The organism is Nonomuraea sp. NPDC049269 (genome assembly GCF_043197155.1).
Taxonomy (GTDB): Bacteria; Actinomycetota; Actinomycetes; order Streptosporangiales; family Streptosporangiaceae; genus Nonomuraea.
In genome coordinates this window covers 1-111,639 of sequence record NZ_JBICSO010000006.1, presented here as the reverse complement: position 1 = coordinate 111,639, position 111,639 = coordinate 1, and the positions used below count along the sequence as shown (strand labels likewise).

The following is a 111,639-nucleotide window of genomic DNA, read 5'->3' as shown; positions in this document are numbered from 1 at the left end:
GGCCATCCGCCAGTTGTTCAGGAACTTGCCGCCCCGCATGGTGTCACGGAAGTGCACCATCCAGTTGTCGTCCGGGTTGACGTTGCCCATCGCGGCGGCCGCGCCGCCCTCGGCCATGACCGTGTGGGCCTTGCCGAACAGCGACTTGCAGACGATCGCCGTCCGCTTGCCCTGCTGGCGGGCCTCGATCGCGGCCCGCAGTCCGGCGCCGCCCGCGCCGATGACGACGACGTCGTATTCGTGACGCTCGATTTCCACAGAATGTCCTAACAGAAGAGGCCTTACGCGTACGGGAAGGCGATGATGCCCTTGGCGACGAGGCGGACGTACAGGTCGGCGCCCATGACGGAGAACATCGAGGCCCACGCGAGGGGCTGGTGCTTGGCGTTGAGCTTGGAGACGAAGGTCCAGGCCCGGTAGCGAAGCGGATGCCGGGAGAAGTGGTTGAGCCGGCCCGCGGTGATGTGCCGGCAGGAGTGGCACGACAGCGTGTAGGCGACGATCAGGACGGCGTTGGCGATCAGGACCCAGGAGCCGAGGCCCAGCGGCTTGTGGATGACCGCGAGGATCGCGTCGTAGCTCAGGATCGCGCCGATGACGATGGCCGCGTAGAAGAAGTACCGGTGGATGTTCTGCATGATCAGCGGGAAGCGGGTCTCGCCGCTGTACTTGCCGTGCGGCTCCTGTACGGCGCACGCGGGCGGCGACAGCCAGAACGACCGGTAGTAGGACTTGCGGTAGTAGTAGCACGTCAGCCGGAACCCACCGGGCAGGCCGAGAATCAGCAGGCCGGGCGGCAGTGTGTACCAGTCACCGATCGGCGCCCAGCCGAACAGCCGCGCTCCCTCAGCACACGAGGTGGTGAGGCAGGGCGACGAGAACGGGGCGATGTACGGGTCGAAGTAGTAGCTGCCGTCGATGATCGCCCACACGCCGTAGACGAGGAAGGCGCTGAGCGCCAGGAACGTCAGCAGCGGGGCCAGCCACCATCTGTCGGTGCGCAACGTGCGCACCCTGATCTGCGCACGCTGCCTTCTGACAGGAGCATCGGGCGTCGTCTGGGTCATCGCGGACCTCTCCACCTCCCGCGGACCCTGCTCACAGGGAATCCGGGTCGTTCGGTTGGCGCGTACACGGCGGGGCGGGGCCTCCGCTCGCGGCGCGCATTTGGTGGGGGATACGTTACGACGACCGCCTCGGGATTTGTGAGGAGGGTCACTCACTTTTTCGATGACTCGCTGTGATTCCTGTCACGTACCCCTGTCACGTGGGCTGCCCTTTGCTCGGCAGCTTAACCACAGTCACGAAAAAATCATCTATTTGGCGGACAACCCGGATAAATTGCTCAAAATCCACCGGCTTGGAGACGTAAGCGTTGGCGTGCAGCCGGTAGCTGTGCAGGATGTCCTCCTCCGCCTCCGAGGTCGTCAGGATCACCACCGGGATCGTCCGCAGGTCCGCGTCGGCCTTGACCTCGCTGAGCACTTCCAGGCCGCCCATCCTGGGCAGGTTCAGGTCGAGCAGAATGAGGTCGGGCGTGGGGGCTGCGTGGTAGTCGTTCTCCCGGCGCAGGAAGGCCATCGCCTGCTCACCGTCGTTGACCACGTGCAGGCGGTTGCGGACCTTGTTGAAGTCGAACGCCTCCTTGGTGAGGAGCACGTCACCCTGATCGTCCTCGACGAGGAGCACCTCGATCGGCCGCCAGTCAGTCGTCATCTTCATCTCCAGCCGCGGGCAGGGTCCAGCGGAACGTCGCGCCCGGCCCGTCGGCCTCGCCGTCGAGCCAGAGCTGCCCACCGTGATACTCGACGATCTTGCGGCAGAGCGCGAGCCCGATGCCAGTCCCTGGATACACGTCTCTCGCATGCAAACGCTGAAATATCAGGAAGATGCGGTCCGCGTACTTGGCCTCCACCCCGATCCCGTTGTCCGCGCAGCTGAACTCCCACATCTCCCCGGCCCGCTCGACGCCGATGTGCACGCGCGGCGGCAGGTCCGAGCGGAACTTGACGGCGTTCTCGATCAGGTTCTGGAAGAGCTGGGTGAGCTGGCCCCGGTTGCCGACGACCTTGGGCATGGCGTCGTTGGTGACGACCGTCCCGGTGTCCTCGATCGCGGCCGAGAGGTTGTCCAGGGCCGTGGAGAGCGCGGCGCCCGTGTCGGTGGTCACCCGTTCGCCGGTGACCCGGCCGACCCTGGAGAAGTCGAGCAGGTCGTTGATGAGCAGCTGCATGCGCTTGGCGCCGTCGACGGCGTAGCGGATGTACTCCTTGGCCCGGTCGTCGAGCTTGTCCCCGTACCTCTGCTCCAGCATCTGCGTGAAGCTGGCGACCTTGCGGAGCGGCTCCTGCAGGTCGTGACTGGCGACGTAGGCGAACTGCTCCAGCTCCCCGTTGGACCTGCGCAGCTCGTCGGCCTGCTCCTCGGCCCGGCGCCAGGCCGTCAGGACACGCCGGCGCATGGAGTCGACGTGGCTCGACAGCTCGGCCAGCTCCGCCGGCCGCTCCACGCTGAGCTGATGGTCGAAGTCGCCCGCCGCGACCTTGCGTACCTGGTCGGTGAGCTGGGCGATGGGCTTCAGTACGGCGAAACGGACGATGAACACCAGCCCGACCCCCGCCGCGGCCATCACGGCCAGCAGCACGATCAGCGCCACGTTCAGCCGGTCGAGCTGGGCCGCGACGTTGGGCCGCGGCCCCTGCGCCCGTACGTCGGCGACCAGCATCATGATCAGCACAGAGCCCATCACGAACGCCACGGCGGTCACCACGCCGATGGCGACGAACCAGCGGGCCACCGGCAACTTGCCGAGGCCCGTCGCCGGCTTCGGCGGGGGCAGCGGATGGATCCTCACTCCGGCCTCCTGCTGACGAGTATCGCGGCGAGGTCGTCGCTGAGCGTGCCCACGTGCCTGATGAGCCGGTCGAGGTCGATCGAGCCGTGCTCGCGTACCAGGTCGACCAGTCCCTCCACGCCGAGCAGTTCCTTCTGCTCGCCCACCGCGGCCTCGATCAGGCCGTCGGTGTAGAGCATCATCGACCATTCGTCGCCCAGGGGCACGTCGAGGACGGTCCATTCGGCGTCGGAGAAGATGCCGAGCGGCGGCCCCGAGGGCGCGCCGTCGACCACGCTGACGACCCCGTCGCGTACCAGGACCGGCGGTGGATGGCCGACCACCCGCATCCTGGCGTTGCGCAGGTCGGGCGTGATCGTCGCCATGCAGAGCGTGGTGAAGATCTCCGGGGCCTGGCGTTCCGCGCGCAGCACGGCGTCGAGCGTGCGCAGCAGCCGTTCGCCGGTCTGCCCGGCGAGCACCAGCGTGCGCCAGGCGATGCGGAGCGCCACGCCGAGCGCGGCCTCGTCGGGGCCGTGCCCGCAGACGTCGCCGATCACGATGTGCACCGAACCGTCGGGCGTCTGCACGGTGTCGAGGAAGTCGCCGGCCAGCAGCGCCCCCTGGCTGCCCGGCAGGTAACGGGTGGTGTGGTCCAGCGCGTCGGTGTGCAGCAGGGCGACGGGCAACAGGCCGCTCTCCAGCCGGGCGTTCTCCTTGGCGGTCAGCTCGGCCGCGACCAACCGGAGCTGCGCCAGATCGGCCCGCTTGCGTTCCATCGCGTAGCGGATGGCCCTGGCCAGCAGCCGCGCGTCGACATCCTGCTTGACCAGGTAGTCCTGCGCGCCGGCCTTGACCGCGGCGACCCCCACGTGGGCGTCGCGCAGCCCGGTGAGCACCAGCACGGCCGCGTGCGGTGCCGCCGCCAGCACCTGCTCCAGCGCCTCCAGGCCGGTGGCGTCGGGCAGCGAGAGGTCGACGAGTACGCACTGGATCCGGGAGTCGAGCTTGGCCTTGCCCTCCTCCAGACTGCGTACCCAGGTGATCCGAGGTGGGGCCTCGGCCTGCTTGAGTAGCTCCTCCACCAGGAACGCGTCACCGTCGTCGTCCTCGATGAGGAGGAGCGTCAGCGTTTCGTTGAGCGTTGCCGTCACACGCGCCTCTTCATAGATGTTGGACCTGTTCTGGTTCATTCTGCGATGAGCTCGACCCCTTGCGGAAGCGTGTGATCGTGACCGGCCTCGACGACGAAGGAGAGCAGCGTCGCCCGGAACGCCTGCGCCGCCCTCGTCGGCTCCACATCCTTGCGGTGGGCCAGCGCGATGGTCCGGCTGAGCCCCGGCGGCGCCAGCGGAGTGCCGGTCAGCCCCGGCCGCCCGTCGAGCACCATGGACGGCACCACGGCCAGCCCCAGCCCCGCCTCCACGAACCGCAGGACCGCGTCCATCTCCCCGCCCTCCACCGCGAACCTGGGCTCGAACCCGGCCTGCCGGCACGCCGCCAGCGTCGCCTCGCGCAGGTCGTAGCCACGCCGGAACATCACCATCGCCCGGCCGCGCAGATCCTCGATGCGCAGGTACGGCTTGCGTTCCGGCTGGTGGGACGGTGTCACTACGACCAGGTTCTCGCGCAGGATCTCCTCGGTCACCAGCGACGGGTCGTCGCCCTGCAGCGGCGTGATGATGAGCGAAAGGTCGAGCTGCCCGCGGGCCAGCGCCCTGACCAGGTCACGCGAGCCGTCCTCCTCGACCAGCAGCTCGATGCCCGGGTAGGCGCGGTGGAAGCGGGCCAGGGCGTCGGCCAGCAGCCCGGCGCAGAGTGACGGCGTGGCGCCGAGCCGTACCCGGCCCCTGCGCAGCCCGGCGAGCTCGGCCACCTCCTGCCTGGCGGTGCCGGCGTCGGCCAGCATCCGGCGGGCGAGCGGCAGCAGCGCCTCTCCCGCCGGGGTCAGCGTGACGTTGCCGCGCGCCCTGGAGAACAGCGGGGCGCCGAGGTCGCTCTCCAACGCCTTGATCTGCTTGCTGAGTGATGGCTGGGCGACCCGCATCCGCTCGGCGGCCTGAGTGAAGTGCCTGGTCTCCGCCACCGCGACGAAGTAGGCGAGTTGCTGCAACTGCATGTGATTTTCCTCGCACCGGCTGACGGGATTTCCTTACGTCGGCCGTACAAACCAAGCATCATAGCTGAAGGCTATGGAAACCAGGCCCGTCATGACTTGGACGGATCATGGCTGGATATCTAGCGTCTTAAGGTGTGACAGCCACGATTGAGCGGGGCGCCGCTACCGCGCCAGTCTCGAAGCCCGCACCGAAGAAGCCAACGCCCGGAAAGCGCGGCGGGTTCCTGCGCTCGTCGAACGGCAAGAAGGTCATCATGGCCGTGACGGGCGCCGCCATGGTGCTCTTCCTGGTCCTCCACATGCTGGGCAACCTCAAGATCTTCTTGGGCAAGGACTCGTTCAACGAGTACGCCGAGGCGCTCCGCACGCTGCTGGAGCCGCTCGCGCCGTACCGGACGGTGCTGACGATCCTGGAGGTCGGCCTCGTCGTGTCGGTGGTCCTGCACATGTGGGCGGCGATCTCGCTCGCGCGGCGGGCTCGCCACGCCCGGCCGGTGAAGTACGTGGCCAAGAAGTCGCAGGCCCAGGGCTACACCACGCACATCATGCGGTGGGGCGGCGTCACGATCCTGCTCTTCCTGGTCTGGCACCTGCTCGACCTGACCTTCGGCGTGGTGAACCCCAAGGGGTTCGACTCCGCGCCGGCCGACCGGATGATCGCCGGGTTCGACCTGTCGCGCTGGTGGGTCACGCTCTTCTACGTCGTGGCCGTCGTCATGGTCGGCCTGCACCTGCGGCACGGCATCTGGAGCATGTTCCAGACGCTCGGCTGGGCCGCCCGTTTCAAGGCCCTTCGCCCGGTCGCGGCGCTGGTGTCCGCGGTCCTGGTCATCGGCTTTCTCGCGCCGCCGCTCGCCGTCACGTTCGGAGTGATCAAGTGAAGTACACCGAAGGCCCCGAGATCCAGGACACCAAGGCTCCTTCGGGTCCCATCGAGGACCGGTGGGAGAAGCGGAAGTTCGCCGCCAAGCTCGTCAACCCGGCCAACAAGCGCAAGCTCAACGTGATCGTGGTCGGCACCGGCCTGGCCGGCGGGTCGGCCGCCGCGACGCTGGGCGAGCTGGGCTACAACGTCAAGTCGTTCTGCTACCAGGACACACCGCGCCGCGCGCACTCCATCGCCGCGCAGGGTGGGATCAACGCCGCGAAGAACTACCGCGGCGACGGTGACTCGATTTATCGCCTCTTCTACGACACGGTGAAGGGCGGGGACTTCCGGGCCCGCGAGTCGAACGTCTACCGCCTCGCCCAGGTCTCCGTGAACATCATCGACCAGGCGGTCGCCCAGGGCGTCCCGTTCGCCCGCGAGTACGGCGGACTGCTGGACACCCGCTCCTTCGGCGGCGCGCAGGTCTCCCGCACCTTCTACGCGCGCGGCCAGACGGGCCAGCAGCTGCTGCTCGGCGCCTACCAGGCACTGGAGCGGCAGATCGCGGCCGGGACCGTGGAGATGTTCACCCGGCACGAGATGCTCGACCTGATCGTCGCCGACGGCCGGGCGCGCGGGATCATCGTCCGTGACATGGTCACGGGCGAGATCGAGCGGCACGTGGCCGACGCGGTCGTGCTGGCCTCCGGCGGCTACGGGAACGTGTTCTTCCTGTCCACGAACGCCAAGGGGTGCAACACCACGGCGATCTGGCGGGCGCACGAGCGCGGCGCGTACTTCGCCAACCCCTGCTACACGCAGATCCACCCGACCTGCATTCCGGTGTCGGGCGAGTACCAGTCGAAGCTGACGCTGATGTCGGAGTCGCTGCGCAACGACGGCCGCGTGTGGGTGCCGAAGGTCGGGGGTGACTCGCGGCCCGCCGGGGAGATCCCGGAAGCCGACCGCGATTACTACCTGGAGCGGATTTATCCGGCTTTCGGGAACCTCGTCCCTCGGGACATCGCCTCCCGCGCCGCCAAGAACGTCTGCGACGAGGGACGCGGCGTCGGCCCCGGCGGGCTGGGCGTCTACCTGGACTTCGCCGACGCGATCGGCCGCCTCGGGCGGGAGGCCGTGGAGAAGAAGTACGGCAACCTCTTCGAGATGTACGAGCGCATCACGGGCGAGAACCCCTATGAGACGCCGATGCGCATCTACCCGGCCGTCCACTACACGATGGGCGGCCTGTGGGTGGACTACGACCTGCAGTCCACCATCCCCGGCCTGTTCGTGATCGGCGAGGCCAACTTCTCCGACCACGGCGCCAACCGCCTCGGCGCCTCCGCGCTGATGCAGGGTCTGGCCGACGGCTACTTCGTGCTGCCCACGACGCTCGGCGACTACCTGGCGGCCGGGCCGTTCGAGGAGGTCTCCGACGAGGCCGTGGCCGAGGCCGAGATCAAGGTGCGGGCCAAGATCGACAGGCTGATGGCGGTGAACGGCACGCGCACCCCCGACTCCTTCCACCGCGAGCTGGGCAAGCTCATGTGGGACTACTGCGGCATGGAGCGCACCGAGGAGTCGCTGCGCAAGGCGCTGGAGCGCATTCCGGAGCTGCGCGAGGAGTTCTGGCGCGACGTCAAGGTGTCGGGGACCGCCGAGGAGCTGAACCAGGTCCTGGAGAAGGCGGGGCGGGTCGCGGACTTCTTCGACCTCGCCGAGCTCATGTGCCTCGACGCGCTGATCCGTACCGAGTCGTGCGGCGGCCACTTCCGCGCCGAGTCGCAGGACGCCGAGGGCGAGGCCCTGCGCGATGACGAGCACTTCGCCCACGTGTCGGCCTGGGAGTTCTCCGGGGACGGACCGGTGCTGCACAAGGAATCGCTCGAGTACGAGTACGTCAAGATGACCCAGCGGAGCTACAAGTGAACCTGACCCTTCGCGTCTGGCGCCAGAACGGCCCCTCAGCTCCCGGAAAGATGGTGACTTATCGGGTTGAAGAGGTCTCGCCGGATATGTCGTTCCTGGAGATGCTCGACGTGCTCAACGAGCGCCTCATCCTCTCCGGCGACGATCCGGTGGCCTTCGACCACGACTGCCGCGAGGGCATCTGCGGCATGTGCGGCATGGTCATCAACGGCGTCGCCCACGGCGAGCAGCGCGCCACCACCACCTGCCAGCTCCACATGCGCCACTTCGAAGACGGCGCCACCATCACCATCGAACCGTGGCGCGCGGCACCGTTCCCGGTGGTGAAGGACCTGGTGGTGGACCGGTCGGCGTTCGACCGCATCATCCAGGCCGGCGGCTTCGTCTCGGTCCCGGCGGGTTCGGCCCCCGACGCTCACAGCATCCCGGTCCGCAAGGAGGACGCCGACGACGCCTTCGACGCCGCCACCTGCATCGGGTGCGGCGCCTGCGTGGCGGCCTGCCCCAACGGCTCGGCGTCCCTCTTCACGGCCGCGAAGATCACCCACCTGTCGCTCCTTCCCCAGGGACAGCCGGAACGGCTGACGCGGGCCAAGGCGATGGTGGACCAGATGGACGCTGAGGGGTTCGGCGGGTGCACGAACACGGGTGAGTGCACCGCTGTCTGCCCCAAGGGGATTCCGCTGGACACGATCGCCCAGATGAACAGCGACTACCTCAAGGCCAACTCGGCCGGCTGATTCGCCTGACCCTGGGGGCGGAGCGCTCCGTCCCCAGGGCCGCCCGCCCGGTCCCCGCCCGGTCCACCTGCCCGGCACCCGCCCAGTTCGGGCGCCCGGCCGTCCGGTCCAGCCGTCCGTCCGTCCGGTCCGTCCGGTCCGTCCGGTCCGTCCGGTCCGTCCGGTCCGTCCGGTCCGTCCGGTCCGTCCGGTCCGTCCGTCCGTCCGGTCCGTCCGTCCGGTCCGTCCGTCCGGTCCGGCCACCCGTCCGGTCCGGCCACCCGTCCGGTCCGGGCATCCGTCCGGTCGCGGGGCAGGAGTCGCCGATGGAGGTGCCGTCCCTGGTGGTGTCGGGGGAACTGGGCGTCAAGGGCGGGCGCCGTCAAGGGGCGTCGGCCACCACCATGAACAGCGTGCAACTGACCACGAACGGTGCCGAGCCGACATCGGCGGGATCCAGGTAGCCCGCGTCCACAGCCCTGGAGAGGGTCCGGCGGAGGCCGAAGAGTTGTTCGGCCGTCTCCAGGTCCCGGATCACCGGGCAAAACACCGCTGCGGTCCGCACCGTCAGCCCGGCCTGTTCGGCGAGGCGGACGAGGCTGCGGCCGATGGCCGGGTTCCGGATCACTTCCGTGGTGATGTACCGGACGAGGCCCTGGCCTGCCGGTGAGTCGATCAGCAGGCCGTGCCAGTCGGGTTCGGCCATGGCGATGACGGCGCCCGGTCGGGCCACGCGGCGGAACTCCGCCACCACTCGCCCCGGATCCGGCACATGTCGCAGCATCCGATCCGTGCGAGCCCGGTCGACGCTGTCGTCGGCGAGCGGCATCGCGTGGGCGTCGCCGACGAGGATCTCGACGTTGGTACGGCCGGCGAGCCGTACCCGGGCCTGGTCCACCATGACCGGATCATGGTCGAGGCCGATCACCGTACCGGAAGAGGCGACGCCGTCGGAGAGGTCGGCCAGGTCGGTGCCGGGCCCGCAACCGATGTCGAGCACGGTTTGGCCGGGCCGCAGCTCCATCATGGTCAGCAAGTCACGCTTGTATGCGCGACCGGGGGCGCTGGCGGCGAGTTGGTCAAGGTACGCGATGGTCGTCATGATCTGAGCCAAGCAGGGGAATGTGCGGTTTCTGAGGAGAGAACGGCAAGATCCAGCGCATTGTCGTACTGCCTGGACCTGCAAGACGTCCAGTGCGCTCTCCACGTCATGCGCTCTAAAGGCGTCGGCCGATGGTGAGGACGACCGACCAGTGGCGGGTGAGCCGTCCGTCCGGGCGTGCGGCGAGGCGGCGGCGTATCTCCTGGTAGAGGTACTCGTTCTTGGCCGGCTCCATGGCGATGTGGCCGGAGAACGTGTCGAGCAGGGCGATGTATTCGTCCGCCGTGTAGCGCAGAGCCCATACGTAGAGCTTCGTCCCGACCACCGTGAAATGCCCGGAGGCCTCGAACTCGGCGGCGACGGGGTTGGGCAGGTCCTCGGGCGGCGGCGGTGGCCACGGGCCGTCATGGACTTCGCCGATCTCCTCGTAGACCTGCTGGATCTCGGTGAAGAACGGGTCGAAGCCGACCGGCATCGCGTGGTCGGCGTTCCACACGGCCAGGTGGCCGCCCGGGATGAGGAGCTTGGCGGCTTTCGCGTACTTGACCTCCGGGTCCACCCACTTCCACGCCGTGGCCGCATAGGCGAGATCGAAGCGGGTCCCTGTCGGCGGCTCCCAGTCTTCGAATGACGACGTGATCACGGAAGTGTCGCCGAATTCGGCGAGGCGGTGCCGTGCCTCCGCCGCCAGGGCGGCACCGAGTTCGATCGCGGTGATCTGGAATCCCATCCGCGCCAGGGGCAGCGTGGCCTTCCCCGGACCGCATCCGACTTCGAGCAGGTGCGCGGGTGGCGTGATCGCCGTGATGGCGAGCAGGTCGGAGTACAGCTCGGCCGGGTAGTCGGGGCGTGCGTCCTGATAGGAGTCGGCCGCGCTGTCGAAGGTGGCTCGCAGCCGAAGATCGCGGGACATACTCCGATCCTGACACTACGGCGACACCGCTGTCACCGGAGCATCCTGCTCTGATCGGACGCCCGGTTGACAGTCTTGATCCGGGCGTTGAAAACTTCGCCGGTACTATCCGTTCCGGCTCAACCCTGTCAGCGGGTGACGCGCTGGGCTGTGGGTTGAGGGCTTGGTCCGTACATCGGCAGCGGACCTGTACACCGCATCTTCGGTGGATAGCGCGTGAGGCCGCCTCGCCCGGGGAGGACGAGGCGCCCGGTCAGCGGAGTTTGGCGAAGAAGGTACGGATGTCAGCGGCAAAATGATCTGGTTGGTCCATGGCGATGAAATGGTGACCGGCAGGGTTGTCCGTTGGCCAGTGGAGGATGGTGTTGTGGCGTTCCGCGAGCCGGCGGATGCCGGGCGGTCCGCTGTAAACGCCGGTCGGCACGAGGTCCTGCCCTTCCGGCCAGCCGAAGCCACTACTCTCGTAGTACGGCCAGGCCGACGTCCCGAACGTCCCGGTGAACCAGTACAGGCTCACGTTGGTCAGGAACAGGTCCCGGTCGATCGCCTGCTCCAGGGGCCGGCCGGAGGCGTTGAACTCGTGGAACTTCTGGGTCATCCAGGCCAGTGCCGCGAGCGGGGAGTCGTTCCACCCATAGGCGAAGGTCTGCGGGGCCGTACGCAGCAGCGCATGGTGGTCGACCCCGTTCATCCAGTCCTGTTCCATCAAAAGGGTGAAGGCGGCCTGCTCCTTCTCCGTCATCTCCGGAAGATCCTTCTCGGTGGGGAAGCCAAGACCACCGATGACATAGACGCCGACAACATGGTCTGGGGCAATCTTGGCCACCTCTGGAGCAACATACGCTCCGAAATCTCCGCCTTGCGTGCCATATCGCTCGTAACCTAGGCGGCCCATGAGTTCTGCCCAGATCCGCGCCACGCGTGTCGCGGTCCAACCGGTCCCGCGCGGCGGCGCGGAGAATCCGAAGCCTGGCACAGAGGGCACGACGACGTGGAAGGCCTGGGCGGGATCACCGCCGTGCGTGCGGGGATCGGTGAGGCGGCCGATGAGCTCGGTGAACTCCACGAACGAGTTCGGCCAGCCATGCGTGAGGATGAGTGGCAGAGCGGCGGGGTCGGCCGAGCGTATGTGGAGGAAATGGACGTCCTGACCGTCGATCTCGGTCATGAACTGCGGAAACTCGTTCAGTCGCGCCTCGTGTCGGCGCCAGTCGTACTCGTTGCGCCAGTAGCCGGCAAGTTCTCGCAGGGACGCAGTGGGGACACCACGGCTCCATCCTTCGCCGGGCAACTGCTGGGGCCACCGGATGCGATCCAGGCGCTCGTTCAGGTCATCCAGATCTGCCTGGACGATGTCGATTTTGAATGGGCAGATCTCGGTACTCATGCTTCTCCCGATGGGTCGCGACAACGGGATCGACGGTAGAAGCCATTGCGGTCGAGTTCTTTCCTAGATGACGGGCATGCGTGGATGCGGTGGGTCTTGTTGGTGGGCGCCAAGATCCGGGGTGTTGGTGCTTCCTGATGCTCCAACCCGCGGATGTCCAGCCGCTCGGCAGGTGTGCTGTCGGCCGTACGGCCTCGGGTTTCGGGAACGGTTTGAGACGTTCGGTGCCGAGTGCTCCATGCAGCCAAGGCCCTCGCCGGCCAGTCGCCGGTGACGACGTTGGGCGTCGGGTAGGTCCGGGACGTGGTCGCTCAGCCGTCGCGGGTCAGGCACCGCGCCGAGAGGCTCGACGGTGCCCAGGCAAGGTTCACCCGGACGAGACAACAGCATCATGGTTGTCAGACTCGTTGAGTACCATCCGCGAGATGGAGATACCTTTTGTCCGGCTTGAGCCCTGGTCGCAGGGTGACCTCGAGCTACTGCGCCGCCTCAACGACCCCGAGATGACCGAGCACCTGGGCGGTCCCGAAACCGAGGACCAGGTGGTCGCGCGGCACGAGCGCTATCTCAAGCTGGATGCGCCGGGACTGGGTGCCATGTTCAGCGTGGTCGTCGAGCCTGAGCTGGAGTCGGCCGGCTCGATCGGCTACTGGGAGCGGGAATGGCAGGGCGAGACCGTGTATGAGACGGGCTGGGGAGTGTTACCGGAGTTCCAGGGGCGGGGCATCGCGACGGCCGCCGCCATCGCCGTGGCGACCAAGGCTCGGGCGGAGGGCAGGAACAAGCATCTGCACGCCTACCCGTCCGTGGGACATCCGGCATCCAATGCGATCTGCCGCAAGGCCGGGTTCACTTTCGTCGGGGAAGTCGACTTCGAATATCCGGCCGGTCATCCGATGCGCTGCAACGACTGGCGATTGCAACTGCTGCCCTGACTGGGGTCGGGTGTGTCAGGCGGTCCAGGAGGCGGTGATGTCGAGGCGCTCACGCCACAGCTTCTCGCCGTCACCGCCCGGCTCCCACCGGCCGGTGAAGTCGAGCAGGGCACGGCAGCGCGCCAGCATGGCCGCGTGACGATCCGGCCACGACGGCACCGGCCCGCCGTACGCGTCGAAGAAGGACGGCAGGCGCGGTACGTGTTCCGGGTGGTGCATGCGCACGATCCATTCGCACCAGGCGAGGTCCTCGATCGGCTCGCCCGGGTGCGCCCATTCCCAGTCGAGGATCGCCGCCGTCTCGAACGTGGCCGGGTCGAACAGCAGGTTCTGCGGCCCGTAGTCGCCGTGCACGATCCCCAGCCGATGGATGCGGGCGAGCGTCTGCCCGCACCCGGCGAGGACCTCGATCACGCGGCCTTCGTCGAGCAGGTCCTGGCCGTGCGCGCCGCGTACGTACCGGGTGGTCACGCTCGTGGGGGTCACCTGATGTACGGCGGGCACAGGCAGTCGCCCGCGCAACCGGCGCAGGAACCTGCTCTCGGTCCTGAGGCGGATCGCCGCGTCAGGACCCTCGTAACACTTGACGACCCAGGTGTCGTCGCCGACCGTGCTGTTGGTGTACCCGTGCTTCACAGGGACCGATTCTGGCGCACTGCGGAGGTCCCCGGAATCACCTGAGCCACCCTCGATACACGGTGTAAGACCGGGCCCGCCGTAGAACGGCGCGGAAACCGCAGGCACCGGGCGGCTGAACGGCGAAAGCACTACGAAGTGTCATCCCGATGCGAACATGCGCCCTGTAAAGCGCTTCGGCGTGTCTCGGGCTGCGGCATTTAAGAGGAAGCCGTCCGAACGAGTGATCGGGTAGTGGATCATCGCCCCGGAACCCTCCGATCGCGGATGGAGGGGCCTGATCGACCCCGGGAGGAGACGGGATGGCCATCCCGTCCGAGGGAGGAACGCCGGCCCCCGGCCTCCGGTCCCCGGTCCCCGCCGCGACGGTGGCGGTCCCGGCCCCCGGTCCCGGCCGCGACGGTGGCGGGCGATCCACGACGGTGACCGGCGATGCGAGGTGGGGCCGGGCGATGCGAGGTGGGGCGAGGCGGGCGATCCCGACCGAAGTAGGGACGGGCGATCCTGCTCGGAAGGGGAACGGGAGCGGTGACGGGCGATCCGAGGTGGGGCGGAGCGGGCGATCCGGGGTGGGGCCGGGGGATGCGAGGTGGGGCGGAGCGGGCGATCTTTCCGAAGTGGGGCCTGGGTGGTGGGCGTCGGCGTGGCTGTCAGTCGGAAAATGGTTTGCCGGGTCAGCAGGTCCCTTGTCAACCTTGATGAGCTATGCGCTCCCTTCCTGAAGCCGATCCAGGCATGCCCGATATCCGCAGTCCGCTCCGGTACCTGTGGTGGAACGCGCGCATGCAGACGCCGGCACTGCTGACGGGCATCGGCTTCGCCACCGTCTGGTGGCTGGTGCAGGCGCTGGTCCCCGCCGTGCTCGGCAACGGCATCGATGCCGTCACAGCGAAGGACACCCAGGCGCTGCTGATCTGGTCGGCGATCATGCTCGGGCTCGGCCTGATGCAGGCGTTCACCGGGATCATGCGGCACCGGATGGCGGTCTACAACTGGCTGGCCGCCGCCTACCGCACCGTACAGGTCACCACCAGGCAGGCCACCCGGCTCGGCGCCACGCTGCCCAAGCGGGTGTCGACCGGTGAGGTGGTCAGCGTCGGTAACTCCGACATCGCCCACATCGGTAACTCGATGGACGTCCTGCTGCGCGGCACCGGCGCCGTCGTGGCGATCATCGCGGTCACCGTGATCCTCATCTCCACCTCGCTGCCGCTGGGCCTGCTGGTGATGTTCGGGGTGCCGTTGATGGCCGTCGCGGTCGGGCCCCTGCTCAGGCCGCTGCACAAGCGGCAGAAGATCCAGCGCGATCTGGCGGGCGAGCTGTCCACCCGGTCGGCCGACATCGTGGCGGGCCTGCGGGTGCTGCGCGGCATCGGCGGCGAGCAGGTGTTCGCCTCGCGCTACCGCGAAGAGTCCCAGCGGGTACGGCACGCGGGCGTCAGCGTGTCGAAGGTCGAGTCGCTGCTCGAAGGCGCGCAGATCCTGCTGCCCGGCGTACTCATCGCGGTCGTCACCGGGATCGGCGCGTCGTTCGCGATCGGCGGTGAGATCACCGCTGGACAGCTCGTCGCCTTCTACGGCTACGCGGTCTTCCTGATCGGCCCGATGCGTACGCTCACCGAGGTCGCCGACAAGCTGACCAAGGGTCACGTCGCGGCCCGCCGCGTGGTGCGCATCCTGTCCATCGAGCCCGAGGTGTCAGGGGGCGCCGGCACCAGTGAGGGCGGCGTGCTGCGCGACTCCTACAGCGGCGTCACCGTACAGCCGGGCGTCCTGACCGCGATCGCGGCCGGTGCGCCGGAGGACGCCATCGCCATCGCCGACCGGCTGGGCCGCTACTCCGACGGCGACGTCACCTTCGGCGGGGCCGAGCTGGCGACGCTGCCGATGGCCGAGGTCCGTACGCGCATCCTGGTCGCCGACAACGGCGCCCGCCTGTTCGCCGGCAGGCTCCGCGACGAGCTCGACGTTCGTGGCGGCTCCTCCCACGAGCGGGTACAGCAGGCGCTGTACGTCGCCTGCGCCGAGGACATCATCGAGGCCCTGCCCGACGGGCTGGACGCCTTGGTCGCCGAGGCGGGCCGGGAGTTCTCTGGTGGGCAGCAGCAACGCCTGCGGCTGGTCAGGGCACTGCTCGCCGATCCGGAGGTGCTCATCCTGGTCGAGCCGACCAGCGCCGTCGACGCGCACAGCGAGGCCCGCATCGGCGAGCGGCTGGCCAAGGCCCGCGCCGGCAAGACCACCCTGGTCTGCACAACCAGCCCGCTGGTGCTCGACCGCACCGACCACGTGATCTACGTCGAGAACGGCAGGGTGCTCGCCGAAGGCGCGCACCGCGACCTGCTGGCGACCTCGCCGGAATACACCGCGACCGTGACGAGAGGGGAGGACTGACATGGCCCGCGAGATCCTGCCGGTCGCCGACCAGAAACAGGTGCGCGCCTACGCCAGGCGGCTGACGCTCAAGTATCCGCGCCGGCTCGCCATCGCCCTGGCCCTGCACGGGCTCGCGGCGATCGTCGGGCTGGCCGTGCCCTGGCAGCTCGGCAAACTGGTGCAGAACGTCCAGGACGGCGGCCACGTCAATGTGCTGCTCGTTGCTGTCGGCATCGGAGTGTTCCTGTTGGGGCAGGGCGCGCTGGTACGTTACGCGGTGCTCGCCTCGGCCAGGCTCGGCGAGAAGGTCCTCGCCGAACTGCGTGAGGACTTCGTCGACCGAGTGCTCGGCCTGCCGCTGTCTACGGTCGAGCGGGCCGGCTCGGGCGACCTGATCACCAGGACCTCCCGAGACGTCGACTCCCTCTCCCGGACCGTCCGGCACGCCGTACCCGAGACGCTGATCGCGATCGTCACCTTCGCGATCACCATGGGCGCGGTGGTGCTGGTCAGCCCGCTGCTCATGCTGCCGATGCTGATCGCGGCGCCGCTGCTCTGGATCTCCACCCGCTGGTATCTCAACCGAGCCCGCGACGGCTACCTGCGCGAGAACGCCGCCTACGCGGAGATGACCGAGGGGCTGGCCGAGACCGTCGAGGGCGCCAGGGCCGTGGAGGCGCTCGGCCTCCAGCGGCGGCGCGAGGCGCGGACCGCGCGCGACATCGGCGGCTCGTGGGCCGCCGAACGCTACACGCTGGGGCTGCGCACGGTCTGGTTTCCCATGGTCGAGCTCGGCTACGTGATCCCGGTCGTCTCGACGTTGCTGGTCGGCGGCCTGTTCTACACCAACGGCTGGGTCTCGCTGGCCCAGGTCACCGCCGCCACCCTGTACGCGCAGCAGCTCATCGACCCGCTCGACCGGTTTCTCATGTGGATCGACGAGTTGCAGGTGGGCGGCGCCGCCATGGCCCGGCTGCTCGGCGTGGCGAACGTGCCCGACGACCGGACGGCCTCCACCGCCCAGCCCGCGGGCGAACTGCTGGAGGCCGACGATGTCCGCTACGCCTACCGCGAGGGCCGCGATGTGCTGCATGGCGTATCGCTGACCGTCCGGCCGGGGGAGCGGCTGGCCATGGTCGGCCCCTCCGGCGCGGGCAAGTCGACCTTGGGCAGGCTGCTGGCCGGCATCCACGGCCCGCGCACCGGCTCGGTGTCGGTGGGCGGCGTGCCCCTGGTCGAGCTGCCCATCGACGACCTGCGCGGTCACGTCGCGCTGGTCACCCAGGAGCACCACATCTTCAAGGGCACCCTCCGCGACAACCTGTTGATCGCCCGCCCGGACGCCGACGACCCCGCCGTGCGCACGGCGCTCGCCGCGGTCGACTCGCTCGACTGGGTGCTCGCCCTGCCCGACGGACTCGACACGGTCGTCGGGTCCGGCGGGCTGGCCGTCTCTCCCGCCCAAGCCCAGCAACTGGCGCTGGCCCGCCTGGTGCTGGCGGACCCGCACACGCTGGTGCTGGACGAGGCCACCTCGCTCATCGACCCCCGCGCGGCCCGGCATCTGGAGCGGTCGCTGGCGGCGGTGCTCGACGGGCGCACGGTGATCGCCATCGCCCACCGCCTCTACACGGCGCACGACGCGGACCGGGTCGCGGTGGTGGAGGACGGGCGGATCAGCGAGCTGGGGTCGCACGACGAGCTGGTCGCTGAGGGCGGCTCGTACGCGGCCTTGTGGAGTAGTTGGCATGGTGCTCCGGTTGTCACTCGCTCCTGACCTGTGAGCGAGGAGCAGTTGGTGGTGAGGTGGGTGGTTCGTACGCGCCTTGTGGAGTGGCTGGTGTGGCGCTCCGGTTGTCACTCGCTCCGGCCCATAGGTGGGAGGAGTTGGTGATGGGTGGTTCGTACGCAGCCCTGTGGAGTAGCTGGCATGGATTCCTGCTGCCACTCGCTCGTGACGACAGGAGGGGGGACGAGCGAGTGAGGGCGGGCCGTACGGAGCCTTGTGGAGCGGTTGGTGCGCCGCTCCGGTCGTCACTGGCTCCTGGCTGTGGGTGAGGTGGCCAGCACTTCGACCGTGGGTTGGGGGCTTCCAGTGGGTGAGGGGCTTCCAGAGGTCAGCACTTCGTCGATTCAGAGGGCAGGGTGCGGTCCGTGAAGTAGCGGATGATGTGGGTGCGGGCGCATTCGTTGAAGGCGTAGAGCGTGTGTCCCGGCCCGTCGTGGTGGATGGTGGCGCTGCCTGGGACCTGCGTGAGGATGCGGGCGACCGCGTCCGACTCGCGCCAGGCACCCGCGCCGAGCATCGGCGGCAGGCCCTTGGGGAGGGGTGCGGGCGGGTTGGTCACCGATACCGGCCAGCCGATGCAGCCGAGCGTGCCCGTCGCTAGTGTGTTGGCCGCGCCCGCGTTGGGGGCGATCTTGCGGAGCCGGGCGATCGTCTTGTTGAGCTCGGCCCGGCTGGCTGGGCGCGGCCAGTCGGTGCATTCGGTGACGCCCGTTGACTGGTCGGGGTAGCGGGAGCCGCGGGCAGGGACGAAGCCGGAGGCGTCACCGTGCACGGCCTTGCGGATGGCGTCCGCCAGCTTGGGGTAGCCGGGGGCGCCCTGCTGGGCGAACCCTAGGGCGAGAGACTGCAGGTCGCGGCCCGTGTAGGCGATGCCGGCCGACTTGGCGGGGATCGGGGAGCGGTCGGCCTTGGCCACCAGGCCGCGCCACTGAGCGGGCACTTCCTGGCACTTGCCGGCACCGGCGCACCAGGTGGAGAAGCGGGTGAACGACGTCTCGTTGTCTCTGGCCATGTCGGCTATGTCGGCGGTCCAGTCGGTGCCGCTGTGGCTGATCGTGCCGTCGAGCACCATGGTGCGCACCTGGCCGGGGAAGAGCCGGGCGTAGTCCTGTGCGTAGATCCCGGCGTAGGAGGCGCCGTAGAAGTTGAGCTTGGCCTCGCCCAGGGCCTTCCTGATGGCCTCCATGTCTCTGGCGTTGTCGGCCGAGCTCATGTTGGCGAACAGCTCCGGGTCCTTGTTGCGGCAGGCTTCGGCGTAGCCGCGGTTGGTGTCGGACAGCCGCCCGAAGTCGGCGTCGTCCTCAGGGAAGTCCGGCAATGGGACGCGGGTCCAGGTGCAGGCCAGGCCGGTGCTGAGGCCGCCGAACTGCTCGCCGTAGCCGCGGGTGTCCCAGGTGATGACGTCCATCCGTTCGCGGAGTTTGGCCCAGAGGTCCGCGTAGGTCTGGGTCAAGGCGATGCCCGGGCCGCCCGGGCCGCCGTAGGCGATCAGGACCGATCCTTCGGAGGAGGTGCCGGTGGCCTTCAGCCGGCCCAGTTTGAGAGTGATCTTGCGGCCGTCGGGTTTCTGCCAGTCGGCAGGGACCTGGAGATCGGCGCAGGTCATCCCGACCTTGTCGTTCGGGCAGGTGGCCGCCCAGGTGAGGGTGGGCGTTCGCTGGGCGGCGAGGGCAGGCGCCGCCTGCTGCGTCTGGAAGCCGGAGGCGAGGAGGGTGAGGGCGAGGACGGTGGGTTTGAACATGGGCACGACGATCCCGCGGAGGGGGCTTGGGCCGCATCGGACCACGGGCTGGTCTGCGGGGAGGCAGATCAGCCCGTGGCATGTCATGCCACGGGCTGATGACACCTACCACGCGGGGAATCAGCTCACGGTTGTCAGTCCTGGTTTGTAGGCGAAGGTCGCGTCACCCGTCTGAGGGTCCAAGGAGCCGCCGTCGGCGGTGAAGCCGCGTCACGCGCCCAGGGAGCGCTTCAAGAACTCGACCTGCAGCAGCAGCAGGTTCTCCGCCACCACCTCCTGCGGCGTCATATGGGTGACGCCGGACAACGGGAGCACGCTGTGCTGGCGTCCGGCCGCCAGGAGCGCGGACGACAGGCGCAGCGTGTGCGCGGCCACGACGTTGTCGTCGGCGAGCCCGTGGATCAGCAACAACGGCCGCTCCAGCTTGGCCGCGTCACCGAAGAGCGAGGAGTTGTCGTACACATCGGGCTGCTCGTCCGGATGCCCCAGGTAGCGCTCGGTGTAACACGTGTCGTACAACCGCCAGTCCGTGACGGGCGCCCCCGCCACCGCGGCGTGGAACACGTCGGGCCTGCGCAGCACGGCCAGCGCCGCCAGGAAGCCGCCGAACGACCAGCCCCTGATGGCCACCTTCGTCAGGTCGAGGTCGTTGGGATATTGCTCGGCCACCCCTTGCAGGGCGTCGATCTGGTCCTCCAGCGCGGGGGTGGCCAGGTCGTTCAGCACGGCGCGTTCGAAGGCGGGGCCCCTGCCGGGGGTACCGCGGCCGTCGGCCACGATGACGGCGAAGCCCTGCTCGGCGAACCACTGGCTCTCCAGGTAGCCGCCGCGACGGTTGAGCACCCGCTGCGCGTGCGGCCCGCCGTAGGGATCCATCAGGACCGGGAGTTTCCGGGAGCCCTGCTCGTGCCAGGAAGGCAGCACCACGGCGGTGGAGAGCTCGCGGCGGCCGGAACGGCCGAGCGAGACCCGGAGGTCGAGGCCGGGGGGCTCGGCCATGGACGGGATCGGGATCGCCATGCCGTCACGCCGTACGACGGTGGTGGACACACCCTCGGTGTCGAGGCTCTGCTCGGTCAGTACGCCGACGCCGCCGGACATCCGCCCAGAGAACACGCCGGAACGGGTCGAGACGGGCAGCAGCGAGTGGCCGTCCCAGGTCCACAGCTGGATCTCGGTGGGGTCACCGCTCGCGCTGAACAGCACGCTGTCGTGGTCGACGTCGAGCACCGCGCGTACCTGCAGAGTGGGCGGGGTGACGGCGCGGTCGCCCACGAACAGCCGGTTGCCGCCGTCGGCGGAGGCCACCCAGACCAGCGAGCCGTCGTCGAGGTGCGCGGGCACGCCGGTGACGATGTCGACCCAGGCCGGATCGGTGTTCTCGCGGACCAGCGTGGACCGGCCGGTCGCCGGGTCGACCGTGTACAGGCGCAGGCGCTTCTGATCACGCGGCATGGTGACGATCGACAGCGCGTGGGAGCTCCACGCGGCCGTCGTGAGGTATTCGTCCTCGTACGGCACCGCCACCCGCGACCCGTCGAGACCGAGCACGAACAACTGCGTCACCGCGTTGGGCGTGCCGGCGGCCGGATAGCGCTGAGCCACCGGGGGCCGGTCCGGGTTGGCCGGGTCGGCGATGTGCCAGGTGTGGACCGGAGCCTCGTCGGCCCGCTCGACCAGGAGCGCGTCGCTCGACGGCGACCACCAGTGGCCGCGCATCCGGTCCATCTCCTCGGCGGCGATGAACTCGGCCAGGCCGTACGTGACGGTCTCCGACTCGGGCTCCGCGAGGGCGCGGTCGGCACCCGTCACGAGGTCCTGCACCCGCAGGGCGCCCGCGCTGACATAGGCGATCTGCTGCCCGTCAGGGGAGATGCGGGGGTCGATGACCGCGCCAGGCGTCTCCAGCCGCCGCGTGTCGCCGCCGGGCAGGTCGGTGACGTACAGGCTGCCGGACAGCGCGAAGGCGGCCCTGGACACGGTGGAGTCGGCGGTGTAGCCGACGACGCCACCCGCCTGCTCACGGCTGCGCTCGCGCCGGGCGCGCTCCTCGGGCGGGAGGTCGCCGTCGTCGGCGTCGAGCGTGCGCGGGTCGACCACGAGGCGCTCGACGTGCGTCTCGGTGTCGAGCTCCCACAGACACGTAACCGGGTCGGTGCCCGACTTCGTCCGCAAAAAGACGACCTTGCCGCCGTCGGGGGAGATCGTGAAGCCCCTGGGCACTCCGAGGGTGAACCTGCGGGTCCTGGCCGACAGGCGAGGGAAGCTCTCACTCATGGCTCTAATCCTGCCAGTACGCTCGAACTCATGACTGACCGACGGCTGCTGCTCGTGCACGCCCACCCCGACGACGAGTCGATCGGCACCGGCGCGACGATGGCCAAGTATGCGACGGAAGGCGCGCACGTCACGCTCGTGACCTGCACGCTCGGCGAGGAGGGGGAGGTCATCCCCCAGGAGCTCGCCCACCTGGCCGCCGACCGCGACGACACGCTGGGACAGCACCGCATCGCCGAACTCGCGGCGGCCTGCGAGGCGCTCGGCGTCGAGGACCATCGCTTCCTCGGTGTGCCGGGCCGTTGGCGCGATTCGGGCATGATGGGCGTCGCCTCCAACGACCGGCCCACCGCGTTCTGGCAGGCCGACCTCGACGAGGCTGCGGGCGAGCTGGTCAAGGTCATCCGCGAGGTACGGCCCCAGGTCCTCGTCACGTACGACGACAACGGCTTTTACGGGCATCCCGACCACATCCAGGCACACCGCGTTTCGCGTCGGGCGTACGAGCTCGCCTCCGACCCGCGCTTCGGCGAGGGGGAGCCGTGGCGGATCGCGAAGTTCTACCACACGGCCGTCGCCAAATCGGTGATGCGCCGCGCGGCCGAGGCGCTGCGCGCCGCCGACGTCGACTTTCTCGTCGAGGACGTCGATGACATGCCGTTCGGCAGCCCCGACGACGTCATCACCACGGAGATCGACGCGCGGCCGTGGGTCGGCAACAAGCTGGACGCCATGCGCGCGCACGCCACGCAGATCAGCGTCGACGACCCCTGGTTCGCGCTGTCGAACAACATCGGCCAGGAGGCGCTGGGCGTCGAGCACTACATCCTGGCGATCGGGGCGCCCGGCCACGCGATGCCCGGCGCGCCGATCGAGTCGGGCGGCATAGGAGCTCCGCACCACCGCGAGAACGATCTCTTCGCGGGCATCCACTAACCTCGTGCTTCATGGAGCAACGCAGCCAGGCCGAGTCGGCGCTGGGTGGAGCCGCCTACGGCATGCTGTTCATGCTGGGGCTGGTCATGGGCGTCGTGGGCGGGTTCACGCAGGCGATGTGGCACGTCGGTCCTGTCCCGTTTGTCGGGATGATCCCGGGCTCGGCGATCGGCTGGCTGCTCGCGCTCTTCGTCGTCTGCCTCGGGGCGGGCAAGCTCATGGGTGCGCGCCTCGGGGTGTCGGTGACGGGGCTCGGGTGGCTGCTGGTGTCGATGCCGTTCTCGCTCAAGCTCTCGCAGGGCGACCTGGTGATCTCCGGCAATCCAGCCGGGTACGTCTACCTCTACGGGAGCATGGCGGCAGTGATCGTGGCCTTCTTCCTGACGCCCTCGTCGAACAGCGGCTCGTGGTTGCTGCACGGCCAGCAGCCAAGGAACCCGACGTAGCGGCATAAAGTAGCGATCGTGCACCATGGTTCCACAGAGCGGCATGTTGAGCGGGATGCCTACCGCGAGGTGGTCGGCCGGTTCGCCACCGGAGTCGCGATCGTCACGACCAGGCTCGACGGGATCGATCACGCGATGACCGTGAACTCGTTCACGTCCGTCTCACTGGATCCGCTGCTGGTGCTGTTCTGCGCGGAGAAGGTGGCCCGGTTCCACGACGCCGTGCTGGAGGCGGGGGTGTGGGGGGTGTCGGTGCTGCCGGCGTCCATGGAGGACGCGTCGCGGTTCTTCGCGCATCGGGGGCGGGAGCTCGACGGGCAGCTGGATCGGTGGGCGCATGATCGGGGCGAGTCGGGCGTGGCGCTCTTCACCGGCGCCCTGGCGACCCTGGAGGCCCGTACGACCGCTGTTCATGAGGGCGGTGACCACTCGATCGTGGTGGGTGGAGTGACTTCTCTCGGCGGGCCGGTTGATGGCCGTCCGCTTGTTTACCATCAGGGCCGCTACAAGACCTTATGAGCAGCTTTTACGGCCAGCCCGGTGGGCCCCACCCGCCATACGGGGCTGGGCCCTGTCCAGGGACACGCTCCTCCGGTGGAGATCGCTGGGCGCCGTGACGTGCGCATTCTTGACCCCGGCCGTGGTCGTTCGTGGACCGGTGCCGGTGGAGCGCGGTGTGACCGCCGACCCGGCGCCGGAGGGGGAGCCGGGTCGGCGGGGTCGCGGTTACTGCGCCTCGGCAGTCGGGGTCGTGACCGTCGGCGTCGGTGTTCCTGTCGCCGTGACGGTTTCCGACGGCGTTTCAGACGGTGCCGGGCAGGTGGGGACCGAGGCCACGGCGGACTCGGTCGGTGCCACTGTGTCCGCTGGCGTCTGAACGAGGGTGTCCGTCGCGGTCGCGGTCGCGGTCGGCGTCGGTGTCGGGGTGGGTTCTAGGGTTTCCGTGGTCGATGGGGTCGATGGGGTCGATGGGGTCGATGGGGTCGCGGTGGGAGCCACCGGCTCCGGCGCTTCGGTGCTTGGTTGGCAGGTGAAGGTGACCGTGGCGGTGACCGTCGCCGCCGGGGCGGTTTCGGTGGCCGTGACCGTTGCCGCCTGGGTGACCGTGGTGGTCGCCATGGCTGTTTGGGTCACTGTCGCGGTTGCCGTATCGGTCGCCGAATTGGTGGGGTCAGCGGCGTCTGTGACCGTCGCCGTTGCCGTCGCTGTCGGTGAGGCTGTCACGGTGCGTGTGGGCCAGGGCAGGACCTTGACCTTGATGCTGGGTTTGCCCTTGACCTTGTAGCTGCCTTTGCCGATCTTCTTGCTGCTCTGGCCGGCACCGGTGGTCACGGGGAGGTCGGCGGCCGTCGTCTTGCACGACTTGGACTTGCAGACCTTCTGCTTCACGCTGAACCGGGCCGCGCCGTCGTACTTGATGGATACATCCAGATACGAGACGCCCTTCTTCTTGACGACCTTCGTCTTCGCGGTGTACTTCCCGACATTAGGAGTGGGAGTCGTCGTCGGGGTGGTGGCTGGTAACGCCACTTCGACGCGGAGAGGAGGGCCAGTTGAGTTGAGGGGATCTGACGCTGACGTCTGGGTGATCGCGACGCCGCCGACTCCGGCCAAGGCCATGGTGCCGACCAGCGCACCCACGATGGTGAATCTCATAATCCTGCTCTTGGGGAGATTTCAGGACCCGGATCATTATTCCGTCTTGTCAAGATTGGTCAAGGCTCAGACGCATGAACAAGCGCTACCGGTTCCGGCGGGCGGTGAACTACGTCAACCTCTCCACCCCGCTCGGTCTGCTGATCTCCGTTTTAGGCGGTGCCGCCAGGCAGCACGGGCCCAATGGCCTCGTCCTCGCGTTCGGCTACCGCTATCGCTTCCCCATCGCCGGGGCCTTCACCGTCGGGAACGTCGTGCTGACCAGGCGCGACTCGCTCGATGACCAGCTCATCCTGCACGAGGGCCGGCATGCGACCCAGTGGGCCTGGTGCGCGGGCCTGCCGATGCTGCCGCTCTACCTGGTGGCCATGCTCGTCTCCGTACTGGTCTGCGGGCATCAGGCCTCGTACAACGTCTTCGAGCGGCTGGCCGGGCTCGACGACGGCGGGTATCCGCGCGCACCTCTGTGGTGGAGAAGGGGCGCAGGTCGCGATCGGTCCGGGTGACTGATCCGCTACATAGGGCAGAGGGCGCGCATGACGCAGACGATCGATGTTCCCCGCTGGCCGGACAGCTTCAAAGACCGCCTCACCGCGCCCCTTCCCGAGTTTCGCGAGCTGCTGAGCGTCACCTGGCACGGCACGTTCGTGCTGTCGGGGGAGCCGCTGCTCGCACCGATCGAGAGCGCACGGTCGGCCTGGCATGCCCGGGGACTGCCCCGGGAGGGCCTGTGGGACCTGGCGATCGGAGAGTCGCGCTCTTTCCTCTCCTGATAGCTGTGGGTCTATGAGCCCGTGAGGCTGTGCCGCTGGGTGCGGGGGAGGAGCGTGCCCAGGGTCAGGGCGCCGATGGCCAGGCCCGAGATCGCGCCCGCGCAGAGCACAGAGGCGGTGGACGGGCTGGCGACGGTGATGCCGAAGAGGGCCAGGCCCGAGACGATCGCGGAGACGGTGATGTAGATCCAGATCGCCAGCCGTACGACACGCAGGCGGATCTGTTCGGATGGCTGGGTGCGGGAGAGGAGCCAGGCCAGGGCGGGCAGGAGCAGCACACCGTGCATGAGGATGGCGTGGGCGGGCTTGAGCGAACCGGCCACCGTGTAGGCGAGCTGCTGGGAGCCGGTCATGACCTCGACCACCCCACGGGCGATCATGATGCCCCCGAAGGCCATCGCGGCCAGGAACGTGCCGAACCCGGCCTGGACGGCCAGCCGCATGCTGGTCGGCGCGGCGGGGTCGCGGCGGAAGGCGGAGAGCGTCATGAGGACCACGACGGCGATCAGGGCGAAGCCGCCGGCGGCCAGTGTCCTGGCGATGAGTGCATCCACGCTGGTGGACATGTTGAAGTGCGAGGGCACGCCGCGCCAAGCCTGCACGGTGATGAGCGCGACCTCCACGACCGACGCCACGGCGAAGACGCCCAGCAGCAGGTCGCGACGACGCAGCCGGACGAACTGCGCCACCCAGGTGAGCGAGAGCACGCTCAGCCCGAACGAGACCCCGAACGTGAACGGCTTGCGGAACGACACAGGGCCGTCCCACGGGCCGCCGACGACCACGAGCACGCCCAGATGGACGAGCCCGGAGACGATCAGGAGCAGTCCGATCAAGTACCAGAGGCGAGTCATGTCCGCCATGCTGACGCGGGGAAGGGGTCGTCCGCGTCAGCCCACGGTCTGGAATCCACGTACGTCCGTGGTCGTAGTCAAGAAGATCAGGGAGTGAGGCGCAGGGTGTGGACGGCGGCCTTCTGGACGGTCGACGGCTTCGAGTACATCGGCAGCAGTTCCCCCTTCGCCCACAGCGGCGCCTGGTCCCAGTAGTTGTCGTGGAACGCGTGCCCCGAAGCCCCCGTCAGGTTGATCCACCCTGACTTGTCCAGATCCCCCAGATCGACGACCATCCGCATGGACGGCACCGACGTCACCGTGTAGTCGCGCTGCACGTTCCACCCGGTGGCGTTCGGCGCGTCCTTGCTGCCCGGCACCTCGAACGGCCCCCGGTTGAACAGGGCCTCGATGGGCGCGATGCCCGAGGTGCCGAGCGAGCCGTTGGTGAGCGTGAGCTGGTGCAGGTCGCCCCAGCGCCAGGCCGCCAGGTCGGTGCCGAGCCGGTCGGCCACCTCCTGGTACGCCGCGGCCAGCGCCTGCTGGAGGATGTCGTCGCGGGTCTCGGTACGGCCCTTGGTGGTGGTGTCGTCCCAGAACGGGTCGTCGGGGGCGTCGAGCAGGCGTTTGACCACCTCGTACCAGCGGTCGCCGCCGCTCGGCCGGGCCCCGGCGGGCAGATCGTCGTCGAAGGTCAGCTTGAGCAGGTGCCGCCAGACCGCGTTGAAGTAGGCCGCGGGGGTCGAGTTGACGCCCTGCGAGCCGTCCCAGTCCTGCAACAGCTTCCTGGCCTGTACGGCGGGCCCGGCCAGAGGCACCCGCATCAGCGCCGGGACCACGTCCTTGGCCAGGCCGTTGTACGTGTCCTGCTGGATCTTGGACATGGTCGCGGCGTCGACCTTGCCCTTCGCGATCTCCTGCTTGATCCGGTCGAGGATGCGCTGGGAACGGTAGCCGTACGCCCAGTCCTTGGTCAGGAGCGGCCGGTAGCGCTTGGGGTCGATGACGGCGTTGTTCGCCGTCACGATGTAGCCGTCGGCGGGGTCCTCCACGGAGGGCAGTTGGTCGTAGGGGATGGGGGCGGTGCGCCAGTCGTACTCGCCCGTCCAGCCGGGCACCGGCCACGTGCCGTCGCCCTTCTCGCGTACGGGGATCCGGCCGGGCGCCTGGTAGCCGATGTGGCCCTCGGTGTCGGCGTACACCAGGTTCTGCGCGGGCACGTCGAAGAGCGAGGCCGCGGCGCGGAACTCCGGCCAGTCGGTGGCCGCGTTCATCGCGAAGATCGCGTCGACGGTGGTGCCGGGGGTCAGGGCGGTCCACTGCAGGGCCACGGCGTTGGCGCCGTCGCTCGGTTTGACGTCGCCGATCACCTCGTTGATGAGCGGGCCGTGCCGGGTGCTCCTGACGTTCAGGGTGACCGTGCCGCTCCCGGCCACCTTGATCTTCTCCTGTCGGGTCTCCAGCTTCACCGACTCGCCCTTGTACAGGTACGTGTCGCCCGTCACCCGCTCCAGGAACAGGTCGGCCACGTCGGGCCCCAGGTTGGTGAAGCCCCAGGCGATCTTGTCCGTGTGGCCGATGATCACGCCGGGCAGGCCGGAGAAGCTGAACCCGGTCACGTCATAGGAGCAGGATTCGGTGATCTTCCGGCAGTGCAGCCCGACCTGGTACCAGACGGACGGCATTTGCGCCGACAGGTGCGGGTCGTTCGCCAGCAGCGGCTTGCCGCTTGCCGTGTGCTCACCCGAGACCACCCACGAGTTCGACCCGATGCCGTCGCGGTCCGCGGCGCTCATCGTGCCGGGCACCGCGTCGAGCGTCTTCGCGGCCTGGGCGAGCGCGCCGGTCACGCTCTGGCCGCGGGTCGTGGTGCCGCGGGTCGTGGTGCCGCGCGCGCCCAGCCGGGCGCGTTCGTCGAAGCGGTCGTCGGCGATCGTGCCCCGGGTGACGATCGGCGCGTGGCTGTCGTACGGGTACTCCGGGTACAGCTGCTCGACCCGCTCGCGGGGCAGCTTGGTGAGCGCCAGGGCGCGGTCGATCTCGTCTTCCATGTTGGAACGCAGATCCCACGCCATGGCCTTGAGCCAGGCCACGGAGTCGGCCGCGGTCCACGGCTCGGGCCGGTAGGCGCCGTTCTGCACCTTGAGCACCGAGTATTCGAGGCTCCGGTCGGAGGCGTTGGGGTTGGCCTGGAGCCAGGCGTTCACGCCCTTGGCGTACGAGTCGAGGTAGCGGCGAGTACTTTCGCTCAGCTCGGGCAGCTCCTGCTCGGCCACCCTGCGCCAGCCCATGGTCCTGATGGCCTTGTCGTTGTCGAGCGTCGCCTTGCCGAACAGCTCCGACAGCCGCCCGGAGGTCACATGCCGCCGGAAGTCCATTTCCCAGAACCGGTCCTGCGCGTGAACGAACCCCTGCGCCATGAACAGGTCCTCGGAGCTGTCCGCGTAAATCTGCGGTATTCCCGCTTTATCGCGATAAATCTCTACATTCCCGGCTAAACCGGGCAGGCGGATGGTTCCGTCCACCTGGGGGAACGACCGCCGGGCGGTGTAGACGAGCACACCGGCGAGCACCAGCGCGAGCACGAGGACCACGGTCAGTATCCGAGCCACCCACCGAAACGGCCAGGGCAGCCAGGCATAGGGCCGCAACCTCACAAATACCTCCTTCTCTCGCGCAGCCCCTCAAGTCTGACAGCAACGATCACTACTCCCGCCCTGCGAACAACACCGGAAACCCCGCCGCCCACGGCATTCCAGCACGCCAGGAGACGGTCGCCGACCGGCGACCGACAGGGAAAGAAAGCGTTCTAGAAAGCCTCGGCCTTCAGGCCGGGGGTGAATGCGGGGTCCCGTCGGGGATGGCCCCACGGGAGGTGGGACAGTCTGGGGGCGTGGCGCGGATCCGGGAGCGGTCAGGTGGGGCGGCGTTGTTGTTCGATGTACGCCTTGATGATCGATAGTGGTGCTCCGCCGCAGGAGGCGGCGAGGTAGGAGGGCGACCAGAGGAGGCCGTGCATGGTGGCGGTGTTGGCCGGGCTGGTGAATTCCTTGCGGAGGTAGTGGGAGGAGACGCCCTTCAGTGAGTTGACGAGTTTGGAGACCGCCATCTTCGGGGGGTAGTGGACGAGGAGGTGGACGTGGTCGTGTTCGCCGTTGAACTCGCGTAGTTCGGCCTCGAAGCTGTCGCACACCTCGACCATGATGTCCTCGCAGCGGCGCAGCATCGCGTCGTCGAACACGTTTCTGCGATATTTGGTGACAAAGACCAGATGGACATGCAACGCGGAAACCACATGTCTGCCTCGCCGATATTCCACTTCCTGGCTCATAGACCAGATGATAATGTGTTCGAGTCGGTGAGACTGTGGGCGTCCCGTGGAAGCGGGGGTGTTGCGCATGTTGGCGGGCCGGAAGTACCGGCTGGAGTTCGACTTCGGGCAGCGGGTGTTCGCCGAGCGGCTGGGCGGGATCTGCCGCAGCGTGTGGAACACCGGCCTCGAACAGCGCCGCGAATACCGGCGGCGAGGCGCGTACCTCAGCTACGAGGAGCAGTGCGCGCAGCTCGCCGAGGCGAAGAAAGATCCGTACTGCGACTGGCTCGCCGACGCCCCCGCCCAGGTCATCCAGCAGACGCTGAAGGACCTGGACCAGGCGTGCCGCAAGCACGGCACCTGGAAGGTCGGTTGGAAGTCGCGGACGAAGTGGAAGCCGTCGTTTCGGTTCCCCACCGCGAAACACACCCCCGTCGAGCGGATCAACCGCAGGTGGAGCCGGGTGTTCCTGCCGAAATTCGGGTGGGTAAGGTTCCGGATGTCGCGCCCGCTGGGTGGGGCGGTGAAGTCCGCGACCGTCTCCCGCGACGGCGCGCACTGGTTCATCTCGTTCCTGGTGGAGGACGGCCTGGCTCAGGTTGAACCCCACAGCCATCCCGACGCGCACGCCGGGGTGGACCGGGGTGTCGTCACGGCCGCGGTCACCTCCGACGGGGAGTTCTTCGACCGCCGCCACGCCGGAACCGACAGCGTGTCCAGCCTGGTACCGCCCCCCGAGCGCAAACAGGACAGGCAGGCCGATCCCGGGTTCCTCGCTCCGGGCGAGGCGGAACGCTATCTACGGCTCCAGCGGCGGCTTGCCCGCTCGAAGAAGGGCTCCCGGCGGCGTCGACAGGTCGTCGCGGCGATGGGCGCCATCATGCGCCGCGTCCGGTGGCGTCGCGCGGATTTCCACGCGCAGACCGCGCACCGGCTCACCCGCCGCTACGGCGTCGTGGTCCTGGAGAACCTCAACATCGGCGCTATGACCATCGCCGTGCGGCCCAGGCCCGACCCCGACCAGGTGGGCCGATACCTGCGCAATGGGGCGGCGGCCAAATCCGCCTTGAACAAGGCGATCCTGGACAAGGGCTGGAACGGCCTGGAGAGCGCCCTGCGGAGCAAGGCCCGCTACACCGGGACCGTCGTCGCGAAGGTCCCGGCCCCGTACACGTCACAAACGTGCCCGGCACCCGCCTGCGGGAAGGTGGATGACAAGAGCCGCGAGAGCCAAGCGGCCTTCTCCTGCACCACCTGCGGGCACACCGAGCACGCCGACATCGTCGGGGCGAAGAACACGCTGGCCAGATATCGGGCGGCCGGGCTGGTCGTCCCAGGGCGTGGAGACCCATCCGGGTCGGTGAAGCGTCAAGCACCCCGTTCCACAGCACGCGCCGCACAAGCGGCATGAGCTGCCGCGCAAGCGGCACGGGAACCTCCGTCCTTAAGGGCGGAGAGCAAGTCAATCCCACACCTGCCCGGAAGGCGAGTCGGACACCCGGACCCCCATGATGGCGAGCGAATCGCGCAGTCGATCCGACGCCGCCCAGTCCCCGGCCTCCCGAGCCCGCTCCCGTTCGGACAGCAACTCCGCCGCCCCCGGCGGCAGCACCGTCCCCCGAGGCCGCCCGATCTCGATGGCCAGGTCCAGCCCCAGCACCTGATCCAGATGCAGGAACGACTCGAACTTCGCCCCCGGCGCCACCGACTCGTCCCGCTCCAGCTCGCGCAGCACCCGTAGCGCGGCCGGCGTGTCGAGGTCGTCGTCGAAGGCCGACTCCACCCGCCGTACGTGCTCGGCCGCCATCGGCGCGCTGGGCGACTCCGACCACTCCGCCACCCGGGCCCGCCACCGCCGTACGGTCCTGTCGGCGGCGCGCAGGGTGTCCCAGGTGAGGTTGAGCTGCTGCCGGTAGCGGTGCTCCAGGAACGCCAGCCGTACGGCCAGCGGATCGAGGCCCGCCTCGGTCACGTCCGAGAGCAGGACCACGTTCCCGGTGGACTTGGCCATCTTCCGCCCGTCGAACAGCAGGTGCTCCCCATGCACCCAGTGACGCACCACCTCGTGGCCGGCCGCCGAGTTGGACTGGGCTCGTTCGTCCTCATGGTGGGGGAAACGCAGGTCGATGCCGGCGGTGTGGAGGTCGATGCGGTCGCCGAGGTAGCGCAGCGACATGGCCGAGCACTCGATGTGCCAGCCGGGGAAGCCGCGGCCCCAGGGGGCGTCCCAGGACAGTTCGCCGTCGGAGGGCTTCCAGAGGGCCCAGTCGGCGTGGAAGCGCTTGCGGGGGTCGGTGGTGTCGGGTCGGAGGGCATCGAGCCGGTTGCCGGAAATTTCACCGTAAGTTGGGAAGGACGTGGCGTCGAAGTAGACCGACCCGTCCGGCAGCGCGTACGCGTGTCCCCGCTCGGTCAGCTTGGCGATCAGCTCGATCATCAGGTCGATCGACTCGCTCGCGCGGGGCATGTGCTCCGGCGGGCGCAGGTTCAGGGCGGCGGTGTCCCGCTTGAAGGAGTCCTCGTAATAGCGGGCCAGGTCTCGCGCCGAACGTCCCTCGGCCCGCGCCCGCACGAGCACCTTGTCCTCGCCGGACTCGCCGGACTCGCCGGACCCGCCTGTCTCCGTGTCGTCGGCCAGGTGGCCCACGTCGGTGATGTTCTGGCAGACCACCATGCGGACCCGCTGCCGCTCCAGCACCCGCCGGATCAGGTCGGACAGGAGTTGTGAGCGCAGGTTACCGACGTGCGCGTGACGATAGACCGTCGGCCCGCAGGAGTACATGCGCATCGCGCGGGCGGGGGCGATCTCCTCGACCTGCCTGGCGCGCGTGTCGTAGATCCGCAACATCCCCCGAGCCTAGCCCCCGGACTCCGGGAAGCCCGAAAGCGCCAAGCGCTCAGGAAACGGTCAGCCGCCCAGGAAGCCGATGATGTCCCGGTCGCCGCGCTCCCGCAGCCGCGCCAGGACCTCTTCGCGGATCGCCGTGTCCGGCAGCCCGATGCGCGCCCCGATCAGCCGCAGCCCCTCGATCTCCGAGGTGACCGGAGCGGTGTAACCGATCAGGTAGAGCGCGCGGTTCAGCGGCGGCATCCCCGGCGCGGCCGCGGGCAGGTAGCGGGTCAGCAGCTCGCCCCCGTCGGACACGGTGAGGAAGACGTGGTCGCCCTCTCCGGCTTTGAAGTCCGCCAGCACGTTCCTGATCGACCCCATCGTCGGCTGGTTGTGCCAGCTGACCACCACGTCTCCGGACGGTGTCGAGGCCGTGAGCTGCCCGCCGGGCGCCATCCCCAGGTACGCCGCGAAGCCCGTCGGCAGCGGCGACCCCGACCCGCGCAGGTGCTCGGCGTTGACGTCGACGCGGTGCCACCACCGGCCGTCGCGGCTGCGGAAGCTGCGCCGGGTCTCCGACACGTCCTTGCGCGGCTGGTACGGCTCGGCCTCCCCGGTCGGCGAGGTGCCGGCCACCCGGATCCAGCCCCGCTGCGTCCGCTCGAACCCGGGACCGCCCGAGTAGGCGCGCACCGAGCTCTCGCTGACGTCGTAGCGGGAGGTGAGGCTCGTGACGATCGTGCTGACCGACGCCTCGCCGCCGGCCCGTTCGATCTCCCTGGCGATCATCTCCCTGATCCCCAGGTACTCGTCGCCGCCCCATCTGGTCAGCCCGTACTTGTTCCGGTCCACGCGGCGGAACCGCTCGTCGGCGGTGAGCTGGTTGCGGATGCCGACCAGGCTGTAGTCCTCGCCGATGCGCTCCTGGATCTCCTCCGGCGTCAACGGCCGCTCGGCCACCGCCAGGACCGCCTCCGCCTTCTCGTTGATGCTGCGCGGCCACGGCACCACGTGCTGGTCCAGCACCCGCAACTGCGGCACGGCCAGGATCCACCGCTCGGCCACGTCCTCGCGGATGCCGAGCTGCGTGACCATGCCGACGGCCTCGGCGAGCGGCCGTGGCCCGTCGGTGAACAGCTGGCGCGTCTTCTCCCTCAGCTCGTCCGCGCCGCCCGCGATCAACCACCCGTCGGCCTGCTCGTACCCGGTCAGCAGCGTGCGCACGAAGCGCCAGGCGGGGATGCCCAGCGTGCGCAGCTCGCCGCGGTGCCACGGCGCCGCCGCGGCCAGATCGTCGGCGGGTACGGCCGAGCCCAACCGGCCGCGCAGCCAGGTGACGTGCGCGACGAGCGCGACCGCCTCCGGACCGCCCAGCCAGGCTTCCACATGGTCGCGCAGATCGCGCTCGATCTGCCTGATCCGCTCCCGCGTCACCGAGAAGCGCTGCGCCAGCTCGTCGAGTGTGGCCCGCTGCGAGGCGTAGAGCCGGTCGCGGGCGATCGCCCGCTGCCGCTCGTCCAGCGCCGCGAACAGGCCGTCGATCAATTCGGGCAGCGGCTTGTCCGGCCGCGCGGCGGGCGCGGGGAGCGTCTCGGACGGAGGTTCGAGCAACCGCTCGAACACCCCGCCGAACAGCTTCTGCACCACGTCCTTGCCGAGCATCTCCGGAGTCCGCTCGGCCTCGGCCGGGTCGGAGAAGCGCAGCAGCGGCAGGATGTCGCCGACCAGCAGGTGACCCCAGCAGGTCACGGCGAGATCGGCGAGATGGCCCGCCACGGTCTGTGTGGTGATCACGGCGCATGCGCGGTCAAGTGGGATCGCCTGCCACCACGCCTCGGGCAGCTGGGATTCCTCCAAGATCGGCGCGATCTGCACAGGAGAAGTCCAGCGCAGCGGTGGCGCTAGGTCGCTCAGGCTGAGGTTCATTGGGGTCCAACCGGCAAAGGGAAGATATCCGCAGTTCAGACTATGTGATCAGAGCGACAGAAAGGGGCTACCTCTTCCGGAATGGGAGATATAGAGCATGGATCGGGCCCGTGTGCAAGCCACGAACAGCATGCTCCGCTCCCGCTGCAGAGCTCTCGCCCGAGCGCTCGGATCGTCGGGCGGCGGTTCGGGCACCACGCCCTCCGCCACGCCGATGAGCGCGACCCGCTCGAACTCCAGCCCTTTCAGATTCTGGAATGCCGCCACCCGTACATCTGCCCGCCCGAGAGCTTTTCGTGCCTCACGGACCAGTTTCGTGGTACGCGCGCCGACGGCGATCTCGCCGGCCGGGACACCGTCGTCCAGCCAGGCGGCGATCGTGGCCACCAGCCCGGCCAGCTCCGCCTCCGGCGAGTCGTACATCCTGACGACCGGCCGATCGCCGTTGTGCAGCGCGCGGAACCCGTACAGCGGGGACATGCCCTTGACCAGCCCGTCGGCGGGCCCGCCGCCGCGCAGCCGGACCGCGAAGGACAGCACCTCCTGCGGCAGCCGGTAGGACACCTTGAGCGTGTGCTGCAGGGCCGGGATGCCCACCGAGCTGAGCGTCACGCGCGTGTCGGTGATCCGCTGGTGCGGGTCGCCGACGATGAACATGTCGTCATGCGCCCTGGGCGCCACCGCGCGCAGCAACCGCCACTGCGCCGGGCTGATGTCCTGCGCCTCGTCCACCACGACGTGCCGGTACGGCTTGCGCCCCGGCTCGATGTCGTCGAGCAGGTCGCCCGTGCTCCTCGACAGCAGCCGGAGCGCCTCGTCGGTCAGCTCGGCCAGGGTGCGCGCGCCGGGGCCCATCAGCGCGGGGCGCTGGCCCTCCGCGCTGGCCACGATGCGCATGGCCAGCCGCTCGGCGTTGTCCACGTCGACCCGCTTGCGCGTCACGCCGTCGTCGATCAGCTGGTCGAGCCGGGCGGACAGGTCCTCGCCCAGCCCCTGTGAGTACGTCACCAGCAGCACCGGGCCGCTCCCGTGCGCGGCCAGATGAGCCGCCCGGTGCAGCGCGATGATCGTCTTGCCGGTGCCCGCCCCGCCGATCAGCAGCACCGGGTGCTCGTAGCGGGTGGCGTGGGCCAGCCGGTGCTGTTCAGGACGCGGGAACGCGCACCATTCCGGCGCCGCGAGCACCCGTTCCAGCTCCACCTTGTCGGTGGCGAACACCGCCCGGTCCGGGCTGCGCCGCAGCGCCGCGTGGAGGTCGTCCACGTCGATCCGGTCGATGGCCTCATCAGAGGCGCGGCACGCGTCCAGCTCCCGCCAGGCCTCGGACAGCGAGCCGCCCCGGGCCAGCACCGCGAGCGGCATGTGCTGGGTCGGGGGGAGCAGCGGTTCGAGCGCCTCCACGTCGGCCTCGTTGGTGATGAGCCGCACCAGCGGCAGGGCGCGCACGTCGATGCCCAGCGCGAGCAGATCACCATCGCACACCGGGTCGAACAGCCCCGTGGTGCCCGCCGATCGGCGTAACGCGGGCTCGACCCGTTCGAGGGCCTCGGCGTCCCACTCCTCGATGACGCCGATCACCGGATTGATGCCGTACCTGTACCGCTGCGCGTACGACCACGCCTCGGGATTCGGGAGCACGGTACGCAGCCAGTACACGTCCCGCTGACGCACCACCACGCCCCGGTGGCCCGGAGTGAGGCGGAGCGTCGCGACGCGGGCGTCCCTGGCGCCCCTGACCCGCTCGGGGTGCGGCGCGCCGGAGACGTTCAGCAGCAGGCGGCGGAGCGCGACCACGGCGTCCCTGCGCACCGGCTGTGCCAGTGCGCTGAGGTCCCTGGGGAAGTCAGGGGCGATCGCGAGCCGCGGCACGGCTCAGTCCAGGAGTTGCAGCAGATCGCGGTCCCCGCGTTCGCGGAGCCTGGTGAGCAGGTCGGGCAGTCCGACGGGTCCGGTCATCCCGATCCTGGTGGCGATCACCCTGGCGGCCTGGTCGCGGGTCCCGCCGGGGGCGGTGTAGCCGACCAGGCGGAGCGCCTTGGTGATCTTCTCGGCCCCCTGCGCGGCTACCGGCAGGTGCCTGGCCCGCAACACGCCCTCGTCCGACAGCGTGAGGAACAGGTGCCCGCCCTCCTTGGCGCCGACGTCCGCCAGCAGCCGTTCGACGGATTCGAGCACCGGCCGGCCGTGCCAGGTCATGGTCAGCTCGCCGGCCGCGCTCCGCACGGTTCTGCTCTCCCCGGGCGACAGACCCAGGTACGTGGCGAACCCCGTGGGCAGCGCGCACTCACCTCCGGTGAGCTGCTCGGCCGTCACGTCGATCCGCAGCCACCACCGGCCGTCCGGCTGGCGGAAGCAGCGCCTGGTCTGCGAGACGTCCTTCAGCGGCTGGTACGGCTTGGGCTGCTCGCCCGAGGCCCCGTTACCCTCGCCCGCCTTGACCTCGACGGCCGGGGCGAACGCCTGGAACTGCGGCGTTCCGGGCGGCGGCGACGGTATCGGCGGCACTTGGGCGAACGCGGACGCGGGCCGCTCGACGGCCGGAGCGACCGGCTCCGGAGCGGGCTGCGCCGCGGCCGGTGCCTCCGACGGCAGCGTGGCCAGCACGAACTGCCAGGCGGGGACCTCCAGCGCGCGGATCTCCAGGGCGTGCCAGTCGGCCGCGCCGATCAGCCGCTCCTTGGGGGCGGCCGGGCCTATCGTCCGGCGTAGTTCGTCGAGATGCGCCCGGTACGGGGCGGCCTCCTCGCTGGCCAGCCATTGGCCGAGGCGGGCCCGGAACTCGGTCTCGGTGGCGGAGATCTCGGCGGCGGGCACGGCGAACAGCTTGGCGAGCTGGTCCACGGCGGACGGCTGGTCGGTGAAGACCCGGTTCTGGGCGACAGCCCAGCTCTTGTCGTCCAGACCGGCGAACGCGGCCTCGATGAGCTCGGGCAGCTCATGACCGCCACGCTCATCTGGCTGCTGCTGCTCCGGCTCGGCCTCGGACTCCTGGTCTTCGGATTCGGCTGCCTCGAAGTCCGCCGGTGTGTCGTATCTGGGCTTCGCCTCTTCGGCGGCAGGCTCAGGTTCGGGCTCCGGTACGGCTTCGACGGCCTCCGGTTCGGGCACCGCTTCCGGCTCCGCGCCCTCGGCTTCGAGAGCGGCGGCCTCTTCGGCGGCGGGCTCCGGCGCGGGCTCGTCGGCGGCGTCCAGGACGGGCTCGGGCTCCGGCTCCGGCTCGGCGACCTCCTCGACGACCGGCTCGGCGTCGGCGTCCAGCACCGGCTCCTCGGCCGCTTGTTCGGCCGCCGCAGCCTCCTCGGGAACCTCCTCCGCGGGCTCCGGCACTTCCTCGGCGGGCGGAGCCTCCCCACCCGCCGACACCTCCACCGGCGGGACCTGCTCGGCAACCGGGGCCTGCTCAGCGACCGGCGCCGCCACGGCGAACGGAGCCTCCGCGGCGAACAGGGGCTGCTCGGCGAACGGGGCCGGGCGTTGGTGGAGCTGGGGCGCGAGCCGTACCAGGACCGCGGAGAACAGCGTGTTGAGCACCGGACGCGCCTGGATGAACGGCTGGTCCACCAGCTCCCGGCCGGTCAGCGCGAGCAGCCCCGTCCACGACCCGGCGCGGTCGAGCGCGATCGCCACCTGCGGCTCGTCGGCCTCGTCCGGGTCCAGTACGTGCAGCGCCGGCAGCACATCGCCCACGGCGGCGGCCGGCCAGTGCTCAAGCGCGATCTCCGTGAGCAGCTCCCCGAGCGACTCGGGGCCGATGGCCGCGAGCACCCGCGGCATGGGCAGGCTGCGCCACCAGGCGTCCGGAAGCTCCGGCTGCCCGGTGAGCAGCGTGATCGTGGACGCGTCGCTCCACCTCAACGGTGGTACGAGGTCGCTCAGGCAGAAATTCATCCCGTTCCGTTCACCAGCCCCTCACGCCGCCGTGTCGTCGCAAGGCTCCTCAACTTCGTCAGCGGTGCAGCCTTACGCTCTCCGCCCCCCACGGAACAGACCATAGTCCGGCAAAACTCCCCTACGCATCATCCCCTACGGATCAGCGCCGGACAGCGGCAAAGCGTAGACGGACATAGTCGGCCATCCAGCCGGTCTCCCTGCGCAGAGCGGGCGCGGCGAGTTCGTTGACCCGCTGGAGCAGCGGCTCGACGATGTCCCGCGGCAACCCTTCGACCACCGAGGAAGCGAACATGCGTACCCAGTCGGCGGCCCCCTGCGGGCATTCGGCGAGGGGGGTCGGCCGGTCGAAGTATTCGAGCAGCCGGACCACGAAGCCCTCCTGCTCCAGTCGCCGGGCGTATTCGGCCGGGGTGGGGAAGTACCACGGCAATTCGGGCTCGCGCAGGCCGTACTCCCGCCAGGCGGTCAGCATGGCCGCGGTGAGTTCCGCGCAGTTGCCCGCGCCGCCCATCTCGGCCACGAACCGGCCACCGGGCGTGAGCGCCTCGTGCACGTTGGCGATGACGGAGACGGGGTCGCGGCTCATCCAGTGCAGCGCGGCGTTGGAGAAGACGGCGTCATAGGCCAGCGCCACGCTGAAGTCGTGCCCGTCGCCCACGATGAAGTCGACGCCCGGATGCTCGGCGAGGGCTTTTTCGATCATCGCGGGTGAACCGTCGATCCCGAGGACGTCGGCACCCCGCGAGGCGATCTGGGCGGTCAGCACTCCGGTGCCGCAGCCGAGATCGAGCACGCGCTCTCCCGGCCGCGGATCGAGCAGGTCCACCAGAGGCGCGCCCTGCGTCGAGACGTAGCCGAAACTGCCGTCGTAGGCGCGACTGCTCCACCGTTCCAAGCTCGGTGTGTCGTATCGCAAGACGATCAGCTCTCATTCGTCAGACATCGGGCCCCCTGCGGCCGTGCTGTCTGTTCACTTTAGAGGCTGAATGTCTCCGCGACATATCAAGTCACAATGGTCTCATAGCCCACTTTGCGTCCATCGCTTCTTCAGATAGGACTTTGCTGCGTCTGTCTGCGGAATCGTGAGCAATACCGGCGATCCTGGCGCAACGGGAAGCTTGGCAGCCTGCTCCTTGTCGAGGGTGCCCCGCATCAGCATCGCCTCCTCGCGGGCGGGGCGGGCCCAGCCCTTCTGCAGCAGGTTCTGGCCCTCGTCGGAGAGCAGGAACTCCTCCCAGAGGCGAGCCGCCGCCGGATGCGGCGCGTCCTTGCTGATCGCCTGTACGTGGTAGTCGCCGAGCGGCGCGTCGCGCGGGATCGTCACCTTCCATCCCTCCGCGTCGCGGGCGCCGCGGGCGGCGTTGAGGTAATCCCAGTCCACGATCGTGTTGGCCTTGGCGGGATCGGTGAGCCGGCCCGCCTGCTTGAGTTTGGCGAACAACTCGACGCCACGCTGCGGCTGCGGCGTGCCCGACACCAGCGAGGCGGCCATGACGCCGCCGAAGGCCGCCGCCGAGTGCAGCGGATCGCCGTCGAGCGCGACCAGGTAGCCGGGCTTGGCGGCCAGATCGGCGAACGAGGCGGGAGCGGGGACCTTGCGCGGGTCGTACCCGATCGACATGTAGCCGCCGTAGGCGCCGTACCAGGCGCCGGTGGGGTCCTTGATGTGATCGGGCAGATCCTGCCAGCCCTGCACCTTGTACGGCGCGAACTTGGCGGCCTGGGCCACCGCCACGTCGAGGGTGAGGTCGAACACGTCGGGTTTGAGCTGGGCGGCCGTGTCGATCTCCCGCCGGCTGCTGGCACCGGGTTCGAGCTCGTTGACCTTGATGCCGTACTTGTCGGTGAAGGTGTCGATGATCTCGCCGTAGTTCACCCAATCCCGGGGAAGCGCGATCACGGTGAGCGCGCCTTCCCCCTTGGCGGACTCGACGAGGCGGTCCAGGGACGTGAAGCCCTGTTTCATGGAGGTCGCCTTGACGTTCACCGGCGAAAGCGGCTTGGCGGCCGGCGGCGGCGACGCGCCGCATCCGGCGCTGGCGAGAAGGACGGCTGCGGCGGCGCAGGTACGTACGGTCACAGAACGAATACTTACCGTTACTTCCGTCCAGGTCGAGGAGGCGCGGCCGGAACGACCTTGGCCGCCACCAGCATCTCTTCGGCGATCTCCACCAGGGTGCCGTCCCTCTTGCGGACGCGCAGCACGCCGCCGTCCCAGGATTCGAGGATCCCGACGGCGTCCCGGAAGCCCTCCGGGTCCCGTCTGCGGGTGGTGATCCGGGCTCCGATGTCCGCGGTTGTGATCGCGATTACCAGGCGAGCCGACACGAGTTTGCCACCCTCCGTTCCGGCCAGTTGGCAAGCACGGCAATACTAGGGCTAGCAGACCGCGGTCAGAGTCATGCCATGGTGCGGAGAAGAAGGAGCTCGAGGTGACCTACGTCATCGCGCAGCCTTGCGTGGACGTCCTGGACAAGGCGTGCATCGAGGAGTGCCCCGTTGATTGCATCTACGAGGGCGAGCGCATGCTTTACATCCACCCCGACGAGTGCGTGGACTGCGGCGCGTGCGAGCCAGTGTGCCCCGTCGAAGCGATTTTCTATGAAGACGACCTTCCGGAGCAGTGGAAGGACTACTACAAGGCGAACGTCGACTTCTTCGAGGATCTGGGCTCGCCAGGCGGTGCCTCAAAGGTGGGCAAGATCGACAAGGATCACCCCCTCATCGCCGCGCTGCCGCCCCAGGCCGAGGAACACTAGGTCGCATCCCGCAGCCGGGGCGCTCTATTGGCGCGCCCCGCTGCCGGGTGTACGGCGCGCCCAACCGATACCTGGAGAACCGTGAACAACCTGCCCGACTTCCCCTGGGACCGGCTGGAGCCGTACAAGGCGCGTGCGATGGCACACCCCGACGGCATCGTCGATCTCTCGGTCGGCACGCCCGTCGACCCGGTGCCGTCGCTCGTCCAGAGCGCGCTCGTCGAGGCCGCCAACAGCCCCGGCTACCCGCTCACCCACGGGACGAAGGCGCTGCGCGAGGCCGCCGCCGGCTGGCTGCGGCGCAGGCACGAGGTCACCGTCGATCCGCGTGACGTGCTGCCGCTGATCGGTTCGAAGGAGTTCGTCGCCTGGCTGCCCACCTACCTGGGCGCCAAGACGGTCGTCTTCCCCGAGCTGGCCTATCCCACCTATGACGTGGGCGCCCGGCTGGCCGGCGCGGCGGCGACGGCCTCCGACGGCCTGTTCGCGCTGGGGCCCCAGCAGGTGGACCTCGTCTGGGTCAACTCGCCGGGCAATCCCACGGGCCGGGTGCTGCCCGTCGAGCACCTGCGCAAGGTGGTGGCCTGGGCGCGCGAGCGCGGCACGGTCGTCGCCTCCGACGAGTGCTACATCGAACTGGGCTGGGAGGAGCGACCCGTCTCCATCCTGCATCCCGACGTCTGCGGGGGCTCCCACGAGGGGCTGCTCGCGGTCCACTCGCTGTCCAAGCGCTCCAACCTGGCCGGTTACCGTGCCGGGTTCGTGACCGGCGATCAGGCTCTGGTCAAGCGGCTCCTGGAGATCCGCAAGCACGCGGGGATGCTCATGCCGGCTCCCGTACAGGCCGCGATGACGGCCGCGCTGGGCGACGACGCGCACGCCGACGAGCAGCGTGAACGCTATGCCGCACGCCGCGCCGAGCTGCGGCCGGTGCTGGAGAAGTCGGGCTGGCGGATCGAGCACTCGACCGCGGGCCTGTATTTCTGGGCGACAGATGGGACAAGTTCGTGGGAACAGGTCAGTAAACTCTCCGAAATCGGTATTTTGGTGGCCCCCGGGGAATTCTACGGATCGGCTGGTGGGCGGTATATCCGTATCGCCGTGACTGCCACTGATGAACGCATCAGTGCGGCAGTGCGCCGCCTCCAGTAGGATCCCCCGCGAAGCAGGGCACGCATAAGTTGATAACGGCGTTTGCTGAGGCAGACCGCGAGTGGAGCGAGCTGATCGATGAGCATGACCTCCGTGGTCGTACTCGGGCTGAGCGTCGCCACCGTCCTCCTGCTGCTGGGTGCCTTCCTGGCGACCATGCGCCAGGACCGGAAGGGCCGCACGACCGCGCCGCCGGTCGAGGTCGCGTCCATCGAGGCCCCGCTGCCGGCACCGGTGAGCATGCCCGGGTACGCCGGATCCGACTACGCCGATCCCCGCACCATCAAGGTCGGTGACCGGATAGAGGTGCACGGATCGCCCGCGCGGGTGCTCGGCGCCATGTACATCTCGTGGCAGGGCATGCAGTGGACCGAATACCGGCTGCGCGACGGCTCCCGCCGCCTGCAGTGGTTGTCGGTGGAGGTGCTTCAGGGCACGGCCGAGGGCGAGCCGTCGCACCTGGAGGTGCTCGTCTGGACCGAGGTGCCCACCGAGGGCATGATCCCCGCCAAGAGCATGCTGATCATGGAGGGCGTCGAGTTCCACCCGCTGGAGCGGGGCACGGCCGCCTTCCGGTCGGAAGGCAACACCGGCTACCCCGAGCGGGGGCTGCTCGACTTCGCCGACTACCGCGCCTCCGACGGGCGGCTGCTCTCCTTCGAGCGGGTCCAGGGCAGCAGATGGACGGCCAGCTATGCCAGGCCGCTGCCGCCCGGCTCGATCAGCATCGTCAGCCGCGCCGCGCCTTAGACCCGCCCCGCCCGTTCAGGAGATGTCCACCTGGGTGTCGGACGCTTTGCCGCCTGACTGCCAGCCGTCCACCCGCCACTCGTTGGTCCAGGTGGCGCCGCTGAACCCGACGCGCTGCAGGCCGTACTTCTGCGCGTAGGCGACCGACCAGGCGGCGACCAGCCAGCCGCGCTTCGGCGTCGAGATGGCCGGATCGCCGAGCGCCCGCGCGAGCTGGCGCCGCGCCTCGGCGGTCTTGGCCTTCGGCGCGGGCGTGCTCGCCTTGGGGGGCGGGTACCAGCAGTGGACGGACTTCGGGACCCGCCCGGTGAACGCCGACGCGAGGAGCTTGGCGTCCTCCTCGTGCTGGGCGTAGGCGTAGCCGCCCGCCGACCGCTGCACGGCCTGAGCGGCGTCCGCCAGCGGGATCTTCCGGTAGTGCTTCACCTTGACCAGCGCGGCGAAGAACTTGTTGCTCGCGTAGACGGGGTCGAGGAGCTGCTTGCGCTTGCCCCACCCCTGCGACTCGCGCTGCTGGAACACGCCGACGGAGTCGCGGTCGCCGTAGGCGAGGTTGGCCAGCTTCGATTCCTGCAATGCCGTCGCGTAGGCGATCACCACCGCTCGTTCGGGCAGCTTGCGGCGCTCCGCGACGGCCGCGATGGTGGCTGATATCTGGGCCTGCTCGATGTCGAGAGCCAGCTCTCCTTTGGGAGTCTTGACGCTGCAGTAGGCCTCGGGGATGGCCAGCGGCTGCGTCTTTTTCAACAGTTGGTAGAGACCTACGGAGATTGCCACCGCGAGGAGAAGAACTATGACCGCGATGGTGATGACTCCGCGAGAGAAGCGCAGGCGCACGCTGAAAAACCTACCCGGCCAGATAAGCTCCCTGGCCATGAAGCACGTGAGCAGTCTGTCACCGATCGACTCCGCGGTGGATGAGCTGTGGGAGCGGCGCGGGGAGTTGTCCCCCCGCGACCTCGACGCGCGCAACGTGGTGGTGAGCGCGATCGACCTGCTCGACAGGGGACAGGCGCGGGCCGCCCGGTTGTCGGACGGTGAGGTGGTCGTGGACGAGCGGGCCAAGCGGGCGATCCTGCTCAGCTTCCAGGTGCTCGGCATGGCCAGATCGCAGGTGGGCGACTTCCAGCACCATGACCGGCATCCGCTCAAGACCACGTTGGACGGGGTGCGGGTGGTTCCGGGAGCGATCGCGCGCTGGGGCTCCTACCTGGCGCCCGGCGTGGTGTTGATGCCGTCGTTCACGAACGTCGGCGCGTACGTCGACGAGGGGACGATGGTCGACACCTGGGCCACGGTCGGCTCCTGCGCCCAGATCGGGAGGAACGTCCATCTGTCGGGCGGCGTGGGCATCGGCGGCGTGCTTGAGCCGCCCAACGCCGTGCCGGTGGTGGTGGAGGACGACGCGCTCATCGGCAGCCGTGCGATGCTCGTAGAAGGCGCCCGGGTGGGGCGTGGCGCCGTCGTCGGGGCGGGCACGATCCTGTCGGCCTCCATCCCGGTGATCGACGTACGGACCGGCGAGGAGCTGGCCCGTGGCCGGATCCCCGACTGGTGCGTCGCCGTCGGCGGCACCCGCCAGAAGGAGTTCCCCGGCGGCACGTTCGGGCTGCCCTGCGTGCTGGTGATCAAGCGCCTGGAGCCGGGGCAGCGCCATGACAAGGCAGCGCTCAACGAGGTGCTGCGCGAACACGGAGTGAACACCTGATGCTGGACCTGACGCAGGACGTGCGGACGCTGACCGCCGCCATCGTGGACATCGAGTCGGTGAGCGGCAACGAGCGGGCGCTGGCCGACCTGGTGGAGCAGGCGCTGGGGGCGTTGCCGCACCTCAAGGTCGACAGATCCGGCGAGACGCTCGTCGCGCGTACGGAGCTGGGGCGCGGCGAGCGGGTGCTGATCGCCGGGCACCTCGACACGGTGCCGGTCGCCGCCAACCTGCCCAGCCGCGTCGAAGGCGACCTGCTCTTCGGCTGCGGCACCACCGACATGAAGGCGGGGGTGGCGGTCGCGCTCAAGTTGGCCGCGACCGTGCCCGCACCGAACCGCGACGTCACCTACGTCTTCTACGACTGCGAGGAGATCGAGGCCGAGCGCAACGGGCTGACCAGGGTGGCGCGCGAGCACCCCGACTGGCTGGCGGCCGACTTCGCGGTGCTCATGGAGCCCACCGACGGCGTGATCGAGGGCGGCTGCCAGGGCACCCTGCGGGCCGAGATCACGGTGGCCGGCAAGCGCGCGCACAGTGCCAGGTCGTGGTTCGGGGTCAACGCGATCCACGGCATCGAGCCGGTCCTGGCCAGGCTCAACGCCTACGAGGCCCGGCAGCCGGTGGTCGACGGCCTCGCCTACCACGAGGGGCTCAACGCGGTCGGCGTGCGCGGCGGCGTGGCCGGGAACGTCATCCCGGACGAGTGCGTGGTCACGGTCAACTACCGGTTCGCGCCCGACCTGTCGATCGACGAGGCACAGGAGCACGTACGCGAGGTGTTCGACGGGTTCGAGGTCGAGTTCACCGACGGCGCCCCGGCCGCGCGGCCCGGCCTCACCCATCCGGTGGCGGCGGCCTTCACCGCCGCGGTCGGCGGCACGCCGCGGGCGAAGCTGGGCTGGACGGATGTCGCGCGCTTCTCCACACTGGGGGTTCCGGCCGTGAACTACGGTCCCGGTGACCCGAACCTGGCGCATCAGCAGGGAGAGTACGTGTCGCTCACGAAGATCGTGGAGAGCGAGCGGGCCCTGCTGGACTGGCTGACAAAGTGAAAGTGGCTTTCCTCGCCGGCCATTTGGCGGGGAAAGCCACTTTCAGTCCCGAGCAGCACCCTCGGCAGTTAGACGCAGGCAGGTCGAAATCTGGTTCCTGCTTCTTACAAGATTTTTTACTCGGGTTCTTCAGGCCATCTACCAGGGCATTTGCCGCGAAGACCGTCTGGCCGGTGACCGGCTCTCGTTGTGCGCAGGGCCGGGGGGCGTTGGGCTAGCGTGACCGGCATGAAACAGAAACGTCCGGAACGCCGTCAGGGGCAGGCTGTGATCCGTGGCAGGCTCGCACCCAGCACCACCCATGATCAACGCCTGCTCGACCGCCAGGGCCCCGCCGACTGGGTGCACATGGACCCGTGGCGGGTGCTGCGCATCCAGGCCGAGTTCGTGGAGGGGTTCGGGCAGCTGGCCGAGCTGCCCCGGGCGGTCACCGTCTTCGGCTCGGCACGCACTCGCGAAGACTCTCCGGACTACGGCATGGGCCGCGAGCTCGGCCGGGCGCTGGCCCGCGCCGGCTACGCGGTGATCACCGGCGGCGGCCCCGGGATCATGGAGGCGGCCAACCGGGGCGCGGCCGACGTCGACGGCGCCGTGTCGGTGGGGCTCGGCATCGAGCTGCCCTTCGAGCAGAAGATGAACGACTACGTGGACCTCGGCATCGAGTTCCGCTACTTCTTCGTGCGCAAGACGATGTTCGTCAAATACTCGTGCGGGTTCATCGCGCTGCCCGGCGGGTTCGGCACGCTCGACGAGCTGTTCGAGGCGCTCACCCTGGTGCAGACGCAGAAGGTCACGTCCTTCCCCGTCGTGCTGATGGGCACGGAGTTCTGGGGCGGCATGCTCGACTGGATCAAGAACGCGCTGCTCGGCAGCGGCAAGATCGCCGAGCAGGATCTCGACCTCATCACCGTGACCGACGACGTGGAAGAGGCCGTACGCATCATCGCCGACGCGGACCTTGCGCGATCCAAGCAGCTCCAGGAGGAGCAGGAGGCCGCCGCCGTCCAGTCCGCCGAGCCCCAATAAGCTCCAGTGCGTGAATATCTGCGTCTTTTGCGCCTCAAGTCTGAAAATTGAGGATAAATACCTGGAGCTCGCCACAGAGGTCGGCGCCGAGCTCGCCCAGCGTGGGCACACGCTGGTGAGCGGAGGCGCCACCGTCTCGTGCATGGGCGCCGTCACCACGGCCACCCGCGCCTCCGGCGGCCGGACCATCGGCGTGATCCCGCAGGTCCTGGTCGACATCGAGGTCGCCGACACCGACTCGGACGAGCTGATCGTCACCACCGGCATGCGCGAGCGCAAGGCCCTCATGGACGAGCGCTCCGACGCCTTCCTCGTGCTGCCCGGCGGCATCGGCACGCTGGAGGAGCTCTTCGAGATCTGGACGGCCCGCGTGCTCGGCATCCACGACCGCCCCCTGGTGATCCTCGACCCATGGGGTTTGTACACGCCGCTGCGGCAGCTCATTGAGAACATGTACGAGGCGGGCTTCACGCGCGCCAACGTCTTCGACGCCATCTCCTGGACCAGCACGGTCGAAGAGGCGTTCGCGCACCTAGAGGCCACGGCCAAGCATGTGCGGCCCAGCGTCGAGGAGCTCGGGGAGTCCACCGGCTGACCCGCCGTGGGGAGTCCCAAGAGGTAACAGGCGCGGCAAGTGCGAGACTCGTGCCTCGATCGTATGAGTACGATGCCAATGTGCTGGTCGTACTCGCCATTGCCGCGCTCGCCATTCTGGCCTGCGTGGTCCTGGTCTCCCTCGGAAGGGGCGGGGAGCTGACCGAGTTCCCGCCGGACGTCCCGCCTCTCGATCTGCCCGAGCCAGGGCAGCTCACGGCGGTCGACTTCATGGCGCTGCAGCTGCCGGTGAACCTGGTCGGCTATCACACGCAGAGCGTCGACGAGACCCTGCGAAGGGCGGCGACCGCGATCAGCGCGCGTGACACCAGGATCGCGGTGCTCGAACAGCGGGTCTCCGAGCTGCTGTCGAGCCGGTTGTACGCCCGCCAGGAGGTCTACGCGGCTCCGGGCGGCGAGCTACGCACCGAGCACGAGCCGCCGGCCGCGCCCTTCGCCTTCTCCCAGAAGGGGGACTCGGCCGCCGAGCCGCACGGGCTGGGCGACCGACACGCCTGGCCGTACGAGGACGAGCCTCAGGACGCGGACGGACCTGAGAACGTGGACGGGCCGCAGGACGCGGCGGTGGACCCGAGCGCGGCGGTAGCGCCGAGCGCGGCGGCGGAGCCTGGCGCGGCGGTAGCGCCGGAAGGCGACGCCACGCCACCTGGCGCCCAGCCGCATGCCGAGGTCCGCGCCCATCCCGGCGCCCAGCCTGACGCCGAGCCCGGCTCCCATTTCGGCGGGGCAGACGTGCGAGTGGAGGCTCACCCCGATGCGACGGCCGCGTTCGACGCCGCGGCCGCGGCCGGCGAGCACGGGCGCGAGGCAGAGCCGCTTCAGGCCCGCCCGGCCGAGAACAGGCAGGAACGCGACCCCGAGCCAGTGCCGGTCCCGCAAGGTGAGAACGTGCGGGAACGCGACGCCGATCCAGTGCCGGTCCCGCAAAGCGGGGACGTGCGGGAGCGCGACGCTGAGCCGGTGCTGGTCCCGGCCGGCGAGGACGCGGAGAAGCACGAGAGTGAGCCCGTGCGGGCCCTGTCGGGGGAAGACAGGGAGCACGGGGCAGAGCCGGTGCGGGTCGCGCCGGGCGAGGACGGGGACGAGCGCAAGTGACGGAAGTGATCCGCTGCACCTGGACGGGCATGGCGGACCCGATCTACATCACGTACCACGACGAGGAATGGGGCCGTCCGGTCCGCGGCGACGACGGCGTCTTCGAGCGGGTCGCCCTGGAAGCCTTCCAGTCGGGCCTGTCGTGGCTGACGATCCTGCGCAAGCGGGAGAACTTCCGCGCGGCCTTCGACCAGTTCTCCATCCCCAAGGTCGCCGCCTACACCGAAGAGGACGTGACCCGGCTCCTCGGCGACCCCGGCATCGTGCGCAACCGCGCCAAGGTGGAGGCGACCATCAACAACGCGCAGGCCGCGCTCGACCTCCCCGGCGGCCTGTCCGACCTGGTCTGGCAGTACGCCGACGACGCGTCACCGGTCCCCAGGTCGATGGCCGACGTCCCGGCCATCACCCCGGCCTCCAAGGCACTGGCCAAGGACCTCAAGAAGCGCGGCTTCAAGTTCGTCGGCCCGACCACCGCCTACGCCCTCATGCAGGCCATCGGCCTGGTCAACGACCACATCGAGGGCTGCGTCGCCCGGCAGGCATAAAGCGATCAGCGGCCGTGGAACGACGGCTGCTCCTTGGCCAGGAAAGCCCGCGTGGCGTCGACGTGGTCCTGGGTGGCCGCGCACGCGTCCTGCAGGTCGGCCTCCAAGGCCAGTGTCTCCGGCAGCGAGTGCGTCGTGGCGTAGGCCAGCGCCCGCTTCGTGGCCGCGAACGCGACGGTCGGCCCCGCCGCCAGTCGTACGGCCAGCTCCTGGGCGGTCTTGAGCACGTCGTCGGCGGGCACCACGCGCGTGACCACGCCCAGTTCGAGCGCGCGGGCGGCACTGAGCGGCTCGCCGAGCAGCAGGAGTTCGGCCGCCCGCCCCGGGCCGACCAGGCGGGCCAGCGTCCACGACGCGCCCGAGTCGGGTGCCAGGCCGATTCCGGTGAACGCCATCGCGAACTTGGCCTTCTCCGAGGCCACCCGCAGGTCGCAGGCGAAGGCCAGCGAGGCGCCCGCCCCGGCGGCCACGCCGTTGACCGCGGCCACGACCGGCTTGGCCATGGTGGTGATCAGCTCCACAATCGGGTTGTAGTGCTCGCGGACCGTGTTGGCCAGGCCGCGGCCCGCCTCCAGGTTGTCAGCGTGCTCACGCAGGTCCTGGCCCGCGCAGAAGGCCCGTCCGGAGCCGGTGAGCAGCACCGCGCGGACCCCGGGGTCGGCGGCGGCGCGGTGCAGCGAGTCGAGCAGGGCCGTCTTCAGCTGGGCGGTCAGCGAGTTCATCGCGTCGGGCCGGTCGAGAGTGATGGTGGCGACGGAATCGGTCACGTCATAGCGGATCAAGGTAGCTCCCTGTCGACGAACGCGGCGGCCGCGGGCAGCAGGCGGCTCGCCTCCTGCTCGAAGTAGGCCCTGGCCTTCTCTCCCGGCCAGCCGGACGGCAGCAGTTCCGGCGGAAGGCCGGGATCCCGGAACAGGAAGTTGCGCCATCCGTGCACGAGTTTGCTCCTGGTCGCGAACACCTGATCAGCCGGGGCGCCGCCGGGCAGCGCGCCGACCAGATTGACAGCTTCTGACAGCCAGTCCTCGTACGCCGCGCCGATGGCGGTCAGATCCCAGGCGCGGGCCACCAGTTCGCGCGGGTCGCCCTCAAGCGCCGCGTCGAATCTGTCGGCGCGCACGCCCTCACTGTCCAGCAGGTTGTCCAGTTCGATCGACGAACGCGGGCCGATCCAGGTCGTCTCCGACAGCGCGGCGTAACCCAGGAACGTCAGGTCGGCGCGGATCCGCTCCCGGCGCGCACGGTCCTTGACCGGCCCGAACACGATCACGTGCCACCGGCCACGCCAGCTCAGAGTTCCGGCTCGGTAAATTCTCAACGCCGCCTCGTCCAGACGTCTGACGCACTTCGGGGTAAGTCCGTAACCAGCGCCTTGGGGCAGCCTGACGGGCTGCAGCCAGCCCTGCCGCACCATGCGGGAAACAGCGGTCCGTACGGCTGGAGCGGCGATTTCCAAGGGCTTCATGAGCCGTACCAGCGCGGCCACGGACGCCTGCCCACCGCGCGAGCGCAGGTGGTCTCCATAGAGGTCGAACAGAGCGGCGCGAGCGTGCACGAAGTCCAGTTTGGACGCCTTCGCCAGCCAGGACAACGCATTCTGGGAGGAGATCGTTACCCATGAGCGCTCTCGATGCGGGAGAATAGGACATCACAGATGACGTGAATGCGTCGGCCATCCTCACGGGCGGTCGAAATCGCGGGCCGCGGGAGCCCAAGGCAGGAAGGGATGCACGCATGGCGGCGATGAAGCCGCGGACCGGCGATGGTCCGCTGGAGGTCACCAAGGAAGGGCGCGGCATTGTTATGCGGGTCCCCCTGGAGGGTGGCGGCCGGCTCGTCGTGGAGATTTCCGCCGACGAGGCGAAGGCGCTCGGCGAGGCGTTGAAGAACGTCGTCGGCTGAGAGTTCCCGAGACACAGGTCGTTTCCCGGCCCTGGCGTGCATCCGCGCCAGGGCCGCCGACGTTTGAGGTGGATTTGCGTGCCCATTGAGACCACGGCATCGGTGGTGGCCGACGTCCCAGCGGACGTCGAGCTGCTGGCGGTGCCCTTTGACGCCGATCTTGTTCCCGCCATCGAGCTCGACCTGCACGTGCCGGCGGCGGCCCTGCTGGCGCACTACGACGCCAAGGGCGAGGCGGGTGAGGTGGTCGAGGTCCCGGTGGCGCGGGAGGGTGGTGTCGGCCGGGTGCTGCTGTACGGGGTCGGCGACGGCTCGCCGCGCGCGCTGCGCAAGGCGGCGGCGGCGCTCACCCGCAAGGCCAAGGGCAAGCAGGCGCTGGCCGTGGTGCCGCCGCGGGGAGACGTGACGGCCTTCGCCGAGGCGGCGCTGCTGGCGGCCTACACCTTCAAGATCGGCGCGCCGGGCAAGCTGCCCGTGCGCGCGCTGACGTTCGTGGGCGCCGACGAGGGCTCGGTGCGGCGGGGCCAGACCGTGGCCCAGGCGGTGGCGCTGGCCCGCGACCTGACCAACACGCCCGCGTCGGTCAAGAACCCGGCCTGGCTGGCCGAGCGCGCGGCCGAGCACGACGTGCCGGTACGCGTCTGGGACGAGGAGCAGCTCCAGGCGGGCGGCTTCGGCGGCATCCTGGCCGTCGGCCAGGGCTCGGCCAATCCGCCCCGCCTCATCCAGCTCTCCTACACCCCGGCCGAGCCGAGCGACCGGCATGTGGTGCTGGTGGGCAAGGGCATCACGTTCGACTCGGGCGGCCTGTCGCTCAAGCCGAACGAGAACATGAAGACCCAGAAGACCGACATGGCGGGCGGCGCCGTGGTGATCGCCGTCATCTCCGCGCTCGCCCGGCTCGGCGCGCCGGTGCGGGTCACCGGCCTGATCGCGTCGGCCGAGAACATGCCTTCGGGTACGGCCCAGCGGCCCAGCGACGTCATCAAGCACTACGGCGGACGCACGGTCGAGGTGCTCAACACGGACGCTGAGGGGCGGCTGGTGCTGGCCGACGCGCTCGCCTACGCCGACGCCGAGCTCGACCCCGACGCGGTCGTCGACATCGCCACACTCACCGGGGCGATCACCGTCGCGCTGGGCCGTGGCTACGGTGCCGTCTACGCCACCGACGACGACCTGGCCCGGCGGCTGGTCGACGCGGGGCAGGTCAGTGACGACCGGCTGTGGCGGATGCCGCTGATCGACGACTACGCGCCGGCACTGGACTCGCCCATCGCGGACCTGGCCAACGTGGAGAGCGGTTCCACCTTTGGGGCCGGGTCGATCACGGCGGCGTTGTTCCTGAGGGAGTTCGCGGGCAAGCGGCCGTGGGCGCACCTCGACATCGCGGGCGTCGGGCGCAGCACCGTGGACGACGGTGTGCTGACCAAGGGCGCGACCGGGTTCGGGGTGCGGGTGCTGCTGGAGTGGCTGACGCGTTAGGACGCGGTCTTGACGGCGGCGAGCAGCCCGTCGCCCAGCGGCATCAACAGCGAGCGCAGGCGGTCGTCGGACTGCACGAGCTTGCCCAGTTCGCGCAGCGCGACCGTGTCGGGGTCGCGCTGCGCCGGGTCGGCCACGCGGTTGTGCCAGAGGACGTTGTCGAAGGCGACGATGCCGCCCACGCGCAGCAGCCTGACAGCCTCGGCCAGGTAGTCGGCGTACTCCTGCTTGGCGCCGTCGGCGAAGACCATGTCGTAGCCGCCGTCGGAGAGCCGGGGCAGCACGTCGAGCGCCCGTCCGCCGATCAGCCGCACCCGCCCACCGGAGAACCCGGCCTCCGCGAACGCCTGCCTGGCCAGCCGCTGGTGCTCCTGCTCCACGTCGACGCTGGTCAGCGTGCCGTCGGGGCGCATGCCGCGGAGCAGCCAGAGGCCTGAGACGCCGCAGCCGGTGCCGATCTCGACGACCGACTTGGCGTTGACGGCCGTGGCGAGGAAGCAGAGTGCCGCTCCGCCCCCGGGAAGGATGGGTGTGGCACCCATCTCCAGGCCGCGCAGCCGCGCCGCGTGCAGGATCTCATCTTCGTGATGGAACTGCTCCGCATAGGCCAGAGTGGCCTCTACCGGACTGGTCATCGGCCTCCTCCCCCCACTTTCGTGCGATTGGTCACCGATCGCAGCCTAGGGGAGACACGCCGGGACGGGAACTCAAGACGGCCTTGAGGCGTTGCAGGTTTAAACGGGCTTTGCCGGTCCGGAAGGCAGGCAGTACGCACGAAGGGACGAAACCAGGCACTATGGCGGTAGCGGTGGTCCCAATGAGAGGAGTTCTGGTGGACGAAAGTGACCACCAGGCCGATACTCCCGTGTCTGACTGGACTCCTCCCACCTGGGAGGAAGTGGTGCGGACTCATTCCGCACGCGTATACCGGCTGGCGTATCGCCTGACCGGCAACGTCCACGATGCCGAAGACCTCACCCAAGAGGTTTTCGTGCGGGTCTTCAGGTCCCTATCGAGTTACACCCCCGGAACGTTCGAGGGCTGGCTGCACCGGATCACGACGAACCTGTTCCTCGACATGGCGCGGCGCAAGCAGCGCATCCGGTTCGAGGGGCTCGCCGACGACGCGGCCGAACGGCTGCGCGGGCGCGAGCCGTCACCGGCGCAGGCGTTCGATGACGCTCACCTTGAGCCGGACATCCAGGCCGCGCTCGACGCGCTCGCACCGGAGTTCCGGGCCGCGATCGTGCTGTGTGACATCGAAGGTCTGTCGTACGAGGAGATCGCGGCCACGCTCGGCGTCAAGCTGGGTACGGTCCGAAGCCGTATTCACCGTGGCCGGGCGCAGTTGCGGGAGGCGCTCGATCACCGGGCCCCCCGTAATTCCCAACTCCCCCCGCCATCATTCCCATCGGGAACCCGTGGGGAGGAAGTCTGATATGTCGCATCTTGGAGAACGTGTTTCCGCGCTCGTGGACGGTGAGCTGAATCACACCGAACGCGACCGCGCTCTAGCCCATCTGACCTTTTGTGGCGACTGCCGGCGGGAGGTCGAGTCGATGCGGGCGCTGAAGTCGCGCCTGCGGTCGCTCGACGGTCCGGTGATGCCGGCCGATCTCACCATGTCGCTGCTGCGGATGTCCGAGCCCGGCGGCCCCCTGCCGCCCAGGGAGCGGCCTTTCCCTACCCGGACGTTCGGCGGGGTCCCCATCCCTGGGCCGCACAGCATCGCCCCGCTGGACAACCGCCCGCGCAGGGACGCGACTGGTGGCGCTTCGGGCCCTGGGCGCGGGACTAGGCGGCGTAGCACCTATGTGGCGGTCGGTGTGGTCTCCGCGGCCGTCGCGCTCGGCACCTTTTTCGCCGTCTCCGGCGTCGGCCAGACCGCCCAGGCTCCGCCGGCCGAGATGTTCGAGCAGGCGCGGCACACGCCCACGTCGTCGCCGACCACTACTCTGCCCACCGCCACGCCCTGATCTTGAGGTCCGCTCCCAGGATTGCCTGGGATACTCGGTGTGGCGTAGTCGATGGCGTCAGGGGCATACGATCTGAGTTCGGGAATCTGTCAGGTGTCCACATATGTTGCAGGATTGCCTGACAATTGCTTTACAACTCTCGTATGCCGTTAACACCATGATTGCGGTGTCCGAGGCAAGGAGTGGTGAGATCTAGATGACCGACGAGTCGCGCCCACCTGAAGGACGCATGCCGTCGGACTTCCCTGAACCACAGGGGCGGCCGGAGTTCCTGCCCGCCGATGATCAGGCGGAGCAGTCTGGATGGCGGTCCGAGACCGCCTCGTTCGAGAGCGGCCGGTGGGGTGACCCCTCAGGCCGTCCTGCGGACACCGCGTCGTACGGCACCCCCTCCTACCCTGGCCCGGGCCAGGCAAGGGCCGAGGAGACGCCGCACAACAGCACGCGCGCCTACGAGAGCCCCTACTTCGGCAACTCGGCGGGGGCGCCGCCCTACGGCGGCGACAAGCGCCCGCCGCCACCGCCCAACGCGCTCGGCATGGGCGCCGGCTGGGCGCCACCGCCCAGCGGTCCGCAGGGCGGCTTCGGGGGAGCGCCGGGCAGGCGTGGTCCCGGCACCGGCGTCCTGATCGTGCTGGCCGTCGTCATCGCCCTGGTCGCCTCGGGGCTGGGCAGCGTCGGCACCTACCTGATGACCAGGTCGAGCAGCAGCGGCACCGACCCTTCCTACAGCCTCGGCCCGATCCCGAGCGCCGCCACGAACCGAGCCCCCGACTCCGTCGCCGGCGTGTCCGCGCGGGTGCGGCCCAGCGTGGTCTCGCTGGAGGTCAACGCCAGCAGCGCAGAGGGCGTGTCGGGCTCCGGCTTCCTGATCAAGGACGGCTACGTGGTCACCAACAACCACGTGGTGGCCCCGGCCGCCAAGGGCGGCGACATCCAGATCATGTTCAACAACCGCAAGACCACGAAGGGCCGCATCGTCGGCCGTGACCCGGGCTCCGACCTGGCCGTGGTCAAGCCGGAAGAGACGTTCGGCACGCCCGAGATCACCCTCGGCAACTCCGACCAGGTGGTCGTGGGCGACCCGGTCATCGCGATCGGCTCCCCGCTCGGCCTCACCGGCACGGTGACCACCGGCATCGTCAGCTCGCTCAACCGCCCGGTCATCGCGGGCGACGAGAGCGGCACCAGCACCGAAGAACCCGCCTACATCAGCGCGATCCAGACCGACGCCGCGATCAACCCCGGCAACTCGGGCGGCCCGCTGGTCAACGGCAAGGGCGAGGTCGTGGGCGTCAACTCCGCCATCGCCACACTGAGCCGCTCCATGAGCAGCCAGGGCGGCAGCATCGGCCTCGGCTTCGCCATCCCGGTCAACCAGGCACGCCGCGTCGCCGAGGAGATCATCACGACCGGCAAGGCCAAGCGCCCGAAGATCGGCATCGTCCTGGACAAGGACTACAAGGGCCAGGGCGTCCGCATCGCCTCGGACCGCGTCGAAGGCCGCGCGCCTGTGGACGAGAACGGCCCCGCCGCGAAGGCGGGTCTCAAGGCGGGCGACGTGATCCTGGAGATCGACGGGCTGATGCTGCAGGACGGCAACGAGCTGATCGCCCTGATCCGCAGCAAGGCTCCCGGCTCCAAGATCACCATCAAGTACCAACGCGCCGGCCAGGAACGCACCGCCAGCCTCGTCGTCACTGCTGATGATGGTCCCACCCCGACCCCATCCTGATTTTTGAAGAACTCTTTACAGTTTTTTGCTTTACGGCAGGCACGGTGGGCCCCACCCACCCTGCGGGGCTGGGCTCTGTCCAGGGGGACGCTCCTCCGGTGGAGGTGGTTCGGCGCCGTGACGAGACGGTGAGACCGTCCGCGTGCTCTGCGATTGACCAGTTGGGTTTCGGTTTTTCTGGGATGTTGTGGTTTTGAGGTTGTTTGGTCAGGGGCTGGCGGCCGGGGTGAGGGTGATTGCCCTTAGTCTGGAGGGGTCGGGGTCGTTCCCGGATTGGTTGGACTGCGGTAGGAGCTCACGGTGTTCGGACTCGGGTGGTTGGAGATCGGGGCGCTGGTCGTCATCGCGCTGCTCGTCTTCGGTCCCGACAAGCTGCCTCAGGCGGCCTCGCAGGCCGGTAAGACGCTGCGCAACCTGCGCCGGATGGCCAACAGCGCGCGAGACGACCTGCGTGCGGGCCTGGGCCCGGAGTTTCAGAACTTCGACCCCAGCGACCTCAACCCCAAGAACTTCGTCCGCAAGCACCTGCTCGAAGACGAGGACGACTGGACCAACAAGTCCCCGCAGCTCGAACCGGCCACCGCTCCCTACACTGCGGAGCCGGTCGAGGAGCTGGGCTATGGCGAGCTGCCTCCCTATGACGCGGAAGCCACCTGAGGCACGAATCCCACGCGGGCGGTCTCACCGTCTCGTCACGGCGGCCCGCCACCTCCACCGGAGGAGCGTCCCCCTGGACAGAGCCCGGCCCCGCACGGCGGGTGGGGCTCACCGGGCCTGCCGTAAAACAAAATGCTGGAAAGACCGTGCCTGCCGTAAACAAAGGCGTGAAAAGACTGTAGGGCCCGCTCTGAGAGCGGGCCCTAGCTATGTCAGTCCGCGCGTCAGCGGTTCGGAGACAGCCCCAGCTGGAGCCCCTTGAGGCTGCTGGAGCGCTTGCTCAGGCCGGTGGCGATGGTGCGGAGTTCGGCGGCGGCCGGAGAGTCGGGGTCCGTCAGCACGAGCGGCTTGCCCTCGTCGCCGCCCTCCCGGAGGCGGAGGTCGATGGGGATCTGGCCCAGCAGGGGGACGCGGGTCCCCAGGGTCCGGGTCAGCGCGTCGGCCACGGTCTGGCCGCCGCCCTCGCCGAAGACCGAGATGCGCTCGTCGCAGTGCGGGCACGGCAACCAGGACATGTTCTCGATGACACCGGCGATCTGCTGGTGCGTCTGCGCGGCGATCGAGCCCGCCCGCTCGGCCACCTCGGCGGCGGCCATCTGCGGGGTGGTGACGACGAGGATCTCCGCCGACGGCAGCCGCTGGGCCACCGAGATGGCGATGTCGCCGGTGCCCGGCGGCAGGTCGAGCAGCAGGACGTCGAGGTCGCCCCAGTAGACGTCGGCGAGGAACTGGTGGAGCGCGCGGTCGAGCATAGGCCCGCGCCAGACCACCGCGCTGTTGCCCTCGGGCTTGAACATGCCCACCGAGATGACCTTGATGTCATGCGCCACCGGCGGCATGATCATGTCTTCGACCTTGGTGGGACGCTCCGAGGCGCCGAGCATGCGCGGCACGCTGTGGCCGTAGATGTCGGCGTCGACGATGCCGACCTTGAGGCCGTTGGCGGCCATGGCGGCGGCCAGGTTGACGGTGACGGACGACTTGCCGACGCCGCCCTTGCCGCTGGCGACCGCGAAGACACGGGTCAGCGAGCCCGGCTGGTTGAAGGGGATCTCCTTCTCGGGTCCCCGGTCGCCGCGCAGCGTGGTCTGGAGCTTCTTGCGTTGCTCGGTGCTCATCACGTCGAGTTCGATCTCGACGCCCGTGACACCGTCCAGTTTGGTGACCGAGGTGGCGACGTCGCGGCGGATGGTGTCCTTCATCGGACAGCCGGCCACGGTGAGATAGACACCCACGCGCACGACACCGTCGGCACCGATGTCGATGCTTTTGACCATGCCGAGATCGGTGATCGGGCGACGGATCTCGGGGTCGATGACGGTGGCGAGGGCCGCCGTCACCTGTTCCTGTGTTGGTGCCATCGAAGTCTCGGCACGAGGGAGTGCCGTCCCTCCTTAGTCGTATATGTGTGACCGGGCGCTGCACGCCGGTGAGGATGCCCCTCCATCGTATGAACCAGGGACCCCGCGCGGATAATCCGAGCTGTGTTAGGTGTCCGTGCAACGTTCTAAGGTTACTCCGTGACTCTTCAGCGTGACGAGGGCCTGACCACCGAGGAGCTGACGGTCTGGCGGATGCTGCAGCGGGCCCAGGTGCACATCACCCGCCATCTGGAGGCCGAGTTGCTCGTGGCCCACTGCCTGCCGCTGGCCTCCTATGACGTGCTGACCCAGCTGTCGGAGGCGCCGGGGTGGCGGCTGCGGATGAACGATCTGGCCGGCCGGGTGCTGCTCTCGCGCAGCGGTCTGACCAGGCTCATCGACCGGCTCCAGCGCGACGGGCTGGTGGCGCGCGAGGCGTGCGCGAGCGACGCGCGGGGGTTGTTCGCGGTGCTGACGGACCGGGGCGCGGCCCGGCTGGCCGAGGCCACCCCCACCTACCTGCGCGGGATCAGGTCCGAGTTCCTCGACCGGCTGGCGCCAGGTGAGATCCGCCTGGTCCGCGAGATGCTCGCCAAGCTGGCCATCACCGACGCTCCTTGAGCTCCTCGGCCAGCCGCTGCAGCTCCGAGCGCAGGTAGTCGCGGGTGGCCACCTCGCCGATCGCCAGCCGGAGCCCGGCGATCTCACGGGTCAGGTATTCGACGTCGGCCTGGTTGCGGTCGGCCGCCGCGCGGTCCTGCTCGTACTGGACGCGGTCCCGGTCGTCCTGCCGGTTCTGGGCCAGCAGGATGAGCGGCGCGGCGTAGGAAGCCTGCAGGGACAGGATGAGCGTGAGGAAGATGAACGGATAGGAGTCGAACTGCAGGTTCGGCGGGGCGGCGATGTTCCAGGTCACCCAGATCGCCACGAACACCGTCATGTAGACGATGAACCGGGCCGTGCCGAGGAAGCGGGCGATCTGCTCCGACAGCCGGCCGAACGCTTCCGGGTCGTAGTGCGGACGCAGCGAGCGGCGCAGCGCGCGTGGCTGGTCGAGGCGTTCAGTCGTCACGATGGGCCCTTTCTCGCCAGTCCTCGGGAAGCATGTGGTCGAGTACGTCGTCGACCGTCACCGCGCCGACGAGCCTGCCCAGCTCGTTCACGACCGGTGCCGCCAGCAGGTTGTAGTTCGCCAGGTAGGAGGCGACCTCGTGCACGGTCAGCTCCGGCCTGATCGGGTCGATCGAGGGATCGATGACCGAGCCGAGCAGCGTGGACGGCGGCTCGCGCAGCAGCCGCTGGAAGTGGGTCACCCCCAGATAGGCGCCCGTCGGCGTCTCGGTGGGCGGCCTGGTCACGTAGACCTGGGCCGCGACGGCGGGCGTCAGGTCCTTCTGCCGCATGTGCGCCAGCGCCTCGGCGACCGTGGCGGTGGGCGGCAGGATCACCGGTTCGCTGGTCATCATGCCGCCCGCGGTGTCGTCGGCGTAGGTGAGCAGCCGCCGCACGGGCGCCGCCTCCTGGGGCTCCATGAGCGCGAGCAGCTGGGTCGCCTGTTCGTCGGGCAGGTCGTGCAGCAGGTCGGCGGCGTCGTCGGGGTCCATCGCCTCCAGGACGTCGGCGGCGCGCTCCACCTCCAGCGCGCGCAGGATGGCGGTCTGGTCAGTGGGTGGCAGCTCCTCCAGGATGTCGGCGAGCCGGTCGTCGTCCAGGGCGCGGGCGATCTCGATCCGGCGCTTGTCCGGCAGGTCGTGCAGGGCGCTGGCCAGGTCGGCGGCCCGCATCGACTCGAAGGCGGCGATCAGCCCGGCGGCCCCCTGGTCCTTCTGCAGCACGCCGAACCCCGTCACCTCGCCCCAGTCGACGATCCTCGTCTCGCGCCGCCTCCTGCCCCGGTAGACGGCCACCTTGGTGATCTGCCAGAACGACGGCCTGGTCTCCTCCATCGCCACGTCGTAGACGGTCACCGGCTCGCCGTCGAGCCGCACGGTGAGGTCGAGCATCTGCCCGATGACCAGTGTCTCGGTGTCGCGCTGTTCGAACCTGCGCATGTTCAGCCGTCCCGTGAAGATCACGGAGCCCGCTTCGATGCCGCGCACCCTGGTGATGGGCAGGAACACCCGCCGCCGCGGCTGGATCTCGACCACCATGCCGTGAACGCTCGGCGGATTGCCGTCGTGCGGCCCGACCACGACGTCTCGGATGCGGCCGATCTGATCGCCTGCGGGGTCGAAGACCGGGGTCCCCGCCAGGCGGGCCACGAAGATCTTCACGTCAGCAGGCTAACAGTGCGGGTGCGTTGCGCTTCCGACGCCTGCCATGACAGTATCAAAAGCGTCTTACGGTAATTACGGATTTGAGGTTGGTCGTGAAGTACCCAGGGCTTGCGCTGGCTTTCGTGTCCTCGTGCTGTTTCGCCTTCTCCGGCCCGATGGCCAAGTACCTGATAGCCGCCGGGCTGGCCCCGATCGAGGCCGTCTGGGTGCGCATGGCGGGCGCGGGACTGTTCCTGGTGGCCGTGCTGGCTTTGGTGAAGCCGCGAGCGTTGCGGATCCCGCGTTCCCGGCTGCCGTTCTTCGCCCTGTACGCGCTGGTGGCGGTGGCCGCGGTCCAGTCGCTCTACTTCGTGGCCATCACGCGGCTGCCGGTGGGGATCGCGCTGCTGCTGGAGTTCATGGCGCCGGTGATGGTGGTGCTCTGGGTACGTTTCGTACGCCGGGTGCGGCTGCACCGCGCGGCCTACGTCGGCGCCGTGACCGCGGTGGTGGGCCTCGCCATCGTCGTGGAGGCCTGGCAGGGCCTGCGCCTCGACGCCCTGGGCCTGCTGCTCGGCCTGCTCGCCGGAGCATGCTGCGCGGGCTACTTCCTGATGAGCGACAGCTTCGGCGACGACATCGACCCCCTCGGGCTGATCGGCTGGGGCCTGGTCGGGTCGGCCGTGATCCTGGTGCCCTTCTCCCGGCCGTGGAACATCCCGTGGGACGCCTTCACCCGCGCCTCCGCCCCGGAGGGCGGCCACACGCTGCCGGTGCTCGGGGCGTACCTGTGGATGGTGCTGATCGCCACCATCGCCGCGTACATCCTGAGCGTGAACGCGGTACGGCGGCTGACGGCCGCGGTGGGCGCGACGGTGGCCTCGCTGGAGGTGATCGGCGGCGCGGTGGTGGCGTGGGCGCTGGTGGGGGAGACGCTGGGCGTGTTCCAGATCGTGGGCGGCCTGATCGTCCTCACAGGCGCCCTCCTCGCCCAGACCGCCACCGCCCACCGTCCGGAACCGAGCCCGCCGCTTGCTGGCCCGGAGCCTGGCAGGGAGTTCCCCAAGGACGAGCTCGAGCGGCCGGTCGGCGCGGTGTGACTTTTGGAAGCCCGTTGGTCGGCGGGGCGTTCGTCTTCGTGCGGCCGGGTTAGCGCGGTGTGAGTCGCAGTACGGTCGACTCGCGTGCCCAGCGGTCCGTCAGGTGTTCGCTGTCGGGGGCGTTGAGCCGTCCTTTGGCCAGCGCGGCGATGGCCTCGGGCGCCGCCGCCTGGTCGACCACCTGGACGTCGGCCTCGAAGTCGGCCAGCCTGGCGCCGTTGTCCTTACTACGCAGGATGACCTGGACGGTGTCGAGCCCCACAAGGCCCGGCAACTGCTGCTCGCCGCCCCCGGTGACGAGGTAGATGGCACCCTCGTGCCAGGCGTGCCAGGCCAGGCGCGGGCGGTCGAGGGTGAGCCAGAGAACGTCGGACTTCTTCGCGCCCTCTTCGATGGCCGCGGCTATGTCGCTCACGCCTCGACTGTACTCGGACAGACTCTCTCTGATCGGCACGGCGTGGTCGGGGCCAGAACATGGAACGGCGGCGCCGCCCGGATTCCGGACCGCGCCGCCACTGTCTGCCGGGACCTATTTGACGTAGAGGTCGACCTCGCTGCCCGCGATCAGCACGCACTTGAACGCGTCCCAGCCTTGTCGCTGGTACGACAGGCCGGCGTTGACGCACGCGGACTTGCTGGGGTACGCGCCTATGTAGGTCCAGGTGGCGGCCTGTGCCGGAGCGCTCATGCCGGTGACCGTCAGAGCGGCCAGCCCTAAGGACAGGAGGGTGGTACGCACGCGCATGTGTCTTCCTTCTGCTGGGAGAGACAAGGGGTGACGAGGAAGATCATGTAAAGGATTCTTTCTTTACGCAAGGTTGCACGGAAAGAATTCACCATCGGCCCCTGCTGTTAACCAGACCCTGCCTGGGCCCCGTCACATCCAGCACGACAGCTTGGCCTTCTTGGCTTGGAACTCCTCCTCCGACATCGTCGGGGCGGCGGCGTGGATCGCGGCTAGCACGGATGCGGGATCCTTCAGGTCTTCGCGCGCTGTCCGGTACGAATTGAGCCCACGCATACGGTCGACCATCGCGACTGATGTTCCTGGCGCTATCAGCCCGTCCAGGCCGCGTTGAAGATCCAGATCAACTCGGCGGCGTCGTCGACCTTGAAGTACATGATGCCGAAGTCACCGAAGGTCGTCTGTCGATACTCGGGCTGATCCGCGTACAACAGCATGCGGGCATCCCACGGCTTCTCGACCAGATCCACGGTCTTGGCGAGGAGCGCGTCGAATTCCTTGCTCGGCAACTCCTTCATCTGGGCCAGTGCTGCGACGTGGAGCTCCACGCGATAGTTCACTGGCGGTCGGCCCAGCCCGGAAACGCCATCTCCATCGAAACGAACTCATCAGGCCGTCCCTCACGCACCGCCCGTTCGGCGTGGTCGAAATCAGGGTTGGAGACCGCAATCGCATGCAACCGCCAGATGTGCAGGAGCTCCTGAAGCTGCTTGAAGCGCCACAGCTCATGGGCCGCTTCCAATGCAGTGTGATAGTCACTGAGGAACTGCTCGTGCCATTTCTCCGGCAGGAGACGCAAGATCTCTGCGGAGTCATCCCCGATCTCGTGCGGCGGCTCAGCAGCCACGCCCATAGCCTAGGCACGCCTTCTCGGTATGTGTTGGTTTCCCGTCGGCCGTCACGGGAGATGCTCTTGAAGTGACGGAGTGCCGAGCGAATGCCGTAGCCGTCTAAGGGAAGCACACCTGCCAGCTCGTCGAGGACGAGAAGCAGGCGGCCGCGTTCCTTGAGGAGACGTGGTCGAAACGCTAACTGAGAGAGCGCGCCAGCTCCGCCGCTTTGGCGCTGATGGCTCCCACGTCCTGAGAGGCGTGCACCTCGGCCCTGAGGTTCTCAAACACCTGCTCGGCTTCTTCGTATGCCTTCGTTTCCTCAGGTGTCTCCGGCGGAGCGATCACGACCTCGAGGTCTACATCTGGAGCGATACTGCTCACATTTCCGAACGCGTCTACCACCCGAGCATCTTCTCCGTCTCGGAAGCGCCCGATCGCGTAACCCCATGACTTCACCCTGTCGGGTACTTCGTCGACTTGGGCGAGGCGGAACGACCAGGTCTGGGTGAGCTGTACGACTCTGCCGTTGGCGATGGCGAAGTCCATCGGAGACTGCAACCTCGCTCCCACATGGAGCTGCACCTTCGAGCGCACCAGGTGATCGGCGATGTTCGCCTCTTGGTAGGCCTTCCGCAGTTGACTCTGGAGCGCGTGACGAGTGACCGAGCGATGCCTGGGTGACTCGACTGGATCGACTATGAGGTGCTCGAAGACGAACGCGAGTGCATCCTGAGCATCATCTGCGATCACCGGTGCCGGAGTGCTGAACTGCACGACGTTGCGGTAATCACGGTGGAGTCGGTCCAGCCAGTCCTCGCCCAGGGGCTCGCCTGCGTCTTCCAGGAGTGCCGCCTGGTTGCGTTCGATGTCGTCGTACAGCTTGAGCAGGCACCCTGTGGCCGTTTCCAGGATGGGACGGTCGACGAAGCGGCGGACGCGCTGCAAGTTGCTGAGTTGACGCAGCGACCAGTCGCCTGTCGCGGGATCTCCCGCTATTGCGCCGATGTTGACGAACTCTCCCGTTTTTGGATCGGGGAGACAGCGAACAATCGAGTACAGGTAACGACTCATTGGACTGACCTCCCAGTACTCGGATCAGCGCTATGACGTCGGTCACCCTAGCGCGCGGGCCTGGCTGTACGGCATCGTCTCCAACTTGGTCGCCGAGGGCGAGAGTACAGGTGAGCCCGGGAAGAGTTCGCGATCACGCCACCATTCGGCGGGCCGTCTTTAGCATGGAGTCGTGGCTACGATTGGCGAACGCCTTCGCAGCGTCCGGAAGCGCCGGGGCTTGAGTCAGCGGGGTCTGGCCGACCTTGCCGGCGTGTCCGTCTCTCTTGTCCGCAAGCTGGAACAGGATGCGCGGAAAGACGTGCGGCTGGAGACGTTGCGCAAGATCGCAGTGGCTCTCAAGGTGCCGACGACTTCGCTGATGATCAGGCTGGACGCGGAGTCGGCGGACGAGGAGGCGCTAGACCTTTGGGCGCCGGTACGGCGGGCGCTCTACGGGCTTGATGGTCAGCCCGCAGAGGCGCCAACGCGAGAAGGTCTGGGAGAGGCATTGGCAGCGTCGATGCCGCTGTGGAAACAGGATCGCTACTCGCAGCTTGCCGCGATGCTGCCCGTGATGCTCCGGGACGCGGACGCGTTGATGGAGATAGACCTGTCAGCGCGCAACGTACGAGGCAGGCTGCTGCACCTCGTCGGCTGGTTGATGACCCAGACGCGTCAGTTCGACGAGGCTGAGTTCGCGCTGTCGCGGGCCATGGATGACATGAACGACTCCCTGGACGTGGCGGCGACGATTAGTACGCATTGCTGGCTTCTCCTGCGGCAGGGCCGCCTCGACGAAGCCCGCCAGCTGGCGACGCATTGGGCTGATGAGGTGGAACCTCGTATCTCCCGCGCGACGCCGCATCAGCTGTCCGCTTGGGGCTGGCTGCTGCTGCGCTCCTCTGCCGCCGCCATTCGCGACAACCGGCCCGGAGAAGCGGACGACACGATTCGCCTCGCGCGCACCGCGGCCGTGGCCATGGGCTGCGACCTGACGCCGGGCGAAGACTTCCTTCGGACGTTCGGCCCGGTAACCGTCGCGATGAAGCGCGTGGAGAACGCCATGATCGAGGATCGGCCGGACAAGGTCCTCCAGCTCTCACAGACGATCCCGGTCACTGACCTGCGCCCGACCTCCAACAACCGGAACCGGCATCTCCTTGACGTGGCCGAGGCCCACCGACGCATGCACCGGCACAATGAGGCCTTTGAGATCTTGCAAGGTGTTCGGCACGATGCCCCGGAGTGGATGACGAATCAGCGCTATGCCAGAGACATCCTGGAGCGGATCATCGGCAGGCGGCGTACTCTCACCGATGAAATGTGCGATCTCGCGGACTTTGTGAGACTTGAATACTGAATTGTGGCACCTCTCGTGTCACTTCGGTTGGCGGCCATGAGGAAGTGACACGAAGTCGCACTTCCGGGCCTGTCGGGCCTGCTCATAGCGTTGAAGCATGCATTCCACTGCTACGGGATTCCGTGCACTAAACGCGCATAGAGAATCGCCTGTAATGCCGTCGCAAGCCGCTAGGCGATTGCGTGATGAATTGGCGGGGCTTGGCATCCAGACCGATATCCACGAAGGACATGGGCTCGCTCTGGTGTCCGTATGGGTCGACCTGGTGGTCTGGACCGACGGCTGGTGCTACCGCTGGTGGTCGGGTCGGAAATCCTCGCGCACCGGGCGATGGGTCTACGCGTTTGCTCCGGTCGATGACCCGGTGACCACTGCTCGTCGGGTCGCTCTTCGGTACGCGGAACTCCGCCAGAAACCGCTTATGGGCGGCTCATCGTGATCGACTCAGACGCGTGCCTGGGGCCGCACATACCTGTGCCACAACACGAGCACATGGAACTGGTCTGGCATTCGCCGTTCTGCGGGGTGAGCCGGGTCCGGGTCCTGGCCTGGACCTGTGAATGCCGCGCGACGTTCTACGAGCTCTGTCAGGCCGGCGGCCAGGCATTCATCCGCCGCACCCTCCAATGCGCGCCCCAACATGAGATCAGGGAGACCTTTCGCTGGCCGCTACGTCAGGCTTACGAGGTGTGGGCAGCGCTGCTATGCGGCGAGGCACGGTAGCTCCGGCTGCACCACTCCCGAGATGAAATGCTGCGATGCAGGAGAATCCCGGGCGACGCCCGGGCCCTCGATCGCTGACGAACATTGTGGCCAGCGCGAGGCGGCAATGCTGTCTTCCGTGTCCGTCCACCAACGGCACCCCGCATCCACCGGACGGCGTTGACGCCAACAGAGGATCACGAACAATGGCGCAGCGGGGGCGGGGGACGGACAGCAACCATGCCGCCTCAGCGGAGGACTGACGAACCTAGGTGGATCTGCCCGTAAGAGACCACCAGTCCTTCGGCATCCGATGCCATCTTCCGTGTCAGGAGCGGAACCGCACACAACGTACGGTCCGACTTCCGCAAGATCCTCGATGGTGCCGATCTGGGTGGTAGGGACTGTCCTCGTGAGAGATGCGGCACAGCTTCGTGTCGCTGCTGCCGGACTCCGGCGCTCCTGTTGAGGGCATCTCGTGCCTCGATGCGGAGGTGTGCCGCTGGCAGGGCTCGTCCGCGGGCGTCGTCGCTCAGGTAGTCACCCAGTACGGCCGTGTAGGCAGTCAACTGGCAGCAGCGTGAAGCATCACCAGCAGTTACGGTCCCCGCCACGGAGCGCGATACAGATCCGTTAGGTGCTTATCGCTCACGCATCATCCGGCAGATCGCCCACGGGACCACCGGCAGATCGCCCACGTAACCCAGTTGACCTGCGATAGTGCCCACCTGTGACGGGGTCATCTTCGCCTCCTGTCCGCAATGGGCTTTCGAAGCAGGTGGCCGACTCCGCGAGGTGCGCGGGCGGAGCCCGCGCCAATGAGGCGTCCGAGCGGAGCGAGGGCCTGCAGGGGTCGGGGCTCTGGCCCGACTGGGAGAAGCGTCTGAGCCCAGTGCGCGAAGCGCTTCAAGGGCGAAGGCCTTTGTGTGGGGCGGGCGTCAGATGGTCAAGCCGGTAAATGGGTAACGGGTGGGCGGTAGGCGGGTGGGTGCGACGAGCCACGGGCAGGGCATTAGCGTGTGCACATGCGCTCACGTCGATCTGTTCTCGCTGTCCCAGGTAGCAATCCGAGGTTCCTGGAGAAGGCCCAGACCCTTGCCGTCGATGAGGTGTTCCTCGATCTGGAGGATTCCGTCGCGCCGCTGGCCAAGGATGAGGCCCGTAAGAACGTCGTGACCGCGTTGCGGGAAGGCGACTGGACGGGGAAGACGCGGGTCGTACGCGTGAATGATCTGTCGACGCAGTGGACCTACCGTGACGTGATCGAGGTGGTGGAGGGTGCGGGGGACAAGCTCGACTGCCTGATTCTGCCCAAGGTGCAGGACTCGACCGAGGTCGTCTGGCTCGACACGTTGCTCACCCAGATCGAGAAGACGATGGGGTTGCGGGTGGGGCGGATCGGGATCGAGGCGCAGATCGAGAACGCGCGCGGGCTGGTCAACGTGGATGCCATCGCGGGAGCGTCGAGGCGGCTGGAGGCGCTGGTGTTCGGGCCGGCCGACTTCATGGCGTCGGTGAACATGCGCACGATGGTCGTGGGGGAGCAGCCGCCGGGCTACACCGAGGGCGACGCGTACCACTACATCCTGATGCGCCTGCTCATGGCCGCGCGGATGCATGATCTGCAGGTGATCGACGGGCCTTACCTGCAGATCAAGGACGTCGAGGGCTTCAAGCGGGTGGCCAGGAGGGCGGCGGCGCTCGGGTTCGACGGGAAGTGGGTGCTCCACCCGGCGCAGGTGGAGGCGGCCAATGAGGTGTTCTCGCCGTCGCAGCAGGACTATGACCACGCCGAGCTCATCCTGGAGGCGTACGACTACTACACGACGGTCGAGAAGCGCGGCGCGGTCATGCTGGGGGACGAGATGATCGACGAGGCCTCGCGCAAGATGGCGCTCGTCGTGGCGGCCAAGGGGCGGGCTGCCGGGCTGAGCCGTACGAAGACGTTCAGCCCGGAGGACTAAGGCCTTCAAGCCGTCAAGGCCTTCAAGCCGTCAGACCTTGAAGCCGATCGTGGTGAAGAACCAGAACGATGACGTGAGCCAGAGACAGGTCAGCGCGGTGAACGCGAACCCGCCGAGCACGGGCAGCGTCCAGCCGGGCGTGCCCCGCTTGGGCAGGACCAGCATCTTGGCCGTGAACAGCCCGTAGAAGAAGCAACCGAGCAGCGAGTGGGCGAGCACCCTGGGCACGTCGTACTGCAGCCCCAGGGCGTACAGGCAGTGGAAGGCGACGGGGATGGTCAGCAGGAAGGCCAGCCGGCCCGACCAGCGATGTACGGCCGGCGGGATGGAGATCCCGAGCCTGCCCCACATGGAATATGCGGAGACGACCTGGACGACGGCGAGCACGAACGCGCCCGTCGTCAGCCACACCTTCATCGGCAGCGCCGCGGAGAAACCGGCGGGGCCGACCGCGAAGCCGGTGGGGGTGTGGATACGACCGAAGACGCCGAGGGCGACCGCCACCAGACCGCCGACCAGCAGCGGGACCACTAAGGGAGTGATGCTGGTCGGCTTGTGCGCCGTGGCGGTCATTGCATCTCCTGGATGAAGCCGTCGACGTCCTTCGGGTTGAGGGTGGTGTCGTCATCGAGCGGCACCGGGGAAGTCGGCTGGTAGACGTTCAGTTCGGGGATCCGCAGCTGCTTCTCGTCGGAGAACGCGGCGCCGACCTGTCTGAAGCCGCCCTGCGGTTGCTTCAGTACGATCCAGCCGGCGCGGATCTTGGCGCCTCTCACCTGGGCGGTCGCCCGGTAGAGGCCCGAGGGCTTGACCACCTTGGCCGCGGAGAAGGTCCACTTCTTGCCGCCGACCTTCATCCAGCCGGTGGCCTTGCCGCCGCTCAAGGTGCCGCCGACAGCCGCGGCGCCGAAGCCCTTAAGGGTGATCTTTCCGTCTTTCTCGTTGCCCTTGAACCAGGCTTCGGTCTTGCCGTCACAGAAGTATCCGACGGTCTTGCCGTCGCGCGTGGAGATGGCGATCAGGCCGCCGTTGCCCCGTACGTAGCCTCCGTAGTCCGCCTTGTCGATGGTCTTCGCGGCGGTTTGGGTGGGTTCGGGTTCGGGGGTTGCGGCGGCAGTGGGTTCCGCCGAAGGTTCGGCGGAAGGCTCAGCCGCGGCGGCGGTCTCGGTCGCGGGGGGTTCGTTGGAGGTGGCGGCGGCCGTGTTGTTCGCCGCCGGTGTCGCGGTGATGCTGGCGACACCCAGCCCGACGGCGAGCGCGGCGCCCGCTGTCAGGGTGATGACAGGTCCCAGCCTTGACATGAACTGCTCCCAGGGTCGAAATGCTTACTCCACCGAGCATCCGCTCAAACTAACGGATCGTCTGTGAACTAATGCTCATCTCCCGGACAGAATGTAGAGATGCAGGAAAATCCTGGACCCCAGCTTCCGTACGGAACGCAGCCGCCGGGCCGACCGGCTTACCCCTACCAGCCGCCGCCCGTGCCCGCTCGGGAGCCCTGGTTCCTGCCGATGCCCCAGGGCGCGCGGTACGACCACCTGGCCAGAGTGAGTGACCGCGGCCCGTGGCGGGAGGTCGTCGGGACGATCGTGGTGGCCATCGCGTTCGTCGTCATCGGGGCGGTGGTGCTGTTCGTCGGCGCGGTGCTGGCGACGATCTTCGGCATCCCCGCGCCGCTGCGGCCCGATCAGCTGTTCGGCGATCCGGTGTTCGGGCTGGTCGTGGTGTTGCTCTCGATCGCGGCCGTGCTTCCCGCGGTGTTCGGTACGGTCGCGCTGGTCCAGCGGCGGCGGCCCGGGTCGCTCTCCTCGGTCGCCGGGCGGTTGCGCTGGCCGTGGCTGCTGCGCTGCCTGGTGCTGGCGGTGATCGCCCTGGCGCTCGGGCAGGCCGCCCAGGCCGTCGCGATGATGGTGACCGGGAAGCAGGTCACGGACATGTTCGGCTGGGCCGGGTGGAGCGCGTTCCTGCCCTCGCTGATCGCGATCGCGCTGCTCGTGCCGTTCCAGGCCGCCGCCGAGGAGTACATCTTCCGTGGCTGGATCCTGCAGGCGTTCGGGGCCCATCTGCGGAACCCGATCTGGGGGATCCTGCTCGGTTCGGCGCTGTTCGCGGCCCTGCACGGGTACACGTGGGCCGGGCTCGTCGACGTGTTCAGCTTCGGCGCTCTCATGGGGTGGCTGGCGGTGCGGACCGGGGGGTTGGAGGCGCCGATCGCGCTGCACGTGACGAACAACGTTCTCGCGTTCGGGCTCAGCGCGGCCGCGGGGGAGTTGGACAAGGCGCTACAGCAGGGGGAGGTGCCCTGGCAGGCGCTGGCGGGGACCGTGGTGCAGTTGAGCGTGTTCGCGGTTGGGGTGATGTACCTAGCTAAAAAGCGGTCAGTTGGCACTGTTTCGGGATAAATAGATAGCTGGTGCCAGGAATCTCGCTAGAGAGGTCTCGCCATTCGGGCTCAGTCGTGTTGCTCTGGATCCTGTGAGTGGGCGAGGATTCTGGAGGTGATCATCTCGGCGAGGCCGCCCTGGAACGATCCGGCAAACCTCTACCGGGCTCGTTCGCTCAGTTCGATCGGTACGTACTAGGAGGTGCGACGCGTGGCCTCCGGCCCCAGTGACCCGCCGGGTGACGACCCGCAGCCCGCGAGCGAGCCCCGGATCCGGCACTCCCCGCCGGGTCCCACCGATGATCGGACTCGGGGCTTACCCGTGTCCTCCCCCTGGGGTATGCCGCCCTTCTCCTCCCCCGTCCCCGAGGACGAGCCCCCGGACCCGCCCAAGGGGCGCCGGCCGTACAGCTCCCCGACGGTGGAACCCGTGACGGAGCCGCGCAGCCGCCCCCGCCGGGTCGTGAACCATCCTGACAAGCTGGTGGCCAGTGGCCCGCCCCGCCCCGAGGCCGAGCCTCAGGCCGAGGACGAACCCCGATCCTGGTTCGAGACGGAGGACCAGCCTCAGCACAAGGCCCCGTACAGCACGCCGGACCCCGAGGCACCTCCAGAGGAAGCCGAACAGGAGGAGGAAGGCGAGGTGCGGCGCGTCGGACGCCCGCCCGCCGGACGGCCCACGAGGCCGGACCTGCTCGTCGCGTCGGGCCCGCCCCGGCCGGGCGGCTCCAGTGGCAGGCACCACCGCGGCCCCGCTCCGTCGGCGATCCGCAGGGCGAGTCCGGTACGCCGGCGCAGCCTGGCCGCGCCGACCGCCATACTCCTGGCGCTGGTCCTGCTCGTGGCCGGCGGTGTGCTCGTGTGGCAGTGGCGCTCGTCCGACCAGCCGGGACTGGCGCTGTCCGACGGCACGGAACGCTCGGGAGACGAGCTGTTCACGGTGCCCTCGGCGGGTGACGGCTCCGACCAGAAGCTCAACGACATGACCTCCGTGGGCCGCGCCGTGGTGGCCGTCGGCAGCGACACGACGAGCCCGACGCCGCGGCCGCTGTTCCTGTTCTCGCCGGACAGCGGCAAGACGTGGCAGCTCGGCCAGGTCAGCGGGGCGAGCACCCCGACGGTTCAACGGGTCGTGGGCGGCGCCGGTCGCTGGCTGGCGAGCGGCGGCGACGGGGTGGGCGGCGAGCGCGGCCTGTGGACGAGCACCGACGGGTTCAGCTGGTCGGCCGTGGAGCAGAGCGGCCTGTCGGCGTTCAGGAACGGTGACCTGATCTCCGGCATCGCCAGGACGTCGTCGGGGTTCGTCGCGGTCGGCCGTACGACGCTCGGAAACGGCGGAAGCGGGCCCGCGGCCTGGCACTCTCCGGACGGGCGCGCATGGGAGCGGGTGGACACGAGCGGTCTCGGCGTACGCGAGCTCACCGCGGTCGTGGCCAAGGCCGACACCGTCGTGGCCATCGCCGAGTCCGGCCAGGGCGACGGCTCGCGGGTCGTCAGGTCGAGCGACGGCGGCGCCACCTACCAGGCCACCGCGTTCCAGCTGCCCGAGGCCAGGACCGGGTCGTCGGTGGCCGTACTGCCCAAGCAGTTCGTCCTCGTACCCACCAGGCAGCGTACGATCACCGGCGACGTACGCGTCTACTGCTCGCCGACCGGCGCGCAGTGGGCGCAGTGCGGCTCGATCCGCGGCTTGAGCGGTACGAGCCCCGGCATCGACTCGCTGGTCACCTATCCGTCCGGCATCGCCGCGGTCAGCCAGGCGAACCTCGGCAAGTACTCCATCCTGACCAGCTCCGACGGGCGTGGCTGGGCCAAGCGGACCGACCTCGGGAACCTGCCGGGCGCCACGCTGCGCGGCTTCACGATCTCCGACTCGGGCACCCTGTTCGCGGGCGGCGACCAGGCGACGGCGGACGTCGAGAACCAGCTCGTCCTCATGACCGCGCCCCCGCGCGGCGACGCCACACGCATCCGGCTCGCCGGTGTCGACGGCCTGTCGAGGATCGCCCGCCAGACCACCCGCCTGGCCGGTCATGACGGCCGGTACGTCGCGGTCGGTTCGGCCTCCGGCGACGCGGGCATCTGGACCAGCCTGAACTGGCAGTCCTGGACCTCCATGAGCCTCGGCGGGACGAACCAGCAGATCCTCGACGATGTCGCCTACGGCCGCCGCGGCTGGCTGGCCGTCGGCAGCACCCAGGCGGACACGTCGGTCACCGATCCGCTCCTGGTGTCCTCCGAGGACGGCCGCACCTGGAAGAAGGTGGCCGCCTCCGGCGACCTGGCCCGTACCCAGGACCACCCGTACCTGAGCATGCACGTCGTAGCCGCCGGCGAGGCGGGCTACGTGCTGGCCGGCGAGGACAGGAACGCGGCGGGCATGCCGGGCGCCGCGCTCTGGTTCACGCCTGACCTGCGCAAATTCACCCGGTCGAAGAAGCTGCCGCAGGGCGGCTCCGGTGTGCGCGTGTACGACGTGGCCGCCACGCCGTCCGGATACGTCGCCATCGGCGGCTCGGGCGGCGGCGACCAGGAGAGCGCCGTGGTCTGGTTCTCGGAGGACGGCGTCAACTGGAAGCCCCGCCATCGCCTCTCGCCCCCGGAGGCGAGTTCCGCCGGATTGCGGCAGGTAGTGGCGTACCAGGACAAGATCATCGCGATCGGAACGGCCCAGACGCCCGGCGCGCGCCGCACCTTCGCCGCGGTCTCGGAAGACGACGGTACGACCTGGCGTACGGCGTGGCTGCCTGCTGACCAGGCGGCGGCCGTGTACGACCTCGCGGCGGCGGACCAGGGGCTGGTGGCGGTCGGCTGGCACGGCGCGCCGGGGGAAGGGGACAGCGCGGTCTGGCTGTCCGAGGATGGTCTGACGTGGAACCGGGTGGATCTGACGAAGGGACGGCTGGCGGGGCAGGGGATGCAGTGGCTGGCGGCGGTGACGGTGATGGGGTCGGAGGTGGTGGCGTTGGGACGCTCTACGACCTACAACGCCGACCACATGATTCTCTGGACGTCTTCCCTTTCCTCCGACCGCTGACCTTTTCTGGCCTGATTTCACCGGGTACGGCAAAGGGGGCTCGCTGGGCTCTCCAGATGCCACCTGGACGCCCCTGACGGAGGCGCTGCCGGGCTACGACCGCCTGCCTGGAGGCCTTGCACCCATGGCGGATCCAGGCCGCTCCGCAGCCCTTTCGAGCGGCGCCGGAAACCGCCTCTGACGTGGGCAAACGCGACGTAAAACCGGTAAAATCCAGGGGTCTGGCCGCGTGGGCGGCCGTGCCCTGAGGAGGCTATGCGTGAACCGCGATATCCGTACGGCGGACGACGTTCTCAGCATGCTGGACCGGCTTTTCGCCGCGGATGCCGACCGATGGACACCGAACGCCGCCACCTGGTGGGACACGTTCTACTCCGACCGCTCCACGCAGATCCCCTTCTTCGTGGCCAAGCCGGACGAGAGCCTGGTGTCCTACCTCGAGCGCGGCCTGCTCGCCCCGGGCCGAGCCCTGGACCTTGGCTGTGGACCAGGGCGCAATGCCATCCATCTCGCCTCCCTCGGGTTCGAGGTGGACGCCGTCGATCTGTCCCCGGCCGCTGTCACCTGGGGTGAGGAGCGGGCCCGCGAGGCCGGCGTCGATGTCCGCTTCCACTGCGGCGACATCTTCTCCGTCGAACTGCCGCCCGGCCAGTACGACCTGGTCTACGACTCCGGCTGCCTCCACCATCTGCCGCCGCATCGCCGGGTGAGTTACCTGAGCCTGCTGGACCGGCTCCTCGTCCCCGGCGGTCAGCTCGCCCTCACCTGCTTCGCCGCCGGAGCCATGGGGTCCGAGCTGTCCGACGAGGAGTTCTACCGCCAGGGTCGCTTGGACGGCGGGCTGGCCTATACGCCTGAGGCGCTGCGCTGGATCTTCTCGGACTTCACCGAGGTCGAGTCGCGGCCCATGAAGGAGCAGTCGCCTGACGCGCCGGTCTTCGGCGTTCCCTTCCTGCTGACGGCGTTGTTCCGGCGCCCGGCCGCGCTCACCGACTCGTGATCGCGCCCGGCTGGCCGCGGACGCCTCTACGGCCAGCCGGCGCCGGGCACCTCGACCTCGGCCGAGAGCACCTGGCCGGTGCCGGGCGGCACCATCTCGGGCATGCCGCGCCACTCCGCCGCCACGATGAAGAGCGTCGTGCGGTCCTCGCCGCCGAGTTCGCAGGCGAAGGCGCCGCGGTCGAGGTCGATGGTCCGCACCTTCTCGCCGCCCTCGCGTACGCGGACACACTGCCGGTTGGGCACGTCGGCGTACCAGACGGCGTCCTCGGCATCGACGCAGATCCCGTCAGGGACGCCGTCCCCGAGGTCGGCCCATACCCGGCCGTTCGAGAGACCGCCGTCAGCGCCGATGTCGTACCCCATGAGCCTTTTGCCGTACGAGTCGGCCACGATCAGCGTGGAGTTGTCCCGTGTCACGGCCATCCCGTTCGGAAAGGAGATGCCGTCGGCCACGTCACGTGCCGAACCGTCGGGGCTGACCTGTGTGACGGCCCCCGGAGCGAACGCCGCGCCGCTGAGCATGTCGAAGCCCACGCGGTTGACATAGGTGTTGCCACGGCCGTCGATGACGATGTCGTTCCAGCCGCGCGCGATGCCGGTCAGGTCGGCGTGGGTCGTCAGCGATCCGTCGGGTTCCAGGCGCAGCAGCAGTCCCCGCGCGGAGTCGACGATCACCATCCGCCCATCAGGCTGCCAGGCCGTGCAGAGGGGTATCGAGTCCACCCGGGCGACGACTTCGTGCTTGCCGTCGAGGTCGAGCGCGATCACCTCGTGCGCGGTCCAGTCCGAGAAGTACAGGCGGCCGTCGTGCCAGCGTGGCGACTCGAGCAACCCGAGATCGGTGAGCCAGGTACGCAGTTCGGACATCGAAGACTCCCTTCGCGACGTCTCTGAGCGTGACGTCTATGAGGACGAGTAGCACGCATGCTGCCATTTGTAAGTGACGTAGAAGCCGAGCGGCTCGTTTCGACATCCTCGGCGGAGGTTGCTAACGTCGCGCCTACGCGAGAGGCGCGTGATCGCCGTGTGACGAGGGAGGTTGATGAATATGGCTGCCAGCAGCCGTCATCAGCATGCCCTTGTCCGGCCCGCGCGAAGCTAGCGCGGTCCGGGTCGTACCAAACGACCAGGAGTCACACGTGTCATCTTTCCCCACCGATCTGACCACTGCCCGTCTCATCCTGCGGACGTGGACCGACGGCGAGGTCGCCGCCGTCCTGGACGGCACCCGCCCGGCGCACTGGGCCGCGGACTTCCCCGCCGAAGGCGATCACGTCATCGCCGGCCTCTTCGCCGAGCACCCCGCCTGGCTGGGCGACTATGGCCACCGTCAGGTCATCGAGCGCGAAAGCGGCCTGGTGGTCGGCTCGATCGGCCTGTTCTGGCCGCCGAGCGACGGCACCCTGGAGATCGGGTACGGCATCGTCGCCTCCCGGCGAGGCCGCGGCTACGCCCCCGAGGCCACCCGGGCCCTGGCGGCGTACGCCCTCACCGCGCCAGGCGTGCACACGGTGTGCGCCAACGTGGAACCGTCGAACCCGCCCTCGATCCGCGTCCTGGAGAAGGCTGGTTTCCAGCGGTGGAGCACTGAGGAACAGATCATCCGGTTCCGCGCCATAACCCCGGACCTTTCCTAGCGGTTACATTCGCCGCGCCGAGTGTCGAAGCGGCAGCCGACGGGCTTCGGCACTCGGCGCGGCGTGGTTCGGCCGTCCGCTCGCTGCGGACAAAAATTACAGTTGATCATGGACAATTCCCGCATGCCTCTAAGGGGCCAACTTCTTCGCCAGCACCAGCTCCCGCAGTCCATTCGGCAGCTCGTCGCCGATCTGGTCCGTGTTCTCGAAACCGTTCCGCCGATACAGCGCGATCGCCTTCTCGTTGAACGGCGCGACCGCCAGCTCCAGGACCTCGGCGCCTGCCTCCACGGCCCACGACTCCACGGCTCGGATCAGCCGGTCGGCGACTCCCTGTCCCCGCGCTGCCGGGTTCACCCACATCGAGATCATTTCGGCCACGCCTTCCCGCTCGCCCGGGATCCCGCTGGCCATCCCGACAGGTTTCCCGTCGAGAAGGGCGATCAGGTCCCGTGAGCCGGGAATGCTCAGGCGGGCTCGCCAGCGCTCCTCGCGGTCGCCGTCGCCCTGCCAGTCCGCGAGCGGGACCCCGAACGCGTACGGTGCCTCCTCCAGCGCGACGAGCCGAAGCTCTCGCCAGAGGGCCCAGTCATCCGCCGACAGCTCCTGCAATTCGATCATCCAGGCAGGTTGCCGCCCCGAACGTCCTGATCGCAACCGTATTAAGCGGTCGTTGAAGGTAATTGACACACTTATCAACATCTATGAAGCTTGTCGTCATTCCGGACGGCCGAAAGGGCACCAGATGACGGCGACGGCTCGTGACCCCCAGCACATAGACCCCGCCCGCTCCCGCCGGGCCTTGATCGCCGGTTCGATCGGCAACTTCATCGAGTGGTACGAGTTCGGCGTCTACGGCTATTTCGCCACCATCATCGCCGCCAACTTCTTCACCCCCGCAGGCGCGAGCGACGTGGAAGCGCTCGTCAAGACCTACGCCTCGTTCGCCCTGGCGTTCTTCTTCCGGCCGCTCGGTGCCGCGCTCTTCGGCAGGCTCGGCGACCGGATCGGCCGCAAACCCCTGCTCATCCTGGTCGTTCTGCTCATGTCGGGGGCCACGGCACTGATCGGGGTGCTCCCGACGTACGCCACTCTGGGCGCGGCGGCTCCGTGGTTGCTGACGCTCGTCCGGATCGTGCAGGGGCTGTCGGCCGGAGGGGAGTTCGGCGGGGCGGTTTCGGTCATGACGGAGTTCGCGCCGCGTGGCAGGCGCGGGCTGTACGGGTCGTGGCAGTCGTTCACCGTGGCATTGGGGCTGCTCGGGGGAGCGGGCGCGGCGGCCCTGCTCGCGACCGCGCTGTCTCAGCAGGATCTGACGGACTGGGGATGGCGGGTGCCGTTCCTGCTGGCCCTCCCGCTCGGCCTCGTGGCGCTCTGGCTGCGGTTGCGGCTGGAGGAGACGCCGTCGTTCCAGCGGGTGAGCACGGCGGAGCCGCTCACGAAGCCGACCGCCGGTGAGGTGACCAAGGCGATCGTGCTCGGCATCGGGCGGCTCATGGGCTGGTCGGCCGCCGGGTACACCTTCCTGGTCGTCATGCCCTCCTACCTCCAGACCACGTTGAACGCCACCTTCCAGCAGGCGTTGATCGCCACGGTGCTGGCCAACCTGGGGTTCGCGCTGGCGATCATCCCGGCGGGCGTGCTGAGCGACCGGATCGGCAGGCGGCCGGTGATGCTGGCGGGGGCGATCTCGGTCATCGTGCTCGCCTTCCCCCTGCTGAACCTGCTCCAGGACCCCGGCGCCCCGAGCTGGGCCAAGGGACTGGCCGTGCTGGTGGCCGGGGTCGCGGTCGGTCTGATGGCGGGACCGGGGCCGGCGATGCTGGCGGAGATGTTCCCGACCACGGTTCGCTACACAGGCCTGGGGCTGGCGTACTCGCTGTCGAACGCGGTGTTCTCCGGGTCGGCGGGTCTGATCATCACCGAGCTGATCAAGACGACCAAGGACGTCGACATCCCCGCCTACTACGTGGTGGCGGCCTGCGTCGTGAGCGCCGTGGCGCTGCTGAGCCTCCGGGGCGACGACCATCGCACGGACCTGCGCGCTTGAGGCGGGGCGTCATGCCGGTAGCGCGTCCCAGGCCGTCAGCGCCTCCAGCAGGCCGTCCGTGAGTACGAGCCGTGCCAGGTCGTCCCGGGAACACCAGCGGGCGTCGGCGGCGTCGTCGCCCGCGGCGAGCGTGCCGTCCGTGACGGTGGCGCGGTAGTCGCGGATCTCGTACGTCACGCCGTCCGGCCCGGGGCGGTCCACGGTGCCCACGAGGGGGCCGACCGTGACGAGCAGGCCGGTCTCCTCCAGGACCTCGCGTCGCAGGGCGTCGGCGTCGGTCTCGGCGGGCTCCACCCGGCCGCCCGGGATCGACCACAGGCCCGCGCCCGGCGGGTGACCGCGCTTGATCAGCAGGAGCCGGTCAGAGGCGTCGACGATGATCGCGCCCACGCAATTTACGCGCACACGGTCAAGATTACGACCAGACACCGGATGCGGCCTTGACGCGGCGGTACCCGAGGACGCAGCGTGAGTAGCTGTGAGAGCGGTTCCAACCTGCCCACGGTGTTTTGGTCCGCTTCATGGGCCGAGTGCCTGGTCGAGTGCGTGGCGATGCGATGCGCACGGTGATGTCCTGCCCTACCAGCCGCCCTGGCCGCCGTCCGCCAGAGCGGTCGAGGTGTTGCGGAAGAGCTCGATGGTGCCCGTGTGGCTGCCATGGCCGTTGCCGCCCGGCTGGCTGGTCACCGGCTTCGCGGAAGCGGGCGACGAGCGTACCGGGGGGCGGGCCAGCGTGGTCGCGCTGTGCGGGCCTTCGCTGACCCAGGGGCCCGCCGACCTGCTGGTCATCGCCGAGGAACCCGGCGTCGGGCTGGGCGCCGCGTTCGCCGGGCTGGACGGTCCCGATCCCGGAGAGGGGTTCGACTCCGGGCCGCCGAACGCGAAGATCGGGGTGCTCGGGCACCCGACGGCGCTGTGGTGCGTGAGCGCGGCGGCCGACCGGGCCGTCTACGCCGGCGAGGCGAGGGGCAACTGGCTGTGGACGATCGCCTGGCCCGCCGACGCCGGCTGCCTCATCGGGCTCGCCGAACTGAGCCTCCACGACCTGCGCGATCTCGAGCTCGACCTGCCTTTCGGCGCGTTCTCGCCGAGGCTGGGACACTAGGTACCCGACGAGTCACCGTCAACGCGATTCGCGTCGTCACTCAGACGGACTAGAGTTCGGAGACGTGACAGCGCGTATCGAGCGAGTGGTGAGCGAGGGTGTCGTCGACGTCGACGGCACCGAGCACAAGGTCGAGAACAACATCTGGATCGTCGGCGACGACGAAGAGGTGATCGTGATCGACCCGGCGCGTGACGCCGACAAGATCCTGGAGAAGGTCGGCGAGCGAGAGGTGCTCGCCGTGATCTGCACCCACGGTCTGCCCGACCATGTCGGCGCCGCCATCGAGGTGGCCAGCAGGGACGAGGCGGTGATCGCCCTCCACCCCAAGGACAAGCCGCTCTGGCGGGAGACCTGGACCGAGACCTGGCCCGACATCGACATGGAGGACGACGGCATCTTCGCCGTCGCCGACGTGCGGCTCGATGTCATGGAGACGCCCGGCGTCACGCCCGGCGGGGTCTCGCTCTACTGCGAGGGGCTCGGGGTGGTGTTCACCGGCGAGACGCTGCAGGCCGACGGGCCCGGCAAGATCGGTGGCGAATACCCCGACCTCAACTACCAGCTCAACGCGATCGGCGCGCGGCTGTTCACGCTGCCCGCCGAGACGCGGGTGCTGGCCGCCCACGGCGACGAGGTGACGGTCGGCGACCTGGAGCCGCACTTCGGCGACTGGCAGCTCAGCGAGTCGTCCGACACGGACGAGGGCCCGCTCACCGACGGCACCAAGGCCGCCGGGATCAGGCTCGATCCGGGTGATGGCCGGAGTGTATGACCAGCTTCCGCTGGAAGGGATGCCGCGACGGCTCTATTCGTGCACGCCGTCGCGGCTGAACGCCTGGCTCGACTGCCGCCGCCGCTACCGGTTCACCTACCTGGACCGGCCGCAGCCGTCCAAGGGGCCGGCGTGGGCGCACAACAGCGTCGGGGCCAGCGTGCACAACGCGCTGGCGGCCTGGTGGCGTGAGCCGTACGAGCGGCGGACGCCACTGACGGCGGCCATCCTGCTGACCAACGGGTGGATCACCGAGGGGTTCAGGGACGCGGACCAGTCGGCGCAGTGGCTCGGGCGTGCCCGCGACCTCGTGTCCGGATATGTCGGCACACTGGATTCGTCGGATGATCCGGTCGGCGTCGAGCGTACGGTGGCCACCCGCACCAAGATCATCGCTGTGTCCGGCCGGATCGACCGGCTCGACCGGCGGGGTGACGAGCTGGTGGTGGTCGACTACAAGACCGGGCGGCGGCCTCTCACCCAGGACGACGCGCGGTCCTCGCTCGCGCTGGCCGTCTACGCGATCGCGGCCTCCAGGATGATGCGCACCCCGTGCCACTCGGTCGAGCTGCACCACCTGCCGACCGGCGAGATCATCGAATGGCGCCACACCGAGGAGTCCCTCGCGCGCCACCTGGGACGCGCGGAGGAGGTCGGGGTCGAAGCCGCCACCGCCGACGAGCGCTACCGCGAGGTGATGGGCGCACCGGGTCCCGTACGCGCCCGCTCCTCCGGCGCGGCGAGCCGCCGGACATCGGGTACGACATCTGATCCGGTCCCGGGTACGACCGGAAACGGCGGCTCGGGTGCGACCGGTGGGTTTGCCGGAGAGCGTCCGCACGTCGGGCCCCCGGCCATGTCGCCCGAGCTGGACGAGATGTTTCCCCCCAACCCCGGCCCGCTCTGCGGTTGGTGCGACTTCCGGCGCCACTGCCCCGAGGGCATGGCCGCCGCCCCCGAGCACCGCCCCTGGGACGCCCTGGCCGAATAACGACGGCAACCCGGCCATGACCATGGTTGGACATATCCGGTTATGGTCGGGTTGTGGGTCGGGTGGGGCGTCTGCCGGTGGCTGTGGCGCTCGGCGCGTTGTTCAACCCGCTGAACTCGTCCATGATCGCCATAGCTCTGGCCCGCATCGAGGCCGAGTTCCACGTCGGCGTCGTCGCCGTCACCTGGCTGGCCGCGGGCTTCTACCTGACGGCCGTCGCCGTGCCGCCGGTCATGGGCGCGCTGGCCGACAGGTTCGGTCCGCGGCGGGTGTTCTGCGCCGGGCTGATCATGGTGGGACTGACCGGTGCCCTCGCCGCCGTGGCCCCCACCTATCCCGTCCTGGTGGTGGCCCGGCTGCTGCAGGCGTTCGGGAGTTGCGCGACGCTCCCGGCCGGGATGGCGATCATCACGGCGACGGCGGAGAAGGGGCGGCCGCCGCCCCGCGTCATCGCGATGATCTCGATGGTGCTGACGGCCAGCGCCGCCGCGGGGCCGGTGCTGGCGGGGTTCCTGGTCAGCTTGTGGGGTTGGCGGGCCATCTTCCTGGTCAACGTCCCGCTCGCGGCGCTGGCGCTCGTGCCGGCGTTGCGCTGGCTGCCCAAGGTGGCTCCGGTTCGGCGGCGGCGGGCGTGGCTGCCCAGGCCGCGGCCCGCGCTGCTGGCGACGTACGGGTTGTTCGCGCTGGTCAATGTGGTGTTCTATCTGGCGTTCATCATGGTGCCGCTCTGGGCGCAGCGCTCGGGCGGGCTGCCGCCGCATCTCGCGGGGCTGCTGGTGCTGCCCATGGCCGTGTCGGCGATCGTCATGACGCCCGTGGCGGTGGCGCTGGCCGCGCGGGCGGGGTTGCGGGCCGTGCTGCTGGCGAGCGCGGCGCTGCTCCTGGCCGGATCGTGCGTGATGTTCTGGGCCGGGCCCATCGGTCTGGTGCTGGTGACCACGTCGCTGATCGGCCTGGCGTCAGCGTTCAGCCAGTTCGGCCTGAACTCGCTGGTGTTCGTCCACGCCGACCGGAACGAGACCGGCATGGCCGTGGGCCTGTTCCAGGCGTCGCGGTACATCGGAGCCGCCACGGCCGCCTCGATCACCGGTGTGCTGTTCGACCCCGCGAGCATGGGCCCCAGCGGCTGGGTCATGGTCACGGCCTCGACCCTCATCCTGCTCGCCGGATTTATCATCCCCGTCGAGACATCGGATGAAGAATCCCGCCAAAACCAATAGAAACCGGCTATAAGCCTAAATTCCCCTGGATAGCTCCGACCTAAGCCATTGACGGCAAGCGCCGTAGGCAGTCATATCGGGTGTAACCCCCTACTGAAAGGCAGGTGCGCATGTCCCAGCCGAAGGAACAGGGCAAGCAACCACCCAGGATCCATGCGAAGAAGGTCAAGGCCCGCGGCGAGGAGACGACCTGGCACAAGCCCGACTACCAGGTGGTCGAGGCGTCGATGGAGATGACCGCGTACTTCCTGGCCACCAGGTAACCGGACACCGCCATGCGACTGCAGGTGCTCGGCACCGCGGCCGGTGGCGGCGTGCCCCAGTGGAACTGCGCGTGCCCTGGCTGCTCCGGGGCACGCGCTCATCCGGGCCGCCGCAGGCGCCACGCCAGCCTGGCCGTACAACTGGACGACGGGTGCTACGTCGTCAACGCCACGCCCGACATCGCCGACCAGATCGAGGCGTGCGCGTGGCTGCGGCCGGGACCGGGGCCGCGCGAGTCGCCGCTGAAGGGCGTCATCCTCACCGACGCCGAGCTCGACCACACGATCGGCCTGCTCAGGCTCAGGGAGGCGGACGAGCTGGAGGTCCGCTGCACCCCGGTGGTACGCCAGGCGCTGCGCCCCTTCGCCGACATCCTCCGCCCCTACCTGCGGCTCTCCTGGGCCGACGCCGACCTCATCCCGATCTCGGCCAAGCGCCCCCGGTACGCCGGCTCCCCGGAGGCCCCGGACTGGGTGTCCGCCCTGCGGCTTATGGGAGGAGCGGTGGTCTACGCCCCCGCCATGGGCGTGTGGCCCGACGAGCTGGACGAAGCCGAATGCGTCATCATCGACGGCACGTTCTGGGACGACGAGGAGCCCCGCCGTACCGGAATCTCGGAGAAGACCGCCACCCAGATGGGCCACCTGCCGATCGAGGCGACCATGGAGCGCCTGTCCCGGCTGCCGGGCCGCCGCCTGTACACCCACCTCAACAACACCAACCCCCTCGTGGACCCGGCGGCCGAGCAGCACAAGGTGCTCGCCGAGCTGGGGATCGAGGTGGCCGCCGACGGGATGGTGATCGACCTGTGAACGGCTTCGAGGCCGAGCTGCGTGCCGTACCGGAGAAGCGCTACCACCACCTGCACCCCTTCAACCAGCGCATGCACGCGGGCGAGCTGACCCGTGACGAGCTGCGGGGCTGGATACTCAACCGCTTCCACTACCAGCGGCACATCCCGATCAAGGACGCGTTCATCCTCGGCAAGCTGGAGACGCCCGAGCTGCGCAGGACGTGGCTGCGCCGGATCCAGGACCACGACGGCACCGCGCCGGGCGAGGGCGGCATCGAGCGGTGGCTGCGCCTCGGCGAGGCGGCCGGGCTGGAGCGGGCCCTGCTGCTGTCGGGCGAGGGCGTGCTGCCGGGCGTACGGCTGGCCGTCGACGGCTACGTGAACCTGTGCCGTAACGGCTCCGCGCTCGAAGCCGTGGCCGCCTCGCTGACGGAATTGTTCGCACCGGACCTGATGCGTACGCGGATCGCCGCTTTCGAGCAGCATTACCCGTGGATCGACCCCGAGGGGCTGCGTTACTTCCGCGTACGCGTCTCTCAGGGCCGCCAGGACAGCGGCGAAGCCCTCGCCCTGGTCCAGGAGTGGGCACGGACCCGTACGGACCAGGAGAAGGCCATCACGGCCCTCGGCTACAAGTGCGACGTGCTGTGGGCGCTGCTCGACGCGGTGGACGGGGCTTACTGATGACCTGGCGCCCCGCACTGTCCCGCGCGGCCATGCTCCGCCACGATCCGGTACGGCAGGCCGACCTGCTGATCGTGCCCGAGCGGATCGTCGTGCTGAACGAGGAGGCGGCGACCATCGTCGGCCTCTGCGACGGCGAACGGACCGTGGCCGACATCGTCGCGGAGCTCCCCGAGGGCGTGGCGGCGGATGTGGTGGAGTTCCTCGACCGGGTGCGCGGGGAGGGGTGGCTGCGGTGAGCGCGCCCTGGGCCATGCTGGCCGAGCTCACGCACGCGTGCCCGCTGCGCTGCCCGTACTGCTCCAACCCGGTCGAACTGGCGGCCAGGTCGAGCGAACTGAGCACCGGCGAGTGGCAGCGGATCATCGCCGAGTCGGCGGGGCTCGGCGTGGTGCACGCGCACCTGTCCGGTGGCGAGCCGCTGCTCAGGCCGGATCTGGCGCCGATCGTGGCGGCGGCCGAGGGGGAGGGCGTCTACACCCAGCTCGTCACCAGCGGGGTCGGGCTCACGGAGCGACGGCTCGGCGAACTCGCCGAAGCGGGGCTGCGGAGCGTGCAGCTGTCGGTCCAGTCGGCGACCGGCGCCGAGTCGGACCGGATCGCCGGAGTCGCCTCGTTCGCGTGGAAGGAGCGGGCGGCCGCCGTCGTGGCGGCGAGCGGGCTGCCGTTCGGGCTCAACGTGGTGCTGCACCGGGAGAACCTCGACGCCGTCGGCGAGATCATCGAGCTGGGACTGTCGTGGGGGGTGGAGCGCATCGAGCTGGCCAACACCCAGTTCTACGGGTGGGGGCTGCTCAACAGGGCCGCGCTCTTGCCCACCAGGGAGCAACTCGCCCGCGCCGCGGCCACAGTCGTGAAATATCGGGAAAAAACGGATGTTGAGCTGATCTGGGTGATCCCCGATTATTTCGACGGCGTGCCGAAGCCCTGCATGGGCGGCTGGGGCGCGATCTCGATCACCGTCGCGCCCGACGGCCGGGTGCTGCCCTGCCCGGCGGCCTACGACCTGCCGCTGGAGCCGCCGAACGCCCGTGACCACTCGATCGGCTGGATCTGGGAGCACTCACCCGCGTTCAACGCCTACCGGGGCACCGGCTGGATGCGCGAGCCCTGCGCGAGCTGCCCGCGCAAGGAGCTCGACTTCGGCGGCTGCCGCTGCCAGGCGTACGCGCTCACCGGCGACGCCGGCCGCACCGACCCGGCCTGCGGGCTGTCACCCGACCACCATCTCCTCGACGAGCTGGCCGGCGGCGGCACGTGGACCTTCAGGCGGCCAGCCCCTTCGGCCGGCGCCGCGGATCGGTCAGCCCCCTGAGCCCCTTGGTGGTGTCGTAGCCGGCGGCACCGAGCCGCTCGCGGGCGGCCCGCAGCATCTCCCTGGTCGACGGCATGAACGCGTGGTCGTGCAGCGGCTCGGGCAGGGAGTTCATGGCGAGCCTGAACGCCTTCAGCCCGGCCGTCACCGTGGCCCGCGGCACCTCCGGCAGCACGCCGTACATCTGCCTGGCCCAATCCGGCAGCGTGTAGTAGCACAGCGCGCCGAACGGGAAGTAGGCAGGTTTGCCCGGCGTGAGTGCCCGCAACTCCTGCGGCAGCCTCGGCCAGAGCAGGAACCGCACGGTCGAGGCGGCCTCCTCGGTGACGCGCAGGGTGGGCCGTACCTGCTTGAAGTAGGCGTCCATCTCCGCGCACGAGCCGGGCACGTCCTCGGGGTGCAGGCCGACGTAGGAGGCGCTCCTGCGCTGCTCCCGCAGGTAGGAGTCGGCCTGGCGCTCAGTGAGCCCCAGACCGCCGCGCCTGGCCACCTCCAGGTAGGACGAGATCTCCGCGCAGTGCACCCAGAGCAGCAGCTCGGGGTCGTCGACCCGGTGCGTCCTGCCGGTGTCGGGGTCGCTGACGCGCAGGCTCTTGTGGATGCCGCGCACCCGGCGGCCGATCTCGTCGGCCTCGGCCGGGCTGCCGAACGTCGTGCGGCCCACGAAGTCGGCGGTGCGGCGCAGCCGGCCGAACGGGTCCTGCTGGAAATTGGAGTTCTGCCAGACGCCGCGCATCGCTATGGGGTGCAGCGCCTGGAGCATCAGGCCGCGTACGCCGCCGACCCACATGGAGCGGTCGAGGTGCACCAGCCAGGTCGCGCTGTGCGGCGGCTGGACGACGATGTCTTCGCTACTCGTCATAGTAAGTAGATAATTACACGGCATTAGACCATGTGTCCAAGTGCGGGCTCTCGACGGCGTTCCAGAACCGGATCAGCGCCGCGGCCGTGGTCTCCGGAGCCTCGACGGCGGGCGAATGGGCCGCGCCGGGCAGGACCACGCACTCGGCCTCCAGCCTGGCCGCCATCTCCGACTGCAGCTCGGCTGGCCAGCCGTCGTCGTGCTCGCCGTACAGGACGAGCGTGGGCACCTCGATCTGCCTGAGCTCGTCAGTACGGTCGGGCGCGTTCAGCGTCTGCTCGGCCATCCGCGACAGGGCGGTCGGCGAGTTGGCCAGCAGGCGCTTGCGCAGAAAGGCGATGATCTCGTCGGGGACGCCGTTGGCCAGCGCCTCGGGCTCCATCTTGGTGGCCCAGACGTGCTCGAGCCCCCGGACCGGGACCTCCTTCAGCAGGGCCCTGCCGTTGCGTGCCCGATCGCCCACGATGGCGGACGGCCCTGAGCTCATCAGGGTGAGCGAGGCGAACTTCGTCCGGCCGTCGATGACCGCCTCGCGCGCGACGAGCCCGCCGAAGGAGTGCCCGACCAGGTGCATCGGCTCGTCGCCGCCGCTGAGCGTCTGGGCCAGCAGGTCGACGTCGGCGCCGAGCGCGGCGCACGTGTAGGCGCCGGGGTCGTCGGGACCTGGCGTCTCGTACTGCCCGCGCAGGTCGACGGCCACCACCCGGCGGCCCGACAGGGCCAGGGTCTGCAGGACCGCGATGAAGTCTTCCTTGCTGCCGGTCAGCCCGGGGATCAGGAGGGCGGGCCAGCGCTCAACCACACCGCTGACCGGAAGCGCCTCAAGGGCCGCGAAGGTGCCCTGGGCCGTTTCGATCTTGTGCGGTGCAACGCCAGGAGGCAGGTCGAGGAATCGCGGCGTACTCACGTGAGGCAACAATACCCAGAGGTCAGGGCCTAGACACCGGCATACTCCGTACGCTGGTGCGAGTTCGCGGAAAGTTGTCCGGTTATGTGGTGAAAACGCGGCAGGCGCGCACCGCGGGATGCGGTACGCGCCTGCTTCTGTTCAGCCTTCTGTCCCCGCGTCTGCCAGGTGTCTAGCCGACGCGGCGGCGGTTGCCACCGCCGTTGTTACCGCCACTGCCGCCGCGCGGCTGGCGGCGCGCCTGCTTGCGCTCGGTGGCCGCCGACGGGGCGATGTCGTCGTCGTCCGTGGCCAGATCGGGTGACTGGAAGATCACCATGAACGGGCTCGCGGGGACGATGCGGTCCGGCTCCTGGCGCACCGGGGGCGGCGGCGTGGAGAAGCTCGTCTCGGCGATCGGCGCCCGTTCCATGACCCGTTCCTCCACGACCTGTTCCTCCGTGATCCGCTCCCCTGCGGGAGCCTGCTCGACGACCTGCCTGCGCTCGGCGGCGGGCTTGCGCTCCCTGGTGGGCTTCCGCTCGGCCACGGGCTTCCGCTCGGCCTGCTGCTCGACAACCGGCTCGCGGTCGGTGAGCGGGGCCTCCGGGGCGTCGGCGAGGGCGTTCTCGATGGCGGCCGAGGCGGCCCCCCTGCGAGTGCGACCGCGCCGCGGCTCGGTGGCCGCCTCGATCTCGTCAGCTGAAATGATGGCGGGTGTCTCCTCCGTCTTTCTGGCGGTCGACTTGCTGGAGCGACTGGGCACGGGCTCGACCTCCGGCGTCTCGACGGGTGCGGTGCCCTCTTCTGCGGGCAGTCCGCCGCGGGTGCGGCGGCGCTGGCGCGGCGTGCGCGCCGGACGCTCCTCGCGCTCGTCACGGCGCTCGTCACGGCGGCGACCGCCGTTGCGAGTGCGCGTCCTGCCGGTCTCGCCGAGGTCCTCGATGCGCTCCGCCGACAGGCCCGCCCGCGAACGGCTGGCATGCGGCAGGACGCCCTTGGTGCCCTCGGGGATGTTGAGCTCGGTGAAGACGTGCGGCGAGGTGGAGTAGGTCTCCTCGGGCTCGGCGAAGTCGAGCCCGAGCATCTGGTTGATCATCTTCCAGCGGGTCAGCTCCTCCCACTCCACGAACGTGACCGCGATGCCCGTGCGCCCGGCCCGGCCGGTGCGGCCGGTGCGGTGCACGTAGGTCTTGTCGTCGGTGGGGCAGTCGTAGTTGACCACGTGGGTGACATCGTCGATGTCGATGCCGCGGGCCGCCACGTCGGTGGCGACCAGCACGTCGATCTTGCCACTGCGGAACGCGCGCAGGGCCTGCTCGCGCTGGCCCTGGCCGAGGTCGCCGTGGACGGCCGCGACCGCGAAGCCGCGGGTCTCGAGCTGCTCCGCGACCATGTCGCAGGCCCGCTTGGTCTCACAGAAGACCATGGTGAGCCCGCGGCCCTCGGCCTGGAGCAGCCGGGCGACGATCTCGATCTTGTCCATCCGGTGGGCGCGCCACACGATCTGGCGTACCTGCGGGTGCGGGATGCCCTCGCCGCCCTCGCCGTTCTCGTGCTCGGCCCGTACGTGCGTGGGCCGGTTGAGGTATTTGCGGGACAGCGCGACGATCTCGCCGGGCATGGTCGCCGAGAACAGCATGGTCTGCCGCTCGTCGGGGATCAGCTTGAAGATCCGCTCGATGTCGGGCAGGAACCCCAGGTCGAGCATGCGGTCGGCCTCGTCGAGCACCAGTGAGGTGATCTGGCTGAGGTCGAGGTGCTTCTGCTTGACCAGGTCGAGCAGCCGCCCGGGGGTGCCGACGATGACGTCGACGCCCGCCTTGAGCGCTTCGACCTGCGGCTCGTACGCCCGGCCGCCGTAGACGGTCAGGACCCGCGAGCCGAGCTTGCCGGCGGCGGTGACCAGGTCTTCGCTGACCTGTACGGCCAGCTCGCGGGTGGGCACGACGACCAGCCCGCGTGGCTTCTTACGGTTCTTACGCGGTTTGCCGATGCCCTGGAGCATCGCGATGCCGAACGCGTAGGTCTTTCCCGTGCCTGTGCGTGCCTGACCGATCAGGTCCTGGCCGCTCAGCGCGAGCGGGAGTGCCATCTCTTGGATGGGGAACGGTGTGGTGATGCCCTCGGTCTCGAGGGCATCAGCGATCTCAGGTGTGACTCCGAGGTCTCGGAAAGTCGTCAGCGTGGCCTGCCTCAGTCTCAAATGAAGGCGGGCCTGCCGGGACCGACGGGCGGAAAACAAACCCCGTGCCTGGGTCCTCGCGGTAGAGCCAGCCCTCTCGCGTCATCGCGACCGCAGACCCGGGAGTGGGGGGTTAACGGGGAATTCCCCCGAATTAACACAGTGCGGTCGCACTTTCACAGAGCAGTGTACTCGATACCACAACGTTGGCCGAGTTTCCGAATGTTCCCGAAGTACGCTGCCTTCCATGAACGAGTCTCCAGGAGTCGTCGATCTGCTCGGTGTGCTGGCTTATGCCGAGCTCAGCGCCTTCACGCGGATGACCGAGGACGCGGCGTCACTCGCCCCCTCCTTGGCCGATCAGGTCGCGCTGAGCGAACTGGCCGTGGCCGAATACGCCCACTTCCGTCTGTTGCACGACCGGCTGACCGAGCTCGGCGCCGATCCCGAACAGACGATGTCCCCGTTCGTCGAGGCGCTGGACGCCTGGCACACCCAGACGGCTCCGGGCGACTGGCTGCAGGCGCTGGTCAAGGCGTACGTGGGTGTGGGCATCGCGCTCGACTTCTACCGGGAGGCGGCCAGGCACCTCGACCCGTCGATCGCGAAGCTGGTCGATGAGGTGCTCGTGGACGAGGGGCGCTCGGAGTTCGCGGTGGAGCGGGTCAGGGCCGGTCTCGTGGCCGACCCGACGGCGAGCGGCCGGCTGGCGCTGTGGGCGCGGCGGCTGGTCGGCGAGGCGCTCAGCCAGGGGCAGCGGGTCGCGGCGGCCCGGCCGGAGCTGGCGCTGCTGCTGGTCGAGTCGGCGTCCGACGACCAGGCGCAGATCTCCCGGTTGTTCGCCAAACTGACCGAGGAACACGGCAAGCGGATGGCCGCCCTCGGCATCTGAAAGTCTGGATCGCTCCGCTCAAGCGAGGGTACGGCGCTTGCCGCCGCACCCCGCTCGAGCCGCTAGAGGGTGCCTCCGAAGCCGACGGGCCTTGACTCGTCCTCGCCGATCTCGATGAAGCCGATCGACGCGACCGGCACGATCACGCGCCGCCCCTTCGCGTCGGTGATGGAGAACACGCCGCGATCGGCGGCGAGCGCGTTTCTGATCTCCTCTTCGACCTGCTCGGACGATAGTTCGGTCTCGACGACGAGTTCGCGGTGTACGGAGCGTACGCCGATCTTGACTTCCATCATGCTCCCTTTCGACGGGGCCGGCTCACCCCATCGTCGCCGCTGACCGGCCGGGAAACGCAGTTGATCGCGCCCAGCGAACGGGTTTAAGCCGTACGCGGAAAACCGCTGATGCCGCGCCAGGCCAGCCGGGCCATGAGCTGCTCGGCCGCGTCCTTCGGAATGGAGCCGTGCGTGGTCACCCAGTAACGGGCGCTCACCTCGGCCATGCCGACCAGCCCGACACCGAGCAGGTGGGCCTCGTCGCTGGTGCAGCCGGTGTCCTCCTGGATCACCGCGCTGACCATTTCCGCGCATTCCTGCAGCGAGCGCTCCACGCGCTGGCGCACCGGCGCCACGTTGCGCAGGTCCGACTCGAAGACGAGCCGGAACGCCTCGCCCTGGGTGGAGACGAAGGAGTAGAACGCGCTGAACGTGGCCTGCACGCGGAGTTTGTTCTCGTGCGTGGACGCCAGCGCCTCGCGGCAGCGGTTGACCATGTCGTCGACGTGCAGGTCGAGCAGCGCGAGGTAGAGCTCCAGCTTGCCGGGGAAATGCTGGTACAGGACGGGTTTGCTGACTCCTGCCCGGTCGGCGATCTCGTCCATGGCGGCCGCGTGATAGCCGTTCTCCACGAACACTTCCTGCGCGGCGCTGAGTAGCTGCCGGCGGCGGGCCAGTCGGGGCAGCCGAGTGCCCCGGGGCTTGGCGTCCGGGGTTGCGGTCACGCTGGTCTCCATGGGTCTCTGAGTCGGCTGTTCGGACATCCTACGTGCGGCTCAGCGGCTCATCAGCGATAGTCGTCATCATCGAGGTCCACCTCGCGGGCCTGCTCGGCGGCGTCGGCGGGATCGACCTCCAGCGGGGTCTCCCGGAGCGTCCCGCCCCCGGCGCCGCGAATCAGGACGTGCTGTTCGGCGGCGTCGGCCTCGGGAGCCTCGACCGGGAGTTCTTCCATCATCTCGTCGAAGGGGAGGTCGTCCCCACGTACGTCCATCTCCGACATTGCAGTCCCCTTCTAGGTGCGGACGGAACCAGACTACGCCTGACCGAAAAGGTCGCCGTGTTCCTCGACCCTGGCCAGTACGTCGTGTGTCGCGAACACCAGGTCCTCCGGATGCTCGCAGCCTTCGACCTCCTTCCACAGCAGCGGCGTCGAGACCGTGGGCCGCTCCCCGGCCCGCAGCGAGTAGGGGGCCACGGTGGTCTTGGCCGGGTTGTTCTGGCTCCAGTCGATGAACACCTTGCCGGGGCGGGCCTTCCTGGCCATCACGCTGACCACCTGCTCGCGGTGCGCCTTCTCCAGCACCTGGGCCAGCCTCTTGGCGTACGCCGAGGGCTCCTCGCGGCCGTCCCAGTCCGCGTACAGCTGCATGCCCTTGTTGCCGCTGGTCTTCGGCCGGGCGGTGAGGCCGTCGGCGCGCAGCACCTCGCGCAGCATGAGGGCCACCCGGCAGCACTCCACGATGGTCGCCGGCAGGCCCGGGTCGAGGTCGAACACGAGCGTGTCGGGCGGCAGCGCCTCGCCGTCGGCGGACACCCGCCACTGGGGCACGTGCAGCTCCAGGGCCGCCAGGTTGGCGTAGTAGACGAGCGAGGGCAGGTCCTCGATGACGGCGAAGTCGATGGTCTCGCGGTTCTTGGTGCTGCCCGGCACGGGCAGGGTGACCCTCCTGATCCAGTCCGGGGTGTGCTCGGGCGCGTTCTTCTCGAAGAAGGACTGGCCGGTCACGCCGTTGGGGTAGCGCTTGACGGTGAGCGGCCGGCCTTCGAGGTGCGGCAGGAGTACGGGGGCGACGCGGCTGTAGTAGTCGATCACCTCGGCCTTGGCGAATCCGGCCTCGGGATAGAGCACCTTGTCCAGGTTGCTCAGCGTCAGCTGCCGCCCGCCGACCTTCACCGGCACCTTCTGGGGACTCACAACGTCACCTCCGAAGGGAGTTTGTCCGGGCGCAGCCCGCGCCACACGGGGTGGCGCAGTCGCAGATCGTCGGTCCACATCGTGTAGGCCACCTCCCCGACGAGCTCGGGTCTAACCCATCGGTTGCGCCACGGGACCTCGTTCTGGAAGGGACTGCGCGGGATCTCCAGCGGGCGCAGGAACGCGTCGAGCTGGTCGAGCACGTCCTCGGTGAAGCCGGTGCCGACGTGCCCGACGTAGGTCAGGCCGGGCTCCGTGAACACGCCCATGATCAGCGAGCCGACCCCGCCCGACCTGCGGCCCTTGCCGGGTTTCCAGCCGCCGATCACGACCTCCCGCGTGCTGAGATGCTTCACCTTGATCCACCATGGCGAGCGGGTGCCCGGCCGGTACGGCGAGTCGAGCCGCTTGGCGACCACGCCTTCGAGCCCCTGCTCCTTGGTGGCGGCGAGGAGGTCGGAGTCTCCGGGGAAGTACGGCGGGGCGCCGACGTCCAGCTCGTCGAGGAGGCTGCGCCGGTCGCGGTACGGCAGGTCCAGCAGGGTGATGCCGTCGAGGTAGAGCAGGTCGAAGGGCAGGTAGGTGACCGGATACAACTTCAGCATCGTCTCTTCCGGATCGGTGAGATGCATGCGGTGCTGCAGCCGGACGAAACTGGGGCGGCCGCGCGGGTCCAGCGCGACGACCTCCCCGTCGATCACCGCATTCTTCACTCCGAACCCCGAAATTTCGGGATACCGGCGGGTGTAATCGGCTCCATGCCTTCCCGTCACCTTCAGGGCACCGTTGCGGTGGAGGATGGCGCGGATGCCATCCCATTTGACCTCCAGGCCATACCGCTCGCGATCCGGGGGTAGTTGCCCAGGTGCGGCGAGCATCGGTTCGATTGGGTATGGCATTGGCGACCCCATGAGGGGGTATGTGCCCATATGGCGAGCCCGCTAGAGCTGAGGAGTGCCCATGCGGAGCATCTGGAAAGGGGCGATCTCCTTCGGCCTCGTGACGATTCCCGTCAAGCTCTATTCGGCGACCGACCAGAAGGACGTCACCTTCCACCAGGTGCACCGCGAGGACGGCGGCAGGATCCGCTACAAGCGCGTGTGCACGCTCGACGGTGAGGAGGTCCCCTACGCCGACATCGCCAAGGGCTATGAGCTGGCCACCGGCGAGATCGTGGTGCTGACGGACGAGGACTTCGAGGACCTGCCGCTCAGCACGTCACGCAGGATCGACGTCCTCCAGTTCGCGCCGGCCGAACAGATCGACCCGATCTACTTCGCCAAGTCGTACTACCTCGAACCGGACGCGCAGGGCGCCAAGCCGTACGTGCTGCTGCGCAACGCCCTGGAGAGCTCGGGGCAGGTCGCTGTCGTCAAGGTGGCGCTGCGGCAGCGGGAGTCGCTGGCCACGCTCAGGGTGCGTGACGGGGTGTTCGTGCTGGAGACCATGTACTGGCCGGACGAGATCCGCGTGCCCGACTTCGGTTTCCTCGAAGAGGACATCGAGGTACGGGCCCAGGAGCTCAAGATGGCCGAGTCGCTCATCACCACGATGGAGGCGGACTTCGACGCGACCGAGTACCACGACGCCTACCGCGAGGCACTGCAGCAGGTGATCGAGGCGAAGGTGGAGGGCAAGGAGGTCGTCGCGCCGCCGGCGGGCGAGGAGGAGGCGGGTCCCGCCGTCGACCTCATGGCCGCGTTGCGGGCGAGCGTCGACGCGGCCAAGCGCGAGCGTTCCGGCGCGGCCGCCAAGCCCAAGAAGACCGCCAAGGAGTCCAAGGACGAGGGGGAGAAGGCCGCTCCCAAGCGTAAGGCTCGCAAATCCGCCTGATCGGGCGGTGCGCCCGGCAAAGGCAAGGCGCCTTCGGCTTGATTGCCGAAGGCGCCTTTCATGTTCACACATCCAGGAGGGAAGCGACTTTATCGGCCGCTCCCCTCAATGCCATGGGGAACGAATTCCCGCCGAGTCCGTACGCGTGGGCGTGGCGACTTTTCTGAGTGCCTGTATTCCTTTATGAGAACACGGGCACTCAGCACGCGCCCCGGAACTCACCCAAACCGGAGAACCGGTTGCATGGCTATCTCCTCGGACCGTATCCGGCGACCCTTATTGGAGTGTCCCCGGACGGGTCGTCTCCGCGTTGTTACTCAACCCCGCGCTGGGCGAGCTGGCGCGCCAACTCGTTCTCGCGCTCGCGCTCGAGCTGGGCCTGGGCCTGGAGCTGGCGGGCGTCCGCGTCAGCGTCGTTGCGGTTGAAGTTGCGGGCGTCCGCGTCAGCGTCATTGTCGCCGCGGACGCTGTTGGTGTTGTTGTTGTGCAGGTGGATGTGGACCTTGACCCGGCCGCCGCGGTTGTGCCTACGGCCCCAGCCGCCCCAGCCGCCCCAGCCGCCGCCGCCCCAGCCGCAGCGACGGTGGCAGCCGCCCCAACCACCGGCGACGACGCCGGCGTTGGTGGCGGCGGAGGCGGTGGCGCTGGCGGACGTTGCGGTGGTCACTGCGCCCAGGCCGATCACGCTGCCGGCCGCTGCCGTGCTGATCGCTAGCCCTGCGAGGACACTCTTGAACTTGGGCATTGAATTCCCCCCTAAAGGATCGGTTGCCCCGTTCCAGATATTTACCGGACTGAACGGTAAATATCTTGGATGTCGTCTAATGCGTCATCCGTGCGGATTTATTTCCGACGAGCCAGCGGATAAACGGGCCTTGTTCTGTTTTGCTATACGCTAACTCTCTCATTGCTCTCATTAAGCATTTATGAAATGAAATGAAATGATTTGTCCGTTTTGCGAACGGCGGCACCGCGTGCTTCTGCGTGAATTGCGTACTCATAAATGCTAATAAAGGGGCATTTGCCCGAAATGTAGGCTGGAAGGCGAGGGCGGCTATCGTTGGGTGAGCGAGGAGGACGCATGGCAGCAGCGCCGATCCCGCACTGGCCAGGACGCATGTTCGGCTCGGTGCATGTACGAGTGACTCCGGAAGGCGCCCCTGAGAAGGCGGTCTTCGTCCACGGCCTGGCCGGTGCGGCCACCAACTGGACCGACCTGATGGACGAGCTGAAAGACCTCGTCACCGGCTACGCCATCGACCTGCCAGGAGCGGGGTTCTCGCCCGAACCGGCCGACGGCGACTACACCATCGCCGCGCACGCTCGCGCGGTGATCGGCCTGCTGCGGGAGACCGGTCCCGCGCATCTGTTCGGCAACTCGCTGGGCGGCGCGGTCGCCGTCAGGGTGGCCGCCACCCGCCCCGACCTGGTCCGCTCGCTCGTCCTCATCTCGCCGGCGCTGCCCGACCTGCTGCCCAGGTACGGCCCGATACGCGTCGCCGCCGCGGCGTTGCCCAGGCTGGGTGAGTGGGTGGCCGACAAGCTCCGGCTGATCCCCGCCGAGCAGCGGATCAAGGCCTCCTTCGCCATGGTCTGGGCGGACGTCGCCGCGGTCCATCCGGTACGCCTCCACGACGCGGTCGAGGAGCAGCGCAGGCGCGACGAACTGGCCTACGCCGCCGCCGCCATGATCGGCTCGGCCCGCGGCATCGTGGCCGAGTACTTCCGCCGCGGCGAGGAGAACCTGTGGCGTCAGGCCGCCCTCATCGAGGCGCCCACCCTGATCGTCCACGGCAGGCACGACCGGCTGGTGCGTCCCGCCATGGCCGCCAAGGCAGCCCGTACGTTCAGGCAGGTCAGACTGGTGCTGTTGCCGCGCGCCGGGCACGTGGCGATGATGGAGACGCCCCGTGTGGTGGCCGCGGAGGCCCGCCGTCTGATCGGTGAGACGCGGTTGGGGAATGCCCGACTCGCCAACTAGGTTTCACAGGGGGGATAGGTCCCCCTGGAACGGGAGCGTAGAAAGTGTCGTTGCCACCACTGGTCGAGCCGGCCGCGGAGCTGACCGTCGACGAAGTGCGCCGCTACTCACGCCACCTGATCATTCCCGACGTGGGGATGGCCGGGCAGAAGCGGCTGAAGAACGCCAAGGTGCTCTGTGTGGGCGCCGGTGGCCTGGGATCGCCCGCGCTGATGTACCTCGCCGCGGCTGGCGTGGGCACGCTGGGCGTCATCGACTTCGACGTCGTCGACGAGTCCAACCTGCAGCGCCAGATCATCCACGGCCAGTCCGACGTGGGCAGGCCGAAGGCCGAGAGCGCCGCGGCCACGGTCCGCGAGATCAACCCGCTGGTCGACGTCGTCATCCACAACACGGCGCTGACCAACGACAACGTGATGGAGATCTTCTCCGGCTACGACCTCATCGTCGACGGCACCGACAACTTCGCCACGCGCTACATGGTGAACGACGCCGCGGTGCTGCTCGGCAAGCCGTACGTCTGGGGCTCGATCTACCGCTTCGACGGCCAGGCGAGCGTCTTCTGGGCCGAGCACGGCCCCTGCTACCGCTGCCTCTACCCCGAGCCCCCGCCTCCCGGCATGGTGCCGTCGTGCGCCGAGGGCGGCGTGCTGGGCGTGCTGTGCGCCTCGATCGGCTCCATCCAGGTCAACGAGGCGATCAAGCTGCTCACCGGCATCGGCGACCCGCTGGTCGGCCGACTGATGATCTATGACGCCCTGGAGATGAAGTACCGCGACGTCAAGGTCCGCAAGGACCCCGAGTGCGTGCTCTGCGGCAAGAACCCGACGGTCACCCAGCTCCTCGACGACTACGAGGCGTTCTGCGGCGCGATCTCCGACGAGGCCGCCGAGGCCGCGACGGGCTCGACGATCACCGCGCGCGAGCTCAAGGCCATGCAGGACAACGGCGACGACATCTTCCTCGTCGACGTCCGCGAGATCAACGAGTACGAGATCGTCTCCATCCCCGGCGCCACGCTGATCCCCAAGGGCGAGTTCCTCAACGGCTCGGCCCTGGAGAAGCTGCCGCAGGACAAGCGGATCGTGCTCCACTGCAAGTCGGGCGCGCGCTCGGCGGAGGCGCTGGCGATCGTCAAGAACGCCGGTTTCTCCGACGCGGTGCACGTCGGCGGCGGCGTGCTCAGCTGGGTCAAGACCGTGGACCCCAGCCTGCCCTCCTACTGAGTCCGGTCCTTTCCCCGAGGGTCCGGTTTCTGCGGATGGCGCCCGGTCGCCCGCATTAAGGTCGATGGCGTGGACGACGCTCGCCCCTGGCCCGCCCTGGTGATGGCCTCCGTGCTGACGATGGTCTGCGCGGTGGCCGCCGGGGTCTCGGCCAGTGCGGCGGGCTCGGAGCTGTCACGCGGCCCGAGCACCGCCGAGCTGCACGCGGCGGCCAAGCGGGAGGTCGCCGAACGCTGGCGCACCTGGGCGACCGGGCGCATCTTCCCGGCCAGCCTGCCCTACTCCGCCGAGCAGGGCGGACAGGAGCGGGCCAGCCGGGTCGGCATCTCGCCGGGTTTCGCCTGCGCCGGCTCCGTCGACTCGAAAGCCGCCAAGGCCCTGCGCAAGGCGGGCTGCCGGGGAGTGCTGCGCGCCACCTACATCGACGCGCTGCAGGGCGTGCTCGTCACGATCGGCGTCGTGGCCCTGTCCGACGAGTTCGAGGCCGCGCACGCCAAGACCGCCTTCTCCGCCGCCGGCGCGCCCGTGCCCGGCCTGCGGCCGCTGGCCTTCAAGGGCACGGCCTCCGACCGTTTCGCCCCTTCCGTACGCCAGGCCGGCTCCGTACGTCAGGCCGGCCCGTACCTCGTGCTGACCACGGCGGGCCAGGTCGACGGCCGGCCGGCGCGCTCCGTCGGCGAACAGCGGCCGGCCATCTTCGCGTTCGCCAGCGAGATCTCCGAGCGGGTCCTGGCCGACCTGAGCACGCCCCGGATGCCCGACTGCGCCTCCCAGGAGTGGCGGTGCTGAGCCGCGCGGTGCTGGCCCGTGCGGCGCTGGCCCGCAGGGTGCTGGGCCGCGGGGTGCCGACCCGTGCGGGCGTGCTCGTCGCGGCGGTGGTGTTCTTCAGTGCGGGGCCGGCGCTGGGTGTCTTGGGGGCCGGGCCCGCGCCGGGGCTCATGAGTGCCGAGGCGGCCCTGGCCGACGACGTGCGCGGCGGCCAGCAGCCGGTGATCAGCACGCTGGAGCTGAACAAGGCGTGGCGGGTCAGCAAGGGCGCGGGCGTCACCGTGGCCGTGCTCGACTCGGGCGTCGATCCCGGCCACCGCGACCTGGCCGGCTCCGTGACCGTGGGCCGGGACTTCACCGAGGGCGCCAACCCGCCGGGGGTGCCGCCGCGTCGCCTGCACGGCACGTACATGGCCTCGCTGATCGCCGGGCACGGCCACGGCCACCAGAGCAAGCTCGGCGTGATCGGCGTGGCTCCCAAAGCGCGGCTCCTGTCGGTCCGGGTGATACTGGAGGACGAGGAACCGGGGTTCAGGGAGTTCAACACCGCCGCGCGCTTCGAGAACGTGGTGGCCAGGGGCATCCGCTACGCGGTCGATCGGGGGGCGCGCGTGATCAACATGTCGATCTCCAAGGAGCTGGCGACCCAGGAGGAGCGGGCGGCCGTACGCTACGCGATCTCCAAGGGCGTCGTGCTGGTGGCCGCCGCGGGCAATGACGGTGCGGGCGAGCCCGACGAGACGGGATTCGCCCCCTATTCGTACCCGGCCGCCTTCCCCGGCGTCGTGTCCGTGGGCGCGACGGACCGGCGGCTGCGCCGGGCGACGTTCTCCAACTGGAACTCCTCGGTGCTGGTGGCCGCGCCCGGCGTCGACATCATGGGCGCGGGCCCCGGCGACGAGTACTGGGTCGGCAGGGGCACCTCCCAGGCCACCGCGCTGGTCTCCGGAGTGGCCGCCCTCATTAAGGCCAAATATCCGGAAATGTCGCCGCCGCTGGTCGCGCAGGCCATGACCGCGAGCGCGACCGACCGGCCGCCGGGCGGCTACGACACCGGCACCGGCTTCGGCGTGGTCAACGCCGCCAAGGCGCTGGCCGAAGCGGGGCGGCTCGCTCATTACACCGAGACGGCCGCGGGGGCCCAGGCGCAGGACCCGGCCCGGCCGCTCGGCGGCGGATCGGCGGGCCGGATCGAGGTCGTCAGCCGGGACCAAGCGCGGGTCAAGGTCTATGGGACGATCGCCTTGGCGGCCGCCCTCGGCGCGCTCTCCTCCATGTGGGCGATATTCGCCCTGGTCAGGCGTGTGCGCCGCGCTCAGAGCGGTCAAGGCGCATGATCCGTCCGCTAAGGGGGACGAAATAGACACGAACCGAGCCTGGGAACGAGGCGGTGGTGAAGGCACGTAGGTCCACCTCAGGGTTGCCGCGCGCCGGGGGAGCCACATCGGGACGGAAGAACCCGCTCGGTGCTCCAGCCGGTCGCCGATCTCGCGTGCGCGCGTGGCCGGCGGCCAACGGCCGCGACAAGGCGGCGTCCAAGGAGCGCGTGGAGCAGGCCATGCTCCGGCAGGGTGTGCGTTTCCGCCGCCTGTTCGTGACGCTCGTCGGCATCGTCGTGGTCATGTCGGCCGTCCTCGTGCTCCTCGGCACGATCGGGCTGCTTGAGGAGACCAGGTCGCGCCCGCTGACCGCGGCAGAGCAGAACCAGTACAAACAGGAGGAGATCGCCAGGCGCTGGCAGGCGTGGCCCGCGACCGGCGTCTTCCCGGAAGAGGTGAAGTACGTCGGGCTCGACAAGGCCCAGCAGTACGCCCGGCGCGTCGGCATCGCACCCCAGACCGAGTGCGGCAAGGCCGTCGACCCCTCCGTGGCGGGCATCCTCGACGACCACGGATGCGTGACCATGCTCCGCGCCACCTACGTCGACCAGACGGCCACGTTCGTCTTCACGGTCGGCGTGGCCGTACTGAAGGACGAGGAGTCCAGGCTCTCGGCGACCGAGCAGCTCACCCAGGACGACCGGGTCGGCGTGCTGCCCGTGGCCTTCTCCGGCACGGTGACCGAGCGGTTCGGGGTGGAGCAGCGCCAGCGCACCGGCTGGGTGGGCGCCGGACCGTACATCGTGTTCTCGACGGCGGGCTACGCGGACGGCAGGACCCGGGCGGCCATCCCGCCGGAGGAGATCCTCCACAGCGAGCTGTGGCCGGCGGCCAAGTCGATCGGCAACCAGATCGCCTATTTCCTGGCGGACCCCCCTAAGGTCCCGCCCTGCACTCAGGGGAACGTGTGCTGACCGTTGTACGCGCGCTGACCGCCGCCGTGGTCATGCTGCACGCTCCCGTGGCCCCGCCCGTCAGGGACCAGCAACAGTGGGTGCTCGACGCGCTCAACGTCGAGCAGGCGTGGACGGTCACCAAAGGCAAGGGCGTCACCGTGGCCGTGGTCGACAGCGGCGTCGACGGCACGCTCAAGGAGCTGCGCGGCCGCGTGACCGCCGGTCCCGACATGACCGCGGCCACCGTCGAACGCGCGGCCAAGCCCGGCAAGCACGGCACCGCGATGGCCGCGCTCATCGCCGGGTCCGGGGCCGGCAAAGGGCTGATCGGCGTGGCGCCCGAGTCGGGCATCCTCTCCCTGGCCCTGGCCCTCGACGACGACCCCACCGGCGACACCATCGATCCCCAGCAGGAGGAACGGACCTCGCTGGAGAGCCCGCTGGCCCGTGCCATCCGCTACGCCGCCAACCACGGCGCCAAGGTCATCAGCATGTCGATCGGCACGTACGGGCCGCTCAAGTCCGAGCGCGAGGCCGTCTCCTACGCGCTCGAAAAGGGCGCCGTGCTGGTCGCCGCCGTCGGCAACGACGGGCAGACCCAGTACGCCAAGGACAACGGCACCTCGTTCTGGAGCTTCCCCGCGGGCTATTCGGGGGTCATCGGCGTGGCGGCCGTCGACAAGCAGGGCAAGGGCGCGACGTTCAGCAGCGACAACCTGTCCGTCCTCGTCTCCGCGCCGGGCGTGGGCGTGCCCATCGCCAAGCGCAAGGGCGGCTACGAGCTCTCGGAGGGCACCAGCGCGGCGAGCGCGCTGGTGGCCGGGGTGGCCGCGCTGGTCAAGTCGCGCTATCCCACCATGGCGCCCGAGCAGGTCGCGCAGGCCCTGGCCGCGAGCGCCAGGGGACGGCCCGCCGCGGGATACGACGACAAGACCGGGTTCGGTGTGGTCGACGCCGGTGCCGCGCTCAACGCGGCCGAACGGCTGGCGGGGGAGCAGCGCGACGTCGCCGTGCCCGACGACCAGCACTTCGGCGTCGGCGAGGACTCACCGGTGCCATCGCGGCCGGGGCCCGATCCGTGGCGGCTGTGGCTCTACGGAGGAGGCGTCCTGGTGGCGTTGATCATGTTCTGCGGAGCCATCATCGTGCTCAATCAGCGCAGCGAGTAAAGATCCGCTATGGTCGCGCGTCATGGGATACGAGCTGCGCGTAGTTCGTGAAGCGCCCCTGGCGTTCGCCGAGCTCGCGAAGGCGATCGCGCCGGCCGGTTTCGGGCTGCGCGGGCCGGACGAGATCGTCGCCGGACACGCCGGTGACACGCACGTCGTAGGGCACTGGCGCGATCAGGTGATCGGCGAGCCGGGCTCCGACTGGCAACTGGCGCAGCTCATCCGGCTGGCGGCCGCGCTCGGCGCCCGGCTCGTCGGCGAAGACGGCGAGAACTACACCGTGCGCGACGGCATCGTGGAACTGGTGACCGGCGGTACGGTGGTCGAAATCGGCAAATACCACGAGATCATCGAGGCGGGGCCCAACGCATGGAGTCCGTGAACCCGTTCGCCGAACGGGTCCTCGAGGTGGTGGAGTCCATCCCGCCGGGCATGGTGATGTCCTACGGCGACATCGCCGAATACCTCGGCGAGGGCGGCCCGCGTCAGGTCGGGCAGGTCATGTCGACCTGGGGCGGCGGCGTGCCGTGGTGGCGCGTGGTGCATTCCGACGGCACCGGCGCGGCCCCTGACCACGTACGACGCTGCCTGGAGCACTGGCGAGACGAGGGCACACCGTTGCGCGGCGAGCGCGTCGACATGCGGCAGGCTCGCTGGGACGGGCGTTCAGCCGATTCTAAGAAATGAGTTTGACCTGCGGATTCGCTCGTTAGGCGAATCCGTTGCACGTTAGTCCCCTTACGATGGCATGAACCAGTGATGGCGGTTCGAAAGGCGGTGCCTTACCGATGGCAACCGGCGTCACAGCCCTGAGTCAGGGCGGCGATCAGATCGCCGATCGCCTGAAGGCTGTCCAGGATCTCTGTGACCGGGGTGAGCCGCTCGACGCGGTCATGCGGGCCGTGGGATCGGGCGGCCACGACTCGGCGTTCGACGCCGAGGTGCTCAGCGGGCCGCTGGGCGCCCGGATGGACCTGGCGGTCAAGCGTGGCGCGGCCCGCAGGCGCGAGCTCGTCACTTTGGTGCGCCCCTACCTGGCGGCCGTGGACGCGGGGGTCAAGCGTGACCTGCCCGTCGCCCGGCGCCTGATCTGCCACCTCATCGAGCACCGCCCGGACGACGAGCTGGTCGACGGCGACACGCTCACCAAGGTCGTGGCGGCGGCGGCCGAGCCGTCCAAGCGGATCCGCGAGGGCCTGCGCTGGTACGCCGACCTTCCCTTCCGTGACGAGCTCCCGGCCGGCCTCTATCGGCTGCGGCGCGCCGACATGGTGCCCGTGACCCACATCGACGACATCGTGTGGGTCAACGGCAAGCTGCGCGTCACCGGCTTCGCCTACCTGGCGGGCCTGTCCGTGCGCAGCCGCCGGTTCAACTGGGCGACCGTGGTGCTGCGCGGGCCGCGCTGGCTGCCTCCGGTGCGCATGCGCACCCGCCGGGTGCTGGCCCCCGAGGCCACCCACGGCGCGCGCGAGCCGGGCTGCAACTACGACTGGTCCGGGTTCACCGCCGAGCTCAGCCCGTGGTCCCTGCGCTGGCGCGGAGCCGTGCGCGGCCTCGTGCACGCCGTACGCAGGCGGCTGCGCCACCGGCCCGCCGTGCACGACACCACGACGTGGCGGGCCGAGATCGTCTTCTACAGCCGCGGCGCGCGGGCCACCGGTCTGCTGCGTGGCGCGTCCCCCGGCCGCACCGAACGGCCCGCCGGTCTCAAGCTCCAACCGGGCCTGTGGGTCAGGCCGGTGTGGACCTCCGACCGGGCGCTCCAGGTCGTCCTCCAGCCCAACCGCGCCGAGCTCGCCGGGGTCTCCGTCGAGGGCGAGCGCCTGGAGCTGAAGATCTTCCTGGCCGGCCGTACGGTGACCAAGGGTCATGCCCGGCTGGGCGGCCACCGCATGGCCGCCGAGTTCACGCCGGTCGCCGACGGCACCGAGGTGCTGGTCAGCCTGGCCGTGCCCGCGCTGCTGCAGGAGAAGGACGGGCGGCGGCTCTGGGTCGAGCCGAAGGGTGACCCCGCCGCGTCCGTCATGCTCGGCGACCTGGTCGAGACCAGGGCGCCCTCCGGAGACCGCGAGATCACCGTGCTGGGCGACCGGCGCGACCGCGTGCTCGTCTCCGCGCACCGCATCCGCCCGGTGATCACCTCGGCGGTGTGGGAAGGGCCCGCGCTGGTGCTGCGCGGCGGCTACCCCGACGCCGCCGGGCCGCGCGTGCTGACGCTGCGCCACCGGTCGGGGCTGTCCTACCACGTGCCGATGGTCCGTACGGGCGACCAGTTCACCGTACGTCTCGAGCCCGCCTCGATGGATCGTTTCGGTGAGGTGGTGCCGCTGTCGTCCGGCACCTGGAACATGTCGGTCCGGCACCCGTCGGGCGAGATCGTCCCCCTCCGCATGGACCACGCGACACTGCCCGACCTCGACGAGAAGCCGCGCGCGTTCGAGGGGCGGTCCTTCCGGATGCTCTCGACGCGCTTCGACGTGCCGGTGGTGGCGGTCGAAGAGGAACGGCCGGCCGACGAGAAGGGCGTCGCGGGCACCCACGTGCTGCGGCGGGTCTTCTACCCGGCGCAACGCACCGAGCCGCTGACCGACGCGACCGTCTACGTGGTCAACGACGGGCGCCTCTACGCCGACAGCGTCCGGGCCATCTACGAGGAGCGGGTGCGGCGGGGCGACGACCGCGAGCACATCTGGATCGTCAAGGACGGCGCGTTCACCCCGCCTCCGGGCACGACCTCGGTGCGGGCCGGCAGCCGTGAGCACCACGCTGCGCTCGCCCGGTCCCGATTTATCGTGACAAATGCGTTTTTGCCGGTCTGGTTCCGCTCCCGCGAGGACCAGGTCGTCCTGCAGACCTGGAACGGCACCCCGGTCAAGCGCATCGGCAACGACCAGCCCCACATGACCCGCGACCCCCGGCCGCCGATCTGGCACCGGCAGGCGGCCGAGGTACGCGGCTGGGACGTGCTGCTTTCGCAGTCGCCGTGGGCCACGCCGGTGCTGCGGCGGGCGTTCGGCTACCAGGGCGAGATCCTGGAGAGCGGGCTGCCGCGCAACGACGTGCTCTGCTCGCCGGACAGAGACTCGCTGGCGGCCGCGGTGCGGGCGCGGCTGGGCTTGGTCGAGGGCAAGCGCGTGGTGCTGTACGCACCGACGTGGCGCGACTATGACCGCAAGAACGCCATGGTCAAATTCGACCTGGCCAAGGCCCGCGAGGCACTGGGCGCGGACCACGAGCTGCTGGTCAGAGCCCACCCCATGCAAGCCATGCCCGCCGTCCCCGACATCGCCCACGACGTCACGACTTATCCCGACATAGCGGATTTGCTGCTCGTGGCGGACGTGCTGGTCACGGACTACTCCTCGGTCATGTTCGACTTCGCGGCCACCGGCCGGCCCATGGTCTTCTATGGGTACGACCTGGCGAAATACTCGTCGAAGCGAGGCCTGTACATCGACCTCCCGGAGCAGGCGCCGGGACCGGTGCTGTCGACGTCGGCGGAGGTGATCGACGCACTACGCTCGATCGACTCGGTGGCGGCGGCCCACGCGGACCGCTACGACGCCTTCCGCGCCACCTTCGCCCCCAGGGACGACGGCAAGGCCACGGCCCGAGTCGTAGACCGCCTGTTCTCCTGAGGCTCTTCTCCTGAGGTCCCCAGGGCGCTTCGCCCTGGGGACCTCAGGCATTGCCGCCTCGCCTCCCAAGGGCTTCGTAGGGGCGCTTCGCGCGCTGGGCTCAGGCGTTTTCCAGTCGGCGCCAGCGCCGACCCCACGATGGTCCTCGCTCCGCCCGGGCGCCCTTCAGGACGCTTCGCCGCCTCCTTGGCAGGCTACGAGAGGGCGGCGGGTGGACAGGGGAGGGTCGTTTCGCTGACTCTGAGGAGGCGGTGGCATCGGCTGCATCACCCGCGGCAAAGCGTCTCGAATTCCCTGTGGTTCCCTGAAGGAATCAGGCAACTCGGACAGGCGTGGGCTGGCCTCTCGTACAACACGAAGATCGCTAGGTGCTGCTAACCTCACGGATTTGATCAGCTCATTTCGCTGTCAGACATCAACATCCGGTCCGAGGACAAGGACAATCATGCCGCTGTTGGCCCGCATGCTCTCCGCTCCCCTGTTCGTCGACGTCCGGGCCGGTGCGGTCGCCAGCCTCGGCACGCTGCTGACCGACCTGCAGATCGCCCGGCAGGGCAGGGTGGCCGTCGCCGTCGGGCCCAGCCAGGGTGACGGCATCTGCGAGGAGTTGCGGATCGATGGGGCCGAGGTGCTCCGCATTCCCGACGGCACCCTCGCCGCCGCAGCCGAGCTGGGACAGCGACTGCGGGCCGGGCAGTTCGAGGCGATCGCCGGCATCGGCGGCGGCAAGACCATCGACGTGGCCAAGTTCGCCGCGCACATGGCGGGCATCCCGATGGTGGCGGTGACCACGAGCCTGGGCCACGACGGTATCGCCTCGCCGGTCAGCACGCTGCGGCACGAGTCGGGCACGGGCTCCTACGGCGTCGTGATGCCGGCGGCCGTCCTGGTGGATCTCGATCGCGTCCGGTCCGCCCCGGCGTCGTTGTCCACGGCCGGGATCGGCGATGCGATCAGTGACCTGTCCGCGGTGGCCGACTGGGAACTGGCCGCCGCCGAGGTCGGCGAGCACATCGACGGGCTGGCGGTGGCGATGGCCAGATCAGCGGCGCTGGTGGTCCTGCACCAGCCGGGGCAGGCCCGGACCGACGAGTTCCTCACCGTGCTGGCCGAGTCGCTGATCCTGTCCGGGATGGCGATGGGAGTGGCCGGGTCGAGCCGGCCGGCCAGCGGCGGCGACCACGAGATCATGCATGCCGTCAACGAGCTCCACCCTGGCACGGCCAGCCACGGAGAACTGGCCGGAGTGGGGGCGCTGTTCTGCACCTACCTGCGTCAGGACGAAGACAAGGTCGGGCTGATCTCCGCGTGCCTGGAACGGCACGGGCTGCCGCGCACTCCCGGCGATCTCGGCTTGTCAGACGCCGACTTCGCCAAGGCCGTGGCGTACGCGCCGCGGACCCGTCCGGGCAGGTACACCATTCTCGAACACCTCGACCTGTCCGAGGCTCAGCTCGCCGATCACGTGGCCGCCTACGTCAAGGTCATCGCGGGCTGACGTCGATCTGGTACTTGATGAAGCCGCGGTTCTCGGCCACCTTGTCGTACAGGCGTCGTGCGGTGATGTTCGACTCGTGGGTGTTCCAGTACACGCGGCCGCACCCATGGTCCTTGGCCCAGTCGGTCACGGCCGCGATCAACGCGCGTGCCACGCCTTTGCCCCGTACGTCCTCAGCGGTGAACAGGTCCTGCAGGTAACAGACATCGTTGTCGGGCGCCGACGTGCTGGGGTGGGGAAAGAAGTGCGTGATGCCCACAAGCCGTCCGTCCAGCGTCGCTCCAAGGGCGTGTAGGCGCGTGTCAGCCTGGAACTCCTGCCAGGCCCTCTCGTACATCTCGTCCGGCTCGACGCGCTGGTAGAAGTCGATGTAGGCGCGGAACAGGCCCTCCCAGGCGATCCGGTCGGACGGGAGGAGCCTGCGGATGTCGATCATGTTGCTCCTCCTGGGGCGGCTTCGCGTGGCACGCCACAGGCTAGGTACAAGTGGTCTGCCGCGATACGGCCACTCTCAGGGGAAAACCAGGGGCCACTTCACGCCGCGGTCAGTCCGGCGAGCAGGTCTTTGACCCCGTCGAACGCGATCGCGCCGTCGAGTGGGTTGGAGTAGCTGCGGGACCAGGTGATCAGCCCGTCACGGACGCGGGTGACCATGATGATGGAGAAGGCGAACCGCTTTCCGGTGGGCAGGACGGTGCCCTGAAGCTGGTACTCGGCGATGACGATCTCGGGATCGGCCGTCTCGTGGATGTGGGCCCCCTCCACGGAGTCGAACTTCTGGATCTGGGCGCCCTCCCTGAGGTGGCGCCGGAAGGGCTCGCGGCCGACCTCGGGGTGCGGAACGCCCGGCGGCAGGAACGGCAGCTCGAAGACGGCGTCCTCGGCGAACAGATCGGCCGTCTCCGGCACTGGACCCATGGCGTAAAGGGCGAGAAGACGCTCGATGACCTCGCGGGGTGCGGCAGTCGACATGGCATACTCCTTCGGAGAGAATAAGCGGGGCGTCCGCACCGGTTAATATACGGGGCGCCCGCCCCGTTTGTCCACGAAGAGATTGGGACGGGTGACGTGAGCGGCGAGCGGCCACTACGGGCTGATGCACGGCGGAACAGGGAGCGGGTCCTCGAAGCGGCCCGAGCGGCCTTCAGCGCCGAGGGCGGCGGTGTGTCGCTGGATGAGATCGCCCGCCGGGCAGGGGTGGGGCCGGGCACGGTCCACCGTCACTTCCCGACCAAGGAGGCGCTCTTCGAGGCCGTCGTCGTCGACCATCTCCGGCAACTGGCCGACGAGGCGGAGGCCGCGCTGCGGGCCGAGGACATCGGCTCGGTCTTCTTCGCCTTCCTGCTGCGGATGATCCGCGAGGCAGGTGTCAAGAAGGACCTCACTGACGCGCTCTCCGGCACCGGGGTGAAGCTGAGCGACACCACCCAGAAGGTGGCCGCCGACCTGCGGGAGACCTTCGCGAAACTGCTCGCCCGCGCTCAGCGGGCCGGCGCCGTACGGGCCGACGTGGCCGCCGGGGAGGTACAGGCGATCGTCCTGGCCGCGCTCACCGCTGAACAGACCGGCGTCGCGCACCCCGGTCACCTGGCAGCCCTCGTATGCGACTGCCTGCGTCCCCGGTCGGGGTCACTTGTTCAGTTCGATGTCGAGTGAGAGGGGGGTCTCCTGGATGTCGAACGTTCTGAAGTCCGTGTGGGAGATGAGGGCCGTGAACTGCCTCTTGTCGTACGCCTGCCTGGGCAGGACTGAGCTCAGGACATAGCGGGTGATCGCCCGGTTCACCGGGCCGAGGCGCATGCCGGCGACGTCCGCGTGGACCGCCTCTTTGGAGACGTCGCGGCGCAGGTCGTTGATGTAGGCGCGGCCGCCGGGGCGGAGTACGCGGTGCATCTCGCGTAAGGCGCCGACCGGGTCGGAGAAGTTCTTGAAGGCGGCGCAGCAGACGATGAAGTCGAAGCTCGCGTCCTCGAACGGCATGGCCGAGACGTTTCCGTGGCGGAAGTCGACCTGGACGCCCGCCTCCGCGGCCTTCTGCCGGGCGATCTGGACGAAGGACGTGCTGACGTCGAGGCCGGTGACCGTGTAGTCGCCGGTTCTGGCCAGTTCGATGGCGAGGTAGCCGGGGCCGGGGGCCACCTCCAGGAGATCGGCGCCTGCCGGGGCGCGTGCCACCACGACCCGGGTCTGCTCGGCGAACCTCGACAGGTCCTTGCCGGTGTTGCTCGCGTACCAGCGGGCGATCGTGCCCTCCATGCCGATGCCCTTGTAGCCCTTGTCGGTTCGTGTCATGACCTCTCCAAGGTGTCGTTGTCTACAACTCACGATATATCGCATTAGTCGTCAGTCAAGATATGTCGTGAGATTGCCGACTCCGCGATGCTGCGTTCCTGCTTCGGCGACAGCACGACGTCCAAGGCCAGGCTCACGCCTCACCCCCGGCATCGTCGTAGAGGATTTCGCCTTGGACGATCTCGGCCTGGAGGATCACGTCGGTGTCCGGGTCGGGAACGTCGTGGCGCTGCTGAAGCTGGAGGAGCATGTTGCCGAGCAGGCTCGCCATGTCGGCGTCGGCGACACCGTTGCGGTTGATCTGATCCAAGCCGAGCAGCATCGCCCGCTTATTGATGATCTTCAGGACGGTTTCGGCGGGCTGGACCTCGCCCTTCAGCACCTTCGGCCACAGCGCGGCCATCACCCGGTCCAGGCGTCCGATCTCCAGATGTAGCAGCTGCTCGGCCGCCATCGCCTCGGCCTTGGCGGCCCGCTTCAGCGCGTCTGTGATGTCCTTCGACACCGCCTGCGGGCTGGCGTAATCCAGCCGCTCCGCGATCACCGTGGGACTGACGCCCGCGATCCGCATCTGCAATGCCTGATAGCGGCGCTCGTGCCGCGCCAGCTTTGCCTGTGGATCGTCAGCCATGAGGGGGCCGCCTCCTTATGCCAGCGTTACCGCTGTCGCTCTGCGTGTGTCCGAAGTGCCGCCATCACCACCTCCGCGAGCGGCGCTTCACCGTCTCGGCTGCGGATGTCCGCGATGAGGCCGGTCACCTCGTCGTGTTGCGCCGCCGTGAGGGGCACGATCAACTCGACCGTCGAACCCGCTTTGGGCCGTGGAGGAGGAGGAGCGTCCGTGCGGACCGACCCGTCGCCGTCCGCTGACTCCTCGCCGTCCTTGCCATCGGCCGTGTCGTCCTCGAGTTCGTCGTCGAGGTCTTCCCCTGCGAGGGCTGGCGTCCCGGCCGGTGCGGGCCTGGGTTGGGTCGGCTCGTCATACACGATCTCGATGTTGTTGCCGAGGTCGTCGAGCAGATCCGCGAGGTCATCGTCCCTCCACCCTGTGCCATCCAGGTCTGGGAGAGACTGGAGCAGCTCGGCGAGCTTGGCGTCGTCATACTCGCCGTACTCCGCGAGCCGGTTGTCCGCGAGCATGATCCGCTGGGCGGTCTCATCGTCCACGTCGATGATGACCACAGGAACGTGCTTGAGCCCGGCCTTGGTCGCGCCACGCCAGCGGTGCTCACCGACGACGATCGGCATCCGCGACTTCTGGGCGACGACGGACCCATAGAAGCCGTTCTTCTTGATCGACGCGACGATCACACCCACGTCACCGTGGTGTGGGTTATCCGGGTGCGGCTCCAGGTCGCCGACCGCGACCATCCGATACTCCTGTGGCGCGATCTTCGCCATCAACCCTCCCTTGCCGCCCTCGGGAGGGCCAAGTGGTCGACCGTCCTGACCTGTGGCTTTGTGCGTTTCCGCAGGTCAGATTTCGAAGTGGTCGTCATCGGCCGCCAGCGTCTCCAGTACGGGCGGCTCGACGATCTCGACCGTCTGCTCCGTAACCCCAGCGCGCGGGTGCCCGACTGCTCCGCGAGCGTCTACTCGCTGGCTGCGTCGCCGGCTGGCACTGGTCCACGATCAGCGCGAACGGCCCTCATGGAGGCCCGCCGCCGCTCGAGTCGCTGAGGCCGGACGCAATGTAGCTCTGCGTAGTATCGATGACCGTGGGGTGCACCCCCCGACCGCTAGCTGTACTGACCACAGAGGTTAGGTACGGGGCGACACGGCAGCGCGGGCATGGCCGACCGCAGCTCACGCCCGCACCACAGCCCACGCCGTACACCCACCCGCACCGAACGGCGCATCATCAAGGTCCGTGTGCTGCGCCGGGGGGGCCCAGCCCGCATCGCCTACCTGCTCGGCCTGCACCCCTCCACCGTCCACCGAGTCCTGACCCGCTACCGGCTCGCCCGCCTGACCCACCTGGACCGCGCCACCGGCCGGCCGATCCGCCGCTACGAACACCCCGCACCCGGCGACCTGATCCACGTCGACATCAAGAAACTCGGCAACATCCCCGACGGCGGCGGCCACAAGGCGCACGGCCGAGTCGCAGGCGGGCGCAACAGCTCCGCCCACCGCGACCCCAACCGGCCCCGCACCCACCACGGACGACCCAACCTCGGCTACGGCTACCTGCACAACGCCATCGACGACCACTCCCGCCTGGCCTACACCGAAATCCTGCCCGACGAGACCAAACACAGCGCCACCGCCTTCTGGCAACGCGCCCACGCCTACTTCACCAGCTGCGGCATCACCGTGCGCAGGGTCCTGACCGACAACGGCAGCTGCTACCGCTCCCACCTATGGCGCGACACCCTGCACGCAGCCGGCATCACCCACAAACGCACCCGCCCCTACCGCCCCCAGACCAACGGCAAAGCCGAACGCTACAACCGCACCCTGCTCGACGAATGGGCCTACGCCCAGCCCTACCCCTCAGAAACCGAACGCCGCGCCGCCGGTCGCGTCCTCGGAGCGGTGTAAAAGGCTCAACGAGGTAGGTGCCGCGGGTTGATCTTAGGCGGCGGCCGTTTCGGGTGTCGAGTCGGACGCCG

113 protein-coding genes and 1 pseudogene (1 of these 114 only partly in view) are annotated in these 111,639 nt (G+C 69.1%); 59 read left to right on the top strand and 55 right to left on the bottom strand.

Annotated features, from left to right (window positions below):
* The 6 genes from ACGFNP_RS32390 to ACGFNP_RS32365 form a co-directional block, all read right to left on the bottom strand.
* Window positions 1–258, bottom strand: partial view of a fumarate reductase/succinate dehydrogenase flavoprotein subunit gene (locus ACGFNP_RS32390; RefSeq protein ID WP_393325227.1) — the beginning only. Its footprint begins 1,632 nt before the window's first position; the window shows 258 of its 1,890 coding nt (coding positions 1–258); its start codon is at window positions 256–258; its stop codon lies off the left edge, out of view.
* A gap of 23 nt (window positions 259–281) precedes the next feature.
* The gene (locus ACGFNP_RS32385) at window positions 282–1,067 is read right to left on the bottom strand and encodes a hypothetical protein (protein WP_219538097.1); all 786 of its coding nucleotides are present in this window, start codon (window positions 1,065–1,067) and stop codon (window positions 282–284) included.
* A gap of 196 nt (window positions 1,068–1,263) precedes the next feature.
* Window positions 1,264–1,716, bottom strand: a complete 453-nt coding sequence (locus ACGFNP_RS32380; RefSeq protein WP_393325224.1) for a response regulator — start codon at window positions 1,714–1,716, stop codon at window positions 1,264–1,266.
* Window positions 1,706–2,854, bottom strand: coding sequence for an ATP-binding protein (locus tag ACGFNP_RS32375; RefSeq protein ID WP_358328583.1), 1,149 nt, complete (start codon window positions 2,852–2,854; stop codon window positions 1,706–1,708). The genes ACGFNP_RS32380 and ACGFNP_RS32375 overlap by 11 nt, the downstream gene beginning before the upstream one ends.
* Window positions 2,851–3,987 carry a PP2C family protein-serine/threonine phosphatase gene (locus ACGFNP_RS32370; protein ID WP_393325222.1) on the bottom strand — a complete coding sequence of 379 codons (1,137 nt, stop codon included), beginning with the start codon at window positions 3,985–3,987 and terminating at the stop codon, window positions 2,851–2,853. The genes ACGFNP_RS32375 and ACGFNP_RS32370 overlap by 4 nt, the downstream gene beginning before the upstream one ends.
* Window positions 3,988–4,022: 35 nt before the next feature.
* Window positions 4,023–4,952, bottom strand: a complete 930-nt coding sequence (locus ACGFNP_RS32365) for a LysR substrate-binding domain-containing protein (RefSeq protein WP_358328589.1) — start codon at window positions 4,950–4,952, stop codon at window positions 4,023–4,025.
* Between the two features lie 134 nt (window positions 4,953–5,086).
* Between ACGFNP_RS32365 and ACGFNP_RS32360 the strand changes: the two genes are divergently transcribed.
* Genes ACGFNP_RS32360 through ACGFNP_RS32350 form a run of 3 tightly spaced genes read left to right on the top strand, consistent with a single transcriptional unit; the run spans window position 5,087 to window position 8,492 of the window.
* Window positions 5,087–5,833, top strand: coding sequence for a succinate dehydrogenase cytochrome b subunit (locus ACGFNP_RS32360; protein ID WP_358328592.1), 747 nt, complete (start codon window positions 5,087–5,089; stop codon window positions 5,831–5,833).
* On the top strand, window positions 5,830–7,752 hold the full coding sequence (locus ACGFNP_RS32355) for a fumarate reductase/succinate dehydrogenase flavoprotein subunit (RefSeq protein ID WP_393325219.1): 1,923 nt from the start codon (window positions 5,830–5,832) through the stop codon (window positions 7,750–7,752). The genes ACGFNP_RS32360 and ACGFNP_RS32355 overlap by 4 nt, the downstream gene beginning before the upstream one ends.
* On the top strand, window positions 7,749–8,492 hold the full coding sequence (locus ACGFNP_RS32350) for a succinate dehydrogenase/fumarate reductase iron-sulfur subunit (RefSeq protein ID WP_358328598.1): 744 nt from the start codon (window positions 7,749–7,751) through the stop codon (window positions 8,490–8,492). The genes ACGFNP_RS32355 and ACGFNP_RS32350 overlap by 4 nt, the downstream gene beginning before the upstream one ends.
* Window positions 8,493–8,853: 361 nt before the next feature.
* Here the strand turns inward: ACGFNP_RS32350 and ACGFNP_RS32345 are convergent, their stop codons facing one another.
* The 3 genes from ACGFNP_RS32345 to ACGFNP_RS32335 all read right to left on the bottom strand — a co-directional run bounded on the left by ACGFNP_RS32345 (window position 8,854) and on the right by ACGFNP_RS32335 (window position 11,873).
* Entirely contained in the window at window positions 8,854–9,573 is a 720-nt protein-coding gene (locus ACGFNP_RS32345; protein WP_393325217.1) for a methyltransferase domain-containing protein, read from the bottom strand.
* Between the two features lie 115 nt (window positions 9,574–9,688).
* Window positions 9,689–10,486: a class I SAM-dependent methyltransferase gene (locus ACGFNP_RS32340; RefSeq protein ID WP_358328604.1), complete on the bottom strand. Its 798-nt coding sequence runs from the start codon at window positions 10,484–10,486 to the stop codon at window positions 9,689–9,691.
* Window positions 10,487–10,739: 253 nt separating this feature from the next.
* Complete coding sequence (locus tag ACGFNP_RS32335; RefSeq protein ID WP_393325214.1) at window positions 10,740–11,873, bottom strand: epoxide hydrolase family protein; 1,134 nt, start codon at window positions 11,871–11,873, stop codon at window positions 10,740–10,742.
* 425 nt (window positions 11,874–12,298) lie between these two features.
* On the opposite strand from ACGFNP_RS32335, the gene ACGFNP_RS32330 reads away from it, so the two are divergent.
* A complete protein-coding gene (locus tag ACGFNP_RS32330; RefSeq protein WP_393325212.1) occupies window positions 12,299–12,808 on the top strand; it encodes a GNAT family N-acetyltransferase in 510 nt (169 codons plus the stop codon).
* Between the two features lie 15 nt (window positions 12,809–12,823).
* On the opposite strand, the gene ACGFNP_RS32325 is transcribed toward ACGFNP_RS32330, so the two are convergent.
* Window positions 12,824–13,444 carry a phosphotransferase gene (locus ACGFNP_RS32325; protein WP_393325210.1) on the bottom strand — a complete coding sequence of 207 codons (621 nt, stop codon included), beginning with the start codon at window positions 13,442–13,444 and terminating at the stop codon, window positions 12,824–12,826.
* A 735-nt stretch (window positions 13,445–14,179) separates the two neighbouring features.
* On the opposite strand from ACGFNP_RS32325, the gene ACGFNP_RS32320 reads away from it, so the two are divergent.
* Both ACGFNP_RS32320 and ACGFNP_RS32315 read left to right on the top strand, forming a co-directional pair.
* The gene (locus ACGFNP_RS32320) at window positions 14,180–15,838 is read left to right on the top strand and encodes an ABC transporter ATP-binding protein (protein ID WP_393325208.1); all 1,659 of its coding nucleotides are present in this window, start codon (window positions 14,180–14,182) and stop codon (window positions 15,836–15,838) included.
* A gap of 1 nt (window position 15,839) precedes the next feature.
* Window positions 15,840–17,597, top strand: coding sequence for an ABC transporter ATP-binding protein (locus ACGFNP_RS32315; RefSeq protein ID WP_358328619.1), 1,758 nt, complete (start codon window positions 15,840–15,842; stop codon window positions 17,595–17,597).
* Between the two features lie 340 nt (window positions 17,598–17,937).
* Here ACGFNP_RS32315 and ACGFNP_RS32310 read toward each other — a convergent pair whose 3' ends face one another.
* A complete protein-coding gene (locus tag ACGFNP_RS32310) occupies window positions 17,938–19,350 on the bottom strand; it encodes an alpha/beta hydrolase (RefSeq protein WP_358328622.1) in 1,413 nt (470 codons plus the stop codon).
* 210 nt (window positions 19,351–19,560) lie between these two features.
* On the bottom strand, window positions 19,561–21,627 hold the full coding sequence (locus ACGFNP_RS32305) for a DPP IV N-terminal domain-containing protein (RefSeq protein WP_393325205.1): 2,067 nt from the start codon (window positions 21,625–21,627) through the stop codon (window positions 19,561–19,563).
* Window positions 21,628–21,657: 30 nt separating this feature from the next.
* Here ACGFNP_RS32305 and mshB point away from each other — a divergent pair, with 30 nt between their 5' ends.
* From mshB to ACGFNP_RS32290, 3 genes are read left to right on the top strand one after another with little or no spacing between them, the layout of a single operon-like run.
* Window positions 21,658–22,563, top strand: coding sequence for an N-acetyl-1-D-myo-inositol-2-amino-2-deoxy-alpha-D-glucopyranoside deacetylase (gene mshB, locus ACGFNP_RS32300; RefSeq protein ID WP_358328627.1), 906 nt, complete (start codon window positions 21,658–21,660; stop codon window positions 22,561–22,563).
* Window positions 22,564–22,574: 11 nt separating this feature from the next.
* Window positions 22,575–23,009, top strand: a complete 435-nt coding sequence (locus ACGFNP_RS32295; RefSeq protein WP_393325203.1) for a DUF6113 family protein — start codon at window positions 22,575–22,577, stop codon at window positions 23,007–23,009.
* 18 nt (window positions 23,010–23,027) lie between these two features.
* Window positions 23,028–23,528, top strand: coding sequence for a flavin reductase family protein (locus ACGFNP_RS32290; protein ID WP_393325201.1), 501 nt, complete (start codon window positions 23,028–23,030; stop codon window positions 23,526–23,528).
* A 207-nt stretch (window positions 23,529–23,735) separates the two neighbouring features.
* Here ACGFNP_RS32290 and ACGFNP_RS32285 read toward each other — a convergent pair whose 3' ends face one another.
* Window positions 23,736–24,665, bottom strand: coding sequence for a hypothetical protein (locus tag ACGFNP_RS32285; protein WP_393325199.1), 930 nt, complete (start codon window positions 24,663–24,665; stop codon window positions 23,736–23,738).
* Between the two features lie 74 nt (window positions 24,666–24,739).
* Here ACGFNP_RS32285 and ACGFNP_RS32280 point away from each other — a divergent pair, with 74 nt between their 5' ends.
* Together ACGFNP_RS32280 and ACGFNP_RS32275 are read left to right on the top strand one after the other, a co-directional pair.
* On the top strand, window positions 24,740–25,171 hold the full coding sequence (locus ACGFNP_RS32280) for a hypothetical protein (protein ID WP_358328639.1): 432 nt from the start codon (window positions 24,740–24,742) through the stop codon (window positions 25,169–25,171).
* Between the two features lie 30 nt (window positions 25,172–25,201).
* Entirely contained in the window at window positions 25,202–25,438 is a 237-nt protein-coding gene (locus ACGFNP_RS32275; RefSeq protein WP_393325196.1) for a hypothetical protein, read from the top strand.
* Window positions 25,439–25,449: 11 nt separating this feature from the next.
* Here the strand turns inward: ACGFNP_RS32275 and ACGFNP_RS32270 are convergent, their stop codons facing one another.
* The 3 genes from ACGFNP_RS32270 to tnpA form a co-directional block, all read right to left on the bottom strand.
* Window positions 25,450–26,292: a hypothetical protein gene (locus tag ACGFNP_RS32270; RefSeq protein ID WP_393325194.1), complete on the bottom strand. Its 843-nt coding sequence runs from the start codon at window positions 26,290–26,292 to the stop codon at window positions 25,450–25,452.
* Window positions 26,293–26,378: 86 nt separating this feature from the next.
* Entirely contained in the window at window positions 26,379–28,928 is a 2,550-nt protein-coding gene (locus ACGFNP_RS32265) for a penicillin acylase family protein (RefSeq protein ID WP_393325192.1), read from the bottom strand.
* A 257-nt stretch (window positions 28,929–29,185) separates the two neighbouring features.
* Complete coding sequence (gene tnpA, locus ACGFNP_RS32260; protein ID WP_393325190.1) at window positions 29,186–29,602, bottom strand: IS200/IS605 family transposase; 417 nt, start codon at window positions 29,600–29,602, stop codon at window positions 29,186–29,188.
* Between the two features lie 67 nt (window positions 29,603–29,669).
* On the opposite strand from tnpA, the gene ACGFNP_RS32255 reads away from it, so the two are divergent.
* Window positions 29,670–30,995: an RNA-guided endonuclease InsQ/TnpB family protein gene (locus tag ACGFNP_RS32255; RefSeq protein WP_393325188.1), complete on the top strand. Its 1,326-nt coding sequence runs from the start codon at window positions 29,670–29,672 to the stop codon at window positions 30,993–30,995.
* Between the two features lie 51 nt (window positions 30,996–31,046).
* Here the strand turns inward: ACGFNP_RS32255 and cysS are convergent, their stop codons facing one another.
* The 7 genes from cysS to ACGFNP_RS32220 form a co-directional block, all read right to left on the bottom strand.
* Window positions 31,047–32,432, bottom strand: a complete 1,386-nt coding sequence (gene cysS / locus ACGFNP_RS32250) for a cysteine--tRNA ligase (protein WP_393325186.1) — start codon at window positions 32,430–32,432, stop codon at window positions 31,047–31,049.
* A 60-nt stretch (window positions 32,433–32,492) separates the two neighbouring features.
* Window positions 32,493–34,289, bottom strand: a complete 1,797-nt coding sequence (locus tag ACGFNP_RS32245) for a sigma factor-like helix-turn-helix DNA-binding protein (protein WP_393325184.1) — start codon at window positions 34,287–34,289, stop codon at window positions 32,493–32,495.
* A gap of 99 nt (window positions 34,290–34,388) precedes the next feature.
* Window positions 34,389–36,209: a UvrD-helicase domain-containing protein gene (locus tag ACGFNP_RS32240; RefSeq protein ID WP_393325182.1), complete on the bottom strand. Its 1,821-nt coding sequence runs from the start codon at window positions 36,207–36,209 to the stop codon at window positions 34,389–34,391.
* A gap of 3 nt (window positions 36,210–36,212) precedes the next feature.
* The gene (locus tag ACGFNP_RS32235) at window positions 36,213–38,228 is read right to left on the bottom strand and encodes a hypothetical protein (RefSeq protein ID WP_393325180.1); all 2,016 of its coding nucleotides are present in this window, start codon (window positions 38,226–38,228) and stop codon (window positions 36,213–36,215) included.
* 142 nt (window positions 38,229–38,370) lie between these two features.
* Window positions 38,371–39,147: a class I SAM-dependent methyltransferase gene (locus ACGFNP_RS32230; RefSeq protein WP_358328663.1), complete on the bottom strand. Its 777-nt coding sequence runs from the start codon at window positions 39,145–39,147 to the stop codon at window positions 38,371–38,373.
* A gap of 102 nt (window positions 39,148–39,249) precedes the next feature.
* Window positions 39,250–40,311 carry an ABC transporter substrate-binding protein gene (locus ACGFNP_RS32225; protein ID WP_358328666.1) on the bottom strand — a complete coding sequence of 354 codons (1,062 nt, stop codon included), beginning with the start codon at window positions 40,309–40,311 and terminating at the stop codon, window positions 39,250–39,252.
* Between the two features lie 17 nt (window positions 40,312–40,328).
* Complete coding sequence (locus ACGFNP_RS32220) at window positions 40,329–40,559, bottom strand: hypothetical protein (protein ID WP_358328668.1); 231 nt, start codon at window positions 40,557–40,559, stop codon at window positions 40,329–40,331.
* 104 nt (window positions 40,560–40,663) lie between these two features.
* Between ACGFNP_RS32220 and fdxA the strand changes: the two genes are divergently transcribed.
* From fdxA to ACGFNP_RS32205, 3 genes are all read left to right on the top strand, one after another.
* Window positions 40,664–40,990, top strand: coding sequence for a ferredoxin (gene fdxA / locus ACGFNP_RS32215; protein ID WP_214639743.1), 327 nt, complete (start codon window positions 40,664–40,666; stop codon window positions 40,988–40,990).
* A gap of 81 nt (window positions 40,991–41,071) precedes the next feature.
* Window positions 41,072–42,142, top strand: coding sequence for a succinyldiaminopimelate transaminase (dapC, locus tag ACGFNP_RS32210; protein ID WP_358328671.1), 1,071 nt, complete (start codon window positions 41,072–41,074; stop codon window positions 42,140–42,142).
* Between the two features lie 78 nt (window positions 42,143–42,220).
* A complete protein-coding gene (locus ACGFNP_RS32205; protein WP_358328674.1) occupies window positions 42,221–42,892 on the top strand; it encodes a DUF4178 domain-containing protein in 672 nt (223 codons plus the stop codon).
* Between the two features lie 15 nt (window positions 42,893–42,907).
* Here ACGFNP_RS32205 and ACGFNP_RS32200 read toward each other — a convergent pair whose 3' ends face one another.
* Window positions 42,908–43,669, bottom strand: coding sequence for a hypothetical protein (locus ACGFNP_RS32200; protein WP_358328677.1), 762 nt, complete (start codon window positions 43,667–43,669; stop codon window positions 42,908–42,910).
* A gap of 97 nt (window positions 43,670–43,766) precedes the next feature.
* On the opposite strand from ACGFNP_RS32200, the gene ACGFNP_RS32195 reads away from it, so the two are divergent.
* The 6 genes from ACGFNP_RS32195 (at window position 43,767) to ACGFNP_RS32170 (ending at window position 48,939) form a co-directional block, all read left to right on the top strand.
* Window positions 43,767–44,600, top strand: a complete 834-nt coding sequence (locus tag ACGFNP_RS32195) for a 2,3,4,5-tetrahydropyridine-2,6-dicarboxylate N-succinyltransferase (RefSeq protein WP_358328680.1) — start codon at window positions 43,767–43,769, stop codon at window positions 44,598–44,600.
* Window positions 44,600–45,655: a succinyl-diaminopimelate desuccinylase gene (gene dapE, locus ACGFNP_RS32190; protein ID WP_358328683.1), complete on the top strand. Its 1,056-nt coding sequence runs from the start codon at window positions 44,600–44,602 to the stop codon at window positions 45,653–45,655. Before ACGFNP_RS32195 ends, dapE begins: the two co-directional genes overlap by 1 nt.
* A gap of 228 nt (window positions 45,656–45,883) precedes the next feature.
* On the top strand, window positions 45,884–46,681 hold the full coding sequence (locus tag ACGFNP_RS32185; RefSeq protein ID WP_358328685.1) for a TIGR00730 family Rossman fold protein: 798 nt from the start codon (window positions 45,884–45,886) through the stop codon (window positions 46,679–46,681).
* Window positions 46,682–46,691: 10 nt separating this feature from the next.
* Window positions 46,692–47,276: a TIGR00730 family Rossman fold protein gene (locus tag ACGFNP_RS32180; protein WP_393325175.1), complete on the top strand. Its 585-nt coding sequence runs from the start codon at window positions 46,692–46,694 to the stop codon at window positions 47,274–47,276.
* 80 nt (window positions 47,277–47,356) lie between these two features.
* Window positions 47,357–48,391 (top strand): hypothetical protein, encoded by a 1,035-nt coding sequence (locus tag ACGFNP_RS32175; RefSeq protein WP_393325173.1) that lies wholly within the window; start codon window positions 47,357–47,359, stop codon window positions 48,389–48,391.
* Window positions 48,388–48,939 (top strand): DNA-3-methyladenine glycosylase I, encoded by a 552-nt coding sequence (locus ACGFNP_RS32170; RefSeq protein ID WP_358328694.1) that lies wholly within the window; start codon window positions 48,388–48,390, stop codon window positions 48,937–48,939. Before ACGFNP_RS32175 ends, ACGFNP_RS32170 begins: the two co-directional genes overlap by 4 nt.
* 5 nt (window positions 48,940–48,944) lie before the next feature.
* Here ACGFNP_RS32170 and ACGFNP_RS32165 read toward each other — a convergent pair whose 3' ends face one another.
* A complete protein-coding gene (locus tag ACGFNP_RS32165; RefSeq protein WP_393325171.1) occupies window positions 48,945–49,721 on the bottom strand; it encodes an enoyl-CoA hydratase-related protein in 777 nt (258 codons plus the stop codon).
* The gene (locus ACGFNP_RS32160; RefSeq protein ID WP_358328699.1) at window positions 49,718–50,494 is read right to left on the bottom strand and encodes a PaaX family transcriptional regulator C-terminal domain-containing protein; all 777 of its coding nucleotides are present in this window, start codon (window positions 50,492–50,494) and stop codon (window positions 49,718–49,720) included. The genes ACGFNP_RS32165 and ACGFNP_RS32160 overlap by 4 nt, the downstream gene beginning before the upstream one ends.
* A gap of 179 nt (window positions 50,495–50,673) precedes the next feature.
* Here ACGFNP_RS32160 and ACGFNP_RS32155 point away from each other — a divergent pair, with 179 nt between their 5' ends.
* Window positions 50,674–50,841 (top strand): DUF3117 domain-containing protein, encoded by a 168-nt coding sequence (locus ACGFNP_RS32155; protein WP_020545024.1) that lies wholly within the window; start codon window positions 50,674–50,676, stop codon window positions 50,839–50,841.
* A 78-nt stretch (window positions 50,842–50,919) separates the two neighbouring features.
* Entirely contained in the window at window positions 50,920–52,326 is a 1,407-nt protein-coding gene (locus ACGFNP_RS32150; RefSeq protein ID WP_393325169.1) for a leucyl aminopeptidase, read from the top strand.
* Here ACGFNP_RS32150 and ACGFNP_RS32145 read toward each other — a convergent pair.
* A complete protein-coding gene (locus tag ACGFNP_RS32145) occupies window positions 52,323–52,961 on the bottom strand; it encodes an O-methyltransferase (protein WP_358328705.1) in 639 nt (212 codons plus the stop codon). The genes ACGFNP_RS32150 and ACGFNP_RS32145 overlap by 4 nt on opposite strands.
* Window positions 52,962–53,143: 182 nt before the next feature.
* On the opposite strand from ACGFNP_RS32145, the gene sigE reads away from it, so the two are divergent.
* The 4 genes from sigE to ACGFNP_RS32125 all read left to right on the top strand — a co-directional run bounded on the left by sigE (window position 53,144) and on the right by ACGFNP_RS32125 (window position 56,694).
* Window positions 53,144–53,764, top strand: coding sequence for an RNA polymerase sigma factor SigE (gene sigE / locus ACGFNP_RS32140; protein ID WP_372451219.1), 621 nt, complete (start codon window positions 53,144–53,146; stop codon window positions 53,762–53,764).
* 1 nt (window position 53,765) lies between these two features.
* On the top strand, window positions 53,766–54,302 hold the full coding sequence (locus ACGFNP_RS32135) for an anti-sigma factor (RefSeq protein ID WP_358328709.1): 537 nt from the start codon (window positions 53,766–53,768) through the stop codon (window positions 54,300–54,302).
* Window positions 54,303–54,498: 196 nt separating this feature from the next.
* Window positions 54,499–56,037, top strand: coding sequence for a trypsin-like peptidase domain-containing protein (locus ACGFNP_RS32130; protein WP_393325167.1), 1,539 nt, complete (start codon window positions 54,499–54,501; stop codon window positions 56,035–56,037).
* A 300-nt stretch (window positions 56,038–56,337) separates the two neighbouring features.
* Window positions 56,338–56,694: a sec-independent translocase gene (locus ACGFNP_RS32125; protein ID WP_393325165.1), complete on the top strand. Its 357-nt coding sequence runs from the start codon at window positions 56,338–56,340 to the stop codon at window positions 56,692–56,694.
* A gap of 224 nt (window positions 56,695–56,918) precedes the next feature.
* Here ACGFNP_RS32125 and ACGFNP_RS32120 read toward each other — a convergent pair whose 3' ends face one another.
* Window positions 56,919–58,055, bottom strand: coding sequence for an Mrp/NBP35 family ATP-binding protein (locus tag ACGFNP_RS32120; protein WP_358328718.1), 1,137 nt, complete (start codon window positions 58,053–58,055; stop codon window positions 56,919–56,921).
* A gap of 159 nt (window positions 58,056–58,214) precedes the next feature.
* On the opposite strand from ACGFNP_RS32120, the gene ACGFNP_RS32115 reads away from it, so the two are divergent.
* Window positions 58,215–58,676 (top strand): MarR family winged helix-turn-helix transcriptional regulator, encoded by a 462-nt coding sequence (locus tag ACGFNP_RS32115; protein WP_393325163.1) that lies wholly within the window; start codon window positions 58,215–58,217, stop codon window positions 58,674–58,676.
* Here ACGFNP_RS32115 and ACGFNP_RS32110 read toward each other — a convergent pair.
* Entirely contained in the window at window positions 58,660–59,127 is a 468-nt protein-coding gene (locus ACGFNP_RS32110; protein ID WP_219538148.1) for a DUF1003 domain-containing protein, read from the bottom strand. The two genes, ACGFNP_RS32115 and ACGFNP_RS32110, sit on opposite strands and share 17 nt — an antisense overlap.
* Window positions 59,117–60,328, bottom strand: coding sequence for a magnesium transporter MgtE N-terminal domain-containing protein (locus ACGFNP_RS32105; RefSeq protein WP_393325161.1), 1,212 nt, complete (start codon window positions 60,326–60,328; stop codon window positions 59,117–59,119). Before ACGFNP_RS32105 ends, ACGFNP_RS32110 begins: the two co-directional genes overlap by 11 nt.
* A 95-nt stretch (window positions 60,329–60,423) precedes the next feature.
* Here ACGFNP_RS32105 and ACGFNP_RS32100 point away from each other — a divergent pair, with 95 nt between their 5' ends.
* A complete protein-coding gene (locus ACGFNP_RS32100) occupies window positions 60,424–61,410 on the top strand; it encodes a DMT family transporter (RefSeq protein WP_393325159.1) in 987 nt (328 codons plus the stop codon).
* Between the two features lie 49 nt (window positions 61,411–61,459).
* On the opposite strand, the gene ACGFNP_RS32095 is transcribed toward ACGFNP_RS32100, so the two are convergent.
* The 6 genes from ACGFNP_RS32095 to ACGFNP_RS32070 form a co-directional block, all read right to left on the bottom strand.
* Complete coding sequence (locus ACGFNP_RS32095; RefSeq protein ID WP_358328728.1) at window positions 61,460–61,825, bottom strand: hypothetical protein; 366 nt, start codon at window positions 61,823–61,825, stop codon at window positions 61,460–61,462.
* Window positions 61,826–61,939: 114 nt separating this feature from the next.
* A complete protein-coding gene (locus ACGFNP_RS32090) occupies window positions 61,940–62,155 on the bottom strand; it encodes a hypothetical protein (RefSeq protein ID WP_393325156.1) in 216 nt (71 codons plus the stop codon).
* Between the two features lie 132 nt (window positions 62,156–62,287).
* On the bottom strand, window positions 62,288–62,431 hold the full coding sequence (locus ACGFNP_RS32085; protein WP_358328732.1) for a hypothetical protein: 144 nt from the start codon (window positions 62,429–62,431) through the stop codon (window positions 62,288–62,290).
* A 35-nt stretch (window positions 62,432–62,466) separates the two neighbouring features.
* Window positions 62,467–62,703: a hypothetical protein gene (locus ACGFNP_RS32080; RefSeq protein ID WP_393325154.1), complete on the bottom strand. Its 237-nt coding sequence runs from the start codon at window positions 62,701–62,703 to the stop codon at window positions 62,467–62,469.
* An 8-nt stretch (window positions 62,704–62,711) separates the two neighbouring features.
* Complete coding sequence (locus ACGFNP_RS32075; protein WP_393325152.1) at window positions 62,712–63,002, bottom strand: DUF6247 family protein; 291 nt, start codon at window positions 63,000–63,002, stop codon at window positions 62,712–62,714.
* Between the two features lie 181 nt (window positions 63,003–63,183).
* Window positions 63,184–64,059: a DUF3037 domain-containing protein gene (locus tag ACGFNP_RS32070; protein WP_358328740.1), complete on the bottom strand. Its 876-nt coding sequence runs from the start codon at window positions 64,057–64,059 to the stop codon at window positions 63,184–63,186.
* Between the two features lie 172 nt (window positions 64,060–64,231).
* Here ACGFNP_RS32070 and ACGFNP_RS32065 point away from each other — a divergent pair, with 172 nt between their 5' ends.
* Both ACGFNP_RS32065 and ACGFNP_RS32060 read left to right on the top strand, forming a co-directional pair.
* Window positions 64,232–65,401, top strand: coding sequence for a helix-turn-helix transcriptional regulator (locus ACGFNP_RS32065; RefSeq protein WP_358328743.1), 1,170 nt, complete (start codon window positions 64,232–64,234; stop codon window positions 65,399–65,401).
* A gap of 1,727 nt (window positions 65,402–67,128) precedes the next feature.
* Window positions 67,129–68,067, top strand: a complete 939-nt coding sequence (locus ACGFNP_RS32060) for a CoA ester lyase (RefSeq protein WP_358328746.1) — start codon at window positions 67,129–67,131, stop codon at window positions 68,065–68,067.
* Window positions 68,068–68,097: 30 nt separating this feature from the next.
* Here ACGFNP_RS32060 and ACGFNP_RS32055 read toward each other — a convergent pair whose 3' ends face one another.
* Both ACGFNP_RS32055 and ACGFNP_RS32050 read right to left on the bottom strand, forming a co-directional pair.
* Window positions 68,098–68,640 carry a DUF6529 family protein gene (locus ACGFNP_RS32055; protein ID WP_358328749.1) on the bottom strand — a complete coding sequence of 181 codons (543 nt, stop codon included), beginning with the start codon at window positions 68,638–68,640 and terminating at the stop codon, window positions 68,098–68,100.
* On the bottom strand, window positions 68,637–69,368 hold the full coding sequence (locus ACGFNP_RS32050; RefSeq protein WP_393325148.1) for a hypothetical protein: 732 nt from the start codon (window positions 69,366–69,368) through the stop codon (window positions 68,637–68,639). The genes ACGFNP_RS32055 and ACGFNP_RS32050 overlap by 4 nt, the downstream gene beginning before the upstream one ends.
* Window positions 69,369–69,467: 99 nt before the next feature.
* Between ACGFNP_RS32050 and ACGFNP_RS32045 the strand changes: the two genes are divergently transcribed.
* From ACGFNP_RS32045 to ACGFNP_RS32035, 3 genes are all read left to right on the top strand, one after another.
* The gene (locus ACGFNP_RS32045) at window positions 69,468–70,469 is read left to right on the top strand and encodes a type II CAAX endopeptidase family protein (RefSeq protein WP_358328755.1); all 1,002 of its coding nucleotides are present in this window, start codon (window positions 69,468–69,470) and stop codon (window positions 70,467–70,469) included.
* A gap of 303 nt (window positions 70,470–70,772) precedes the next feature.
* A complete protein-coding gene (locus ACGFNP_RS32040) occupies window positions 70,773–73,487 on the top strand; it encodes a hypothetical protein (protein WP_393325146.1) in 2,715 nt (904 codons plus the stop codon).
* Window positions 73,488–73,746: 259 nt separating this feature from the next.
* Window positions 73,747–74,487 carry a class I SAM-dependent methyltransferase gene (locus ACGFNP_RS32035; RefSeq protein ID WP_358328761.1) on the top strand — a complete coding sequence of 247 codons (741 nt, stop codon included), beginning with the start codon at window positions 73,747–73,749 and terminating at the stop codon, window positions 74,485–74,487.
* 26 nt (window positions 74,488–74,513) lie between these two features.
* Here the strand turns inward: ACGFNP_RS32035 and ACGFNP_RS32030 are convergent, their stop codons facing one another.
* Complete coding sequence (locus tag ACGFNP_RS32030) at window positions 74,514–75,356, bottom strand: SMP-30/gluconolactonase/LRE family protein (RefSeq protein WP_358328764.1); 843 nt, start codon at window positions 75,354–75,356, stop codon at window positions 74,514–74,516.
* A gap of 272 nt (window positions 75,357–75,628) precedes the next feature.
* Between ACGFNP_RS32030 and ACGFNP_RS32025 the strand changes: the two genes are divergently transcribed.
* On the top strand, window positions 75,629–76,126 hold the full coding sequence (locus ACGFNP_RS32025) for a GNAT family N-acetyltransferase (protein ID WP_393325143.1): 498 nt from the start codon (window positions 75,629–75,631) through the stop codon (window positions 76,124–76,126).
* 129 nt (window positions 76,127–76,255) lie between these two features.
* Here ACGFNP_RS32025 and ACGFNP_RS32020 read toward each other — a convergent pair whose 3' ends face one another.
* Window positions 76,256–76,747: a GNAT family N-acetyltransferase gene (locus ACGFNP_RS32020; protein ID WP_393325141.1), complete on the bottom strand. Its 492-nt coding sequence runs from the start codon at window positions 76,745–76,747 to the stop codon at window positions 76,256–76,258.
* A gap of 124 nt (window positions 76,748–76,871) precedes the next feature.
* On the opposite strand from ACGFNP_RS32020, the gene ACGFNP_RS32015 reads away from it, so the two are divergent.
* Entirely contained in the window at window positions 76,872–78,176 is a 1,305-nt protein-coding gene (locus ACGFNP_RS32015) for an MFS transporter (RefSeq protein ID WP_358328773.1), read from the top strand.
* 9 nt (window positions 78,177–78,185) lie between these two features.
* On the opposite strand, the gene ACGFNP_RS32010 is transcribed toward ACGFNP_RS32015, so the two are convergent.
* Window positions 78,186–78,581 carry an NUDIX domain-containing protein gene (locus ACGFNP_RS32010; RefSeq protein ID WP_358328776.1) on the bottom strand — a complete coding sequence of 132 codons (396 nt, stop codon included), beginning with the start codon at window positions 78,579–78,581 and terminating at the stop codon, window positions 78,186–78,188.
* Window positions 78,582–78,654: 73 nt separating this feature from the next.
* On the opposite strand from ACGFNP_RS32010, the gene ACGFNP_RS32005 reads away from it, so the two are divergent.
* The 9 genes from ACGFNP_RS32005 (at window position 78,655) to pqqE (ending at window position 85,323) form a co-directional block, all read left to right on the top strand.
* Window positions 78,655–79,281, top strand: a complete 627-nt coding sequence (locus tag ACGFNP_RS32005; RefSeq protein ID WP_358328778.1) for a DUF6758 family protein — start codon at window positions 78,655–78,657, stop codon at window positions 79,279–79,281.
* A gap of 64 nt (window positions 79,282–79,345) precedes the next feature.
* A complete protein-coding gene (locus ACGFNP_RS32000) occupies window positions 79,346–80,056 on the top strand; it encodes an MBL fold metallo-hydrolase (protein WP_358328781.1) in 711 nt (236 codons plus the stop codon).
* Window positions 80,040–81,047: a RecB family exonuclease gene (locus tag ACGFNP_RS31995; RefSeq protein ID WP_393325138.1), complete on the top strand. Its 1,008-nt coding sequence runs from the start codon at window positions 80,040–80,042 to the stop codon at window positions 81,045–81,047. The genes ACGFNP_RS32000 and ACGFNP_RS31995 overlap by 17 nt, the downstream gene beginning before the upstream one ends.
* A gap of 53 nt (window positions 81,048–81,100) precedes the next feature.
* Window positions 81,101–82,267 carry an MFS transporter gene (locus tag ACGFNP_RS31990; RefSeq protein ID WP_393325136.1) on the top strand — a complete coding sequence of 389 codons (1,167 nt, stop codon included), beginning with the start codon at window positions 81,101–81,103 and terminating at the stop codon, window positions 82,265–82,267.
* A 110-nt stretch (window positions 82,268–82,377) separates the two neighbouring features.
* Window positions 82,378–82,530, top strand: coding sequence for a pyrroloquinoline quinone precursor peptide PqqA (gene pqqA / locus ACGFNP_RS31985; protein ID WP_358328790.1), 153 nt, complete (start codon window positions 82,378–82,380; stop codon window positions 82,528–82,530).
* A gap of 12 nt (window positions 82,531–82,542) precedes the next feature.
* Complete coding sequence (gene pqqB / locus ACGFNP_RS31980; protein ID WP_393325134.1) at window positions 82,543–83,343, top strand: pyrroloquinoline quinone biosynthesis protein PqqB; 801 nt, start codon at window positions 82,543–82,545, stop codon at window positions 83,341–83,343.
* A complete protein-coding gene (gene pqqC, locus ACGFNP_RS31975; protein WP_358328795.1) occupies window positions 83,340–84,008 on the top strand; it encodes a pyrroloquinoline-quinone synthase PqqC in 669 nt (222 codons plus the stop codon). The genes pqqB and pqqC overlap by 4 nt, the downstream gene beginning before the upstream one ends.
* A complete protein-coding gene (pqqD, locus tag ACGFNP_RS31970; RefSeq protein ID WP_358328798.1) occupies window positions 84,008–84,247 on the top strand; it encodes a pyrroloquinoline quinone biosynthesis peptide chaperone PqqD in 240 nt (79 codons plus the stop codon). The genes pqqC and pqqD overlap by 1 nt, the downstream gene beginning before the upstream one ends.
* Window positions 84,244–85,323, top strand: coding sequence for a pyrroloquinoline quinone biosynthesis protein PqqE (gene pqqE, locus ACGFNP_RS31965; RefSeq protein WP_358328801.1), 1,080 nt, complete (start codon window positions 84,244–84,246; stop codon window positions 85,321–85,323). Before pqqD ends, pqqE begins: the two co-directional genes overlap by 4 nt.
* Here the strand turns inward: pqqE and ACGFNP_RS31960 are convergent.
* The 3 genes from ACGFNP_RS31960 to ACGFNP_RS31950 form a co-directional block, all read right to left on the bottom strand.
* A complete protein-coding gene (locus ACGFNP_RS31960; RefSeq protein WP_393325131.1) occupies window positions 85,274–86,185 on the bottom strand; it encodes an oxygenase MpaB family protein in 912 nt (303 codons plus the stop codon). The two genes, pqqE and ACGFNP_RS31960, sit on opposite strands and share 50 nt — an antisense overlap.
* A gap of 13 nt (window positions 86,186–86,198) precedes the next feature.
* On the bottom strand, window positions 86,199–87,092 hold the full coding sequence (locus ACGFNP_RS31955; RefSeq protein ID WP_358328806.1) for an alpha/beta hydrolase: 894 nt from the start codon (window positions 87,090–87,092) through the stop codon (window positions 86,199–86,201).
* 172 nt (window positions 87,093–87,264) lie between these two features.
* A complete protein-coding gene (locus ACGFNP_RS31950) occupies window positions 87,265–89,166 on the bottom strand; it encodes a DEAD/DEAH box helicase (protein WP_358328809.1) in 1,902 nt (633 codons plus the stop codon).
* A gap of 337 nt (window positions 89,167–89,503) precedes the next feature.
* Here ACGFNP_RS31950 and ACGFNP_RS31945 point away from each other — a divergent pair, with 337 nt between their 5' ends.
* Window positions 89,504–90,148 carry a ferritin-like fold-containing protein gene (locus tag ACGFNP_RS31945; protein ID WP_358328812.1) on the top strand — a complete coding sequence of 215 codons (645 nt, stop codon included), beginning with the start codon at window positions 89,504–89,506 and terminating at the stop codon, window positions 90,146–90,148.
* A 62-nt stretch (window positions 90,149–90,210) separates the two neighbouring features.
* Here the strand turns inward: ACGFNP_RS31945 and ACGFNP_RS31940 are convergent, their stop codons facing one another.
* The 5 genes from ACGFNP_RS31940 to ligD (ACGFNP_RS31920) form a co-directional block, all read right to left on the bottom strand.
* On the bottom strand, window positions 90,211–90,441 hold the full coding sequence (locus tag ACGFNP_RS31940; RefSeq protein WP_214639887.1) for a DUF3107 domain-containing protein: 231 nt from the start codon (window positions 90,439–90,441) through the stop codon (window positions 90,211–90,213).
* Window positions 90,442–90,527: 86 nt separating this feature from the next.
* Entirely contained in the window at window positions 90,528–91,148 is a 621-nt protein-coding gene (locus ACGFNP_RS31935; RefSeq protein ID WP_214639794.1) for a TetR/AcrR family transcriptional regulator, read from the bottom strand.
* Window positions 91,149–91,210: 62 nt separating this feature from the next.
* Complete coding sequence (locus tag ACGFNP_RS31930; RefSeq protein WP_393325127.1) at window positions 91,211–91,426, bottom strand: hypothetical protein; 216 nt, start codon at window positions 91,424–91,426, stop codon at window positions 91,211–91,213.
* A 33-nt stretch (window positions 91,427–91,459) separates the two neighbouring features.
* Window positions 91,460–92,341, bottom strand: coding sequence for a non-homologous end-joining DNA ligase (gene ligD / locus ACGFNP_RS31925; RefSeq protein WP_358328820.1), 882 nt, complete (start codon window positions 92,339–92,341; stop codon window positions 91,460–91,462).
* On the bottom strand, window positions 92,338–93,219 hold the full coding sequence (gene ligD, locus ACGFNP_RS31920; RefSeq protein ID WP_358328823.1) for a non-homologous end-joining DNA ligase: 882 nt from the start codon (window positions 93,217–93,219) through the stop codon (window positions 92,338–92,340). The genes ligD (ACGFNP_RS31925) and ligD (ACGFNP_RS31920) overlap by 4 nt, the downstream gene beginning before the upstream one ends.
* Before the next feature lie 82 nt (window positions 93,220–93,301).
* Between ligD (ACGFNP_RS31920) and ACGFNP_RS31915 the strand changes: the two genes are divergently transcribed.
* Window positions 93,302–94,174, top strand: coding sequence for a Ku protein (locus ACGFNP_RS31915; protein ID WP_358328826.1), 873 nt, complete (start codon window positions 93,302–93,304; stop codon window positions 94,172–94,174).
* A 313-nt stretch (window positions 94,175–94,487) separates the two neighbouring features.
* Here the strand turns inward: ACGFNP_RS31915 and ACGFNP_RS31910 are convergent, their stop codons facing one another.
* Window positions 94,488–94,841, bottom strand: a complete 354-nt coding sequence (locus ACGFNP_RS31910; RefSeq protein ID WP_358328829.1) for a hypothetical protein — start codon at window positions 94,839–94,841, stop codon at window positions 94,488–94,490.
* A 414-nt stretch (window positions 94,842–95,255) separates the two neighbouring features.
* On the opposite strand from ACGFNP_RS31910, the gene ACGFNP_RS31905 reads away from it, so the two are divergent.
* The 10 genes from ACGFNP_RS31905 to ACGFNP_RS31860 all read left to right on the top strand — a co-directional run bounded on the left by ACGFNP_RS31905 (window position 95,256) and on the right by ACGFNP_RS31860 (window position 106,732).
* On the top strand, window positions 95,256–96,155 hold the full coding sequence (locus tag ACGFNP_RS31905; protein ID WP_358328832.1) for an alpha/beta hydrolase: 900 nt from the start codon (window positions 95,256–95,258) through the stop codon (window positions 96,153–96,155).
* Window positions 96,156–96,199: 44 nt separating this feature from the next.
* Window positions 96,200–97,381 carry an adenylyltransferase/sulfurtransferase MoeZ gene (gene moeZ / locus ACGFNP_RS31900; RefSeq protein ID WP_219539309.1) on the top strand — a complete coding sequence of 394 codons (1,182 nt, stop codon included), beginning with the start codon at window positions 96,200–96,202 and terminating at the stop codon, window positions 97,379–97,381.
* A gap of 69 nt (window positions 97,382–97,450) precedes the next feature.
* On the top strand, window positions 97,451–98,170 hold the full coding sequence (locus ACGFNP_RS31895) for a hypothetical protein (protein ID WP_393325123.1): 720 nt from the start codon (window positions 97,451–97,453) through the stop codon (window positions 98,168–98,170).
* Window positions 98,164–99,486: a S8 family serine peptidase gene (locus ACGFNP_RS31890; RefSeq protein WP_358328838.1), complete on the top strand. Its 1,323-nt coding sequence runs from the start codon at window positions 98,164–98,166 to the stop codon at window positions 99,484–99,486. Before ACGFNP_RS31895 ends, ACGFNP_RS31890 begins: the two co-directional genes overlap by 7 nt.
* Window positions 99,487–99,641: 155 nt before the next feature.
* Complete coding sequence (locus tag ACGFNP_RS31885) at window positions 99,642–100,442, top strand: hypothetical protein (protein WP_358328841.1); 801 nt, start codon at window positions 99,642–99,644, stop codon at window positions 100,440–100,442.
* On the top strand, window positions 100,436–101,593 hold the full coding sequence (locus ACGFNP_RS31880) for a S8 family serine peptidase (RefSeq protein ID WP_358328844.1): 1,158 nt from the start codon (window positions 100,436–100,438) through the stop codon (window positions 101,591–101,593). Before ACGFNP_RS31885 ends, ACGFNP_RS31880 begins: the two co-directional genes overlap by 7 nt.
* A 22-nt stretch (window positions 101,594–101,615) precedes the next feature.
* Complete coding sequence (locus tag ACGFNP_RS31875) at window positions 101,616–101,975, top strand: hypothetical protein (protein WP_358328847.1); 360 nt, start codon at window positions 101,616–101,618, stop codon at window positions 101,973–101,975.
* Complete coding sequence (locus ACGFNP_RS31870; protein ID WP_358328850.1) at window positions 101,963–102,280, top strand: MGMT family protein; 318 nt, start codon at window positions 101,963–101,965, stop codon at window positions 102,278–102,280. The genes ACGFNP_RS31875 and ACGFNP_RS31870 overlap by 13 nt, the downstream gene beginning before the upstream one ends.
* A gap of 101 nt (window positions 102,281–102,381) precedes the next feature.
* Complete coding sequence (locus tag ACGFNP_RS31865; protein WP_358328853.1) at window positions 102,382–105,234, top strand: CDP-glycerol glycerophosphotransferase family protein; 2,853 nt, start codon at window positions 102,382–102,384, stop codon at window positions 105,232–105,234.
* 463 nt (window positions 105,235–105,697) lie between these two features.
* Entirely contained in the window at window positions 105,698–106,732 is a 1,035-nt protein-coding gene (locus tag ACGFNP_RS31860) for an iron-containing alcohol dehydrogenase family protein (protein ID WP_393326234.1), read from the top strand.
* Here ACGFNP_RS31860 and ACGFNP_RS31855 read toward each other — a convergent pair.
* The gene (locus ACGFNP_RS31855; RefSeq protein ID WP_358328856.1) at window positions 106,719–107,168 is read right to left on the bottom strand and encodes a GNAT family N-acetyltransferase; all 450 of its coding nucleotides are present in this window, start codon (window positions 107,166–107,168) and stop codon (window positions 106,719–106,721) included. The genes ACGFNP_RS31860 and ACGFNP_RS31855 overlap by 14 nt on opposite strands.
* Before the next feature lie 98 nt (window positions 107,169–107,266).
* Window positions 107,267–107,704, bottom strand: a complete 438-nt coding sequence (locus tag ACGFNP_RS31850; protein WP_358328859.1) for a nuclear transport factor 2 family protein — start codon at window positions 107,702–107,704, stop codon at window positions 107,267–107,269.
* 96 nt (window positions 107,705–107,800) lie between these two features.
* Here ACGFNP_RS31850 and ACGFNP_RS31845 point away from each other — a divergent pair, with 96 nt between their 5' ends.
* Window positions 107,801–108,388 (top strand): helix-turn-helix domain-containing protein, encoded by a 588-nt coding sequence (locus tag ACGFNP_RS31845; protein ID WP_358328862.1) that lies wholly within the window; start codon window positions 107,801–107,803, stop codon window positions 108,386–108,388.
* Here ACGFNP_RS31845 and ACGFNP_RS31840 read toward each other — a convergent pair.
* From ACGFNP_RS31840 to ACGFNP_RS31830, 3 genes are all read right to left on the bottom strand, one after another.
* Window positions 108,362–109,024, bottom strand: a complete 663-nt coding sequence (locus tag ACGFNP_RS31840; protein ID WP_358328865.1) for a class I SAM-dependent methyltransferase — start codon at window positions 109,022–109,024, stop codon at window positions 108,362–108,364. The two genes, ACGFNP_RS31845 and ACGFNP_RS31840, sit on opposite strands and share 27 nt — an antisense overlap.
* 133 nt (window positions 109,025–109,157) lie before the next feature.
* Window positions 109,158–109,655 (bottom strand): hypothetical protein, encoded by a 498-nt coding sequence (locus ACGFNP_RS31835; RefSeq protein ID WP_393325117.1) that lies wholly within the window; start codon window positions 109,653–109,655, stop codon window positions 109,158–109,160.
* A gap of 26 nt (window positions 109,656–109,681) precedes the next feature.
* Window positions 109,682–110,425, bottom strand: coding sequence for a ParB/RepB/Spo0J family partition protein (locus ACGFNP_RS31830; protein ID WP_393325115.1), 744 nt, complete (start codon window positions 110,423–110,425; stop codon window positions 109,682–109,684).
* Between the two features lie 378 nt (window positions 110,426–110,803).
* Here ACGFNP_RS31830 and ACGFNP_RS31825 point away from each other — a divergent pair.
* Window positions 110,804–111,541 (top strand): annotated as a pseudogene (locus ACGFNP_RS31825) (IS481 family transposase); the annotation flags it as partial.
* Window positions 111,542–111,639: the final 98 nt, after the last annotated feature.

What these genes read in the sequence shown, in the direction of transcription:
- ACGFNP_RS32155 (WP_020545024.1), top strand. Translation starts at nt 50,674, where the DNA reads ATGGCGGCGATGAAGCCGCGGACCGGCGATGGTCCGCTGGAGGTCACC.
- ACGFNP_RS32235 (WP_393325180.1), bottom strand. Translation starts at nt 38,228, where the DNA reads ATGAATTTCTGCCTGAGCGACCTCGTACCACCGTTGAGGTGGAGCGAC.
- ACGFNP_RS32055 (WP_358328749.1), bottom strand. Translation starts at nt 68,640, where the DNA reads ATGACCGCCACGGCGCACAAGCCGACCAGCATCACTCCCTTAGTGGTC.
- ACGFNP_RS32280 (WP_358328639.1), top strand. Translation starts at nt 24,740, where the DNA reads ATGAACAAGCGCTACCGGTTCCGGCGGGCGGTGAACTACGTCAACCTC.
- sigE (WP_372451219.1), top strand. Translation starts at nt 53,144, where the DNA reads ATGAGAGGAGTTCTGGTGGACGAAAGTGACCACCAGGCCGATACTCCC.
- ACGFNP_RS31930 (WP_393325127.1), bottom strand. Translation starts at nt 91,426, where the DNA reads ATGTCGGAGATGGACGTACGTGGGGACGACCTCCCCTTCGACGAGATG.
- pqqD (WP_358328798.1), top strand. Translation starts at nt 84,008, where the DNA reads ATGACCTGGCGCCCCGCACTGTCCCGCGCGGCCATGCTCCGCCACGAT.
- pqqB (WP_393325134.1), top strand. Translation starts at nt 82,543, where the DNA reads ATGCGACTGCAGGTGCTCGGCACCGCGGCCGGTGGCGGCGTGCCCCAG.
- dapE (WP_358328683.1), top strand. Translation starts at nt 44,600, where the DNA reads ATGCTGGACCTGACGCAGGACGTGCGGACGCTGACCGCCGCCATCGTG.
- ACGFNP_RS32135 (WP_358328709.1), top strand. Translation starts at nt 53,766, where the DNA reads ATGTCGCATCTTGGAGAACGTGTTTCCGCGCTCGTGGACGGTGAGCTG.
- ACGFNP_RS31860 (WP_393326234.1), top strand. Translation starts at nt 105,698, where the DNA reads ATGCTCTCCGCTCCCCTGTTCGTCGACGTCCGGGCCGGTGCGGTCGCC.
- ACGFNP_RS32330 (WP_393325212.1), top strand. Translation starts at nt 12,299, where the DNA reads ATGGAGATACCTTTTGTCCGGCTTGAGCCCTGGTCGCAGGGTGACCTC.
- ACGFNP_RS32270 (WP_393325194.1), bottom strand. Translation starts at nt 26,292, where the DNA reads ATGACTCGCCTCTGGTACTTGATCGGACTGCTCCTGATCGTCTCCGGG.
- ACGFNP_RS32310 (WP_358328622.1), bottom strand. Translation starts at nt 19,350, where the DNA reads ATGTTCAAACCCACCGTCCTCGCCCTCACCCTCCTCGCCTCCGGCTTC.
- ACGFNP_RS31830 (WP_393325115.1), bottom strand. Translation starts at nt 110,425, where the DNA reads ATGGCGAAGATCGCGCCACAGGAGTATCGGATGGTCGCGGTCGGCGAC.
- ACGFNP_RS31840 (WP_358328865.1), bottom strand. Translation starts at nt 109,024, where the DNA reads ATGACACGAACCGACAAGGGCTACAAGGGCATCGGCATGGAGGGCACG.
- ACGFNP_RS31870 (WP_358328850.1), top strand. Translation starts at nt 101,963, where the DNA reads ATGGAGTCCGTGAACCCGTTCGCCGAACGGGTCCTCGAGGTGGTGGAG.
- ACGFNP_RS32205 (WP_358328674.1), top strand. Translation starts at nt 42,221, where the DNA reads ATGAGCATGACCTCCGTGGTCGTACTCGGGCTGAGCGTCGCCACCGTC.
- ACGFNP_RS32030 (WP_358328764.1), bottom strand. Translation starts at nt 75,356, where the DNA reads ATGTCCGAACTGCGTACCTGGCTCACCGATCTCGGGTTGCTCGAGTCG.
- ACGFNP_RS31865 (WP_358328853.1), top strand. Translation starts at nt 102,382, where the DNA reads ATGGCAACCGGCGTCACAGCCCTGAGTCAGGGCGGCGATCAGATCGCC.
- ACGFNP_RS32385 (WP_219538097.1), bottom strand. Translation starts at nt 1,067, where the DNA reads ATGACCCAGACGACGCCCGATGCTCCTGTCAGAAGGCAGCGTGCGCAG.
- ACGFNP_RS31940 (WP_214639887.1), bottom strand. Translation starts at nt 90,441, where the DNA reads ATGGAAGTCAAGATCGGCGTACGCTCCGTACACCGCGAACTCGTCGTC.
- ACGFNP_RS32120 (WP_358328718.1), bottom strand. Translation starts at nt 58,055, where the DNA reads ATGGCACCAACACAGGAACAGGTGACGGCGGCCCTCGCCACCGTCATC.
- ACGFNP_RS32365 (WP_358328589.1), bottom strand. Translation starts at nt 4,952, where the DNA reads ATGCAGTTGCAGCAACTCGCCTACTTCGTCGCGGTGGCGGAGACCAGG.
- ACGFNP_RS32020 (WP_393325141.1), bottom strand. Translation starts at nt 76,747, where the DNA reads ATGATCGAATTGCAGGAGCTGTCGGCGGATGACTGGGCCCTCTGGCGA.
- ACGFNP_RS31995 (WP_393325138.1), top strand. Translation starts at nt 80,040, where the DNA reads ATGGCCGGAGTGTATGACCAGCTTCCGCTGGAAGGGATGCCGCGACGG.
- ACGFNP_RS32085 (WP_358328732.1), bottom strand. Translation starts at nt 62,431, where the DNA reads ATGCGTGGGCTCAATTCGTACCGGACAGCGCGCGAAGACCTGAAGGAT.
- ACGFNP_RS31835 (WP_393325117.1), bottom strand. Translation starts at nt 109,655, where the DNA reads ATGGCTGACGATCCACAGGCAAAGCTGGCGCGGCACGAGCGCCGCTAT.
- ACGFNP_RS32315 (WP_358328619.1), top strand. Translation starts at nt 15,840, where the DNA reads ATGGCCCGCGAGATCCTGCCGGTCGCCGACCAGAAACAGGTGCGCGCC.
- ACGFNP_RS32380 (WP_393325224.1), bottom strand. Translation starts at nt 1,716, where the DNA reads ATGACGACTGACTGGCGGCCGATCGAGGTGCTCCTCGTCGAGGACGAT.
- ACGFNP_RS32320 (WP_393325208.1), top strand. Translation starts at nt 14,180, where the DNA reads ATGCCCGATATCCGCAGTCCGCTCCGGTACCTGTGGTGGAACGCGCGC.
- ACGFNP_RS32130 (WP_393325167.1), top strand. Translation starts at nt 54,499, where the DNA reads ATGACCGACGAGTCGCGCCCACCTGAAGGACGCATGCCGTCGGACTTC.
- ACGFNP_RS31950 (WP_358328809.1), bottom strand. Translation starts at nt 89,166, where the DNA reads ATGGCACTCCCGCTCGCGCTGAGCGGCCAGGACCTGATCGGTCAGGCA.
- pqqA (WP_358328790.1), top strand. Translation starts at nt 82,378, where the DNA reads ATGTCCCAGCCGAAGGAACAGGGCAAGCAACCACCCAGGATCCATGCG.
- ACGFNP_RS32045 (WP_358328755.1), top strand. Translation starts at nt 69,468, where the DNA reads ATGCAGGAAAATCCTGGACCCCAGCTTCCGTACGGAACGCAGCCGCCG.
- ACGFNP_RS32305 (WP_393325205.1), bottom strand. Translation starts at nt 21,627, where the DNA reads ATGAGTGAGAGCTTCCCTCGCCTGTCGGCCAGGACCCGCAGGTTCACC.
- ACGFNP_RS32285 (WP_393325199.1), bottom strand. Translation starts at nt 24,665, where the DNA reads ATGAGATTCACCATCGTGGGTGCGCTGGTCGGCACCATGGCCTTGGCC.
- ACGFNP_RS32185 (WP_358328685.1), top strand. Translation starts at nt 45,884, where the DNA reads ATGAAACAGAAACGTCCGGAACGCCGTCAGGGGCAGGCTGTGATCCGT.
- ACGFNP_RS31875 (WP_358328847.1), top strand. Translation starts at nt 101,616, where the DNA reads ATGGGATACGAGCTGCGCGTAGTTCGTGAAGCGCCCCTGGCGTTCGCC.
- ACGFNP_RS32060 (WP_358328746.1), top strand. Translation starts at nt 67,129, where the DNA reads ATGCGCTCACGTCGATCTGTTCTCGCTGTCCCAGGTAGCAATCCGAGG.
- ACGFNP_RS32340 (WP_358328604.1), bottom strand. Translation starts at nt 10,486, where the DNA reads ATGTCCCGCGATCTTCGGCTGCGAGCCACCTTCGACAGCGCGGCCGAC.
- ACGFNP_RS32335 (WP_393325214.1), bottom strand. Translation starts at nt 11,873, where the DNA reads ATGAGTACCGAGATCTGCCCATTCAAAATCGACATCGTCCAGGCAGAT.
- ligD (WP_358328823.1), bottom strand. Translation starts at nt 93,219, where the DNA reads ATGCTCGCCGCACCTGGGCAACTACCCCCGGATCGCGAGCGGTATGGC.
- ACGFNP_RS31855 (WP_358328856.1), bottom strand. Translation starts at nt 107,168, where the DNA reads ATGATCGACATCCGCAGGCTCCTCCCGTCCGACCGGATCGCCTGGGAG.
- tnpA (WP_393325190.1), bottom strand. Translation starts at nt 29,602, where the DNA reads ATGAGCCAGGAAGTGGAATATCGGCGAGGCAGACATGTGGTTTCCGCG.
- cysS (WP_393325186.1), bottom strand. Translation starts at nt 32,432, where the DNA reads ATGTTGCGGATCTACGACACGCGCGCCAGGCAGGTCGAGGAGATCGCC.
- ACGFNP_RS32070 (WP_358328740.1), bottom strand. Translation starts at nt 64,059, where the DNA reads ATGAGTCGTTACCTGTACTCGATTGTTCGCTGTCTCCCCGATCCAAAA.
- ACGFNP_RS32295 (WP_393325203.1), top strand. Translation starts at nt 22,575, where the DNA reads ATGGAGCAACGCAGCCAGGCCGAGTCGGCGCTGGGTGGAGCCGCCTAC.
- ACGFNP_RS32145 (WP_358328705.1), bottom strand. Translation starts at nt 52,961, where the DNA reads ATGACCAGTCCGGTAGAGGCCACTCTGGCCTATGCGGAGCAGTTCCAT.
- ACGFNP_RS31960 (WP_393325131.1), bottom strand. Translation starts at nt 86,185, where the DNA reads ATGACGAGTAGCGAAGACATCGTCGTCCAGCCGCCGCACAGCGCGACC.
- ACGFNP_RS32345 (WP_393325217.1), bottom strand. Translation starts at nt 9,573, where the DNA reads ATGACGACCATCGCGTACCTTGACCAACTCGCCGCCAGCGCCCCCGGT.
- ACGFNP_RS31850 (WP_358328859.1), bottom strand. Translation starts at nt 107,704, where the DNA reads ATGTCGACTGCCGCACCCCGCGAGGTCATCGAGCGTCTTCTCGCCCTT.
- ACGFNP_RS32255 (WP_393325188.1), top strand. Translation starts at nt 29,670, where the DNA reads ATGTTGGCGGGCCGGAAGTACCGGCTGGAGTTCGACTTCGGGCAGCGG.
- ACGFNP_RS31905 (WP_358328832.1), top strand. Translation starts at nt 95,256, where the DNA reads ATGGCAGCAGCGCCGATCCCGCACTGGCCAGGACGCATGTTCGGCTCG.
- ACGFNP_RS32195 (WP_358328680.1), top strand. Translation starts at nt 43,767, where the DNA reads ATGAAGCACGTGAGCAGTCTGTCACCGATCGACTCCGCGGTGGATGAG.
- ACGFNP_RS32015 (WP_358328773.1), top strand. Translation starts at nt 76,872, where the DNA reads ATGACGGCGACGGCTCGTGACCCCCAGCACATAGACCCCGCCCGCTCC.
- mshB (WP_358328627.1), top strand. Translation starts at nt 21,658, where the DNA reads ATGACTGACCGACGGCTGCTGCTCGTGCACGCCCACCCCGACGACGAG.
- ACGFNP_RS31945 (WP_358328812.1), top strand. Translation starts at nt 89,504, where the DNA reads ATGAACGAGTCTCCAGGAGTCGTCGATCTGCTCGGTGTGCTGGCTTAT.
- ACGFNP_RS31915 (WP_358328826.1), top strand. Translation starts at nt 93,302, where the DNA reads ATGCGGAGCATCTGGAAAGGGGCGATCTCCTTCGGCCTCGTGACGATT.
- ACGFNP_RS32050 (WP_393325148.1), bottom strand. Translation starts at nt 69,368, where the DNA reads ATGTCAAGGCTGGGACCTGTCATCACCCTGACAGCGGGCGCCGCGCTC.
- ACGFNP_RS32275 (WP_393325196.1), top strand. Translation starts at nt 25,202, where the DNA reads ATGACGCAGACGATCGATGTTCCCCGCTGGCCGGACAGCTTCAAAGAC.
- ACGFNP_RS32090 (WP_393325156.1), bottom strand. Translation starts at nt 62,155, where the DNA reads ATGCGCGTGCGTACCACCCTCCTGTCCTTAGGGCTGGCCGCTCTGACG.